A 115,343-nucleotide genomic window follows, 5' to 3' on the forward strand; every position below is an offset into this window, starting at 1 on the left:
ATTCCGTTCATGGTGCTGCCGATTTACGTGGCCTTGGAGCAGATGGACAAACGTCTGCTGGATGCGGCCAGCGATCTGGGCGCTTCCAGATGGAAGGCATTTCGGCATATTACCCTGCCTCAGAGCAAGTCCGGCATCATGACGGGTGCGGTTCTGGTCTATGTATCGACTTCCGGAATGTTTGTCGTTACGGATATATTGGGAGGCGCCAAGTCCTCCATGATCAGCAATATCATTCAGCAGCAGTTCCTGGGTGCGCGCAACTGGCCCTTTGGAGCGGCGTTATCGGTTATTTTTGTGATTACGTCCCTGGTGCTGATCCTGCTCTTTAACCGGGCGATGCAAGCCCGCCATCAACGCGTAGGGGAGGGGAGATAAGTGAAAAAGAAGAATCACCCGCTGCTCGGGATTCACTCTTTCCTTATGATGGCTTTCATCTATGTACCCATCGTCATGATTATCATCTATTCCTTTAACGATACGCGGCTTAGCGGCAATTGGGAAGGCTTTACGATGGATTGGTATGTGTCGCTATTCCAGAATCGGCACGTGATGGAAGCGCTGATGAACAGTTTGACGGTGGCCGTCATCTCGACGATCGTTTCCACCCTGCTCGGTACCGCAGCGGCGCTCTCGCTTCGGAATTTGGGGCGTAAAGGCCGCAGCGGCATGAATGGCCTGCTGTATCTGCCGGTCATCATCCCGGATATTATTATGGGGCTGTCGCTGCTGGTGCTGTTCAGTCAACTGAACATGCCGCTTGGCAAGGCAACGGTGATCATCGCCCATATTACGTTCAGCCTGTCGTATGTCTATGTCGTGGTAACGGCCCGACTGTCGGGAATGGGCAAACAGCTGGATGAGGCTGCCCAGGATTTGGGCGCCACGCCTTGGCAAACGTTCCGGCACGTCACGCTGCCACAGATTGCACCGGGCATTATCTCCGGCGCATTGATTGCTTTCACGCTGTCGCTGGACGATTTTATGGTCAGCTTTTTCGTCGCCGGCCCAAGCTCAACCACGCTGCCGATCTATATATACGCTCAGGTGAAGCGCGGCATCTCGCCAGAGATCAACGCGCTGTGCACGCTGCTCATACTGGTCAGCATCACGCTGATCCTGTTAGCCCAATATATTCTTAACCGCGGCAATGGGCAGAAGAAACACAAAACATTACCGATCTAAGCGATAGAAACGCTTTTTTCGAAATAAAACTAAAACATGCAAGTGGAAAGAGAGGAGATATTGAATTGAAAAAATCAAGATGGACCCGCCTGCTGACGGCAGGCATGGTTGCGGTATTGTCTGTAGGACTGCTGGCCGGCTGCGGCTCGGATAAGGAGACGCTTCATATTTACAGCTGGGCGGATAACTTCGATCCCGAGGTGCTGAAGGACTTTGAGGAGAAGTTCGACGTGAAGGTAACCTACGACAACTACGCGAACAATGAAGACCTGCTGGCTAAGATCAAGGCTGGCGGCAGCGGTTATGACCTCATTCAGCCGTCCGATTATATGGTCAAAACGATGATTGAATCGGAGCTGCTTGAGCCGCTTGACATGAATAATATCCCGAACTTCGTCAATATTACGGATACTTTCAAAGATCCGTCTTATGACCCGGGTAATAAATATTCGATCGTATACACGTCCGGCGTAACGGGAATTGCATATAACAAGAAGTATGTGAAGGACGAAATTAACAGCTGGGAAGACCTCTGGAATCCGGAATACAAGGGCAAAGTCCTGCTTCTGGACGACAACCGGGAAATGATCGGCATGGCGCTGAAAAAGCAAGGGAAATCCAACAGCAGCACGGATGAGGCGGAAATCACGGCTGCATCCGATGAGCTGAAGACACTGCTGCCGAATGTCCTTGCGTTTGATACGGACAATATTAAGCAGAAGATGATTCAGGAGGAAGGCTGGATTGCCACGGTTTGGTCCGGAGACGCGGCGTTCATCGCGGCGGAGAATCCGGATGTAGCGTACGTGGTGCCTGAAGAAGGAGCGACCATATTCTCGGACAACTACGCGATTCCTAAAGGTGCGAAGAATAAGGAGCTGGCCGAAAAATTCATCAACTTCATGATGGAGCCCGAAGTCAGCGCCAAAAACTATGAATTTATCGGATACAGCAATCCGAACACCAAAGCGATGGAATTCCATAGCGAGGAATACCGCGCCAATACGATGATCAACCTGACGGAAGAGGAGCTGGGCCGTACCGAGTGGCTCGATAATGTCGGTGACTCGCTCTCCGTCTATGATCGTTTATGGACCGAACTGAAGAGCGGTCGTTAGTATAAGCTTCAGTTCTTCATATTTTTGTAATAAAGGTGGCCTGTCCCCTAAGGGGATGGGCTCTTTTTTTTGCAGGGCAGAATGAGACATTAGTCCCAAAGTGGGAAGAATTGGCCGATTTTCAGGAATTCCACCACAACTTCAGGATCCTTTTCGTTGTTATATATAAGGAGGTTGTATACCGTTTAGACCCGTTTTTTATAAATGGGGTATCCCAGAAAGGAAGAAACAGCTTGAGTGATCTGACGAGCATGGGGTTTATTGCTTTGATTGTTGCAGGAATCGCCGCTGTTTTATTTCTGAATTTTTTCAGGATAAGCGCGCTGCATCTGCTGCTGACGAGCATTCACAGTGCACTCGTTGGCATCGGTTTGATTCTTCTTGCTTACGTTGTCCAAGGCAGTGAATTACTGCTGCTTGCGGGTTCAAGCGCTCTCTTGTTCGGTGTGTTTCTTAGCGCAGCGGCGTTCGTCCGGAAAGAGTAATGAGAATGTGTAGGTCCTATGGCATGGAGTCAAAATTGTCATTCACTTTGTTACCAATACATTGAAAGCTTTCCTTATAATGATTAAGGGTAATAGATTAACAACTAACGGAAACTTAATTTAACAAAGGTGGAATTCTGATATGAATCCTAAATTTCGTGTATGTGCATCATTAATTGCAACTAGTGTCCTGCTTGGTAGTCTTGGTTTGAGCGGACAGGTCATCGATGCAAGCGCCGCTAAGGCACCCGTTTCCGCCAGCCAAAAAACGTCCAAAAATGAAGTTGTACTGAAATGGAACGGCAAAACCTTGTCACAAAAAGGTCTAGTGCTGCATGGGGTAACTTATGTGCCAGCGACCGCTTTGCGGGATGGTCTGGGGATGCCTCTTAAATATGATTCCAAAAACCGCACGTATACACTGGGTAACGGCTATAACAAGCTGAGCGCCGCCGTGTATGCTGCAAACGAAATCGGCATTCTGTTGAACGGCTCGTATGCCGGCGAGCCTGGCGGGCAGATCATCAATGGACGTCTGTATCTGCCGTTCAAAACGATCAGCGAATACATGGGCGTTCAGGGACAATGGAATCCTTCCTTGAAAACACTGAGCATGACACAGAAGAAGCTGAATGACATTACCATTAAATCGGTTGCGCTGAAGAAGAAAATTCAGGGCGTAGACGCTGTAGTGAACTATCCTGTAATCAGCGGACTCGAGAATGCGGAGGTCCAAGCCGAAATCAACAAAGTGTTGAAAGAAAATGCGTCCGGCGTAATCACCGGTGCGGAAGGAAACGCCGAGGAATTCCCGCCGTCGGAATCCAGTTTCCCTTACGAATTCAGCGGCGACTTCGTGGTCCATTACAACCAGAACGACATCTTGAGCATTACGGCGTACGATTATTCGTACACCGGTGGTGCCCATGGCATGACCTTCCGTAAAAGCTTCACGTTCTCCTTGAAGGACGGCAAGCAAATGAAGCTGGGGGATTTCATCAACATGCAGGGCAAGAACAAGCAGAAGCTGAACAACCTTGTGCTGAGCAAGATGAAGAAAGTGGGAGGTTATCTCGGCGGTTTTGAGGGAGTGCCTGCCGATGCCGACTTCTACGTGAAGGATAACGCGGCGGTGCTGTACTTCCAGCTTTATGAGTACACCGCCTATGCCTATGGATTTCCTGAGTTTGAGCTGAAGCTGAAAGAGTGGAAGTAAAGTATACGGTAAGTGGTTTGTGTAAACTGCCATCATTTATTTTCATACTATAGCTTGTTTAGATACATGATGTTGTCCTGATGTAACACTGTACTGGAACCAGTTGCGATAAATCCCCTGATCACTTGAGCGTGGAGCATATACTCCTGCGCCCTATGATCAGGGGATTTTTTGTGTATTTCACAATAGGCGTGCCCTTTTTCCCCTCCCCTCAAGTTAAGACAGGCCTTTTAGGAGGGGATGGCCTTACCGTCTTTATGTTTTATTGAAAAAATCGTACCGAAGTGAGAGTATCCTTGGAGGAGCAACGCGTTCGCCTTTGAAATCGGGAAACAACCTTTTTCAATTCATTCCAGTTTCCCGATTTCAACAGCGACCGAAGGGGATACTCTCACTATTTAGTACTCGAAGTTTTCAATGAATCCAGAGGATAAGAAAAGGCAGGCACCGGATAACGGCGCCTGCCCTTTACTTCATTTCTTTTATAAGCCTTGCGGCGGTGTGTTTTCCAGTACTTGATCGATCAGTCCATACTCTTTGGCTTCGTCAGCCGTCATGAAGTAGTCGCGATCAGTATCCTTCTCGATGCGCTCCAGCGGTTGGCCGGTGCGTTCGGACAGGATGCGGTTCAGCTTGTCGCGCATTTTCAGAATGCGGCGGGCACGGATCTCAATATCCGTGGCTTGACCTTGTGCGCCGCCGAGCGGCTGGTGAATCATAATCTCGCTGTTAGGCAGTCCGTAACGTTTGCCTTTAGCGCCTGCGTTGAGCAGGAATGCGCCCATGGAAGCAGCCATGCCGACACAGATCGTCGAGACGTCCGGCTTGATGAACTGCATCGTATCGAATATCGCCATACCTGCGGTAATGGAACCGCCAGGGCTGTTGATGTAAAGATGAATATCCTTCTCGGGATCCTCAGCCGACAAGAACAGCATTTGGGCAATGATGGAATTGGCGACCACGTCATTTACGTCGGAGCCGAGGAAGATAATGCGGTCTTTCAGCAATCTGGAATAGATGTCGTACGCCCGCTCACCGCGGTTGCTTTGTTCAACGACCATAGGTATAAAACTCACGTGGAAAACCTCCTCTTAAGTACCTCATATAAATACTGTTACCGTATTACCCACATGATAAACAATTTAAATCAAAAAGTCAAAGAAAGTCAAACTATTGAGTAAAAAAAAGAGCCGTTATGGGCACTTTAGGGTAATCAGTATAGAGAATAAATGTTATAATGGCGCGCCCGCGAGGAATCGAACCTCGATCTCAGGCTCCGGAGGCCTACGTCATATCCATTGGACCACGGGCGCACAAAAATCAGCAACGAAGTTGATTATACCGCATCTATTTCAAAAATACAATAGCGGACAAAACTTTGTTCCTATTATATAGACGAGCCGGTAGTTGGCCATAATGTATAAGAATGCCTGGGGTAGAGAAATATACTTTCGGACACTTGCAACCGGCATGATTATTGGTTAGAATAAGGGTGGGACTTAAAAAGTTTAACTGGGACATTTTACGACCAGGTAGGAGAGCCGAGACGAAGTTTGCAGGAGTGGAATGCATGCGTAACCTATTAGAAATACAAGAGCAACTTCTGCCGGATCTGATGGACACTCTTAAACGAAGGTATACCATCCTTCATCAGATCAAGTTGTCCGGAATTGTTGGCCGAAGAACACTGGCTTCATCGTTATCGATGACCGAGCGTGTTCTCAGAGCAGAGACTGATCTTCTGAAAGCGCAAGGGCTGATCGAGATTGAAACGCTCGGCATGCGGATCAGCGGCTCAGGGATATGCTTGCTGGAGGAGTTGGAACCGGTCATGAATGAGTTGTTCGGACTGGTTGAACTGGAAGAGAAGATTCGTCAGGCTTACGGGCTTCGTAAAGTGGTCATTATTCCCGGTGACAGCGAGTCATCTCCGGAAGTCAAACGTGAGCTTGGCCGGGCCGGAGCAAGAACGCTGCTTAACTTTGTCCAGGATGGAGATACGATTGCCGTAACAGGCGGCTCCACGCTCGCCGAAGTGGCAGAGCAGATGTCCTCTTTGCCTGGCGGCGAACCGTTGACAAGCACTTGGTTTGTGCCGGCGCGTGGCGGCCTCGGGGAGAGCATGGAGATTCAAGCGAACACCATTGCTTCCAAAATGGCTAAGCGCGTTGGGGCTGAGTACCGATTGCTTCATGTTCCGGATCTGCTCAGCGAGGATGCTTATCAATCGTTGGTTCAGGATCAGCACATCCAAGAGATCGTGGATGTGATCAGGCGCAGCCGCGTCATTATTCACGGCATCGGGGATGCCATGGAGATGGCCAGACGGCGGAAGCTGGATGAAGGCTCTATCCGGAACTTGCAGGCAGATGGCGCGATCGCGGAATCCTTCGGCTATTATTTCAGCGAAGATGGCGAAGTTGTCCACAAAATGCTTACCCTTGGACTCCGGCTTGAGGATATTATGCGGACAGAGACCATCATCGGCATTGCTGGAGGGAAAGGCAAGGGCAAAGCGATTCACGCGGTGCTGAAATTCGGGCACGAGGACATTCTCGTTACGGATGAAGCCGCGGCATTGGAAGTCGAGAAGGAAATTGACGCCGGCATCTGAGTCCGCGGGCGTACAACAGATTTTTCATTTTTGTTGTCTTGATTGGCTTAACAGCCAATCTTGAATATATAAATTTTACAAATATGGAGGGAACTACTCATGGTTAAAGTAGGTATTAACGGTTTTGGACGTATTGGACGTAACGTATTCCGCGCTGCGCTGAACAACAGCGAAGTTGAAATCGTAGCAATCAACGATTTGACGGACGTAAAAACGCTGGCACACCTTTTGAAATATGACACGACTCATGGCAGACTGAATGCAACTGTTGAAGCTAAAGAAGGCGCACTCGTTGTAAACGGCCGCGAAGTGAAAGTATTCGCTGAGCGTAACCCTGAAGCATTGCCTTGGGCTGAGTACGGCGTTGAAATCGTTGTAGAATCCACTGGTATTTTCACAGCGAAAGACAAAGCTTCCGCTCACTTGAAAGGCGGCGCTAAGAAAGTTATCATCTCCGCTCCAGCTACTGACGAAGATATCACCATCGTTATGGGCGTTAACGAAGACAAATACGATGCAGCTAACCATACTGTAATCTCCAACGCTTCTTGTACAACAAACTGCTTGGCTCCTTTTGCTAAAGTTCTTGACGAGAAGTTCGGTATCGTTAAAGGCATGATGACTACGGTTCACTCCTACACGAATGACCAGCAAGTGCTTGATCTTCCGCACAAAGACCTGCGTCGTGCTCGTGCAGCTGCTGAAAACATCATTCCATCCACAACAGGTGCTGCTAAAGCGGTTAGCCTCGTTCTGCCACAATTGAAAGGCAAATTGAACGGTATGGCAATGCGTGTACCTACGAAGAACGTTTCCGTAACGGACCTCGTAGTTGAGCTGTCCCAAAACGTAACCCTTGAAGATGTAAACGGAGCTCTGAAAGCAGCTGCTGAAGGCCCGCTGAAAGGCATCTTGAACTACTCCGAAGAGCCGCTTGTATCCAGCGACTACAATGGCGATCCAGCTTCTTCCACTATCGATTCGCTCTCCACTATGGTAGTTGGCGACAACATGGTGAAAGTTGTTTCTTGGTATGACAACGAGTGGGGCTACTCCAACCGTGTCGTTGACCTCGCTGCTTACATCGCAAGCAAAGGTCTGTAATTGATCTAGCCATTCAATCGAAGAGGAGTTCCGTTCACGGGTCTCCTCTTTGGTTCATGGTTTTTCCTTGTTTTCATGCCAGAGCACTGGGAAGAATAGATAAGAATCCGGGCGCTGGTTAGACGATAGAGAGAGATACGAGAGCAACTGCATGCTGTCGGTGAGGAGAATAGTTTTCTTAGGAGGAACGTGGAGATGAACAAGAAAAGTGTACGTGATGTAGAAGTAAGCGGCAAACGGGTGTTTGTCCGCGTCGATTTCAATGTACCGCTCGAAGATGGTAAAATTACAGACGACACTCGTATTCGCGAGACTTTGCCGACGATTAAGTATCTGGTGGAGCAAGGAGCGAAAGTCATCCTGGCCAGCCACATGGGTCGTCCCAAAGGAGAGGTCGTAGAATCTTTGCGCCTGACTCCGGCGAGTCAGCGTCTGTCGGAACTGCTCGGCAAACCGGTAGCCAAAGCGGATGAAGCGGTAGGAGAAGCCGTTAAAGCTCAAGTCGAGAAGCTGCAAAACGGCGATGTGCTCGTACTTGAAAATGTTCGTTTTTACCCTGGTGAAGAGAAGAATGATCCGGAACTTGCGAAGCAATTCGCTGAGCTGGCCGATCTGTTCGTGAACGACGCGTTTGGTGCTGCTCACCGCGCGCACGCTTCGACAGAGGGGATTGCTCATCATCTTCCGGCCGTATCGGGATTGTTGATGGAGAAAGAGCTGTCCGTTCTCGGCAAAGCCCTTTCGAATCCGGACCGTCCTTTTACCGCCATCATCGGTGGATCGAAGGTTAAGGACAAAATCGACGTGATCGACAACCTGCTTACGCTTGCTGACAATGTCATCATCGGCGGTGGACTTGCTTACACGTTCTTCAAAGCTCAAGGCCATGAAATCGGTCAATCTCTGCTTGATAAAGAGAAGCTTGATGTGGCACTCGGTTTCATCGAAAAAGCCAAAGAGCTGGGCAAAAACTTCTACCTGCCGGAAGATATCGTCGTTACGGACGAATTCAGCGCAGACGCGAATACCAAGGTCGTTGATATCGACGGCATCCCAGCCGATTGGGAAGGCGTTGACATCGGTCCTAAGACTCGCGCCAAGTATGCAGAAGTGATCAAGAACTCCAAACTTGTCGTGTGGAACGGTCCTATGGGCGTATTCGAAATCGCTCCGTTCAGCAACGGTACTCGTGAAGTGGCACAAGCCTGTGCGGAAACGGAAGCTTACACGATTATCGGCGGCGGCGACTCGGCTGCAGCAGCGGAGAAATTCGGCCTTGCCGACAAGATGGATCACATCTCGACAGGCGGTGGCGCATCTCTTGAGTTCATGGAAGGCAAAGCACTTCCTGGTGTTGTGGCACTGAACGATAAATAGAATGAGGAACTACATTGGATAGCAAGTGGATGAAGTTTGGACCCTGGAGAATCTTCGGGGGAATAAAGGAGTGAATCGTGTGAGAACACCTATCATAGCTGGTAACTGGAAAATGTTCAAAACTGTTCCGGAAGCAACTTCATTTATTGAAGATGTGAAAGGCAAAGCGGAAATAGAAGGCGTGGAAAGCGTGATCTGCGCGCCGTTTACCAATCTTCCTGCATTGGTTGAAGCGGCAAAGGGCACGAACATCAAAATCGGTGCACAAAATCTTCATTTCGAAGACAATGGCGCCTTTACGGGTGAAATCAGCGGCTTGATGCTGAAAGACCTGGGCGTGGACTACGTCATTATTGGACATTCCGAGCGCCGTCAGTATTTTGCTGAAACCGATGAGATCGTGAACAAGAAGGTGCATGCGGCATTCCGTCATGGTCTTCTTCCGATCGTATGCGTTGGCGAGAAGCTGGAAGAACGCGAAGCCGGCCAAACCAAAGACGTGTGCAAAGTACAAACGGAAGCAGCGTTCGCAGGTGTTCCTGCTGATCAAGCGGTTCATGTCGTTATTGCTTACGAGCCAATCTGGGCAATCGGAACGGGCAAATCCTCCACGGCAGAGGATGCGAATGAAGTCATCGCCTATATTCGCGAACTCGTTAAAGGCCTGTACGGCGAAACCGTTGCAGACCAAGTCCGCATTCAATACGGCGGCAGCGTGAAGCCTGAAAATGTAGCGGAGTATATGGGACAAAGTGACATCGACGGCGCGCTCGTTGGTGGTGCAAGTCTACAACCGGCTTCCTACATCGCACTCGTTGAGGGGGCGAAGTAAATGTCTGCTCCAAAACCCGTAGCTCTGATCATCATGGACGGTTTCGGGCTTCGCAACACCGAGGTGGGCAATGCGGTCGCTCAAGCGAACAAGCCTAACTACGACCGGTATTTGAAGCAATATCCGAACACCACGTTGACCGCTTGCGGCGAAGCCGTAGGCTTGCCGGAAGGTCAAATGGGGAACTCCGAAGTGGGTCACTTGAACATCGGCGCAGGCCGGATCGTGTATCAGGATTTGACCCGCATCACGAAGTCGATTCGCGAAGGAGAATTCTTCGAGAACGAAACGCTGGTGGAAGCCGTTCGCGCTGCCAAGAACAACAACAAGAAGCTGCATCTGTACGGGCTGGTATCCGACGGTGGCGTTCACAGTCACATTGAGCACATGTTTGCGATGCTGGATCTTTGCAAGAAGGAAGATTTCCATGACGTATACATCCATGGTTTCATGGATGGACGCGACGTGGCACCGGACAGCGGCAAGCAGTTCGTTAAGGATCTGATTGCGAAGATTGAGGAAGTGGGCGTTGGCCAAATCGCTACGCTTTCCGGTCGTTACTACGCAATGGACCGCGACAAGCGTTGGGACCGCGTCGAGAAGGCTTACCGTGCGATGGTGTACGGCGAAGGCCCTAAATATACGGATCCGCTGAAAGCCATCACCGAATCCTACGAGAAATCGGTTTATGATGAATTCGTGGAGCCGACCGTCATGGTAAATGGCGCGGGAGAACCGGTAAGTCTGGTGGAGAGCGGAGATTCCGTCATCTTTCTGAACTACCGCCCTGACCGTGCGATCCAGCTGTCCCAAGTGTTCACGAACAAAGATTTCCGTGGTTTCGATCGCGGACCGAAGTTCCCGCAAAGCTTGCATTTTGTCTGCTTGACGCTGTTCAGCGAGACGGTGGAAGGCTTCGTCGCCTACAAGCCGAAGGATCTGGACAACACGCTGGGCGAAGTGTTGGTTCAGCACAACAAGAAGCAGCTTCGCATTGCGGAAACGGAGAAGTACCCGCACGTGACGTTCTTCTTCAGCGGCGGACGCGATGTTGAGCTTCCAGGCGAAACGCGCGTATTGATCAACTCGCCGAAAGTGGCGACGTACGATCTGAAGCCGGAGATGAGCGCCTATGAGGTGGCGGATGCTTGCGTGAGAGAAATCGAAGCGGATAAGCATGACGCGATCATCTTGAATTTCGCGAACCCGGACATGGTTGGTCACTCCGGTATGCTGGAGCCTACCGTTAAAGCGGTAGAAACCACCGATGAGTGTGTTGGCAAAGTGGTGGATGCCGTTCTTGCCAAAGGCGGCGTGGTTATCATTACGGCTGACCACGGAAATGCGGACATGGTATTCGATGAGAATGGCCGTCCATTCACCGCGCATACCACGAACCCGGTTCCGTTCATCGTAACGGATGAGAACGTAACGCTGCGTGAAGGCGGTATTCTGGCCGACATCGCGCCAACGATTCTTGATCTGATGGGGCTGCCGAAGCCTGACGAGATGACGGGAACCTCCATGATTGCAGCACGTAAATAAGTAGTTCATAATGGAACATAAACATAACATTTCAAAGGAGACTATACACATGACTATTATTTCTGATGTATATGCACGCGAAGTCCTTGACTCCCGCGGCAATCCAACCGTAGAGGTTGAAGTATACCTGGAATCCGGTGCAATCGGTCGCGCTATCGTTCCATCCGGTGCTTCCACTGGCGTTCACGAAGCTGTTGAGCTTCGCGACGACGACAAATCCCGTTACCTGGGCAAAGGCGTTCTGAAAGCCGTTGAGAACGTGAACGAAATCATTGCTCCTGAAGTGATCGGCATGGACGCTTTGGACCAACTCGGCATCGACAAACTGATGATCGCTTTGGACGGTACGCCAAACAAAGGCAAATTGGGTGCGAACGCCATCTTGGCCGTATCCATGGCTGTAGCTCGCGCTGCTGCTGATGCTTTGGATCTTCCGCTGTATGTATACCTTGGCGGATTCAACGCCAAACAACTTCCAGTGCCTATGATGAACATCGTGAACGGTGGCGCTCACGCGGACAACAACGTTGACGTACAAGAATTCATGGTATTGCCTGTTGGCGCACCTAGCTTCAAAGAAGCTCTTCGCATGGGCGCTGAAATCTTCCACAACCTGAAATCCGTTCTGAAGGGCAAAGGCCTGAACACGGCGGTTGGTGACGAAGGCGGCTTCGCTCCTAACTTCACGTCCAACGAAGATGCACTGTCTTCCATCATCGAAGCGATCGAAAAAGCCGGCTACAAGCCAGGCGAAGATGTATTGCTGGGTATGGACGTTGCTTCCACCGAGTTCTTCAAAGATGGCAAGTATGTTCTGGAAGGCGAAGGCAAATCCTTCACGCCGGCAGAATTCGTTGACCTGCTCGCTTCTTGGGTAGACAAATACCCGATTGTAACCATCGAAGACGGATGCTCCGAGGACGATTGGGAAGGTTGGAAATTGCTCACCGAGAAATTGGGTAACAAAATTCAACTCGTGGGTGACGACCTGTTCGTTACGAACACGGAGCGTCTGGAAAAAGGCATCAACGAGGGTATCGGTAACTCCATCCTGATCAAAGTTAACCAAATCGGTACATTGACTGAAACTTTCGATGCGATCGAAATGGCAAAACGCGCAGGATACACGGCTGTCATCTCCCACCGTTCCGGTGAGTCCGAGGACAGCACGATTGCTGATATCGCAGTGGCTACTAACGCAGGCCAAATCAAAACGGGTGCTCCTTCCCGTACCGACCGTGTGGCGAAATACAACCAATTGCTTCGCATCGAAGACCAATTGGGCGAGCTTGCTCAATACAACGGCTTGAAGTCGTTCTACAACCTGAAGCAAAAATAATTGAAATAAGAGAAAGCCCGGCTCCTGTTTTAGAGGGAGCTGGGCTTTTTTGCATTCATTTGAGATCTGCGGGGTTAGGGCTGCACACTCTGTTATCGTGCCGTGGGGCGGTGCGTATATCGTCTCCGGTCGCTGTTAAAATCGGGAAGCTGGAATGGAATAGGCTAAGGAAGCTTCCCGATTTTAAAGGCGAACGCGCTGCTCCTCCACCAATATACGCACCTGAGCAGGAAAGGAGGTGTGCAGCCGCTTGTGAGTATCTCATAGGAGTGCAAAGAAGAAAGCTCAGCTCTGTGAAGTAACATGAGCCGGGCTTTTGGGCGTGGGAGAAGAAGAGATCGAAGGCTGCACACTCTGTTATCGTGCCGTGGGGCGGTGCGTATATCGTCTCCGGTCGCTGTTAAAATCGGGAAGCTGGAATGGAATAGGCTGTGCGACGGCCGGGATACTCTAGTAGATCTACAAGCCTATCTTTTTATAGTTCAAGTTTCCTATATTTGCCGTTATAATGATGAAGACGGAAGTTATAGGAAAAATACTAGAAGTAAGGTGGCTTGAATCTATGAAACGATCACTCCAACGATCGAGAAAATGGCTGATTCTGCCTGCGGCTATGCTGATCGCAGCAGTCTTATCGGCCCCCGATGCCCATGCAGCTGACGTTCAGCAGCTGACGGGAGATCGAACGAAGCAGGATATCCTGAATAAATGGCAGCAGTACAAACCCATGGATACTGGCACATCCTACATGGGGCCTGAACGAATTTACATGGAATCGCCAAGCGTCGCCGTACCCTATAAGGCAGGGACGATAAAACCGGAATATATCGAGGACGGCATTCGCGCCGTCAACTTTGTAAGGTACCTATCCGGCCTGCCCGATGACGTGACGGCCAACCCTTCGCTTGCAGGGCAGCAGCAGGCGGCAGCGCTTGTAAACGCTCTGCATCAAAAGCTGAGCCATTATCCAACCATGCCGGCCGGCATGGACGATTCGCTGTACGCTTCAGCGAAGGAAGGAGCGAGGACAAGCAACCTTTACGGGGGCAGCCCGACCTTTTATGACAATGTCCTTGGTTATATGGCGGATAGCGGGGCTACGAATATCGATCGCGTCGGACACCGCCGGTGGATCATCAATCCGGAGATGAAACAGACCATGTTCGGTATGGTACATACCGCCAACAACGTTGCCTATGCGTCGATGTACTCGATGGACAAGGGCCGCCCGGCTTCCGAAGTTCAGTATGATTACATCGCCTGGCCGTCTGCAGGATATTTTCCGGAAGAGGTTTTTAAGACAAACGATCCATGGTCGGTGTCGTTGAACCCGCAAAAGTATGACCGGACAAGAACGGATCAGATTCAAGTGAAATTGACCCGTGTCAGGGACGGGAAAGAGTGGAGCTTTGACAAAAGCGACAACGATAAATCGGGCAAATATTTCAATGTGCAGACCAGCTATTACGGCGTGCCGTTTGCCGTCATTTTTAGGCCTGACGGCATAGGCGATTTTGCGTCGGACGATGCCTTCACCGTTCAGATCACGGGTCTATATACCGCTTCCGGAAGCGCGGCACAGGTCGAGTTCACCACGACGTTTTTCAAAATGATGCCTGGTTTGTTGGCCCGCTACGATATTCAGCTTCAAAAGGGGGAAACCCTTCAAATGGGCCTCACCGACGGACTGCAGACCAGCGGCAATACGTTCAAAAGCGGAGATAACCGGATCGTGGAGATTGATGCAAACGGCAAGGTCAAAGCCGTAGGCAAGGGATCGACATGGATCTCTGTCAATGATTATCTGGAGTCAAGAAGCCGGGTCTACGTTAACGTGAATGATGGTCCGGCTGATGGCAAAGTGAGTAACTGGGCTCAAGCGGATTACATGAAGGCAAAAGCGAATGGCATTATCGGCTGGCCGTTTGACCGATCCTATCAGCAGCCGATCACCAGGGTGGAGTTTACGGAGATGGCGGTACATATGATCGAGACCATGCTGGGACAGGATCTATATAAGGATGTCACCGACGTTAAGACCCCGTTTAAGGACGTCGATGATTGGACCGTGACGTGGGCAAGCCAAAACGGTATCATCAACGGCACATCGCCGCAATCCTTCTCGCCGCGAGCGACCATCACCAGAGAACAGGCTGCCGCGCTGATCCTTCAGGTGTATGCCAAGACGAATGAACTGAAAGGCAGACCGGCATCAACCGGATCCGTTTCGGCTTCTCGGTTCGCGGACGACAGCAGCATCTCGCCATGGGCGAAGGAACAAGTATACCAAGCGACTAACCTCTCTTTAATGAACGGCATGGCCAAGAATCAGTTCAACCCGAAAGGCGAGCTCACATTCGAGCAGACGTATGTGCTGCTGTTAAATTGCTTTGAAATGCTGATGGAAAAGTAAGTCCTTAAATTCGATATCAAACGCAACAGGCAAGATCAGGAGTGACTGACCTCGACGTTAGCGGGCGTGATCGTTAACGCGCTTGAGCACGAAATGCGTTGATGCAATCGATGAGGACCAAGCTCTCTCGGAGAGTTTGGTCTTTTTTGTCTGATAAAAATAGAACAAATCTACACATCCACTATGCCTGCGCCCAGCATCAACCGCACATATCCATGCAATTTCAGGCATTGCCATTCTCAAGCGAACCGGTGCTGATATAATTGAAGAACAAGCGAGCGAAAAGGAGAGTGCGGGAGGGTGCTGAACCGAATACGATCCCTGTTTCCACACAAGCTGAAATACCGTCTGTTTGCCGCGTTCGTTCTGGTCATACTGCTGCCTTTCGGCATTTTGAATTTGTACAACTATCAGCGGATCGAGACCTTGGTCCAGGAGAAAATCAGCCAGCAGAGCCACAGCCAGCTGGAGCAGATGTATCGAACGCTGGAGGATCAGTTGAGCGTAGCCTTCAAAACGCTGATATTTCTGGAGCAGGATTCGACGGTGGCCTCCGTGCTGACCCATCCCGGGCAGCGGCAGGGGCTCGAGAACAAAAACCTGATGGAGGAGAAGTTCAAAAATTTGAACAACAGCTTTTTCCTATATAATCCGTCGGTCTACTTCACGATTCTCGACTTTCATGGCAACGCTTACACTTCTTATTCTCCCAGGGAGGCGCTCGATTACAGGAAGCTTCGGGACAACCCTGGCTTTGATAGGGAAGAGATGGAGGGTGTGTCGTACCATTGGGTTTCGAGCGATGCGAACTACGTGCTGCGGGATATCTCGACGAGTCCTTACCTGCTGTCACTGTACGCATACATGGAAACTCCCCGCAACAAGCCGTACGGCATGGCCCGGATCAGCATCGATTACTCCTTCTGGTTTCAATCGGTATTGAAGCAGTCGACGCTGCGACAGGAGTATTTTTTGATTACAAGCGCTGGGGAGAACGTATCCCAATCGATCTTGAACAGCAGTCTGACCGGCGAGGTGAAAGCCAGGATTGCGGCCGAGCCCAGGCAGAAGTATTTTATCGATAAGGCCTCCAACACCCTGGTGAATTACATTTACGTGGAATCGCTGGATTGGTATATCGTGAACCGGATTCCGCTGACGGTGCTCTTTAACGAGATCGAGGAGCTGAAGCGCCAATATTTCATGACCTTTTTCCTGCTGACCGGCGCTTTCCTCATCATGACCTTCATTATTGCCGCCACGATTACCCGGCCGTTATCCCATTTGCAGAATAAGATGAAGGCGGTTGTCCGCAACAATCTGAAAATCCGGCTGCCGGAGCACAAGTTCCGGGGCGAGATTCTGGAACTGACGCAGACGTTCAATTCCATGCTCAACGACATGGATGTGCTGATTCAGCGATTGAAGGCCGAGGAAAGGCAGAAGGAAACGGTGCATTTTCATATGCTGCTGGCTCAGATGAACCCCCATTTTCTGCTCAACACGCTAAATACCGTCAAGTGGAGTGCCATTCGCCACGGGAATGAGGATATCACGAATATCACACTGTCTCTGGGCAAGCTGCTGGAGGCGAGCCTGAATACGGAGAAGGATCTGGTGCATTTGAAGGATGAAATCGAGCTGGTGCAGGCCTATGTCCATATTCAGCAGGTGCGTTATAATCACCGTTTTGACGTGACCTTTGCGTATGATGAGGACATCCTCTATGCGCTTGTGCCCAAGCTCTGCCTGCAGCCGCTCGTGGAGAATGCCATCCTACACGGAATCGGGCCGCTGCCGGAGCAGGAGGGTCTCATTGAAATTACGGTTACCCGGGAGGGACTGAATCGATTGGCGGTGGAGATCAAGGACAACGGCGTCGGCATGGAGCAGTCCCGGCAGGCGGGCGGAATGCGTAAACGTCCGGGCATCGGTCTCAACAATGTGCAAGAGCTGCTGCGGCTGTTATTTAAAGAAGAGGGCAGCATGGAGATTATATCTTCGGAGCGGGGAACGCGGATTCGATTTTCTATCCCGTTGTTAATCTCAACGCCTTATCAGAACGATCACTTGATTTCATCATAACGGGCAGATGATTCGCCACTGGCCTATGTAGGCTTGGAACCGGATTGAAAGCTGCGAGGAGGAGAGACCTATGTGGAAGGTGCTGCTGGTGGAGGACGAGGTATTTGTGCGAGAGTCCGTGCGCGAGATCATCGCGTGGGAGGAGCTTGGATTCAAGGTGGCGGGAGAGGCAGGCAACGGCGCCGAGGCGCTGGAGATGATCCGGAGCAATCCGCCCGATCTCGTGCTGACCGATATCGTGATGCCGGAAATGGATGGCGTGGAGCTCCTCCGCAGAACCCGGGAAGAGGGATACGCTTCTAGGTTCGTGATGCTGACCTGCATGAGTGAATTCGAGTATGTCCGGCAAGCGATGGAATACGGGGCATCCAACTATATCCTGAAGCTGTCGATGAGCGTGAATACGCTGCGGGAGACGCTGCACAAAATGAATGCCGAGCTGACCAAGAGTAACCCGAGCCCGAACCCAAGCCAACCTGTTTCGATTCCGGTCGCGTCCACGGAGACGATGCCGTCACAGTCGGCGCATCATACCTCCCCCGAGGAAATCACGTCACACCCGGAAGTACAGAAAATATTGCAGTACATCCATGAGCACTACGAGCAGGACATTACGGTAAAATCGATGTCGGGCTACGTGATGATGGGCGAGAATTACGTCAGCGCGCTCTTCAAGAAAAAGACCGGACGCACCTTGATTCATTATTTGCACCAGGTCCGGGTGGATAAAGCCATCGCGTATTTGCTTCAAACCGACCTCCCAGTTCACGAGATCGGCCTTCGGGTGGGGTTCGTGAACGACAATTATTTTATTAAAATATTCAAGCGGTTGACCGGCTTCACGCCGAGCAAATACAGACAACACGGCAAAGACGCTAAATAGAACGATTCTATGCAGGGCATAGGATTCGCCGAAACAGGAATTCCATCGTTTTGTTCCATTATCTGAATGGATATGTAGCTTAAATGCGGCTCCCGTTCCCTGCTACGATGAGAGGGCATCACACCAATATGATTCTCGGGGAGGTCTCTAATGTGAGAAATAAAAAAGGATGGGCGATGCTTCTCATCGGGGTATTGCTAATGGGTCTTCTTGCAGGCTGCGGCGGCAAAACCGCATCATCCGCGAATGAGGGACAAGGAACGGACAATTCGAAAGCGCCTTCATCCGGCGATCCGGTCAAACTAACCATGTGGGGCGGCGTACCGCCGGAGGCGGGACCGCAAGAGGTCATCGACGCGTGGAATGCCGAGCATCCCGATATTCAAGTCGAGTATGTCCGCTACGTCAATGACGATGACGGGAACCTGAAGCTCGATACAGCCATGATTACAGGGCAGGATGTCGACCTGTTCGTGAATTACACGCTTTCCCAAACGTCCAAACGGGTGGAGTCCAATTTAGCCTTGGATCTGAGCCAATTCGACGATTACAATATCGACGAGAAAATGGGGCCCGACGCTGAAGGCTGGAAAATCAACGGGAAGTATTACGGGATGCCGACCACGAAAAGCGCCTTCTTCGTCGCGCTGAACAAGGATGCCCTTGATGCGGCCGGCCTGCCCGTTCCGAAGGACTGGACGTGGGATGAACTGCGCGAATATGCCAAGAAGCTCAAAGTCGGCAATAACTACGGATTTATTCAAAATATGGAGCCGTTCGTCGATCCGATTGATTCGGTGTTATCGCAAGAGGGGTACACCAAGGCGGACGGAACTTCGAATCTGGACCACCCGCTGGTCAAAAAATGGCTGGAAACCCTGAACGTCATGATGAAGGAGGACAAGACCACGCCGCCGCTTGGAGAGCAGCTGACTTCCAAAATGCCGGTGGAGCAAGTGTTCCTGAGCGGGGAAGTGCCTATGCTGAATATCGGGGCTTGGCTGCTGCGAAGTTCGAATAACTTTACGGATTTCCCGCGCGACTTCACTATCGCGTTCGCTCAAGTGCCAAGACTAACGGACAGTGCGGACAGTTACGTGACAAGGGGCGGCCTCGGTGATTACATCTCCATTAATGCCAAATCCAAAAAACAAGCGGAAGCTTGGGAATTCCTGAAGTGGTATGCGGACGGAGGCATGGCTCCTATGGCCGCGGGCGGAAGATTGCCGGCTTCGAAGGACGCCGATCAGGAAGAGGCGTTAAATAACCTGCTCGGCGATAAGAAAGACACGTATGACCTGGATTCCTTGATGCACGTCATGTTCGAAGACAAAACGCCTACGTACGTTAGGAGCTTGCCGCAAGAGGTGATGGATATGCGCGCACAGGAGTATGAGAAGTATTTCCTTAACGCCCAATCGCTCGATCAAACGCTGGAGGCCATGGTGAACCGGCACAATACGTTTTTAAAAGAAGGCAAATAAGAGGATATCGGCACCAATAGAAGGGGACTATCGCTTCGGGCGGCGGTCCCCTTTTTGTTCCGGCTTCGACACTGCCTATCTCGGCATGATCCGGGCTGGGGAGTTGATTGCCGCTTTTTTTCTCGTCGGCCATAGAACAAATCTACGGAGCGACCGAAGGCCGCGGCACTGTAATTGCATACTTCTGTAGCATAAATTCGAAGGATTTGTTCCTTATCCCCGCTTGGTCCCGACTGCTATGCTTGAGATGAAAAAGACCAAGAGGAGTGGGGCTATGTGAAAACATCCTGGATGAAACGGCAGCAGTATCTCGGCTATCTGTTTATAGGGCCAAACATGGTCGGCGTGATGCTGTTTTTTATTGTGCCAGCCTTGTATTCGTTCTATCTCATGTTTACGGACTACAAATTTATGAGCTCGGACACGAAGTTCGTGGGTCTGGCCAACATTCAAAAAATGCTGGGCGACGAGGTCTTCTACATTTCGATCAAAAATACGCTGTTCTTTCTGTTATCCGTTCCTATATCGATCGGACTGGCTTTCATCGTCGCCGTGGTACTGAACCGCTCGGTGTATTTAAAAAAGCTGCTCCGCGCCTTATATTTCATGCCTTACATCACCAGCGGCGTCGCCGTGGCTTTCGTATGGATGCTGCTGTTCCATCCGAATAACGGCCCGATCAACGGAATCCTCAAGTCGTTCGGGATAACCAATCCCCCGGGATGGCTGTCCACCATGGATTCCTCCATGTATGCCATCGACATCATCTGGATCTGGTTCATGCTCGGTTATAACATGATCATCTACCTGGCTGCACTGCAGGAGGTCTCAACGGAGCTGCTGGAGGCTGCCAAAATCGACGGGGCCCGCGCCTGGCAAACGGTTCGCAGCATCCTATGGCCGCTCGTCAGCCCCACGACCTTCCTGCTGCTAATTACCGGACTCATTATGACCATCAAGCAGTTCGGGATCATTCAAGCCATTACGCAAGGGGGCCCGGGCAACAGCACCACCGTGTTATCCCTGTTCATATACCAGAATGCCTTCCGCTACTACGAAATGGGTTATGCATCCGCGATCTCCTGGGCGCTGTTCTTGATCATCATGATCTTCACCGTCATTCAATGGATCGGCCAGAAGCGCTGGGTTCACTATTAAGGAGGAAGGACAATGACCAAAGCCTTATACACCAAAATAATCGTCACGTTCATTATGCTGTTCTTCAGCGTGGTTATGATCGTCCCTTTCCTCTGGATGATCAGCACCTCGTTCAAGATGCCGGCGGAAGTGTTCCAGTACCCGATTCAGTGGATTCCCGCCCAATTCATGTGGGATCATCATGTGAAAGTGTGGACCGGAGCGAACAGCTTTGGCCACTACTACCTCAACTCGCTTAAAGTCGCCTTGATCAGCACCGTCGGAGCGGTATTGCTGTCCGCTTTAGCCGCTTACGGTTTTGCCCGGATCGAGTTCAAGGGACGGAATGCCATGTTCATGATCTATTTGTCGATGATGATGGTCCCTCCTCAAGTGCTGTTTGTGCCAAAGTTCATCATGTTCGACTGGGTCGGCATTTACAACACGCATTGGGCTCTGATATTGCCGGGCGTATTCACGATATTCGGGGTGTTCATGATGCGGCAGTTCTTCCTCTCCGTACCGCATGAAATTTCGGAAGCTGCCTTTATCGACGGAGCAGGACATTTCCGCATTTTTTCCCGGATCATTCTGCCGATGGCGAAGCCTTCGCTGGCCACGCTGGCCATTATCGATTTCTCCTGGCACTGGAACGATTACGAGAACGCCTTGGTGTTCTTGATCGATCAGGATCTGTATACTGTTCCGCTGGGGCTGCAAAATTTCATTCTCGAAAATACGGTGGATTATAACGGCATGATGGCGGCGGCGACCGCAGGTATCATTCCGATGATTCTCGTATTCCTGATCGGTCAGAAATATATCATTCAGGGCGTGGCGAGCTCGGCTGTAAAAGGATAGCCCATAATCCATGTCCACAGATGAGCTGGACGAAAATGAAAGGAGAAAGAGCATGAGAAACGAAACGGAAGTAAGCGACATAACGGTGATTGGCGGCGGTTTGGCAGGGGTCTGCGCGGCGGTGGCGGCCGCCAGGCTCGGACAAAAGGTAGCGCTCGTGCAGAACCGCCCGGTTCTGGGCGGCAACTCCAGCAGCGAGGTGCGCGTATGGGTATGCGGCGCGACGGCTCACGGGATCAACCGCTATGCCCGGGAAACCGGCATTATGGGCGAGATGTTCGTGGAGAACCAGTACCGGAATCCGGACGGCAACCCGTATCTATGGGATTTGATCGTGCTGGAGACCGTGCGGGCCGAGCCAAACATCACCCTGTTCTTGAATACGGACGTGCATGAGGTAGAAGCGGACGGAGATTCTGACGCGCGGCAGATCCGTTCGGTTACCGGTTGGATGATGGGCTCGGAGCGGCGCATCCGGTTTGAGAGTCCCGTGTTCCTGGATTGCACAGGGGACGGGCTGGTCGGATTCCTGGCGGGAGCAAAATACCGGCTCGGGCGGGAAGCACGCAGCGAATACGAGGAGGAATGGGCGCCGGAGACGGCGGACGATGTGACACTCGGCAGCACGCTGCTGTTCTACACGAAGGATGCCGGACACCCGGTAAAATTCGTGCCGCCTGCCTTCGCCAAGGATATTACGCAGACGCCGATCCCGATCAAACGGGTCATCCGCAGCGGCGACTCGGGCTGCCATTACTGGTGGATCGAATGGGGCGGCGAGCTCGACACCGTGCATGACAATGAGCGGATCCGCGATGAGCTGTGGTCAGTCATATATGGCATATGGGACTATATCAAAAATTCCGGCAAATTCGATGCCGCCAATATGACGCTGGAGTGGGTCGGCGCCCAGCCGGGCAAGCGGGAATACCGCCGGTTTGTCGGCGACTATGTGCTTACGCAAAACGATATTATGGCCCAAGAGCCGTTCGAGGACCGGGTGGCCTTCGGCGGCTGGTCGATCGATCTGCATCCACCGCAGGGCATGTACGCCGAAGAGAGCGGCTCGAAGCATATGCATGCGGACGGGAATTACCATATACCGTTCCGCAGCCTGTACTCGGCGAACGTGGCCAACCTGTTGTTCGCCGGGCGCAACATCAGCGCCACCCACGTGGCCTTCGGCACCACGCGGGTGATGGCGACCTGCGCCGTCCTGGGCGAAGCGGCCGGCACGGCTGCGGCGCTGTGCATCCAGCACGGCCTCTCCCCGCGCGAGCTGTCCCGCAGCCGGAGCGGGGAGCTTCAGCAGACGCTGCTGAAGCAGGATGCCTCCGTGCTCGGGGTTGCAAACCACGATCCGCTGGATCTGGCCCGAAGCGCTAAGGTCAGCGCATCGTCCCACCTGTCCAGGATCGCGATCGAGGAGGCGGAGGCGCCTTACCCGCTGGAGCGGGACATTGCCGTGCTGATGCCGGCCGATCCGGGGCTGGCGGGCGAGGTGGCATGGCTGGTGGATGCGGAGCAGGAGACCGACATGACGGTGGAGGTTTGGAGCACGGGACGTCCGGAGAATTACGTGCCGGCCGCGTTAGAATTTCGCACCTCCGTCCGGATCATGCCGGGGCAGGGGCAATGGGTTCCCGTCCAGCTGGATTGGCAGCCGGCGGAGCCGCAGAACGCCTTTATCATCGTGCGCAAAAATCCGGATCTGACGCTGTATTTGTCGTCCAAGCCGATGAGCGGGCTGCTTGCCTTCGAACGGGGGACGCCAGCCCGCGTCTCCAAGGAGCTGGAAGACCATGATGACAGCCAGCCGGTGGTGGAGTGGAGCATGAAGGGGCTGGTCCGCAAGCTGTTTTGCCTGCGGTCGGCGATCGGTTCAAGGGCGTATCAACCGGAGCATGTCATTGATGGATACAAGCGTCCTTACGGCGGTCCGCATATGTGGGTATCGGAGCGAATCGCAGACGGGGAGACGCCTTGGTTGAAGCTGGAGTGGAAGGAAGTGCAGTCGGTCCGCGAGATTCACCTGATCTTCAACGATGATGTCAACGAGGATCTGATCAATCTGCATCATCATCGTACGCCGTTCGACATCATCCCTGAGCTGGTCCGTGCCTACAGACTAGAAGCGCTGGATTCGGAAGGGAAGTGGATCACCCTTGCCTCGGAGGCGTTGAACCGCCGCCGGAGAACTGTCCACCGTTTGGAGGAGCCCGTTCCATGCGCGGCGCTTCGATTGGTGGTGGAGCGCACGAACGGCTCTGATTATGCCGAGGTTATTGAAGTGAGGGCTTACGGTTAGTTTTTCAAAGCTAAACAGCTGCTTGTGTGTATTCAACAGGTGCCAGCCTGGACAGGATTTGATGAGAAGCAAGCTTTTATCTGCTAAACCGTTAGTCAATACAAACGAAACAAAGGCAGCCGTTCATCCGGCTGCCTTGTTCAGTTGGGAATGTCGGCGGAAGATCGTCAGTTGTGCTGCAGCATCTCCAAAAATGCCCCTGCCGCCAGCGAAGGCGACTGGTGCTTCCGAACGGCGACGCCGATATATCGATCCGGTAACGGAGTATCTGTTCGAAGCTCCAGCAAGGAACCGTCCGCGATGCGGGACGAGACAAAGGCCCGTGGCAAGAAGGCTGTTCCATAACCGCGCTCGGCAAATTCCGCTAACATGTCCAGGCTGTTCAACTCGAAGTCGGCTTCCGCTTCCACCCCTTGCGATCGGAACCACCCTTCGATGAAGGACCGCGTCGAGCTGCCAGGGGATAGCAACAAGAGGGGAAGCTCCGTCAATTCTTCCGTCCGTAGAGGCCTGCGAGCCCAATCTGCGAAGGCCGTTCCAACCACGGCGCAATAAGGCGAAGTACGGGAGTCGATGATATGGATTTCCTCGTCCGATACGGGAAGGTGAACAAAGCCGAGATCCAACGAGCCTTTCTTTAAGCGCTCCACGATGCTGCTGGTTCGCTCCTGTGACAGCTGGATGCGGATGTCGGGATAGCGGGCATGGAATCGGTCGAGCAAGGAGAGGAGAAAGTCCTTAACGATAGCCCCGTTCGCGCCGATCCTCAGCCTGCCTTCGCCGAACTGCTTCAGCTTCTTCAAGCGGCGCTCGGCTGAATCGAGTTCGTCGAAGGCTTGCCGGACATGCTGATACAGGGCTTGGCCTTCTTGCGTCAGGCGGACGCCCTTGGATAATCGGTCGAACAGGCCCACGCCGAGCGCTTCTTCCAGCTGTTTGATGGCATAACTCACAGAAGGCTGCGTCATATGGAGGTTTTGAGCGGCTTTCGTCAAATTGGACGTCTCGGCGGCATGCAGAAACACCCGATACCATTCGGTGTTGGCGATCATTTGTCATCAATCCTCTCTATGGCATCTCTACGATATTATGATTTCATTTATTTCAACTATACCCTTAAACTAAATGAAAAGGAATCGAAAGTATTCGGGAGGTAGGGACATGGCAGGAAGTACGTTTGGAGAACGATTGAAAATGACTACGTTCGGGGAATCGCACGGAGAAGCAGTCGGCGTCATTTTGGAGGGCGTCACGCCTGGCGTTGAGCTGGATGAGGCCTACATCCAGATTCAGATGGATCGCAGAAGGCCGGGGCAATCCTCCGTTACGACTCCCCGCAAGGAATACGATAAGATCCGCATTGTATCCGGGCTATTCGAGGGGAAAACCACGGGCACGCCACTGTGCATCATGCTGAACAACACCGACATGCGCCCGTCGGCATACGACACCATCAAATCGGCCTATCGGCCCGGGCACGCGGATTTCACTTATGAGAAAAAATACGGGATACGCGACTATCGAGGAAGCGGAAGAGCTTCGGGAAGGGAGACGGCTGCGCGAGTGGCTGCCGGTGCCGTGGCGCGCAAGCTTCTGGAACGTCGGGGGGTCTCGATCCTGGCCTATACGACTGAGATCGGCGGCATCCGGTGCGAGCAATTCGACGTCGATGCCATCGAACGCAATGCTGTACGGGCATGTGATCCTGAAGCGGCCGTTCGCATGATCGAGAGGATAGAACGACTGGCCGAAGAGGGCGACAGCTGCGGGGGAATCGTCGAGTGCCGTATCAGCGGAATCGCTGCGGGATTGGGAGAACCCGTATTCGACAAGCTTGACGCTGAGCTGGCGAAGGCGATGTTGTCCGTGGGAGCGATTAAGGGCATCGAATTCGGGACGGGCTTCCAAGCCGCCTCCATGCGGGGAAGCGAACATAACGACCAGATGGACGCGGAGGGTTTTCGGACGAACCATGCCGGCGGGATCATCGGCGGTATCAGCACCGGGGCGGACATCGTGTTCCGAGTCGTCGTCAAGCCGACTTCCTCCATTTCGATTCCCCAACGGACAGTCGATGTGGAGGGTAATGAACGGGAGATAACGACGATCGGCAGACACGATCCATGCATCTGCCCCCGTGTCGTACCCGTGATCGAAGCGATGGCTTGCATGGTCATCGAGGATCATTACAAACGTCAAGCCGCTTTGCATGACGAATAGCAATGAACAGCATACGGCAAAAAAACCGGAAGCAATCTGCTTCCGGTTTTGTATTTGAAGATCTAATGCGGCGCTCAGGTCCCAAGGGGGCTGGGGATCTGAAATCGCATTAAACCAGCGTTTGCAAGGATTCCGGCGTGAATGGGGCAAGCTCGTCGAAACGCCCGTCTCGAACCTTGGCAGCCCACTCTGGATCCGCCAGCAGAGCACGGCCGACGGCAACCAGGTCAAATTCATTTTCCTCAAGACGACTCAGCAGCTCTTCGAGGTCTCTTTGGCCGGCACCCTTACCTTGGGTGAAGAGGCTGGTAAATACCTCATCGAGACCGACGGAACCGACGGTGATGACTGTTTTTCCAGTCAGCTTCTTGGCCCATCCGGCAAAGTTCAGGTCAGAGCCTTCAAATTCAGGCTCCCAGAAGCGGCGGGTCGAGCAGTGGAATATATCGACACCGGCGTCAGACAGCGCGGTTAACAATTGCCCCAGCTTCTCAGGCGTATCCGCCAGCTTGGCTTCATATTGGTTCGTCTTCCATTGGGATAGGCGGATGGCGACAGGGAAGTCAGGACCCACCGCTTGACGGACTGCCTTGACCACTTCGATCGCAAAGCGGGCGCGCTTCAGCATGTCGCCTCCGTATTCATCGGTACGCCGGTTCGTTCTTTCCCAGAGGAATTGGTCGATCAGGTAACCGTGGGCACCATGGATTTCTACGCCGTCAAAGCCAAGGCGTTTGGCATTCGCGGCGGCATCGGCATAAGCTTGAACGACCTGCTCGATTTCATCCTTGGTCATCGGTTTCGTGACCACGTTGCCGTCCAGGTCAAGTCCGGATGGTCCGATCGGAAGTGCCTCCGGATTTGGCTCGGCACCTAGCGGTCTTGTCATGCCGATGTGCCAAATTTGCGGCATGATTTTACCGCCGGCTTCATGGACCTGACGGACCACCTCGGCCCAGCCGTTCAATGCGGCCTCTCCATGGAAATTAGGCACATTGGGGTTATCGGTGGCCGCCGGGTGGTTAATCAGCGTTCCTTCGGTAATGATCAAACCAACGCCGTTCTCCGCACGCCGGCGGTAGTAAGCGGCCACATCCGGGCCCGGAACGCCATTCGGGGAGAAGCCTCGGGTCATGGGAGCCATCACCACGCGGGAAGGCAGGGTAAGGTTGCCGATGGTATAGGGCTCGAATAGGGATGCAGCAGATCGGACACTTTGATTTTGGTTGCTCATGTATGGAATCCTCCAATATGTTTAATATGCTTTTCTGTATTTTCATAAAAATAGATATATATGATAAAAAGAAAGAGCTTTTAAGCTTAATCTTCAGGTTGATTTCTTTTTAAGCCTAAAGCTCTTCCTTGAGTTGTTCGATAAAACGCTTAATGCCCTCCTCATTACGTCTGTAATATGTCCACTGGCCCGCTCGATGGGATTCCAGGAGACCAGCCTTTTGCAATTTGACGAGGTAGCCAGAAACGACCGACTGAGCGAGTCCTGTTTTTTCTGAAATGGAGCCCACGCAGATACCGCCATGAAAATCACATTTGGAAGGCATGTGATCCTGCGGATCAAAATGTTCTTCCGGGTGCTTCAGCCACTCCAGGATTTTGAACCGAGACTCGTTTGATAGTGCTTTAATGGTTTGTAAGGTATCCATATGCTCATTATATCTATTTTTATAGAAATGTAAATATGTTTTTTTGAAGGTTTTGTCTTCGGTAAGGTTTGACGTATAGGGGCAAACATAAACGTGATGGATCCCTGAACCTTTTTACGGCTTGGGGATCCATCCTATGTAGGTACCTTATGTATTCACTCTTTTTTTTATTCTTTGAAGGCCAGACCCTTCTCGGCCAAAGCGGCGCGCAATACTCCGATCGCCTTTGGACCAACTCCGTGAAGCGCAAGCAGTTCTTTCTCCGTCGCCCGGGTAAGATCGGCAAGCCGATGATAGCCGGCAACGATCAGGGCTCGCCGTGCCGGATTACCGGCCTTAACGGGAAAGTCGCTCTCGGCCGCAGCTGCAGGGGGGGTGTCACGCATGGAAATCCCTCACTTTTTCGGTTATTTGTCAAAAGAGCCATGGACTTTCGTGAATGAGTCGATGGCTGAGATTAAGCGTGCATAAAACAATCAGTAAGATTATGTTACAGAACGACTTGGCTGTAAAGAGTTAATCCGATCTTCATTGCGAAAAGTAAACGATTCATGAAGGGTTCAGATAATCTTCATAAATCTATTGACATTATCAATGAGAATGATTATCATTGTGCTGAGTATTGATAATGATAATTGTTCTCAATAATTATTATTAATAAACAATATCTACAATACATAGAGGGTATAGGGGGAGAAATTCAATGCGGAGTATGAAGGGTCTTGTATTTATTGTATTGATATTTGCTGTGGTTTTAGTCGGCTGCGGCGGGGGTACGGCATCCAATGAAGGAAGCGGCTCCACGGCAGCGCAGAATTCGGATCAGGGGGCCGCACAGGGCGGGGATAACACCGAGGCCACGCCGGAGACCCGAACCATCAAACACGCATTGGGCGAAACGAAAATTACGGGTGTTCCGAAGCGCGTGGTGGCGCTGGAATGGCTTTACGCAGAAGATGTTCTTGCGCTGGGTGTTCAGCCTGTCGGCATTGCAGACATCGAAGGGATGAAACAGTGGGTGAACATCCCGGTGGAGATCAGTTCGGACGTGACCGATGTCGGCACTCGTCAAGAGCCGAATCTGGAGCTTATCGCTTCCTTGAAGCCGGACCTGATCATCGGTTTGAAATCCAATCTTGAAGCCGGTTTTGAAACGTACAACAACATCGCGCCAACATTGGTGTTTGATCCTTATCCGGCTGAGGGACAAGGGGATCAGTATGAAGAAATGATCAATACCTTTAATACGATTGCTGACGTGCTTGATAAAAAAAACGAAGCCGCAAACGTGCTTAGCAATTTGGATCAAACCTATGCCGATGCCAAAGCCAAGCTTGAAGCTGCGGGCATGACGGAAAAACCGTTTGCGCTGGCGATGGGGTACAGCAACCAGAATGCGGCGGTATTCCGAATATCGACGGATAATTCCCTGGCCGTAAAAATTCTTGAGCACATCGGGCTGACCAACGCCCATAAGCCAGGTCAATTTGAAGTCTACGGATTCACCACTGCGGACGTCGAGGCGCTGCCGGCTCTTCAGGACGCGAATTTCCTGCATATTATCCAGGACAGTGATAACATCATCGAGAATCAATTGAAGGACAATCCGGTTTGGAAAGGCCTGAACTTTGTTAAAGAAGACCGCGTGTATGCACTTGGCGGTGACATGTGGCCTTACGGCGGCCCGTTGTCTGCCCAGACCATGGCTCAAAAGACAGCTGACCTGCTCACGCAATGAGTTTCGGCGAGAAACCAGCTCAAGGCTCCACGCCGGTGAGCATCCATCCGGCCCCGCCTGTTGCCTCAGGTAGGGGCTGGAAGCCGTTATGGATGCTGGCTGGAGGCCTTGCGGCACTGCTATTTCTTACGTTTATCAGCTTAACGCAAGGGCTTGCGGATATATCGGTCAAAACGGTTGTGCAGGCGCTGGTGTCTCCGCAGGATATTGCAGATCACCATCTGATCCGCAGCGTGCGCCTTCCGCGAACGGTCATGGGCCTGCTGGCGGGCGCGGCCTTGGCGGTGTCCGGCGTGCTCATGCAAACCGTAACGCGCAATCCGCTTGCCTCGGAAACGACGCTTGGCGTGAATGCGGGCGCTTATTTGGCTGTCGTGGCCGGGATGATCTTCTGGCCGGGATTGCTGCACCAATATGCTCTTCCATTGGCAGTGGCAGGCGGAACGCTGGCGGCTGTAGCCGTCTATGCGCTGGCTGGCAGGACACAGGGCTCTCCCTTGCGGATTGCATTGTCCGGCATGATCGTTACCCTGGTCCTATCGTCCGTCACGAGTGCGCTGCTGCTGTTGAATCAGCAGACAACACAGGGGATTTTACTGTGGGGTTCGGGCTCGCTGATCCAGAACGATTGGGATGGCGTAGCTTTTTCATGGCCATGGATCATTGGCGGGTTAGTCGTGTTATGCATGGCGGTACGCCAATGGGATATCCTCACGCTCAATGAGGAATCGGCGCGCTCCCTCGGCCAAAAAGTCGGCACCACCCGCTTGCTTGCCATGGGGGCAGCTATCGTGCTGGCCTGCGTGACCGTGAGCGTTGTCGGTCCGATCGGTTTTATCGGGTTGATTGCTCCCCATTTGGTCCGCTTGTCCGGCGTAGTCCGGCATGCAGGGTTGATTCCGCTGGCCGCGTTATGGGGCTCTGCTCTGCTTGTCGGGGCCGACACGGTGGCCAGGATGTTCGTGAACGCCTACGGGGAGCTTCCGGTCGGAGCCATTACGGCCATGCTCGGTGCCCCTTGCCTGATCTGGCTTGCGCTTCGGGTATCCCGCTCGTTGATCGGGGGACGCGGAGCTTCAGGGGGATCAATGATGGCCGGCACAAGCCTGCGCCGGATTCCGTATCCGGTCCTGGTTGCGCTGCTCAGCGTGCTGCTGGTTTTCGTCTGGGTGTTCAGCCTGGTGAGCGGCAGCTTGCGCATCCCCTTTACGGAAGTGGTGGCCGTGCTTACCGGAGGCGGCGAGGCGATGTATCGCCAAATTCTGCTGGACTTCCGCCTGCCAAGGCTGCTGACGGCCGGCTTGTCCGGCATAGCGCTGGCCGTCAGCGGAAGCCTGCTGCAGAATGCGGTCCGCAACCCGCTGGGAGATCCCCAGGTGATCGGGGTAACCAGCGGGGCCGGAGCCGGAGCGCTGCTGCTGATGGTAGGCTTCCCGCAATTGTCGGCCGGCTGGGTACCGGTCGGAGCGGTTCTTGGAGGGATGGCCGCAGCCGCTTTAGTATACGCGGTATCCTGGAGGAGAGGGCTTCATCCGACAATTCTTACGCTGGTCGGCATCGCCGTCGCCGCGCTGGGTTCGGCCATCATCAATTTGATGATTGTCCATGCGAAGGTCGACGTTGCGCCCGCTTTATCCTGGATGGCGGGGAGTACCTATAACCGGGGCTGGACGGAGGTGCAGCGGATTGTTCCGGCGATCCTCATCCTGCTGCCTTTGGCGGCATGGCTCGGACGGAAGGTGGATCTGCTGACGTTTAACGAAGAAAGCTCCACCGGACTTGGACTGAATGTGCGGAATACCCGGATGTATGTCGCCATCATTGCAGTGCTGCTGGCTTCCATCGCTGCCGCGAACGTCGGCTCGGTCGGCTTTATCGGGCTGCTTGCGCCGCATGCCGCCCGAATGCTGGTCGGTGCCCGTCACCGGCAATCGATGGTGATTGCGGCGCTGCTCGGCGGAATTCTGCTGGCTGGGGCAGACTGGATCGGCAGGGTGGTAATCATTCCGAAGGAGCTGCCTTCGGGTATCGTTACCGCGCTCCTGGGAGCACCGTATCTGTTATATTTAATGGGGAAATCCAATAAACTGAAGAAGAAATAAACCGTTAGGATTGTAATAGCGAAAGAGGCTATTCCATCGTCGCCAAGGGGTGACATGGAATAGCCTTTTTGCGTATCGAGGGTTGGAGGATCGGGCCTACAGGCATGAGAGCAGGAGCGCCGGGAAGGCAAGCTGACGATCGTTCCGTTCGTCGTGGCGTATGAGGATCAGGCTTCCGTGTACCGCACAAACGACAGGATGATATCCTGCGGATGATCACCGAAGCCCGAACCGTATAGATTCAGTCCGTTTGGATATTCCGCGTCTTTTTTCACCTCAAAGCGGACGCGGATCGGCCGGTTAAAGGCAAGGTCCAGCGAATCGATGGTCGTGGCACTGGACGCATGGCCGTCGACCTGGCTGCCTTGTTTCGTCACGCGCCATTCCGTCAGCATGCCGTACTCGCTGCCGCTCCTCCATTTATCCGGGGTGAGCTTCCCTTTGCGGTCGCCAAAATCACCGGGGCTTCTCCAAGTGCCTACCGAAAGATCGTTGATGCTGACGGTGATGTCGGACGGCCATTCCTGCTGGAAGGAAGGCGCCTCGGAGCTTAGTTCCGCGCGGATGCGCAGCTCATCGAGGGCCGCACCGGGCGGCATGGGGTTCGCAAAATAATATTCGATGTATCCCGCCCCCGAGAACCAGAGGAGCGCAGCCTCCGTTCGTTCCGGCATGTAAAAGGCGCGCGGATCGTCAGGCGATCCGATCAGCGAGCCGTCCCGAGCCGCCATGCCGCACGTAGGCTCGATGAAGCAGTGGGAAAACATGCCGATCGGCATGTGGATTTCTTCCGTGCGCTGCAGCCCTTCGCCCGGCTTCGAGGGCAGCTCGAGAAGAATGGAGCGGCAGGTGACGGCGCAGATTTTTTCCCGATTCGCACCTTGCGAAGAGACGATCAGCTCCGCTTGCTCCAGCATTTGGACATTAATGGACACCGTAGGCTGGGCAATCCCCAGCGCCTCCGCCAACTGGCCGACGCTCATCGGTTTATCGCCGAGCGCTTCAAGGATGCGGACCCGGACATCGCTGGATAGGGCTTTGGCGACTTCCACGATCCGGGATGCCGGATAACGGTTGGTTTCCAGCTTCGATTCGTTCATAATTCCCTTCCTTTTCTGAAGCGTTGTAGTGACTCCAAGTGTACAACAAATTTATTATATTGTAAAAGTATAATGTACATTGCAATAATTATATATAGATGCTAGAATAGGGGCAAATTCAGAACAAGGAAAGGTTGTGTTCGCTTCATGAAGACTCCTGTGGCAGCGCCCATCCGTACGGACATTCCACGTCCCGAGTATCCGAGACCGGATTTTGAACGAAAAGACTGGCTGAACTTGAATGGGCCGTGGTCATTCACGCTCGAGACCGGCAGCGCTTTAGAGCAAGACGGCGTGGGCTCGGAACAGTTGCAAGGGGGAGACGCCGGCCTTTTTGATTCGGAGATCACGGTGCCGTTCTCGTGGGTCAGTCCCTTATCCGGCATTGCACGAGACGAGAAGGGGGTCGGCTGGTATCGCCGATCCGTGAATTGGGAGCCGGCCGAGAAGCAATCGCGGATCTTCCTGCGATTCGGTGCCGTGGATTATTTGTGCGACGTATGGGTCAACGGCAAGCATGTCGGCTCGCATCAAGGCGGATACGGAACCTTCGAGTTTGAGGTGACAACCGTTTGGAATACGGAACAAGACAATATTCTCGTGGTTCGTGCCGAGGATTACGACCATAACTACCAAGCCCGCGGGAAACAGGGGTACGGCGAGATCAGAGGGATTTGGCAGCCGGTTTGGCTGGAGGCCCGGCCGCAAACCTACTTGGAGCTAGCAACTTTTACGACTTCTATGGACGGCCGCATCGAATTGAAGTCCAAAATCCAGGCGCAGGAAGCAGGCACCGTGACACTCGGGCTCTCGTTCGCTGGGGGCTCGATCACCCATCAGGCGGAGTGGGAGCTGCAAGAAGGCGCGAATGAACGGATAACGGTGTTCCAGGTCGACGATCCGCAGCTTTGGAGTCCCGAAACCCCGCATTTATACGAAGGAGAGCTGCGCCTGGCGGGTTCGGCCGGCGAGGATGTCGTTCATACTTATTTTGGGATACGCGAGATCGGGACGGCGAAGTTCGACGGCCGGGATTACCGCTGGATTACGTTGAACGGGAAGCCGGTATATTTAAACGGAACGCTGGACCAGTCTTACCATCAGACGGGATTCTTCACTTACCCGACGGATACGGAGATGCGGGACGAGATTTACCTGATGAAACGGCTCGGGCTGAACTTCGTGCGGATTCATATTAAGCCGGAGGAGCCCCGCAAGCTGTATTGGGCGGATAAACTCGGGATTCTGGTGATGGAGGATATGCCGTGCTTCTGGGGCAACCCGGACGAGACGGCGCGTTCCGCCTATGAGCGTGAGGCGCTGGAAGTGATTGAACGGGACCGGAATCATCCGTCGATTTTTTCGTGGGTTATGTTTAACGAAACTTGGGGACTTCGCACGGATAGCGAGTCTGCCGGCCTGACAGGCGGCGAAGGACAGCAACATTATTATCTCCCGGAGACGCAGGAGTGGGTGCGGGAGAAGTACCGCTGGGCCAAGAGTGTTGACCCTACCCGGATCGTGGAGGACAATTCGCCATGCAATTATGATCATGTGGAGACAGATATCAACACTTGGCATTTTTATGTCAACGGTTATGAACCGCTGCGTAATCATATCGAGGAAATTGTACAGAAGACGTATCCGGGATCGGAGCATAACTACATCGGCGGCAACCAGCAAGGCGATGCTCCGCTCATGAACAGCGAATGCGGAAATGTGTGGGGAATCGACGGGGGAGCCGGGGACAGCGATCTCGCGTGGCACTATCGTTACATGCTCAACGAATTCCGCCGCCATGATAAGCTGTGCGGTTTCGTGTTCACGGAATTCCGCGACGTCACGAACGAGTTCAACGGTTATTATCGGCTGGATGGGACGGACAAAAAATTCGGGTACGAGGATTTTGTCCCGGGCATGACAATCGCCGATCTGCATACGCCGGACTTTATCGTGATCGACGCACCGCCTTGCCAGACGCTGGACCAAGGGGCTGAGAAAACCATACCGCTGCTGCGTTCCAGTTATTCGGATCAATATCACGGGCAGAAGCTGACCGTTGCCTGGGAATTATCCTATGACCGGCTTGGCACGAAGGTCGTGGCGGATCAAGGAACCCTGGAAGTGGCATGGGACGGCTACGGCGTGGCGCCGCTGACCGAATTGCAGCTTCGCATGCCGGAGACCGATGCGGTCGCGATCCTCGGTGTTCGTCTTCTGAATGCAGGAGGCGTCGTCGTAACGCGTAACTTTACGACGTTTGATGTGCGTGGTGCAGAGGAACAAGGGAACGATGGAGCGGATGTCACTAGCTTAAGCATTCCCGTCAACTCGTTCCGTGAGCAAAGCTTTGCCTACATGTGGGAGGCGCTTCTAGGCTCCAAAGTAAACGGCGGCGGTGAAGGGCGGTTCGTCTATGACGTGCAGCTGCCGGACCGTAATGAACAGCCGCTGATCCGCGATATCGACATTGTTTTCGAGGCAGGCGCAAAGCGCTTATTGGCAAGAAATATCGAGGGCGCGCGGCATCGCGCTCACGGAATCGACTTTATGCACGGGGCGTCGGCGGATGTGGAATATAATCCAAGCACCTATTATATGACGGATGAAGAGCTGCATGAATCCCGTGTATCGGTGTGGGTGGACGATGTCAAAATCGGCGAGGCCGTGCTCGCGGATGACCCTGCCGACAGCCGGGGCGTGCTGTCGTGGCACTATCAGCCGGTTCATAACCTTCTGGAAGAGGCCGGTTCGTACGGTTACCTGTGCCAGGCGCAGGTGCCGGGCAGACTCGCGGCAGAGCTGGACCGCAAGCGGAGCTTCCGTCTGGAGCTGCGCACCGAGGAGGGCGGCATCAGTCTGTATGGCCGGAATGCGGGCCGCTATCCGATCGATTTGCTGGTGCGGTGCCGGTGATATAAGAAAAGTTGATGAATGATCAGTTTCGAATTTAAAGGTGGGGAATATGGGAGGGGATCTTTGCGATCGGCCCATGGACCGACTCAGGGAACAGCAAAGGAGCATCGTTGTAGCGTACGCTACAACGATGCTCCTCTTTTTAGTACACTCCTACTTACGGAGTCGGCTGCCAGGTTTCAGACGGCGTAAACCCGTCAGCAACATGGTCCTGGTCGAACTCCAGGATGGTGACGTATTGACCGATGATGTTGTGATATTCATCGTATAGACCTAGGTACACGACTTTATCGTTGACTATTTTTTCATTATCATAGTCGGATTGGTGGTAGTATCCCCCGGTGAGCTGTACCTCTCCCGAACCGGATGGAATCGGGCGCAAGCTGCTCATTTGGTAAGCTTGGTACCCGTACGGCTGCAAATTGCCCTTCAATTCGTCTACGCTCAATCCCGAAGGGAGCGAGGAGGTCGGCATGTACATCTCATACGACCCTTCCACGAAGAATTTGGCTGTCGGAAACTCGGCGCGAAGCTTGGACATGTCCGCGTAGACGAGATAACCGTACTTAAACGGCGTGGTGAAGTTTCCTCCGCTCAAGAAGAAATCGATCAATTCCTGCTTGGTAACGGCAGAAGCCCGCAATCCGATGTCGTTGGTCAGCACCGGCGCCGTCATGAAATCGTATTGATAATCGCCGGAGTCTACAACCGCACCGTCGCGAAGAATCTCTACCCTCCAGGTACCTGCGGTATCCTTAGCAAATTTGCCGTCCGGCAGGTTACAGCTGGTATATTGGCAGGTCAGGAACGGCGTGGAAGCGTTCGGCTCATATAAGAGAACCGTGTACAGTTCCCCCAGCTTGATTCCGCCTACATTGCCTTTAATGAGGTTGTAGTACATCTTTTCCCCTACCAGTACTCCGTTGTTGCTGTGCGTCCCCTTGTGGGAACCAATCTTTAGACCCTCTTGGATCGTTCTTGGGTATTGAATGAAAATTTCGTAGACCTTCTTGCCGATTCCGTCTCCGCTCGTGACGGTCAAGCGAACCCGTACATCCTTCATGCCTTTGATCTCCAGGTTGAATGCAGGATTCTCGTCGGTGATCGTCCCGGAAGCCAAGGTATTCGTTCCATCCTCCCAGACGGTATAGTCTACCTTGTTGTAAGTCGCTTTCGTGACAGATACAGTAGCCGGTACGGGTTGCGTCATGCTGCGGTCCGTCACGATGCTGTATTCGAACGTGTCCGGACTAAAGCCGGTGACTCCCGTAGTGTATTCGTTCGCATCCAATTGGTTCATGGTGAAGCCGGATACGGTGAGATCCACCAGGCGGGCGTCTCTGCACTGGTCTGCCGTTCCTGTGCAAGGAACGGGTTCTCCGCCGTTTCCGCCACCGTTGCCTGGTCCCGGGTTGCTCCCACTATTGCCGCCGTCGTTTCCGCCGGAGCCGCCATCCACCACACCGCCGCCATTGTTGCTGCTGTTGTTGCCGCTGTTATTGCCGCTGCCCGTCGTGCTGCCGCTTTCGGGCGGTGCTGTTATCGTGTTTGCCGCATCGCCGGCAACCGCGCCAGGGCGCTTCTGGAATGTAGAGCCGGCGGCATCCGCGTTAACCGTTGCATTGGCGATGGTGCCTTGACCAAGCAGTTTGGCAACGGCGTTCAGAACGAGATCCATGACCGAAGCATTGGCATTGACGTTGATCTCCGTATTTTTTGCTCCTTCTTCCACGTTCAACTGCTTAACGGACCCGCTAGGGATGCTGACTTTGATGTCCGATGAAAGCACGCGAACATCCTCGAATTGGCCGACAAGCTGAACCTCGGAGCCTTGAGGCATGTTCTTCGCGATTTCCACATTGGCGAATCCGCTGTCTGTCACGTTGGATTCCTCAAGCTTGACCGGAGAATGGACAACCACATGCTGAATCGCGGATTCTCCGACGACCACGACACGCACGGTGCCGGTTTGCTTGTCAACAGATACGCGTACCAATACAGAGTCCTCGAAGTGGACCGAGTTGGCTCCCCCGCCTTGAATGGTCGTGGTACCTTTGACGTTTACTTTTTTGAAGAAGGCATCACCCTCTCCGACGGCCTCGGTCAGCGTAAGATTCCCTTCGATCACCACATTTTGAAGGGTAACGCCCGGCGCGGCTACGATGACATTCCCTTTGATCGTTTCGACGCCGGCAGTCGGTCCGTAAGTTCCAGCCTTATCGTATGTAATATCCGTCGGAACCTTGTACTCCAGTGATTTATCGAGCAGGGTAACGGCCTCCGCGCGAGTAAGTTTGCCCTGCGGATTAAAGTTCCCTTTGGCGTTGCCGGTGATAACGGCTTTCTCAGCCAAGGCGGAAACCGCCGGTTTACTCCACTTGGAAATGGAGGAGTCGTCCTTAAAATCGGTTGCAGGCACGGTTTCGGCGGAGACAAGCTTCGTCAATTTGGCCACCATGACGGCGGCCTCTTCGCGGGTAACCGTATGGTCTGGGCGAACCGTATTGTCGTTATATCCATCGATGTAGCCTGCTTTCACGGCTCTGGCGATTTGGTCATAAGCCCAATGAGAAGTTTCCAAGTCTTTAAACGAGATGCTGCTTGGTTCGGATACTTCAAAAGAACGGTTGATCAGCGTTACCAATTCAGCCCGCGTTACAGGACGATCGGGGTTGAATTTCCCGTTGTAGCCCTGAAGCAGACCCTGATCGGACCAGCTGCGCAGCCGGGTTTCCGCCCAATGTCCTTGAAGATCGTCCGCATCCGGTTGTGCGGCCCATGCCGTCGTCATGATGGACAGCGAAAAGATGAGCATGATCATGACAAAGCCGGGTTTCTTTAGTGCTTTCGTGATGTGCATTCTAGTAGCCTCCTGGTAAGATTTTATATGAATCTAGTTCTTAAAACCCTCTTCAATCATTGCTAAACACCTAATATGAGATTAAAATACTAGGACTATGTTATTATATTTTGGAATATTGATAGAGTCAAAGAAAATATTGGAACGAAAAAAAGACCATTTCCATCATGGAATGGTCTTTTATATTAAATTTAAAGCAATCTACGTTTCGTTACCGCTTCTTCCAGAACAGCTGCAGCGCCACCTTGGCGCACCATAGGGAGAACAGCAGGAACAGCAGCGCCCAGGCGAACGCCGGGAGCACGGTCATGTTGGCCAGGTTGGACGCGTCGCCCGCTTGCTTGGGCTGGGTCAGCGCCATGGTCAAGAGGGTCAGTGGACCGACCACGGATTCTTCCAGCACGAGAAAGGCGAGCAGCAGATAATAGAAATTGCGGACCTTATCGCCGAGGAAATAGAAGATCAGATTTACGATCATAAATATGATAAGCCACCATAATCCGTAACCGGCGCGAACGAAGAAGATGATCATGATGAGGGCTAGCACGGTAATGGTGATCAGGCCGGTAGCCTGTTTTTTCTTGGCATAGCCGTAGAACATCAGAATGGCGAACAGGGATGCCGACGTATAGCCTGCAAGCGAGACTACGATCGGACTCCACCCGCCGGAAGCCAGCATGGAATAGGTGACGCCGCTATGATCGGGATTCAGCTCGATGCTGAGCACCCGGCCCGACATGAGAAGGGTCATGGCGGCATGCCCCAGCTCATGGATCATCGTATCCAGAATACGGAACCAGGAAGAGAAGGGGATCAGCCTCGTCAGAAAAGCCGCGCCGGCCAGAAATAACAATGCTTTCAGCCATTTATTCATTCGAAGGTCCTTTCAGCATAAAGTCATTCGCTAGACTATCATTCCGTCCATTATAATACAGATGAGAAACATGTGAAAACTCAGGTGGCGCCCATAGGTTAAATGGTATAATTGAAGTTGTGACGGAGGTTCATGTTCGATGAAAAACGATAAGCCTAACAACGACAATCACATAGATTCGATAAGACATACTACGCACGTGACCGACCAAGGGATTCGCTTTGCCGAATTCGAGCTGGCCGGTGATGAGCAGGATATTCCACTGCCGGACAAGCGGCCGGATCGTCAGGAACAGGAGATCGTAAATCCTAACGAGCAAGCGAAGAATTCCCTGATTGTGAAGCCGCAGCAGCCGCTGGACATGAATTGGGGCGAGGACTTCCGCTATGTGACCAAGGAACAGCAATTCGTGCAGAAGGCGAGGGAACTCGCATGGCATGTAGAGGATGAGGCCCCTTTCGTAGCCTTCAAAAGCTATTGGCCGACCTACGACCAGATGGCCAGCGACCAGTTCAAATGGTATTTTTACTGGCGGGAGGAAGTAAGGTCCGGGCGGTACCCGGATACGGACCTTTCCTATCTTTTTGTCTATTTTTACGAGCTGATCCATGGCGTGGGCTGGAGCGATCCCCTGCAGGGCTATGCATTGATGGAGCAAGCGTGGACGGCCTACCGCAAGCGTTATGCCAAGCTGGATACGTATCTGCGGGAGTGGTTATATGATTTTATGATCGTGCATGCCCTGGATATGCCGATCCGGGAGACGTACCAGCGTTTTCCGCGCGTCTTATCCGCTGAGCTGAAGGAGAAGGAATGGAAGCGCCGGTTCTCCCTCCAGCCGGTGGAGCTGTCGTGGGAGCTGCTGCTCGATTTGCTGGATTATGACGTGGAGAAGAGCCGTTTTTACCAGGAGAAGGGCCGCAAGGACCTGGAACGGTACGCCCCGAAGGTGATTGCGCTCGTGGACAGTTATTGGGCCAAAATGAAAGGGCAGCGTCTTATCGACCGCTTTCAGCCGCGGCCCCGGCAGGTGAAACGGCATTTATTCCGCAGCGCGGTGTACGATCACGGGTTATACGGCCGAACCGTCGTGCTGACGGTGGTGTCCTTAAGCGAGCACGCTCCTTTGCGCTCCTATATAACCGGGCTGGTCCGCTTGACCGAGAATAAGCTGCGGGAATTGAGGGGCTTCAAGGGACGGCTGCGCGGAGCGGAAGCGGTAGAACCCGAAGTGGAAGAGATCATCACCCGTTATCTGAAAAAAGAGATTCAGGAGCAGATGGAGGCCGAGCGCAAGCAGAGCCTGCCTGAGGTTCAGATCGATACAGGGAAGCTGCGCCGCTTGCAGCGGGAATCGGACCAGGTCCGCGACATGCTGCTTACGGAGGAAGCCGGGCAGCAGGAGGTTGAAGCGGAGAACAGCCGACCTGCAGCGGAAATTGTAACGGATGCGGGAGCCTTTTCGGGCTATGGGGGACCTGCAGCAACTAACAGGAGAACGGGTGCGTCTTCAAAGGGGCATTCCTCTCCAAAATCCGCGGCGAAGAACCCGGAAGTGTTCCAGGCCGTGATGGATTTTGATGCGGTTATTTATGAAGAGATGCCAGTTCCGGAGACAGACCGGAATCAAGCTAAGGAGCAAGAAACGCTCTTTGAGACCGTGAAGGAAGAAAGGGCAATCGCTGCATCGGAGGATGAAGGAACAGCACTGGCTGCACCCGAGAGTAAGGAACCATCCGTCCCGGCGGCTGGTAAATCATCTGAGGGTGCGGTGGTTTGGAATACGGACGGACTGGATGAGGAATGGCAGGAGCTCGGAGAGCGTCTTAAGCTTATACACTTGGAGGTTCTGCACGCCCTCAAGTCCGGACCGAACCGAACACAGCTGCAGCGGATTGCGGAGCAGGCCGGCTCCATGCCGGCGCTGCTGCTTGATGAGATCAACGAGGCCGCGATGGATACCGTCGGCGATCTGCTGATCGATGGGGAGTCCATTGCGGATGATTATATAGATATGCTGGAAACATTGAAGTCCGTATAACCGGACGGATTGACATCGATTGGACTCGTTATGACTGTAAGATGCTTGAAAGAGGTGGAACCATGACGGAACTGAAAATACCGAAGCGGCTCACGACCGCCCTCGTGAATTCTTTGACGGCAGGGGTCGTGCCGCGGGTGGGGCTGGAGTTCATCGCCGTCGGCCGCAAGCCGGAGGTGGAGTCGATCCTGCGCGACATGGATAATATCGCCGAGGGGGGCGCCGCCTTCCGGCTGATTACCGGCCGCTACGGAAGCGGCAAAAGCTTCCTGCTGCAGATCATCCGCAACTACGCGATGGATCGCGATTTTGTGGTGGCGGATGCGGATCTGTCGCCGGAGCGGCGGCTTGTGGGCACGAAAGGGCAGGGCCTTGCCACATACCGCGAGCTGATGACCCATCTGTCCACGAGAACGCGTCCGGACGGAGGCGCGCTGGAGGCTATTTTGCAAAAATGGATCGCCGCGATCCAGCAGGACATCATGCAGGAGACGGGCCTGCGCCCGGATGACCCTGCGCTGAACGATAAGGTGGAAACGCAGATTTATGCCGTGACGAACGGCATGCAGAATCTGGTGCACGGTTTTGATTTTGCGAAGGTTCTCGCTGCTTACTGGAACGGCTATAAGCTTGGCGACGATGACCGCAAGGGAGCGGCGCTGCGCTGGCTCCGCGGGGAAGTCCCGACGAAGACGGAGGCCCGCAAGGACCTTGGCGTCGGGGTCATTATCGATGACGACAATTGGTACGATTACATGAAGCTGTGGTCCGAATTTACGGCGGCCATCGGGTATAAGGGATTGCTGCTGTTCATTGACGAAGGGGTTAACCTCTACAAAATCACCAACAGCGTGTCCCGCCAGAGCAACTACGAGAAGCTGCTGACCATGTTCAACGACACGATGCAGGGCAAAGCGGAGCATCTGGGCATCTACATGGGCGGAACGCCGCAGTTTGTCGAGGATGAGCGCCGGGGACTGTTCAGTTATGACGCGCTGCGCTCCCGCCTGATCGACGGACGCTACGGCAGCAGTTCGCTGAGAACCTACACGTCGCCTATCCTGAAGCTGGACATGCTGTCGTATGAGGAGATTCTCATCCTCCTGCAAAAGCTGCGCGACATCCATGCCTTGCATTTCAAGTATGAAGCGCAATTGACGGACGAGCAGCTGATCGCGTTCATGCAGACGGCCGTGAACCGGCTGGGAGCTGAGGAGCTGCTAACCACCCGCGAGGTGGTGCGGGATTTCATGGATCTGCTGCATACGCTGCATCAGCATCCGGAGGCGACGTTTGAAGAGCTGCTAGGCGAGCGCGCCGCAGCGCAGCCGCAGGGCAAGGGGCAAAGCGATGCTCCTTCGGACGATCTGGACGATCTGCTGGCGGAGTTTGAGCTATGAGTGCGAATCCTTTTTCCAGGTTGGCCCCGTTCATTCAGGAGTTTATCTATAAAAAAAGATGGGACACCCTTCGCGAGGCGCAGGTGGAAGCCTGCCGCGTCCTGTTCGACACGCCCAATCATCTGCTGATCGCTTCCGGCACGGCATCGGGCAAGACCGAAGCCGCATTCTTCCCGGCGCTGACGGAGCTGTACAACATGCCTTCCAGCTCGGTCGGGATCCTGTATATCGGGCCGCTAAAGGCACTGATCAACGACCAATTCGAACGGATCACCGATCTGCTGAAGGAAGGCCAGGTGCCGGTATGGCATTGGCACGGCGACGTGTCCCAAGCCGAGAAAACGAAACTCATGCAGAAGCCGTCGGGCGTGCTGCAGATTACGCCGGAATCGCTTGAAGGGCTGCTCATGAACCGGCCGAACGCCATCCCGGCGCTGTTCCAGGATTTGCGGTATGTCATCATTGACGAGGTGCATGCCTTCATGGGAGCCGACCGGGGCATTCAGGTGCTGAGCCAGCTGACCCGGATCGAGCGGATGGCTTCCTGTTCGCCTCGCCGCATCGGGCTGTCGGCAACGCTCAGCGATTACGAGACCGCAGCCGGCTGGCTGGGCGCAGGCACGAAGCACGCGGTCGAGGTCGTTTCGCCGCAAGGGGGGCGGAAGCTGCGGCTGTCGGTCGAGCATTTCTCCTTCCCGGATGCGCGGGACGAGAAGCAGGCGGAGCAGCTGGAGCTTGCGCGCAAGGCCTACTACGATTTCGTATACGACAACACCCACCTGAAAAAAGCGCTGGTCTTCACCAACAGCCGCTCGGATGCCGAGCTGACCACGCTCGAGCTGCGGCGGATTGCGGCCAAGCGCGAGCAGCGGGATGTCTTCCATGTGCATCATGGAAGCATCTCCGCTATGCTGCGCGAGGAAGCCGAGGCCGCGCTCCGCGAAGGTCCGGGGCCGGCGGTTGCGGCGGCCACCCTGACGCTGGAGCTCGGCATCGATCTCGGCGAGCTGGAGCGGGTGATCCAGCTTGGTGCGCCGTACAGCTGCTCCAGCTTCGTTCAGCGGCTGGGCCGCTCCGGCCGGCGGGGGGATCAGGCCTCCGAGATGATGTTCCTCTGTCCGGAGGACGAGGACGAGGAGGCCATGCTGCCTGCGCGCATGCCGTGGATGCTGCTCCGGGCCATTGCCGTCATTGAGCTGTATATTCGCGAGAAATGGGTCGAACCGCTGGCCCTGCGGAAGAAACCGGTTGGCGTGCTTTACCATCAGACGATGAGCACGCTCAAGAGCATGGGCGAGGCCGAGCCGCCCGATCTGGCGCGAGCGGTGCTGACGCTCCCGGCCTTCCGCGGCATCGAGCCGGAGGAATACAAGGAGTTCCTGCAGTATTTGCTCCAGACGGATCACATCCAGCGTACGGAAGAAGGCAGCCTGATCATCGGCCTTGGCGGGGAGAAAATCGTGAACAACTACCGCTTCTATGCGGTGTTTAAGGACGATGAAGAACATGTCGTCTATAACGGGTCGGAAGAAATCGGATCGATTACGACCGTGCCGCCGCCGGGCTACTGCTTCTCGCTGGCAGGCAAGCTGTGGAAGGTAGAGGAAGTCGACACGAAGCACAAGGCCCTGTACGTGAAGTCGGCCAAGGGCAAGGTCGATACGTTGTGGCTTGGCGCAGGCGGCGATGTGCATACCCGCGTGGTGCAGAAGATGCGGGAGGTGCTCGCTGTCAGCGCCATCTATCCATACCTGGCACCGGGTGCGGTGAATCGCCTGGAACGGGCCCGCCGACTTGCTCGGGAGAGCGGACTGCTGAAACAGGTGGTTATACCGGCGGGCGGCGACTCCCTGTTCATTCTGCCTTGGGCGGGCAGCAAGCAGTTTCGCACGCTGGAGCGATTGCTTAAGCATAATCTGTCGGAGAGGCTGGCTCTCCGCTCTATCGTGCCGATGGAGCCGTATTACATGGTGGTCGCGGGCAAGGTCGATAACGAAACGCTGATGGAAGAAATCAAGCAGGAATTGGCGAACTGCGAGGACGCCGGCGCGCTTCTCGATCCTGACGAAGCGCCGTATCTCGGCAAATATGACGAGTTCGTCCCGCCGAAGCTCGTTCGCACCGCTTTTGCCGCCGACGGACTGGATCTGGAGGGGCTGGCAGAGGCGCTGGGGCTGGCACGTGGAGCAGCGGGAAGGGGAGTTGCGGATGTGTGACAAGGAAGAAATACTTCCCGGTGGGAATGTTAACGAAGTTGTTCGTATTGGAAATAACGTTCACCGAACTACGAAATGGAGTTCTTTCGTGCATGACTTGCTCCTATACTTGGATAAGCAGGGTTTTGAAGGCGCCCCCAAGTTCATAGGCATTGATCATAGCGGTCGGGAGATCTTGTCCTACATTCCTGGCGAAGTGCCGGGAAACCAATATCCTGATTTTAAACCTTATATATGGTCGGACCATGCCCTCATCCAGAGTGCAGCGTTGTTACGGCGTTATCATGACGCCGTACAGGGCTTTGCTGCAACTTCAATCCAACCGGAGGTTGCACATACCTCTCAGGCTTCGGGGGAATGGGACGATGAGGTGATCTGTCACAATGATGCCGCGCCATACAATATCGTTTTTCAAGACGAAGTGCCGGTTGCACTGATCGATTTTGATTTGGCTGCGCCAGGTCCAAGAATCTGGGACATGGTTTATATGCTGTACACCTCAGTCCCGCTGGCAAGCTTTGCGATAGATTACACTACAGGGACATCGATACCTTATCAATCGGAATTACATGCTGTGGATCGCACGCACAGAATATCGCTGTTCTTTAAGTCCTATGGCATATCAAAGCCTCCCAACTTGAAAGAATGGACTATAAGACGCCTCAAGGCATTATGCGATACACTTACAACCGGTGCGGCACAAGGCAACAAGGCTTACCAGAACATGATCGATGAGGGGCATGTAGCCCATTACGAACGAGAGATTCAATTTCTGCAGGCACACTTCGAAGAGTGGTACCGATGAAGGGTACCGATTTGAAGAGTGTCTGCTTTTTTTCATATCTATCCCCCAATAGTCGTTGAGCATAACTGAAAAAATATTTGTAACCCCTTCCAAAAAAGCATTGTGTTCACCTCACATATGTGGTAACTTATGAACATAAAAACGTTTTTATCGCAAAGGAAATGGAATGGTTATATGGGTAAAGTAACGATCAAGGATGTGGCAAGAGAAGCCGGAGTCTCCATTTCTACGGTTTCGAATGCATTGAACGACGTAGATGTATTGAACCCGGAGACCAAATCCCATGTGCTGAAGGTGGCGGAGCGGCTCAATTACGTACCTAACCTGAACGGAAAGCTGTTGAAGTCGGGCAAGACCAAGATGCTGGGCTTCTTTACGACAAGCGTGTCAGGGCCTTACTTCTACACATTGGTGGAGTCGATGTCACGGGAATGTGACCGTCTGGGTTATGGTTTGAACGTGTTTGTGACGAAGGATAAGCAGGTGATCATGAGCAATATTATGGGCGGCCGTGTGGACGGCGTCATTATCTTCGAAGAGCTGAAGATCGACGACAAAGACATCGCTGCCATGGAGAAGGATAAGATCAAGGCCGTTTTCCTGGATCGCGAGGTTCAGAACGAAACGATGGGCAGCATCATATTCGACTCTTACGTAGCCGGTTATGAAGCAACCAAGTACCTGATCAGCCTGGGGCATAAGAAGATTGCCTACATCTCCGGCGTGGATACGATGTTTGACAGCGTGCAGCGGAAGGAAGGGTATCTGGCTGCGCTCCGGGAGTGCGGGTTCCCGATCGACGGAGACTACATACTGCAAGGCTATTTCGAGGAAGAGGGTTCCTATAACGCCGTCAAATCGTTTCTTCACTTACACCCTGGCAAAGTGCCGGATGCTTTTCTCGCCGGTAACGACGTGAGCGCCATCGGCTGCATTCGGGCGTTGAAGTCTCATGGATACGAGGTTCCGCAGGACGTCAGCGTTGTAGGCTTCGACGATATCGATATCGCGCAGTATTTTACGCCGCCGTTATCGACCGTCCGCAATCAGATTGCCAGACAGGGGATTCTGGTCGTGGATCATCTGGTGCGCATGATTCAGAAGAAAGAGAAGGGCAAGATTCAGAAGCTGCCGGGAGAACTGGTCGTTCGCGGCTCCAGTCACGTGAAGATGAGTCGGAATGAACCGGTTTAACCGAAGGGAATGAACGCGTCAAACGGTTTTTTAAAAATACTTTATAAATTCGGGGTTTTTTTCGCGAAAAATAAAAACGTTTTTATTATGAAACGTTTTTGATCAAAGGGGGTTAAGCAGGTGAGTAAAACTGCTGCAGTTCAGTCAACCGGCACGGGAGCGGTTCAACCTACCGGGAAGAAGCCGATGGGGCAGAGGATCAAGGAATTCTTTATGGATTACAAGCGGCAATGGGAGCTTCAATCGATGATCATTCCCGGCGTCATCTTCATGTTCATCTTCTGCTACATACCGATTTACGGTTTGACGATTGCGTTTAAAAATTACACCGTTATCGATACGCTGGATTCCGCGCCGTGGGTTGGCCTGGACAATTTCAAGATCATTATGTCGGACAAGTATTTCTGGGACTCCGTCGTCAACACGCTGGGCATCAGCTTCTTGAAATTGGCGATCGGCTTTGTCATTCCGATTATTCTGGCCATCATGATTTACGAGGTTGGCATGGGGCGCTTCAAAAAATTCGTTCAAACCGTCTCGTACCTGCCTCACTTCTTGTCCTGGATCGTATTGGGCGGCATGCTCATTACTTGGTTCTCGACATCCGGCCTGTTCAACGAAATCTTGCTTGCTCTGGGACTGATCTCGCAGCCGCAAAACATTTTGCTCGATCCAAGCAAGTATTGGTGGATTGCAACGCTGTCGGATATTTGGAAAGAGGCCGGCTGGGGAACGATTCTGTACCTGGCGATCATGGCCAAGATCGATCCTACCTACTACGAGGCCGCAAGAATCGACGGGGCCAGCCGCTTGAGACAAATCTGGAACATCACCCTGCCGAACATGAAGATGATTATCAGCTTGAATTTGATCCTGACTGTAAGCGGTTTATTGGGATCGAATCTGGATCAAACCTTGGTGCTCATGAATTCGCAGAACCGGGAAAAGGCCGAAGTCATTAACTCGTACGTGTACCGGATGGGTATGACGCAGGGAGATTTCTCTTATGCCACAGCCGTTGGTTTGGGCGTATCCATCATCTCCGTCATTCTGCTCGTTACGGCGAATAAGGTGACCAGTAAATTAAACGATAATCAATCCGTTCTATAGGTCATGCAGAAGGGGGTATAACGGTGAATTTCAAAGCAGCAAAAGGAGATCTCGACAGCCGGATCTTTGATACGATCAACATCATTTTACTGGTTACGTTTACGATCATCATCGTCGTTCCGTTATGGAACGTCGTCGTCTCATCCTTCAGCTCGGGCAGGTCCCTTGCCGAGGGCGGGTTCATCTTCTGGCCTACCGAGTTCTCGCTGGAGAATTATCAGGCCGTGTTCAGGGATGCCAACATATGGAATGCCTTCTTCATCTCGGTGGCCAAAACCGTGATCGGAGTCATCACGCACGTGTTCTTCTGTGCCATGGTGGGTTACGGCTTGAGTAAAAAATACGTCCGCGGCCGCAAGTTCTACGTGGCGATGGGCGTTGTCACCATGTTTTTCTCGGGCGGCATGATTCCGACGTACATGTTGATCAAAGACTTGGGGCTGCTAAACAGCTTCTGGGTTTATATCATCCCGGCCCTGTTAAGCTTTTACGACGTTATCATTCTGATGAACTTCTTCCGCAACGTGCCGGATTCGCTGGAAGAGTCGGCGAAGATCGATGGCGGGGGCGACTGGAGAATTTTCCTGAGCATCTTCATTCCTCTTTCCATGCCGGCCATGGCGACGATTGCCCTGTTTAACGGAGTCGGACAGTGGAACGATTTTATGACCACCAAATTGTATATCACGGATCAGTCGCTGTATCCGTTACAGATGATGCTGTATGAGATTATTGTGCAGTCCCAGACCCAATCGATGCAAAATATCGGTTCGGTTGCGATTCAGACGACCACCAAAGGGGTCCAACTAGCAACAATTGTCGTGACGACGCTGCCGATTGTTGTGATGTATCCAATATTACAGAGATATTTTATCTCCGGCATGATGCTCGGAGCTGTTAAAGAGTAGCGAAGCCGTAGCTCTTTAAGGGAGTGGAACAGAAGCAAGCCTGTAAAGACAAGGGTTTATCGAGAAAGCGCTTTTATTTAAAGGGAGGGTTACAGGATGTTGATGAACAAGGCTATGGGTAAGAGAGGACTTACGCTGCTTACGGCTTTGATGGCCGTTGTGCTGGTTGTGAGCGGCTGCGGCGGATCGGGGGGCTCCGGCTCCAAGAAGGAGAATTGGGTTTCGATCGAGGACCGGTATACGCCGGATCCGGAAAAGCCGGCTTGGCAGCTGGACAAAAAAGAAGAGACCACCGAGCTGACTTGGTACGTGAATGCGGACTGGTGGAACACGGATTTCGGCAAGGACGTTGTAACGAAGAAGATCAAGGAAGACTTGAATATCAATATCAAATTCATTACGGGTGACGATACCAAATTGAATACGTTTTTTGCCGGCGGGGATATGCCGGATTTGATCACGACATTTGACTCGAACTCCCCTGTCGTACAGAAAGCGGCTACATGGGCGTTGCCACTGAACGATCTGGCCGAGAAATATGACCCTTACTTCAATAAGGTAGCGGCGCAGGATACCCTCAACTGGTTCCAATTGAAGGACGGCAAAACGTACGGATACCCGAACTATTCCAATACGCAGGAAGACTATGACAGCGGCAACATTCCTGCCAAAACGGCATTTATCATCCGCAAGGACGTGTACGAGGCTATCGGCAAGCCTGCGATGGGAACGCCTGAGGAATTCCAGGCTGCTCTCGCGGATATCAAGAAGCAATTCCCTGCCCTGATTCCACTGGGCTTCAACTCCATCGGCGAAGGAACGGGCTCGCTCGGCGACGTGCTGCAGGATTTCATCGGCGTGCCGCTGGAAGACGAGAACGGCGGCTTCTATAACCGGAACCTGGATGAAGATTATCTGACTTGGGTGAAGGCGTTCAATACCGTATACCGTGACGGCGCGATCAGCGATGACAGCTTTGCCGATGACGGAACGGCTTTTGAAGAGAAGGTGAAGGCGGGCAAATACGCAACGATCATGCTGGACGGCACGCCGCAGCAGGGCGGAAACCTGCAGAGCTTCTACAGCAACAACAAAGGCAAAGAGTACATCGCGATTGACGGACCGCAAAGCACGGTCGGACATGCGCCTACTTTGAACCAATCCGGTATTACGGGCTGGATGATCAGCTTTATCACGAAAGAGAACGCAGACCCTGCCAAATCCATTCAGCTCTTCACGTACCTGTTAAGCGAAGAAGGACAAATGCTGATGAACTATGGCATCGAAGGCGAGACTTACCAAGTGAACGCAGACGGAACGGTGGAATTCCTGCCAGACGTGAAGGAGCTCCAGATGAACAATCCGGATACGTTCAAGAAGGACTACCGCATGGGCGAATTCATGTTCTTCGGACATGACCGCCACAAGGCGCTGAGCGGGGATGCTTTCCCGGATGCGATCAAGCAAATGCAGGAATGGGGCAAAGGCAAGCTGACGCCGCACTTTATTTTGGAGAATATCAACCCGGATCAGGGCACGCCGGAAGCGCGCTCCCTGACGGCCATCAATACGAAATGGAACTCCACGCTCGTCAGCATGATTCGCTCGAAGGACGACGCAACCTTCGATAGCCTCTTGAACGATTATAAAAAGTTCCTGGACGATAACAACTGGGATAAAATCGTCGAAGTCCGCAACGAGAAGATGAAAGCGAACAAAGAGAAGCTGGGGCTGAAATAAGTTTACGTTAATGGATGGAAGGGCCCCTTTCTTGACAGGAGAGGGGCTCTTTCCAAGTTATCTTCGGTAGGCCATGGGTAGGAAGACACAAGAAACCTGGAGGGGAACAACATGCTGAACATCACCATCTACCAGTCAAACGGTGAAGAAGAATTATTCGTGAAGAAAGACAAGGCGCAGCTAACGCCCGTAACTACGGGTGCAGCGAAGCATAAGGTTGTCATCGATGAGGAGCAGACGTTTCAGGAGATGGACGGCTTCGGCGCGTCCTTCACGGACTCCGCTGCTTATTTGATCCATCAGGTGCTGGAGACGAAGCAGCGTTCCGAGCTCATGACGCAGCTGTTCGATCCAAACGAAGGGATCGGGTTATCTGTACTCCGCCAGCCGATGGGAGCATCGGATTACGCGCGTGATTTCTACAGCTACAATGATATGCCTGAGGGCCAGACGGATGTAGAGCTGGAGCAGTTCTCCATTGCGCATGACGAGGAAGATATCATTCCTCTTCTGCAGGAAGCGGTGAGATTGAATCCGGACGTGAAGCTGATGGGTTCCCCGTGGAGCCCGCCCGGCTGGATGAAGACGAGCGGGTCGATGATCGGCGGAGAGCTGAAGCCGGAATACTATTCGGTGTATGCTGATTATTTTGTGCGTTATATCCAAGGGTATGAAGCCAACGGGCTGCCGATTTATGCCGTCACGCCGCAGAACGAGGCATTATACTCGCCGGGACATTACCCCGGCATGATCATGCTGCCCGAAGCGCAGAGCGATTTTATCAAGAACCATCTGAAGCCGCAATTCGTAAAGAACGGCATCGGTACGAAAATACTCTGTTATGACCATAACTGGGACAAGCCGGACTACCCGCTGACCGTATTTGAGCAAGCGGCCGACGCTGTGGATGGGGTTGCCTGGCACTGGTACGGCGGCAAACCGTCGGCCCAATCGGAAGTCTTCGAGGCATTCCCGGGGAAAGAGGTTCATTTTACGGAAGGATCGGGCGGGGAGTGGATTCCGCCGTTTGAGCAAGCCTTCTCCAATGTGATGCGGACCGGAATCGAGATTCTCCGCAATCACAGTAAATCTTACGTGCTGTGGAATATGGCACTGGACGAGAAGAGCGGACCTACCGTGCCGGGCTTTGGAAAAAGCACCTGCCGCGGCATCGTGACGGTGAATCAGCAGACGAAGGAGCTTACCTATACGCTGGATTACTACGCGCTGGCGCACTTTAGCAAGGTGATCCGTCCCAAAGCGCGGCGTGTGGCATCTACCAGCCATGAGTTCATCCGTTCGGTAGCCTTCAAGAACACGGACGGCTCGATTGCCGCCGTGTTGTTCAACGACAGCGAGGCTCCGGAGAGCGTGGCGATCCAGCTGCGCGGGGAAGAGGCGTTGCAGCTGGAAATGCCGGCCAAGAGTGCGCTGACAGTCAAGATAGAGAGCAACTGATTGGAGGCTGCGGGGGCCTCTATAACAGCAACGATAGAAAGCTGCGACCTCTATAACTGAATGATAAAAAGCCTGGAACGATGGTTCCAGGCTTTTTTCTGTTTTCGTTAGAGATCAGAACGTATAAACCTTTAGAGCTTGTGGCCCTGATCTCGCAAGACAACGCTCCGTTCCGGTATACGGACTGCCTTCCGGGGATATCGATCGATGTTTTTATTAATGCGGCAGGCTATTTTATACTCGCCATTTCGCCTTACATCCTGTACCGGCTTCCTAAAGAGGGGAGCCTCTTTGCGTGTAGTTCTTACATGACTATCGCTGTGCTCCAGAATTCGGTGGGGGACTACGCAGCGCTTATTCTTTTGTCAGACCGAACACGTAAGACTCCAGGAAAGACTTGAGCTGAGTGAAGGATTCCGGTCTTGCGCTGTATTTATATCGTTCATTCGGCATTTTGAAGTGCATGCGCAAAAGGCCCGCGGTTTTAAGCAAGGAAAGGTGGTAGTGCAGGTTACTCTTGGAAAGTCCGGTCTTCTGCTGCAGCTCCGTAAACGTGACGGGGCCGTCAGCGAGAATGTGCAGCAGCACGAGCCTCTTCTCGTCAGCCAATCCCTTGGTCATGCGCAGCAGCTGGTTGGTCGGCGTATCCTCGTCCTGCTGCTCATCGTCTACGGCATAACTGATAATGAGCTGTTGATTGCCCACTTCGTCCATCCGGTTTAACGGCTTGATGTGATAAGTAGGGATGAGAAGAATGGCGCTATATTCGTCTTCAGGATCGAGCACGATCCCGTTCGTTGCCTCATCGATCAGATCAATACAGGAAAGCTCCCGGCTCAGCTGCTCCATGCGGGCAGCGGAACGCCCCAGCAGGTCGTGAATCTCAGGCAAGATCGTATAGACCCGGTGCCACTCCGTCATGATCTCAAGGCTCTGATCCCGGAATGTTTTCAGCCCCATCGGAAATCCGTCTTCTAGATAAGGCGCTAGGATTTCGTACAATTGCCCTTCTCCTAAATCGGCAAACCAGGCAAGAAAACGCTCGATGTTGTCTTTTTTCGGGCTGTCTACGATAACCAGGTGCAGATAAGCAACGATCTCGCACAGGTCCAGCTCTTCCAGCTTATCCGTAAAAGACGCGGGCAGATTCTTCTGAATGTCCTTCCTCCATTTATTCCCTAGATCATGCATTTGGTTTTTATTATCTGCATATGTGAACAAGCTGGTTACCAGCTCGTGAACAGGCGAATAGTCAACTCTGATATGAGTCATGATCATCCTCTCCTCCAAGCACTCATTATTCCATTTTTATGATACCACATCCCAAGGAAAATAAATATTGAACTTTTTATTAGTTCATATATAATTGAACTTAAATATTTAGTTCAAAAAAATATGAACTAACGAGCGAGGGAAGAGGAGTGACTAGATATGACCAATTGGTTCGTTGTGGAATCTCTCATCAAGCAGCAGCAGGCGGAGTTGGATCGAGAGGCCGGAGAGTCCTGGAAATATACGCATGATCGGGTACGTTTGTTGGCTCGCTTCTTCCCAGCGAAGAGACGACAATTTCAGCCGGTCAAGAAAAGAGCTCGAAATTTGAACTAACGGGAACAAGGAAGAACCGATCCATATCCATACACGGGAAAAAAGGAGTTGAAATGAATGGATCTTTTGGCTGAGAATCGTTTAAGCGAGTGGGCCGTACAGGTGCCTGAATCGATAATGTACAGCGAGGAAAACCATGACGAGCTGTTGTCTGCCGTGCTTAGGCTGCCCGAAACCTTAAGACAACCGATGTATTTGTACTATTACGAGGATTTCAACACCCTGGAAATTGCGGAGGTGCTGCAGATTGAGCCCGAAAATGTCCGGAACCGCATGAGCAGAGCCCGCAAGAAGCTTAAAATGATGCTGGGCAAGAAGCTGGGAGCGATACGGGACGGCCGGGAAAGGGCAAGAAAAGCTGCGCATTCGTCCCCTTGACTTCTTCCGTGAAATTCGAGTATGATTTCCAGTAAGTTGAATAACGCTAGACAAAAGCAATGACGAGAAAGAGTACCTTGGCAGCGTCTTTGAACAGAGAGCCCCGGCTGGTGAAAAGGGGTAAAGAAGGAGCCTCGGGAATATGGTCTCTGAGCTGTGCACCGAAACCCTGCATGGGGTCGTAGGCTGTGCCGGATCCCGCACCCGTTAACGTGCTAGGGTATACACGCGATATATGGGCGTCGTACCCGAAGAGGTGAATGCCGCAAGGCATGAATGAAATTGGGTGGTACCACGTGAGCCATAAGCTCTCGTCCCTTTGGGATGAGGGCTTTTTTTGTTGTCCATAAAAAAGGAGGATGAACGACATGACAAACATTTTTATCGGCGGTGCCTGGCCTTATGCCAACGGCTCCTTACATTTGGGGCGGCTTGCCAGTCTCCTGCCCGGCGACGTGTTGGCGCGTTATTTCCGCGCGAAGGGCGATCGCGTCCTGTACGTATCGGGCAGCGATTGCCACGGCACGCCGGTGGCGGTGCAAGCGATTCAAGAGGGCGTAACGCCGGGGGATATTGCCGATCGGTTCCATGCGGAGTTCGCGGAGTGCTTTGCACAGCTGGGTTTCTCTTACGATTTATACACGCGAACCGATCAGGCGTTTCACCATGGCGTGGTACAGGAGCTGTTCCTGAAGCTGCTGGACAACGGCCATCTGTACCGTAAAACCGTGCTGCAAACGTATTGCGAAACCGATCGGCGGTTTCTGCCGGACCGTTATGTGGAAGGAGATTGCCCCGTATGCGGGAGCAGGGCCCGCGGGGATCAGTGCGATGCCTGTTCCACGATGCTTGATCCGTCCGACCTGACGAACAGGACCTGCAAAATATGCGGGACTCCGCCGGTGGAGCGGCCCACCGAGCATTTTTATGTAGCTTTGTCGAATTTCCAAGCTGAGCTGGCGGATGATTTGAATAACGCCCGGGGCTGGCGAGATAATGCCGTGCAAATGACCAAGAGATACTTGGAGGAAGGGCTTCAGGACCGGGCGGCTACGCGGGATCTGACCTGGGGCGTGGACGTCCCGGTTCCGGGCTTCGAGGATAAGAAAATCTATGTCTGGATCGAAGCGGTCAGCGGCTACTTGTCCGCCAGCAAGCAGTGGGCCGCGGAAACGGGCGGCGATTGGGAGTCCTTTTGGCGCAAGGGGAAAGGCGAGGTGACCGCTTACTATGTTCATGGGAAGGACAATATCCCGTTTCATACGTTGATCTGGCCCGCGCTGCTTAAGGGAGCGGGGGATCTGCATCAGCCGGATCGGATCATTTCTTGCGAATACATGACGCTGGAAGGGAAGAAATTCTCGACCAGTCGCAATTGGGCCATATGGGTGCCGGATTTGTTAAGCCGGTATCAGCCGGACTCGGTTCGTTATTTCCTCCTTGCGAACGGTCCCGAGAAGCGGGATGCGGATTTCTCCTGGAGGGAGTTCATTCACAGCCATAACGGCGAGCTGCTTGGCGCGTTCGGGAATTTGGTCAACCGGACCCTGGTGTTTGCGAACAAATCGTTTGACGGGAAAGTGCCTGAGGGAAGCATATCCGATGAATGGCAGGGCCGGGTGGAGGAACTGTACCGGGAGGCCGGGGCGCTTATTGAGGAGGGTCGACTGAAAGAAGCGTTGGAGTTGATTTTCAGCGTGGTACGCCAGGCGAACAAATATTTCGATGAACGGAAGCCGTGGATTCAGGTCAAGGAGGATCGGGCCGCCTGCGGGACCACGCTGTACACCTGCATTCTGATTATGGCCAATCTGGCGAACCTGCTGCAGCCGTTCATCCCGTTCTCTTGCGACAGGATCCGGGACTTCCTCTCGCTGGAGCCGCCTGCGTGGAAGTGGTGCCACGTTCCGGCCGGCAGGCCGATTCATGGGGTGGAGCTGTTGTTTGAGCGGATCGATCCAAGCCGGATTGAGGAGGAGAGTCGTCGGCTGGGGGAGTTGTCCCTTTAATGGGGGAACTCACGGCTGCCCACCCATATGTCAGACCCTGCAGGAGGGTGGGAGCTATTGTCGTCATGATGAAATTTGTATTCGTGCCAGGACCCTGTGAGGTGTGTAGAGATCAAGGGGTCTAGGGATCGAGAGTTGGGGAGTCAGGAAGCAAAGTATCACTAATCGGGGATACCCAGGAATCAAAGTATCAAGAGTCGAGGAATGAGGAAGCAGAGTATCGGGAGTCGAGGAGTGAGGGAGCAAAGTAAAAAGAGCAGGGGGTCGAGGAAGCGAAGTATCAAGGGTGGGGAGCAAGGAAACAAAGTATCGAGAGTCGGGGATCGTTGGAGCAGAGTATCAAGAGTCGAGGATCGGTGAAGCAAAGTAACAAGGTCAGGGATGAGGAAGCGAAGTAACATGAGTCGAGGAACGGTGAAGCAGAGTAACAAGAGTTGGGGATCGATGGAACAAAGTAACAAGGGTTAAGGATAGGTGAAGCAAAGTAACAAGAGCAGGGGGTCGAGGAAGCAAAGTAACATGAGTCGAGGAACGATGGAACAAAGTACTATAGGGGCTTCGACAATGGGCGAAAATTGATGAAGCAACGTCGCGTGAGTGATGAAGGTTTGCGGTTTGGATGGGTCTGGATTTGTGACGTTTGGAGGACAATGGTTCCGTTATTTCTATGTTTTTAGCCATATTGCAGGGATTTGAGGACAGGAGATCCGCTATATTCAAAATTTACTGGGATTCAACCGTGTAAAAGCTGCATTAACGGATCCTATGTCCGCATTGGCCCAAAAGAGGCTCGAATATCAACAAATAGCGGAACCAGTGTCCGCATGGACTCAAAAAAGGAACGAAAATCGGCGAATGGCGGATCCTGTGTCCGCATGGGCCCAAAAGCGGCCGAATATCAGCAAATAGCGGAACCAGTGTCCGCATGAACTCAAAAAGGAACGAAAATCAGCGAATGGCGGATCCTATGTCCGTATTGGCCCAAAGGAGGACCAAATATCAGTAAATAACTGAACCAGTGTCCGCATCCGACTCAACAAAGAGCAGTTTTGAGCGAGTAGAGCATCTTACGATGCGCCTTATGAAACGAGAGTACGCCGCCTTGAAGCACCAGTAAATACAAAGGGAGCCCAGCGGGATTGCCGCGGGCTCCTCTTCGTTCAAACTTTTACAAAATCAGCGATCCGTTTCTTGAATCCAATCCGTCAAAGTGGCGTTAAAAAGCTCAGGCTCCTCGAACATTGGATTATGGCTGCTATGCTCAAAAACGACCTTTCTCACGTTTGCTTGCGAGCCGTCTACGGCATCCCATAGCGACACGGGGCCGACCAAATAGTCGTACCGTCCAAGACCGATGAAGACGGGAATATCAACCTCTTCCAGGGAATCGATCAGATTCAGCCGCGCGAAGGCTTCTCCCCATAAATGATCCAAGACGGGCATGCTGGTGAAGACCCCCTCCCACATCCAAGCCGCATCATAGGCATAATCATAAAAGCTGTGGGCTCCCATCCGAATGCACATATGAGCAAACCGACGTTCAGGCTCCTTTCGGATATCCTCCTCCAGCAGGGCGATATCCGCTTCGAACTGCCGTTTCCGCTCAGGGCTTGCCGTCTCATTGAAAAAAGCGAAACTCTGCTGCTGCCGCTCCGGGCTATTGGTTGGGGCCGTGTTCAGCAGGATCACCTTGCGGACGTGTTCCGGATATTTTTTAGCATACGCCAGCGCCATAAAGGCGTGTCCTGAATGCCCCAATATGATAAAATTCTCCAGTCCCAGCGCTTGTCTTGCCCTCTCGATATCATCCAGAACCTTATTCAGCGTATAGTCTTCCGGTTCCAGTGTCCGAGGAGGCTCCACAAAGCCCCGATGATCCAGGAAAATCAATTGAAATGACGTATATAGCAGCTCCGAAAACAAGCGGGGGTAGTAAACGCTGCTTCCCACCACCAATATGGGCTTGCCGTTTCCGCGAATGGAAACATTCAGTGCAAAACCTTCGCTCATTACCGTATCTCGCGTATTCATGCGTACGTCCTCGTTTCGTTTTATATTTTAATCGCACCAGCCCCTTTCCTGTTCGGATTCCATTACATTCTCCATAGAACGTTCCACCATTCTATATCACCTCGATTAACGTTCGTTCAAGCCCAGTATAGCACAGGAGCGTAGGCACTCGGTGTACCGGATACAGGCTTTCGTACATCGTACGAAACAGTTCCCTGTGCGCACGGCACTTGGTCCGGGGCATGCTTGGATGCCAACCATATCTGCAGCTGCTGCAAAAAAAGCAAAGTATACAAATTAGGACCGCTTCGAAAAGCCACTTTATTCAGCGGTGTTCCGAATGGTCAGGGCAAGTGCAGGATAATCCGCGGCAATCGCGTCCTTGCGCTCGAGGATGAGGTCAAATTCAAAGGTCGAACTGAACAATTCCGGCTCGGGCTTGAACGTCACGCTGGTTCCCGTCTCTTGAGTCAAACCAACCGTCAAAAGACCCGTCTGCGGTATGCCGTGCCGGTATTCCTGCCGGTATATGTTCCCGTCACGCCGAATTTCCACGGACAGCTGCTTGGAGAGGGCGTTGACCACGGCAATGCTGATGCCTTTTTCCGCGCCGGGAACCAGAAAGTGCGCGCTGTTGTTGAAGCGGTGGACATCGGTCAGAATCGACTGCACAACGGGGACATCGGAATTCGGGAGGGCCTGCACCGGAATGCCTCTTCCGTTGTCGGTCACCGTCACGCTGCCATCCTCATGCAGGAAAATGCCGATCTGATCGCCATACCCGCTCGTATGCTCCAAAATCGAATTTTCCACCACGGCCCAAAGCAGCTGATGAATATCAAAGCCATGCGAGGGCCCGAAGTACATCCCTGCATTGTTGCGGGTTTCCGACATCTCCAGGTAATCGCTGGCATCGAGCAGATCGCCGGCAGCGGACAACAGCAGAAGGAACGGCAGGCTTCGATGCTGGGGAAGAGCGTAGCGGCCCCCCTGCTCCTGGACGAGCAGGTCTGCGCCGAGCAGTGCCTTGAGATGATGATACAGCTGACCCGTCGTCCCCATGTTCAACCGTTCCACCAGCTCGGATCCCGATAGCGGCTCCGCCATGACGGCCTTCAAAATATCCAGGCGCTGCTTGTTGCCCAGGGCAGCGAGGATTTTGGCCGCCTTCTCGGTATTCATGTCCAGTAATTGATTCAATCGGCGTTGCTGTGGCTCCCAGCGGATGTTTTGTCCGTTCAGGTGCACCTGCCCGGAGTAGAAGACAGAGCCGTCTTCGGGATTGGGTTCATTTATGGTGGGCGCTGTTGCGATTTCTTGGCGGTATGGATTTGATGCGGATGCAGGTTTTCGTTCCACAAGAGCTTGATAAACAAGCTGCTGCAGCTCCGCCATTTGATTCTTTAAGACATCCATCTCTTGGATCAGATCACGTGTCATGTGGAATCATCAACCTCACTTTAGAGTACTATGTTATTACGTAATTATTATATTGCGTAATTTCAGTATTGTACACCCATTATAAGGAGATCGTTGTTTAAAAAAGCGGCTTGTTTGTCTATAGTTGTTTTTTCTCTGTTGTTGGCACTCCGATCGCCTTACAATGAACGCAAAGGCTGGTGACATTCATTTGAGTGAAAGAATCATTCGTAGTTTTGGGCAGGAGGACATGCCTCTGCTAGGCGAGTTATATCAGGCGGTATCCGCCGAGAATGCGCTGTTCTGGTGGGTGGGTGACCGGGAGAATTGGGAAAACGTGTTCTGCGCTATCGAAGACGGGAAGATGGTAGCTAAGGGTCAGGTCGGGATCATAAACGTGATTCCGCCGGGATGTGCCCCGAACTGCAAGCATCATATTTACGTGAATCTCAAGGCGGTTCCGCATCGTGAGCGGGATTATGGCCTGTTGGACGAATTGTATCAGGTCCTGTATGAACGGGCGGTTGTCTTAATGAGGACTTTGCCGAAGACGTACGAGACGTATTTGTGCGTGGGCAATTATGTCCATGAGAGCGCAAATAATGCTTTTTTTACGGAGAAGAAGGGGTTTCAGCCGCTGGAGAACCTTTATGCCATGAAACGATCGTTGGAGGAGCCCATTCCTGCCTTGCCATTAGATGATCGCTATCAAAATCGGTTGTGGAGGATCGAGTCTGCGGAAGAGGAAGTGGAGTATCTAAAGCTCGAAGCTGAAATTTGGCCGGAAGCGCCGCTGGGTCTCGAACGATTACGGGAATATAAGGGGCATTCCAATTGGATCGCCATGAATGTTCTGGAAAAGGATACGATCGTCGGCAGTACCATGGCATGGCAGGAGGAGGGGGATGGCGTGATTGAAGATGTGTTTGTGCGGGAACCGTGGAGACGGCGGGGGATCGCCAAATATCTGCTTTGCCGCGCCATGTCTTATCTTCAGGCTCATGGGTCCGCCACGGTCAAGCTGCAAGTAAAGGCAGCCAATGATACGGCGTTGTCACTTTATCAGTCGGTCGGTTTTGCCAAAGACCAAGAGGAGCACCGGTTTTACCTGCCGCTGGAGCAGGAAAGCCACTAAGAAGGATCGACAGCCATGCGTGCGTCAAGCATGTTGGCCGATTAGCCATCGAAGCCTGCCCGGACCACGCACCGTAAGCATAAGGAGTAATACGCACGATGTACAAAACAAAGACCACGCCAGACGAATCCTGGCGTGGTCTTTTCTATATGAAAATAGAGTTATGAGGTTGATTCTTCGCCGCCGGATACATTCGGATTGGCATCCAGAATGCCTACCGTGACATCCCACAGCTTCGGCAGGAAACGGAGGGTCTCTTCGGCCCGCTGGAGCAGGTCAACGGTGGACGTTATGCCGAGATCGGCCAGAATCGCATCGAAAGCGGGTACATACTGCTCCTGAAATTCAGGAGTCCCGTCAACCTCCAAGATGTTGTGGCAGCGGGCGAAGGTGGCCACCATCCAGAAGACGGCTTCCCGATGGCTTCCGTTTAGGATCAGCTCGCGGCTGCCGTCAATGGCAATCGGTCTTGCTTCCGGCGTAATGTCACTGCTGAAGAAGAAGGGCGTATTGGCAATCGCAGCAGCGGCGTCGAAGGTGCGGGCCAGTCCGTTTAGATGATTCATGGCTTGCTCGGCAGTCATGTCTTTACAGCCCAGCAAACGTAACAGCTCCTCGTAGACCTGCTCTTGGTTATATTCCTTCAGCACGTCGCGAACTGCCGCATAGCGGAGTCTGACCGTGGGGTTGCGAAGCGCGGCGACCAGAAGCATATGGGTGGTTACGCCGGTAGGAAACAGCCACGAGGTTACCTGGCGATGCCAAGGAGCGGAAGGATCTATGGATTGGAGGCCGTTCATGATACGTTCGCGCACGTTCTCACAGCGGCGGGTGACCCAGATCCGGTCGGCAAAATGCCGCGAGACGTCCGTCTGCAGCTTGCGCAGCTGCCCGGTCGGGTCGGACATCAGGGTGTCTACGCGGAAGCTGCCTGCCAGATGGTAGGACGTTAATACTTGCTCGGGCGAAGCCAGGTCCTGCCAGGACAGATAGGTGACCTCGATCAAGGCGTCCTGGTAGATAAACTTCCCCGGTTTCAGCGGGGGCTCCGGATCCGCGGTGACTACAACGACGTCAATGTCTGATGACGGAGCCATCTCGGCATCGTCCGGCTTGCCGACCGTGGAGCCGCTGAAATAGGCACCCATGAATCCAGGCTCCCTGCTGGCATGCTGCAAGACCCAATCCGTTGCCGCTGCTCGTGCTGATCCAACGTTCATAATCAGATTCCTCCTCTATCTGCATGGTGTCGCAGAACATAACAAAAATATCCTAATTTTCATTCCTTCATCATTATATGGACTTCCCTTCTAATGTACAACCGCTTACAAAGGAGGCTTGGTCCGTCATCCACATAATAAAGAGATGGAGATGCATGCAAAGAAGATTGGTCCGTATGGATACGGGATACTGGAAAAGGCTCGATACATATAAGTTAGCACGGTCTCCGCAAGTGTGAAATAAAAAACGGACATTCCCATACTCGCTGTCGTTCGGCGATCGGAAATGTCCGTTTTTGGCGTGGTTCTCTATTCTATTCATCTGCAATCACAAGCGTTGTATTGGTCTTCTTGAAAGTTGGAATAAAGCTTGGACGGACGTTCGCATCCGTCACGATGGTATCGATTCTGTCGAGCGGAGCGATGGAAATGGTAACGTCTTTGCCAAACTTGGTGCTGTCCGCCATGACAATCACCTCTTTGGACAGCTCGATCATTTTTTTGCGCGTGATGGCTTCTTCCAGGTTGTAGTCGGAGATGCCTTTTTCGATGGTGATGCCGCTGCAGCAGATAAACGCCTTCAGCACATTCAGCTCATGAAAGTTGAAGATGTATTCATACGCGACGACGGATTGCTCCTCCCGCCGGATTTTGCCGCCGATCATAATCAGCTCCACGTCGCTGTCCATCAGTTCGATCGCAACCGGAAGTGAATTCGTAACCACCGTCAGCTTCTTCTTATGCTTCACGTATTTGGCGATTTGGTACGTGGTCGAGCCGCTGTCGATGTAGATGCAGTCGCCGTCATGAACGAATTCGCTGCATTTGCGGGCGATCCGGTCCTTCTCTTCCAGCTGGCTGACCATGCGCTCATCCATGGAGGATTCGCCGAACCGGGACTCCACGAGCTTCACCCCGCCATAGATCTTCTCAATCCGCCCTTGCTTGGTCAGGGTGTTCAAATCCCGTCGCAGCGTATCCACGGAGACGTTCAGCTCTTCCGTAAGCTCCGTGATCTTCAGTACTTTTCGAATCGTAAGCAGCTCAAGTATTTTCTTTTGCCTCTCCAATGGAAACATTCGCTCACCCATTCAATCCGCATTAGTGGTTGATGCCTGTATTCATGTCTAGTTTACCGATTCGCACGGCCATGTTCAATACAGTTACCTATATTATTCATAAGTTAGGCATCAGTCATGAGTGAATATGGTCAATAGTTAGTATTGATTTATGAATGATATATGCATAATTTACTTACATTTAACAGTTCCCATGATTCTTATTTACATATGGTTTCTATACTGAGGATGTGTTTAAGGAGGTGAGCCGTTTGCTGAAGCTAGAGCATATTTGCAAACAATTCGACGATAAAGTGGTTTTGGATGACATCAACGTAGAAATCGGCACCGGCGAGATAGTATCGCTGCTCGGTCCGAGTGGGAGCGGGAAGACCACATTGCTGAATATTATTTTGGGACTCACCCGAATGGATCAGGGAAAAATCGTGTTCCAGGGTCAAGATCTGAGCAACGTACCGATGAAGAAGCGGGGATTTAATATCGTGTTTCAAGACTATGCCTTATTCCCCAACTTGAATGCCTACGACAATATCGTATACGGCCTGCGCAATAAGAAGGGAACCGTGAGCGAGCAGGAGGTCCGGGAATATATCGATTTTCTCGAGCTCCAGCCCCACTTGGACAAGCGGATCGGCGAACTGTCAGGGGGGCAGAAGCAGAGAGTAGCCCTGGCCAGAACGCTAGTCACGAAACCGAAAATCCTGCTGCTCGATGAGCCGCTCAGCGCGCTGGACGGCGTGATCAAGGAATCGATCAAGCAGCGGATCCAGTCGATCGCCAGGGAATTCAAGCTGACCACGATCATTGTGACGCATGACCCGGAAGAGGCGCTGACGCTCTCGGACAAAATCCTGATCATCCATCAGGGACAGATTGCCCAATTCGGCACGCCCCAGGAGATTGTCCATCATCCGAGCAATGATTTTGTGAAGCAGTTCATTATCAAGCAGCTGCATATCAAAAGGCAGAACATCTACAACCTGTTCGGTGAACAGTATGCGTAGCACGAAGCCGGAAATGCGGGTTATTTTCACCGTCATCCTGTTATTGTTCGCCGTGTTTCTGTTCCTGCCGCTGCTCATATTGCTGGTCCGCTCCTTCGGATCCGATCAGGGATTTACCCTTGGACACTATGCATCCATAGGGGCGAATCGGGAATTCGTCGAGGCGATCGGCAACAGCGTGAAGGTATCGGGCGTAACGGCCGTGATCACGACCGTTCTGGGGTTCATACTCGCGTATTCCATTCATTGCACCAAAATATACCGGCCCGTCAAAGGCCTGCTGAAAACCGTCATCATGGTCCCCATGCTGCTTCCGACCATTACCTATGGGTTCGCCATCATGTATTCGTTCGGTAACCAGGGCTTGATCACCCGGCTTGCCGGGCGCAATCTGTTCGACATCTATGGATGGAACGGGCTGCTCATCGGCTACGTCATTTATACGCTGCCGCCGGTATTCCTGCTGATTCATAACGCGTTTAAGTACATTGATAAAAAATTCATCATCGTATCCAAGTTAATGGGTGACGGCACGATGAGAAGTTTCATGAATACGATTTTGCGTCCCCTTGCGGGAGCCCTTGGCGGGGCCTTTGTGCTGTCCTTTATCTTAAGCTTTACGGATTTTGGGATTCCGGCTTCCGTCGGCGGTACCTATCCGGTCGTGGCGACGCAGCTGTACCAGGTGATGCTGGGTTCCATTCCAGACTTCAATCAAGGCGCTGTCATTGCGGTGATGATGCTGATTCCGGCCGTGTTCGGCATCTGGCTGCTGAATTATCTGGAAAAGTGGAATTTCCACTATGACAAGCTGTCGGATATCGAGCTGCCGCGGCAGCGCGTTCGGGATATCGCCTTCGGCGTGATGTCGTCGGCCATTGTGACGGGCATGCTGTCCATTTTTGCGGTGATGTTCATCGCTCCTTGGTTGAGCAGTTACCCCTATAACATGACCTTCACGTTCCAGCATGTGCGGGATGTGATTCAATCGAGTGATTTGACGGGGGTATATCGCAATTCGCTCTGGGTCGCCTTCTTGACGGCGCTGTTCGGTACCTTGATGGCGTACTTATCCGCGCTGCTCAATGTGCGCACATCGTTAAAAGCCCGGTCCGCGGTAGACATCATATCCATGATAACCAATACCGTGCCCGGCATGGTGCTCGGGATATCCTACCTGCTCTTCTTTAACGGGAGCAGCCTGAAGGGGACCTTTATCATTATCGTTCTGTGCAACATCGTTCATTTCTTTACGACGCCGTACCTGATGGCCAAGAACTCTCTGTCCAAGATGAATCCCTCCTGGGAAACCACGGGAGAACTGCTGGGGGACAGCTGGTTCAAGACCGTGTATCGGGTGATCCTGCCGAACTCGGCCTCAACCGTCATCGAGATGTTCAGCTACTATTTCATCAACGCCATGGTAACGATCAGCGGCATTATCTTTCTCGTATCGGCCCAGACGTCGCTCGTCGCCAGCAAAATCAAAGAGCTGCAGCATTTCGCCAAGTTTAATGAGATCTTCGTGCTGTCGATGCTGATCTTCTTCACGAATCTGATCATCAAGCTGGTGTGCGACGCATGGCAGAGGAGAACGGCGCAGCGCTGAAGCTGCCCCATCACGCCTGTCCGCTACGATGCCGGATCGTATTTCCGATCGCTGTTGTCTTCGGATTTCTCGAATTGAGATGACTAAGCGGTAGAAATGCGAATACAAAGGCGAACGCATTCGCTTCTCCAATACGATTCCGTCCTCTCCGCTGGGTATTGACACTTGAGGTGAGGAGCTCCCTGCTCGAAATCGACATCTGCCATTTGACGTGGGAATGCGCAGGCTAATTCATTTTTTCACATCATTACTAAATAAAAAATTCAAGGAGTGGAGTTAATCATGATGAAAACGCTGAAGGGAATGCTGCTGTCATTGATCGCAGTTAGTATGGTGTTTGCTTTGGCCGCCTGCGGCAGCGGCAGCGCGGGGGAAGCGAAGAAGGTAGTCATCTACACCAACGGGGATGAGGAAGCCGTTGCAGCAATGGAAACCTCGTTGAAGAATGCCGGATATGAAGGACAGTACCTTGTCCAATCCCTGGGCACCTCCGAACTCGGGGGCAAACTGATGGCGGAGGGGAACAAAATCGAGGCCGATCTCGTCACGATGAGCTCCTACTTCATCGAAAGCTCGCAGAGCAAGCATTCGATGTTTAAGGATCTGGCTTTTGACGCAGACGCTACCGATTCTTATCCGGCATATTACACGCCGATTCTGGCGAATACCGGCTCCATCTTCGTGAATACGGAAGTGCTGAAGGATAAAGGATTGCCGATGCCCACCTCCATCACGGACCTGACCAAACCGGAATTCAGCGGACTCGTATCGATTCCGAACATCATGGATTCTTCCACCGGCTGGCTGCTCGTTCAGGCCATTATTACGCAATACGGCGAAGATGCGGGACGTAAGGTGCTTCATGACCTGATCGCCAACGTGGGACCGCATCTGGAGAGCTCGGGTTCCGGTCCGATCAAGAAAGTGCAGGCTGGCGAAGTGGCGGCCGGGTTTGGCCTTCGCCATCAGGCGGTAGCGGCTAAAGCCACCGGTGCACCGATTGACTACGTGGATCCGGTCGAAGGAAACTTCTCGCTGACCGAATCGGTTGCGGTCGTGGACAAGAAGAATGCAACGACGGATCTAGCGATGAAGATGGCCGAGACCATCGTAAAGGATGCCCTCAAAGATTTGATTGCGAACTACCCGGTGGCCCTGTACGAAGGGGAGACCGTCGATGAAGTCAACAAACCTGCATACTCGATGACCTTCGAGAAGCCGCTGACCGTGGAGCTGCTGGAAGAGCATCAGCAATTCTTCAACGGATCCAAAGAATAAGCCGACTTAGGAGCGATGCGACATGAAAACCTACAAGCTTTTGACACCGGGACCTTTGACCACAACCAAGGCGGTAAAAGAGGAAATGCTCTTTGACCGCTGCACGTGGGATGATGAATATAAATCCATTACGCAAAAAATCAGATCGCAGCTCTTGGCACTGGCCGGAGCGGATCCAGAGCTGTACACCGCCGTGCTGATGCAGGGAAGCGGCACGTTTGCCGTTGAAGCCGTCATGACGACCGCCATTTCGAAAGACGATAAGGTACTGATCGTAACGAACGGCGCCTACGGCGAACGGATCGTGAAGATGGCGGAGTATATCGGACTGAATTACGCGGAGTACAAGGTGAATTACGATGAACATCCAAGCGAGGATGAGCTGCGGGCTAGGCTCCAGGAGGATCTGCAGATTACGCATATCGCGATGGTTCATTGCGAAACGACCACCGGCATTCTGAACCCGCTGGAGATGATCTCGAAGCTGTCCAGGGAATATGGAAAAACCCTCATTATCGATGCGATGAGCAGCTTTGGCGGCATGGAGATCGATGTGCAGGGGCTCGGCATCGATTATCTGATCAGCAGCGCGAATAAATGCATTCAAGGCGTTCCGGGGTTTGGCTTTGTGATCGCCAAGCTGGAGAAGCTTACGGCCTGCGAAGGGATTGCGCGCAGCCTGTCGCTCGACCTGTACGACCAATGGAAGGGCATGGACAAGGACGGCAAATGGCGTTATACCTCGCCGACCCATGTCGTGGCGGCCTTCTCCAAAGCGTTGGATGAGCTGAATGAAGAAGGCGGCGTCCCTGCCAGGTTCAGCCGTTACCGGAATAACAATCGACTGCTGCGGGAGAGATTGGAGCAGATCGGCATTCGGTCGTATATCACCGATGACAAGCAATCCCCGATCATCACCACGTTTTTATTCCCGAGCGAAGGGTTCAGCTTTGAGCATTTTTACGCTTATATTAAAGAAAGGGGTTATGTGATTTACCCGGGCAAGCTGACCGACGTGGATACCTTCCGCATTGGGAATATCGGGGAGATCTATGAGCAGGATATCGAGCAATTATGTACGATTATTGAAGAATATATAGGGGTGACGGCACAATGAACCGAATCGAAGGCGTTATATTGGACTGGGCTGGAACGGCCGTGGATTTTGGATGTTTTGCGCCCGTGAACGTGTTTGTCGATATTTTCAAGAATGCGGGTATTGAGGTAACGATGGAGGAAGCGAGAGCGCCGATGGGGATGCTGAAGATCGACCATATTCGTGCCATGCTGTCTATGCCGAGAGTGTCTGCGCTATGGGAGGCGAAGTACGGCAGAGCTTTCGGTGAGCAGGATGTAGAACGGCTGTATGCGGAATTCGAGCCGGCCTTGATGGTCTCCTTATCCGAGTACACGGACCCGATTCCGGGTGTCATTGAGGCGGTTGAAGCGCTGAAGGAGCAAGGCTTGAAAATCGGTTCCACGACCGGTTATACGAGCGTCATGATGGAGGTCGTGGTTGCCAATGCGCGGCAAAAGGGGTACAGCCCGGATGTTTATTTCACGCCGGATGACACGCGCTCCCAAGGAAGACCTTACCCCTACATGATCTACCGGAACATGGAGTTTCTTGGATTATCGGCTTCATGGAAAGTCGTTAAGGTCGGCGATACCGTCTCCGACGTGAAAGAAGGCGTGAACGCAGGCGTGTGGTCGGTTGGCGTTGCTATCGGCAGCTCCGAAATGGGCTTGGGCTTGGAAGAGTTTCATGCCCTGTCAGAGTCGGACCGGGAAGCCGCGATCTCGAAAACCGAAGAGACGTTTATCCGTAACGGGGCGGATTTTACGATCCGGACGATGAGCGAGCTGCCGCAGTTGATCGAGAGCATTAACGGCATGCTGGCTGAGGGAAAAAGACCGGGCATTCAGCGCTAGGATGGTATTTAATGAAGAAACCGCGAATGGTATTCTTCGGTGCATAAGCTCTGTCTCGGTTTCTACTGTACTTTTTTGTTGACTTCCTTCATTGAGAGGGTGCTCACTTTAAACCTCAATAAAACAGATCCGGCAGAATTGCCGGGTCTGTTTTAGATTGAGTTAAGTTTCTAACGCAAATCGCTAAAAATGAATGAGGTAGCATTTAGATTTCTTTATTCTTACGATCCCCAAGTGTTTTTTCCGAATGATCTACTAGCAATTTCTTTATATCTTTCAATTCGTTCTTGAGACTATCCATTTCCGATTTCAACCCTGAATTTGAAATAGCATTACTAACAATCAGGTAAATTAGTAAGTAATTTGCTGCTAAAATAATGATAAAAAAAATGAGCTCTTGTACTCCAACAACCATGAAGAATCCATCCTTTCAACAATGGAACTAAAAACCTTATAATTTATTTACTCATTCCAAAAACAATGTGTGTTTACAGAATATTCTAATTATAGCATGATTCTGAATCTAAACAGGAACATGTAGTTGATCTCTTGAGGGAAACCAGGTCAAGTGGTCTCATATCATGCATCCAACATTTATGTTCTAAACCTGAGTTCGCTCAGAGGGTATAGCTCACCAACATGGGCTTAAATGTGACCACAAAGCTGATCAGGGGTATATTCACCTCACCAAAAAAGAGCAGTCCGCATGGACTGCTCTTCTTTCAATTTATTGCACATACGTGCCGATAAACTCCTTCACTTCCCGGTCGTACCCTTCTGGATCGAACTGGCGTGCCAGGCCGTGGCCTGCATCGGGGACGATGAACAGCTTCTTTTGCTCCGGACCGTTCTCGTACAGCTCATACACCATCTCGGTAGGGACGAACAGATCCCCGCCGCCGTGTATGAACAGCGTCGGCGTCTTGGATTTCTTCACCTGCTCCAGCGCGGAGGCCTCGCCGAAGGAGTATCCGGCCCGGATCTTGGTGAGCAAGCTCGTGGATTGAACCAGCGGGAAGGATGGAAGCTTATACATGCGCTTTAGCTGATAGGTCAGCTCATCCGTGACCGAGGTATACCCGCAGTCCTCGACAATGGCTTTTACCTGGGGCGGAAGCTCTTCGCCGCTGGTCATCATCACCGTTGCCCCGCCCATGGACACGCCGTGCAGGACAATCTGGGCGTCTTCCCCTGTATGCCGGATGACGCGTTCAATCCATCTGAGATAATCCATCCGCTCCGGCCAACCGAAGCCGATGTAATCGCCTTCGCTCTTTCCATGGCCACGCGCATCGGGAAGCAGGACGTTGTAGCCCAGGTCCTCATGGTACATTTGGGCGAATCCGCTCATCTGCTCCGAATGGCCGGAGTATCCGTGTGCGATCATGACGGTTTTATCCGTAGGCACTTCGGCAGGTAAATAGTACGCATGCAGTTTCAATCCGTCGTCTGAGGTAAGACTCCATTCCTCGAAGCTTTGCTTGGCCCACCAATCCTTGCTATCCGCAAAGGGGTTGTCGATATTCGAGTTGGCTTCCAGGTCCGGGTTGCCGTTCAGGAAAGCCTTGTCGGCCCGGGCAATAGCGACGTTATAAAAGTAGAAGCTGGCTGAAATTATAATGATTGCTAGTAATGCGATAATAGCTGCAGACATGGTCATAATCCTTTTTTCTTAATGATGTGTACCCTCCCCGTCAGTGTTGATCGCGCTGAAGGCATGCCGAGAGGAAGAATGCGCCGAATCGATAGCTTCCTTCCACCTATCATATCGTACGTATCTTGATTCATCCATATGGCAGATCACGTTCGATTCGGATGGCGTTACATCAATCTTATCGGTTGGGAGAACCTAATCCATAAGAACTGTGGCAGGAGGTGCGAAGAGAGGAAGATGAACAAATGCTTTATCAGCCTGATCCTTGCCGTCGTCACGATTTTCGGCTTGCCTCTGCCGTCCCATGCCGAGGTGACCGATTATACATCACCGAAAAAGGATAGTGCCCAGCTGCAGTATCAGGATTTGCTGATGCTGTTTCTGCTTCCCCATATCGATGAAGTCGTCAATCGGCATTATAGCCATACGTTGAAGGAGCTTCCGGTTGTTTATCCCTACTTCGTGGACGTGATCCAAGTGAAGAGAGTGAACGGATTCCGCGGCTTTCATTTCGTCATCACGCTGGAGGCCCGCCCGGTGGTCGGCCCCCATATCCCGGTGGGAAAGGACCGCCTTGTCTTTGAGGTCGCCCCGACGATTCCCGGCGGTATGGTGAAGCTGGTAGAATACAAGCATCTGAATACGTATGAGCTTCCCTCGCATTGGCAAGACATCGTGAAGTAACGGCGGCTGGGCTGTTCCATGTAAAAAAACAAGCAAACGCGGTGTTCGCGTTTGCTTGTTTGGCATGCAGGATAGAGTGCACTTATCAGGTGTAACAACTATCAGCTGCTCTAGGAGAACCCTATCGGCTCTCATAAACCGGCCGATCCGGCCCGGGTTCAGCTTGGCTCCAGCCGATGCCGAGCAGGACAACGATGGCGATGAAAGCGGCCGGCAGCACCCATTTCCAAGAATGCGCGAGCATTCGGACTGCCGGGGACATCAGGGCCAGTATCAGTCCGATCAGCACAACGCTGAACAGATGAATTCCCGGCGGGAGCAGAAGGAATACGATGTGAAAGACCGACGTGAACATCAGAACCGGGATAAGCGATGTTCCCAGCACGACGGCCGGATGGGTTAAGGTTTCGCGCGGGTCCCGGGTAAATGCCGCCCATGTCAGAGCCGCGAAATGAACCAGCAGCGGTATCGCGAATAAATAACTTGCGCCCGGCAGAAGCCAGGTCGAGCCGATGAGCAGCAGCAGGAACAGGAGTGCGCCGCTAAGCAGCATCTCCACTTCATTTGCTTTTCGCACCACCCAGCGGGTAAGCGCGACATGAACGATGAGGGTCACCAGGACAAAGCTGACGCTGTATAGAAGCGAATCGTAGGTTGCGCCTGTAGGCTGCGTCATTTTGCCTGCCCACAATGCATCGATGAGCGTCCACAAGCCATAGCTGAGCGCGGTTGAGAGCACGACGGCCAGAATCGGAGTTCCGAGCCCGATCAGGCTTCCCTTAACGGTAAGCAAGGAGAAGCGGGCAAACAACCAAGCAAAAGCCAGCCATAGCGCTGCGATCGCCACAGTGATCGGAATCGCCCATTGCGCCGGGTAGTGAACCAGCAGGCCAAACAGATTGAAATAGATGCGGTCGCCTGTGGAGGTCAGGTCAGCCAAGTCCAGATTGCCAAAATGCTTTGCCATGGCGAGCGCATTCTCGCCTTGATGCTGCATGGTCTCAAGGGAGACATTCTCCGTGTTGTCCATCGGGGTATGGTAAGCTACCCACCCGTCGCCATAGGCAAAGTTCAGCCCCGGGAGGCCATGCTCCAGCGCCACCGTCAGATCGGTATCGTTCGGCAGTTGTTTGTAGAGATCCACCAAGAGGGAGTTGCTGACAGGATTGGATACGGCCCGGGCATATTCTTCAATGATCCGTCCATTGCTGTCGCTGGTCTGGAACATGAAGGACGAACCCTTCGATCCCCGGGCTTCAAAATTCGCAATCATGCCAATCTCACGGTGCGCCGGATCCTGAAAGAACACCTCGGCACCGAGCAGGCCTCTTTCCTCCCCGTCTGTCAGCAGGATCCAGATGTCATTTTGCGGCGGAGTTCCGGCCTGGATCGCTCTTGCCGTCTCCAGCAAGGAGGCTACGCTGACCGAAGCATCATTCGCCCCGGGGCCGGTAGGGACCGAGTCATAGTGCGACATCAGAAGGAGCGGTTTACCAGATCCGGTTCCTTTAATGACGCCAAGAATGTTCGTAAGCTGCACGTCGGCGTCGACGTACTTGGTTGTCAGACGGTCATTAAACTCCTGAACCTCCGGGTTCAAGCCGAGCTGCTTCATCTGTTCCACCAAATAAGCCCGGACTTCCGCATTGGCAGGGGACCCCATCGGGTGGGGCTCTTGGGCAATCCGTTCGACATGTGCCATGGCTCGTTCCGCCGAGAACTCGGTTGCGGGTGCATCGATATTTCTGGCTTCCGGCGGCTTCTCGAACCACAGCATGAGGGAGATAAAGAGTATGACGGCCAGGATGGTTGTAAGCGGCAGCCAATAAGGAGGTCTGCGGTCCGGCGGTCTGCTCAATTGAATTTGCATGATCAATACTCACTTCCTTTTAGGATCATTCAGGGTCATTCGCGGTGTGATCTTTCATCATATGTAAGAAATAGACCCTTACACAGCGTAGTTCCAGAATATGACATGTGTCAATATAAGATTGAGAACGATGGCTCCTTACCCTAACAAAAGAGCCTCCATCAGAATGGAAGCTCCTTTAATTTATATTCGATATTCATCTGTTCATACCATGCGTTTAGTCCGGTCCAGAGCTGCTCGCAGAGTTCATAGACATGATCGATTTGGAGAAGCTGTCCACGCATGACCAACTGTGCCAGCTCGTCATAACCGGAAGGTCGGGATGGGAGGGTAAGGGATTCCTCCAACGTCCGGGCCCTAGTATGATAAAAGGTTCGGTTGGCAAGCCCAATCAGCTTGGCCGTCTGCCAGGTCAGGTCCTTAGCGCCAAGCGGGAGATAGTTAAGGTTCCCGGACTGGACGTTGTTTCGGATTTTGCCCATCGTTTCGTAAGGCTCCCAAATCATGAATTCCCGCATCGTTTCTTTGATCGCCTCGTCCGAAACCTCGAGGGGGAGCTTACGAATCTCGGCGAGCAGGTTCCCCGGATCGTAGATTTCCTGCAGGTGTACATAGGCGCCGGCTTTAATTGCCCAGGAGTCATCCACTGACGCGGCAGCCTTGAAGATGTCTTGTTTCTGTTTCATTCCGATTTCGATTTTGAATGGGGGATATATGAATTCGTATCCGGGCAGGGAGACTCCGTCCTGCGTAACAACCCGAAGCTCAATGTCCGAGTAAGGGCCATCCATTCCTTGCGCAATCGAACCGTATAGGCCGATGGCCAGAATGTCATCGCCGTGCAAGTGAAGCAGCCGGTCTTTGATGTGATGAATGATGTTCATTTTCTCTTCTCTGGTCGTAGCCGCAGGATAAGATAGCATAAGGAAATCCCCTCCGAAGAAAGTTAGTTATCTATATTATAGTATAAACAGGACAGTTGTTTTAGGGGGTGACTGGTTTTTGAAGTTTAAGAGTGTTCTAACCGGGTTCGTCTTGGCGATGGTGATTGGTTGTTCTGGATTAAGCAAGATAGCTGTGCCTGAGGATCTGCTGGCGGAAGAAGATGAATTACGAATTCATTATTTCTATGAAGATGCGAATGCCGCGAAAGGGCCGAATGAGAAGACGCATGTTGCATGGTGGAGTGAAGAGGTCCGTATGTCCGATGCCGATCGAGAGGTTTTGCAGGCTGCCATGTTGCATAATGTAAGGGACGAGACCGGCAGGCAAAGGGCGGATGCTATAGGACTAACCAGATTTCCGATTATTGTATTGGTGAATGATAAGGAAATCGTCTTGAAAACGGATGACTTAGATGATGTTATAGATTCTCTTAAAAAGAACAGGCAGGGATCATAATATTCCAATTCCCTTACCCCATATTATGGTAGTATATCCTTGCGGAGTGTGCAGGAGCTGCCGCATCCGCAGCCAATCTATAGCTGAGGTGAGAAGAGATGAGTAAAGCTGAGCAGAGTAGAGGCAAGACCAAGCAGGAATTGGACCGGGTTGTATTCATTGGCCGCACATTTGAAGAGTACGCACACATGTTTGATTTGAAGATGCCGGAGCTTGCCGGTAAAAGGGTGCTGGATTGCCCTTCCGGCGCGTGTTCGTTCACCGCTCACGGTTCGAAGCAGGGTCTCGGTATAACGGCCAGCGATATTGCTTATGATCACAAACCGGATGATCTGGAGACGAAGGGACTGCAGGATATCGGGCATGCCATGGAAACGATGGAGCAGGCAAAAAGCAATTATGTCTGGGATTATTACGGGGATGTGGAGGGGCTCCGCCGGCATCGCGAGCAAGCGCTCCGCGATTGCGTTAGGGATATGCGGGAGTTTCCGGATCGCTATGTCGCTGCGGTACTGCCGGAGCTGCCTTTTGATAACGAACAGTTTCACTTGGTGCTGTCCGCCCATTTTCTGTTCATGTATAGCGACCGATTGGATTATGACTTTCATGTCCAGACGGTTCGGGAGCTGCTGCGAGTGGCCTCGGAAGAGGTGCGCATCTTCCCGTTGACCGATTTATCGGGGAGCCGCTACGTCCATTTGGACCGTCTGATTCATGAGCTGGAGGCAGAAGGCTTTCGGGTAGCGGAAGTTAAAGTACCTTATGAATTTATGAAGAACGGCAATTCGCTGCTAAGCATTCGTAAGATATAGAAGCTTGAGAAGGTAAGAAGCGAGGAAGCCGGCAATGTGCCGGCTTCCTTTTTCTCTGGGGATGGTGATTGTCGCCAGAGCAGCAGGATCTGTCGTATTCATTGATCCCATATATGCTTCAATCCTACAGGAGCACGGAGAATGGTTTTTCATAGTGGTGGAGGACAAATGACAAAAACTCAATATTGATATGAAGAGGTTGTTTGCTATAATGTGTTCAACAGAGAGGGGGCGTGATGGTGGGCGGTCGGGTGTTAACGTAAACCCCGATGCTCATGAACCTATGGCACATGACCAACCACTAACGAAAGAAGCTATATTAGATGCGGCTGAGCAGACGCTTCGGCGTTATGGCCCCGACAAGACTTCGGTTGTCGATGTGGCCAAAGCGCTGCAGGTGAGCCACGGCTCGCTTTATCGGCATTTTCCCAGCAAGGCCGCTCTCCGAGAAGCCGTCACGGAGCGGTGGCTTCAGCGGATTGCGGATCCGCTGCAGATCATTGCAGACGGGACGGACGGCAGCGCCACCGATCGCTTGCGGTTATGGACGGATACCCTGATCCGGGCTAAGCGGACTTACGTTCTCGAGGATCCCGAGATGTTTGCCATGTACGCGTCCGTGACGCTGGAAGCCGTCAAGATCATTGATACGCATGTGAATTTGTTAATCGGGCAGATCACCCAGATCATGGATCAAGGGATGCGTGCCGGTGAATTCAAGCCAGGCCGGCCGGAGTCGGCGGCGAAGGCATTTTTCATGGCAACCTCCTTGTTTCACCATCCGGCCCATGCCTACCAATGGACTTCGGATGGGATCGAAGCCGCCTTTGAGTCGGTGTGGACGTTACTGTTGGTCGGGATTTCGACGAACGGTTAGCGGGAATAGGGATATGGCCAACCGCCGTCATCAGAATGCGGCAGGGTACTTTGGGAGCTAGCATGATGAGATCATTCCTTATGTAAAAAAGATGCTATTCTTGGCGATACTCGCATGGGATAGCGTCTTTTTTGTTTTGATTCGTTTACAAATGACAAAATTATAAATCTGTCACTTGTAATTTGTTATAAAGCGACATATAATCAAGTTACTAATAAGAGATTGCAGATCTGAACATCCATCTGGGGCAATAATCGTGTTTTACAATTCATATGCGGGAGGTTTTATCATGACAAAGGGCTTATCGGGCAAGGTTGCTATCGTAACGGGAGCATCCAGAGGCATCGGGCGTGAAATTGCAGAGAGACTTGCGGAGAACGGAGCCGAGGTTGTCGTAAACTATGCAAGCAGTCCGGCTAAAGCCGAGGAAGTGGTGGGCCGCATTAAGCAGGGCGGCGGCGAAGCCCGGGCCATTCAAGCCGATATTAGTCAGGTAGCGGAGATCGAACGGCTGTTTCGTGAAACGATCGAAGCCTATGGCGGAATCGATATCCTCGTGAACAATGCCGGCATCATGACCACCAAGCCGATTGCGGCCATGACGGAGGAGGATTTCGATCAGCAGTTTGCGATTAACGTGAAGGGGACTTATTTTGCGATCCAGCAGGCTTTTCACCATATGAACTCCGGCGGGCGCATTATCAATTTCTCGACGTCGGTGTCTGGGCAGATGTTCCCGACTTACAGCGTGTATGCAGGGACGAAGGGAGCTGTAGAGCAGTTTACGCGTCAGTTGGCCAAGGAATTCGGGCCCAAAGGGATCACGATTAATGCAGTGGCGCCCGGTCCGGTTAATACGGAGCTATTTACCGTTGGCAAATCGGAGGAACAGATTGCGGGGATCGTGAGCATGAACTCCTTCGGGCGCATGGGCGAACCGGCTGATATTGCAGGGGTCGTGCTGTTTCTGGCAAGCGAAGAGTCAAAATGGATCACGGGTCAAACGCTGCGCGTGAACGGCGGGTTCGTGTAATATCAGCGTTATGGCTAAGGAAAAAATAAAAATGCACCGGGATTCCGGTGCATTTTTGAATGACGGAAGGCCACGCCAGTGCGTCATAATGACCTTCAACACATTTTATACCCAAGGATTTTTCTCTAGAGGGCGCTATTTCCCTCAAGACCCTCAAAACACTTTAAGCCCCTCAAGGCATCCTTAGTCCAGGTCCTTCCACTTCAGGTCCAGTGTCGGAGGCGTGTAGCTATCCATAAGCTCTAACAACTTGAGCGGATCATCGGACATGTTGATCAGGTTCAAGTGAGAGGAGTTGGAGAAGCCCTCGGTAATGCTGTACTGAATCAGCTTCATGAACGGTTCGAAATAATCGCGGATACTGAGCAGCCCGATCGGCTTCTGATGAATGCCGATTTGCGACCAACACAGCACCTCGAACAATTCCTCATAGGTTCCAAAACCGCCCGGCATGGCGATAAACCCGTCGGCCAGCTTGCCCATCGTCGCTTTGCGTTCATGCATGTCGGCGACTTCAATGAGCTGGGTCAGCTCGGTATGTACGATTTCCCCCTTGAACAGCCCTCTCGGCATGACCCCGATCACTTCGCCGCCATTTTGCAATACGGCGTTGGCTACTTCACCCATCAATCCGATGTTGGAGCCGCCGTAAACTAGTTTGTATTGGTTATGGGCAATATGCCTGCCAAGTTCGGACGCTTTTGCTTTATAGTCCGGATGCTCGCCCATGTTCGATCCTGCAAATACGCATATGGATTTCAATTTGCACACTCCTTGCCCAGATGTTGATATTTTGTTTGAGTAATTATACTATATATAGTGATTTGTGTCATGGAATGTTCGGCATATCCTTTCGGCGCCGACATAGCACCTTTTTATTTTATGGCATGCATGTTCGTTTTATCATGGATTTAATCTCGGATTGTGTAAAAAGAAGATGCAGTCATCCCAAGAAATCGCGGAGGTAACACACGTAATGGATATGAATGTAGCGCAGCAATGGATTAAACAGTTCTACGGTGAAAGAGGCTGGGCCGGGTACGGTCCCTTTATCCGGGTCGGATTTTTGATGGAGGAAGCAGGAGAAACGGCGCGCGCCGTACGCGCTTATGAGATCGGCAGGGACCGCCCCGATGAGGAGGTTCAGTCGAGGGAACGGCTCAAGCAGGATCTGGTGGAGGAGATCGGCGACGTGCTCGGCAACATTTCGCTGCTGGCGGATCTCTATGATATTTCGCTGGAAGAAGCATTTACGGCTCATCAGCAGAAGCTGTTGAAACGGTTTGGTTCTTAAAGTTGACAGGCTAGTGCCGGTTCCCATTCAGTTTGTGGTAGTCCTTCGGAATGCTTCATAGGCGAAGGACGCTGCAGGCGCAAAACTTACGAAGGAAAAAGGCTGCTCCAGGTTCCCGGACCTTTTGGAGCAGCCTTTTTTTGAATATGATAAATCGTTATGAAATCCTAGGATACCAGCACCTTGCGGAATTCCTGCGTCAGCAGCGGGACGACATCGAACAGATCGCCGACGATGCCGTAATCGGCAACTTTAAAGATTGGCGCCTCCGGGTCCTTATTGATGGCAATGATGACCCGGGATTGGCTCATGCCGGCCAAATGCTGGATCGCGCCGCTAATGCCGCAGGCAATATAGATCTCGGGCGTGACGACTTTGCCGGTCTGCCCGATCTGGAGCGCGTAATCGCAGTAGCCGGCATCGCAGGCGCCGCGCGATGCGCCGACAGCCCCGCCGAGCAGGTCGGCGAGCTCCTCCAGCGGCTTAAAGCCGTCCGCGCTCTTCACGCCGCGCCCGCCGGAGATGACGATTTTGGCTTCCGATAGGTCGATTTTTCCCGTGGTTTTGCGGACGACTTCCTTTATCACGGAGCGCAGGGAAGGAGCCGGGTAAGCGATGTCCTCAATGCCGGCGCTGGCGCCTTCGATGGCTTCCGCGGCGGGAATATTGTTCGGTCGAACCGTGACCACCCACGGTCCGTTCTGAAAGACGCGTTTCTCAAAGGCTTTACCCGCATAGAGCGGACGCGTGAATACCGCTTCTCCGCCTTCGTTGTCAATGGCGGTGACGTCGGAAATCTGTCCGGCATTCAAGGAAGCGGCCACCAGCGGTGCCAAGTCGCGGCCGATGGCCGTATGCCCGAAGAGGACGGCATCGGGCTGAGCCTGACGGATTACCGCTTCGATAGCGGCCATATAAGCTTCGGGGTTATAGCTCTCCAGATCCTCATGCTCGACGGTATAGATGGTATCGGCACCATAGCCGTTCAGGGCCGATACGGCCTCCGTAATGTTGGAGCCCGCAACCAGAATACGGATGCTGTCGCCATCTTCTGCAATTAAACGGGCAGCGCCAAGCGTCTCGAGAGCAACCTGACGCAGCTTCCCATCCCGGTTCTCGGCATACACTAATATCGTTTTGCTCATATCATAACCTCCTAAGATCCATTTGGGGTTGAAAGTAAAGAGAGTTTTACGATGTCGGCCAGCCTGAGCGTCCAAAGCGAATGCGGAACATTCCTCCAATCGCTGATGCCCCGGATTTCCAAGGCGCATTAAGCGAAAAGCGTGCATGACGGACATCCCGTAAACCATACAATCAGAATACATAAGGCACGATGACATCGGGCTTTGCCGCTGCCATGTAACCGCATTCAATAGTGGGAATCGAAGGAAATCACACGTTCAATTTGTCCTTTTATCTAAATCACTTTCGACTGCGTGCGCAGCAAGGATACCAGCTCATGCGCCACTTCGGCAGGCTCGCCCTTCAGAATGCGCCCGGCGCTTCGCTCCGGCGGCAAGGACAGCTCGCTTTGCTTCGTTGCCGGCTGAATCTCGGGTTCGGATAACCCGAGATCATCCAGGGTCAGCGTCTGAAAAGGCTTCTTCTTGGCCTTCATGATGCCCGGCAGCGACGGATAGCGAGGTTCGTTCAATCCCTGCTGTGCGGTGAAGATGGCCGGCAGCTGAACCTCAAGCACTTCCAGATCGCCTTCGGCATCCCGATGCACTTCAGCGGTGGTCCCGTTAAGCGTAAGCTTGGTAATGGAGCCGGTGTGCGAAATGCCGAGAAGCTGTGCCAGGCGGATGGCCACTTGGCCCGAACCGCGGTCCACGGAGAAGTTGCCGCCGAGGATCAGATCCGGGCTTTCCTTGGACAAATACGCATGCAGCACCTTCGATACCGCATATTCATCGTCCGGAATCCGTTCGTCGGAGATCAGCACCGCATCGTCCGCCCCCATCGCAAGGGCGGTCCGGAGGGCTTCTGCCGTACGGTCGGGTCCGACGGACAGGAGCGTCACGCTGCCGCCGTGGTCATCCCGAAGCTTCACGGCTTCTTCTACCGCATATTCGTCATACGGATTGATGACGAATTTCACCCCATCCTCGGCAATCGATCCATTCTCAATCGTGATTTTTTCCTCCGTGTCAAAGGTCTGTTTAAGCAATACCACAATCTTCATCGGTTAAACTCTCCCTTCAATATGAATATCAGCAGGACTTATTGTCCGCCGGAAACACCATTGAGAAAAAAGCTTAGCGTCTCATCCGCTTGATCGGACAACGAATATTTACGGCCCGAGATCAGCCAAGAGGTTACCGCTTCGTCCATCGCGCCAAAAATCAGGTTGCGGACCAGCTTGACGTTCAGATCGGAACGGAATTTCTGTTCTTGGATGCCCTGTTCCAGGATATTCTCGATCAGTACGATATATGGCTTGAGCGCGCTGCCGATTTCCTTGCGCAGCTCCAAATCGCTCTGCCGCAGCTCAATCTGCGTGACATATGCAAGTTCGGGATTGCTCTCCAGCTCCGAGAAATGGATGCTGCACACCGTCCGCAGCGCTTCCACGGCGTCCGTGGTTCCTTCCACGCTTTCGTGGAATTTGCCGACCAGTTCCCCAAGCTTTTCTTGGAACAGGCGGATCAGAATATCCTCCTTCCTCTTAAAGTACAGATAGATGGTGCCGTCGGCCACGCCGGCAGCCTTGGCGATCTTGGATACCTGGGACCGGTGATAGCCGTTTTCGGCAAAAACTTTCAGGGCGCCCTGGAGGATCAGGTGGTATTTTTCATTTTTTTTACTTGTCATATGCTCACCCCGGTGTTAGAATACAGTTAAAATTATGAATGAATACTCATTCATTTCTTGTATCCATCATAAAATACGTTCATGTCATTGTCAACGATGGGTTATCGAAGACGCGTAAAATGGATGAAGCAGACCTGGAAGAGCAGCAAAATAAGGCGTTCATATCAGAGCAATAGACGGCAGTTTAACCGGAAGAAACGAATAGCTGGGTATCCGCAGGCAAGTACACAAATACGGATGTAGCGTTGTACAGAGGAAGAGATGCAGCTAGCAGTCATGATGTTCGGTTTAGAGTGGTCGGCACGGCACGATGTGGAGGTCTTATTTTTGTCTCTATAATGAAAGCGCTTCATATATTGTCCCAATCTTGACACAATGACGAGCCGGTTCTGGAAGGAGTGACAGGAGCTGTAGAATTGGACGCTGCAGAGACGAAATGAAGGGTGTGGAAGAAGGATCTTTTAACGCAAGGGGCTGAGAGGGATGATTCCAACATTAATCAACGCGCTGCTCTTTGTCTTGATCACGGGCTGGGCAGTGTACATGTTCGCCACCGTGGTGTATCGCCGTTACCTGTATATCCGTTTGGGCAAGCCGGCGAATCTGAAGAAGGATCTGAAGGAGCGCCTGAGCCAGTTCGCCATCCAGGTGTTCGGACAGAGCAAGCTGTTCAAGGACCGCAAGAGCGGGATCATGCACTTTATCGTGTTTTACGGATTTATCATTTTGCAGTTCGGGGCGCTCGATATCATCTGGAAAGGGCTGTCGGGCCACAGCTTGCCGATTCCGGGCCAAGCGGGTTTCATCCTCATGCAGGAGATTACGGTTGCGCTGATTCTGCTGGCCATCGGTTATGCGGCATATCGCCGCTATGGCGAGAAGCTGAAACGGCTCAAGCGAGGCTGGAAACCAAGCATTGTCGTGTTTTTCATCACCACGCTGATGGCTTCGGTGCTGCTGACGATGGCCTTTGAACGGCTGATGGAAGATCTGGCGTGGTCGGCCATGGCACCCATCTCCTCGAGTATCGCGGCCGCGTTTGCCTGGATGCCGTCGGTGGCAGTAACGGTGTGTTATTACGTATTCTGGTGGCTTCACCTGTTGATTCTGCTGTCTTTCCTTATTTATGTGCCGCAATCGAAGCATTTTCACCTCATTACGGCGCCGATCAACATTCTGGTTCGTCGCACGGATCCCCCGGGCAAACTCAGCAAGCTTGACTTGGAGGATGAAGAAGCCGAGGAGTTCGGGGTAGGCAAAATCGAGGACTTCACGCAGAAGCAGATGCTGGATTTCTATGCCTGCGTTGAATGCGGACGATGCACCAACGTGTGCCCGGCCTCGAACACGGGCAAGCTGCTGTCGCCGATGCACATGATCGTGAAGCTGAGGGATCATCTCACGGAAAAAGGTGCCGCGCTCACCTCCAAATCGGCGTGGATGCCTGCTTCCGTGTTTGGGTCGCCGGGCGTTCACTCCATGGGCGCAACGGATCTGGCGCTTGTCGGCTGGAAGGGCGAGGGGGTCACCGACATCGGGCCGACGATGGATGTGCAGAAGCGCTCCTGGCACCAAGTCGAGGGCGTCGACCCGAAGGACATTCAATTGATCGGCGGCGTCATGACCGAGGAAGAGATCTGGGCATGCACGACCTGCCGCAACTGCGAGGATCAGTGTCCGGTCGCGAATGAGCATGTCGACAAAATCGTGGATCTCCGGCGACATCTCGTTCTGATGGAGGGCAGCGTGCCGCAGGAAGGCCAGCGCGCCATGCAAAACATCGAACGACAAGGCAACCCTTGGGGAATCAGCCGCGCGGACCGGAGCAAGTGGGTGAAGGAGGTCGATCCGGAAGGGACGTTGGATCTGAAAATCCCGACCGTGAAGGAAAATCCGGACTTCGACATTCTGTTCTTTGTCGGTTCGATGGGTTCCTACGACAATCGCAGCCGCAAGATCACCCGTGCCTTTGTCCGCCTCATGAATGAAGCGGGCGTCAACTTCGCCATCCTCGGCAATGAGGAGAAGAACTCGGGCGACACCCCGCGCCGGATGGGCAATGAATTTCTGTTCCAGCAGCTGTGCATGGAGAACATCGAGACGTTTCAGAAATACGATGTGAAACGAATCGTCACGGCTTGTCCGCATACCTTCAATATTTTCAAGAACGAATATCCCGAATTTGGATTGGAGGCCGAGGTCATCCACCATACGGAGCTGCTGGATCAGCTGGTGAAGGAAGGGCGACTTAAGCCCAAGTATCAGGTTCAGGAGAAAATCACCTATCATGACTCCTGCTATCTTGGGCGGTATAACGACGTATACGATCAGCCGCGCAGCGTGCTTCGCGCCATTCCTGGCGTCGAGCTCCTGGAGATGGAGCGGAATCGCGAGAACGGGATGTGTTGCGGCGCCGGCGGCGGTCAGATGTGGATGGAGGAGGACGCGGGCAAGCGCGTGAATCTGGCGCGTACCGAGCAGGCGCTGGCCGTATCTCCGACGATGATCAGCTCCGCCTGCCCGTTCTGCCTGACGATGCTGGAGGACGGCACGAAGCTGAAGGAAGTGGAAGAAAGCGTGAAAACGCGAGATATTGCGGAAATTTTGGAGTTATCCGTATTCGGTCTATCCGAAATCCATGAACAGGAGGTCGTTGTGCAATGAGTAATACCATTACCAAAGAAGCCGTCAGCGGTTCCGGGGTCGCAATTCGAAACATCACCAAAGCCGCCGTGATCGGCTCGGGCGTCATGGGGTCGGGGATCGCCGCCCATCTTGCCAACGCAGGCATTCCCTGCCTGCTGCTCGACATCGTTCCGAATTCCTTGACCGCCGAGGAGGAGAAGGCCGGCCTGACGCTGGATCATCCGAAGGTACGAAACAGGCTTGCCGCCAAGGCGATAGCGGCTCTGCCTAAATCAAGCACCGCTCCGCTCTACAGCGCTGATTTTGCGGATCGGATCATGCCGGGAAACACCGAGGATCATCTAAGCCTGTTGAAGGATGTGGACTGGATCATCGAGGTGGTTACGGAACGCCTGGAAATCAAAAAGAGCATCTTCAAGCAGATTGAAGGCGCGCGTAAGGAAGGATCGATCGTCAGCACGAACACCTCGGGCATTTCCGTCAATGCGATGGTCGAAGACTGCAGCGAGGAATTCCGCAGCCACTTCCTGGGAACCCATTTCTTCAATCCTCCGCGTCATATGAAGCTGCTGGAGATTATTCCGGGCTTTGATACCGATCCGGCCATTACGAAGTTTATGGTTGAATTTTGCACGAAGCGCCTTGGGAAAGGGGTTGTGCTTGCGAAGGACACGCCGAATTTCATCTCGAACCGGATCGGCACCTACGGACTTCTGGTCACGCTGCAGGAGATGGTGAAGAACAGCTATACCGTGGAGGAAGTAGATGCGGCCACGGGTCCCGTTCTGGGACGTCCAAAGAGCGCCACCTTCCGCACGCTGGATCTGGTTGGCATCGATACGTTTGTCCATGTGGCCAGAAACGTGTACGACTCCGTACCGGACGGCGAGGAGAAAGACGTGTTCACGGTGCCTGACGTCATGAATGAGCTTGTCGCCCGCGGCTGGACCGGGGAGAAGGGCGGCCAGGGCTTTTATAAAAAAGTAAAAGGGGATCAAGGCAGCAAAATCCTATCGCTCAATCTGTCCACGATGGAGTACAACCCGAGCGCCAAAGTGAGCTCCGCTTCCATCGAAGCCGCCAAAGCGGTAAAGGGAGCCAAGCGGAAGATCAAGGCTTTCCTGGGAACGCAGGATCGTTACTCGGAGCTGGCCTGGAATGTATTGAAGCAAGTGCTCGTCTATGCAGCCGGCAAGCTGGGAGAGATCGCCGATTCCATCCAGGACATCGACAATGCGATGAAATGGGGTTTCAACTGGGAGCTCGGTCCCTTCGAGACCTGGGATCTGATCGGACTGCCGGAATCCGTGCAGCGCATGGAAGCAGAGGGCGTGACCGTCCCGGCGTGGGTGAAGGAGTGGGTTGCCGCAGGCAACAAGTCCTTCTATCAGGAGAAGGACGGCGAGGTGTTCCATTATTTCAAAGGCGAATATAAGGGCGTTGAGGTTCAGCACGAGCTGATCTCGCTGCAAGCGCTCAAATCGCAAAACCGGATCATCCGCTCGAATACGGGGGCGAATCTGATCGATATTGGGGATGGCGTTGCATGCCTTGAATTCACTTCGCCGAACAACGCGATCGGCGCCGATATTCTAGTCATGATTCAGCAGAGCGTGGAAGAGGTCAGGGCCAATTACCGCGGGCTGGTGCTGGCGAACGAAGGCCGGAACTTCTGCGTCGGCGCCAATCTGATGCTCATGCTGATGGAAGCGCAGAGCGGCGACTGGGATGAGGTGGATGACATCATCCGTCTGTTCCAGGGCAGCATGATGAAGCTGAAGGGGCTGGAGAAGCCGGTTGTGGCCGCGCCTCACCGGATGACGCTGGGCGGCGGCGTGGAGGCGTGCCTGCCGGCGGACCGGATCATCTTCTCGGCGGAGACCTATTTCGGCCTGGTGGAGACGGGGGTCGGTCTGATACCGGCAGGCGGCGGCTGCAAGGAGCTGGCGCTGATGACCAGCAACCGCCATCCCGACAAGGACAGCGACCTCCAGCCGGAGATCAACAAAATCTTCGAGATGGTGGCGATGGCCAAGGCATCGACCAGCGGACATGAAGCCATCCGCATGGGGTATGGACGCAGCGGTGATACGGTGGTCATGAATCAGGATTACCGGATCCATGAAGCGAAGCAGGCCGTGTTAGCGATGGACCAGGCGGGTTATGTCCCGCCGCAGCCGGGCAAAGCCCGCGTTGTCGGCCGCGATGGCCGGGCCGTGCTCCAAATGGGCGTGATCGACATGAAGCGAAGCGGCTATATCAGCGATCACGATCTGTTGATTGCGAAGAAGCTGGCGCATATCCTGACGGGCGGCGACGTCCCTGCAGGAACGGTCGTGAGCGAGCAGCATCTGCTCGACCTGGAGCGCGAAGCATTCCTCAGCCTGCTCGGGGAGGTCAAGACCCAGCAGCGCATGCAGCATATGCTGGCAAAAGGCAAGCCGCTGCGGAATTAAGGCGATTCAGCTTGGACTGTACTTCCTTGGCAATTTTGAGCGTCTTGCCTTCCGGTCTCTCCTTGCCTTCGGCATCTTGAAAAGCAATCAGGACATGACGAACGCTAATGTTGGTATAGTCCTTAAAACTTCACAGCTAACAGATCAGCTATCATCCGCAACGTAGGATTCGCCAAATCAAACGTGCATACGGTACATGTGGCAAACTGTCCGCACTGCTGGATGTTTGGGTGATGGCGGCACTTTAATCAGTCCCACCCGTTACGTACTCATTTCAAGGCCGATGAACGGCCAGCAATCATATCGGTATTGGATCCAACCATTTCTAGTTGATGAGGTGAATGGCATGAGAGAAGCAGTCATAGTATCCCTTGCTCGCACCCCGGTGGGGAAGGCGAAGAAGGGCAGTTTTGCCCAGACGCGCGTAGAGGATCTCGGCAAAGCCGTACTGGAAGCCGTCATTGAGCGTGCGCCGGGCCTGAAAAAAGAGGACGTCGAGGACATTATCCTCGGCTGCGCGATGCCGGAAGGCGAGCAGGGCCTTAACGTTGCACGGATTATCTCGTTGTATGCGGGTTATCCGGTCACGGTGCCGGCCTTGACCGTCAATCGCTTCTGTTCGTCCGGACTTCAGGCGATCGCTTTTGCTGCGGAACGCATTATGCTCGGCCATGCCGAGGTCATCGTCGCCGGCGGCGTCGAGAGCATGAGCCATGTGCCGATGACCGGCTTCAAGCCGGCACCGCATCCGACGATCGTCGAAGAGATGTCGGAGGTTTACATCGGCATGGGCCATACGGCGGAAGAGGTAGCGCGCCGCTTCGGCATCACCCGCGAGGCGCAGGATGCCTTCGCGGCCAGCAGCCACCGCAAGGCCGCAGCCGCTATCTCCGAAGGCAAGTTCCGGGACGAGATCGTACCGGTGAACGTAACGCTGGCTGCCGCCGATGAGCAGGGCAAAGTGCGCAGCAAAACCTTAGCCATCGATACGGATGAAGGAGTTCGTCCGGACACAACACCGGATGTGCTGGCCAGACTGAAGCCGGCCTTTGCCCTCGGCGGCTCGGTTACCGCGGGCAACGCGTCGCAGACGAGCGACGGCGCGGCGGCGGTAGCCGTCATGAGCCGCGAGAAAGCGGAGGAGCTGGGCCTTACCCCGCTGGCTACCTTCAAATCGTTTGCCCTGGCAGGCGTGGAGCCGGAGATAATGGGCGTCGGCCCCGTCGAAGCGATTCCGAAGGCGCTGCGCATGGCGGGCATCGAGCTGGATCAGGTGGATGTGTTCGAGATTAACGAAGCGTTCGCTTCGCAATGCCTCCACATCATCCGCGCGCTGGGGATCGACGAGAGCAAGGTCAACGTCAACGGCGGCGCCATTGCGCTTGGCCATCCGCTCGGCTGCACCGGCGCCAAGCTGACCGTCAGCCTCGTCTCCGAGCTCGCCCGCCGCGGCGGCGGCTACGGCGTCGTGAGCATGTGCATCGGCGGCGGCATGGGCGCAGCGGGAGTGTTCGAGGTGCACGCAGCCGGGGCGTAATTGCCTCTTCCGTAGGAGTCGTAACTCGTTCGTTATTGAAATAAATCTTGCTAAATGACAGCCGCAGGGAAGAAGCCTCCTTCTTGACTGGGGGAGAGCTGGAGCAGGTCCCGAGGAGGGAAATGTGGCCCGCCAAGGTCACCAGGGTCGACAGCCAATCCAAGCATGCCCCGGACCACGCATCGTGCGCACGGGGAGCAGTGCGCACGATGTACCCGTGTCCGCTCCGTACACGGACCGGACACGGCACCACTCACTCCATCCACAGGGGAGTGCAATGATAGCCGGAGTAAGGTGTTGAACTAGGAGATTCATAGTGCACGCCAACCTAGCGGAGAGGGCGGAATTGTACTGGAGAAGCAGCAGCGGTCGCCTTTGAGTTTGGATTTCTACTATAGATCAATTCATTCCCGGAAATCCAAACTCAACAGCGATCGGAAGTACAATCCGCACGCGGAGCGCCAATATTGCGCCGGAGTAACACATACACCATCTATGATCAACCAGCAAGTTCGCAACCTAGCAACACCAAGGCCACCATTGCACTCCACCTTATTCCAATTCCGAAAGGGGAAACCAATCATGAGCGATAACCAAACCAAAGAACCGAAAATCAAAGGCGGCAGCTTTGTCATCGACAATCCCGACATGCAGCGCCTCCTGACACCGGAGGATTTTACGGAAGAGCATCGCATGATCGGCGAGACGGTGCGCGATTTTATTGACGGCGAAGTCGTGCCGCACGATGAAGAGCTGGAGAAGCTGAATTACGAGATGACGGTAGACCTGCTTCGCAAAGCAGGCGAGCTGGGCCTGCTCGGAGCCGATGTGCCGGAGCCGTTCGGCGGGATCGGACTGGATAAGGTCAGCTCTACGATTATTAACGAAAACTTGGCGAAGGGATCGTCCTTTGCGCTTTCCTTCGGGGCTCATGTGGGCATCGGAACACTGCCGATCGTGTTCTTCGGCACCACCGAGCAGAAGCAGAAGTACCTGCCGGATCTCTCGACCGGCGCGAAAATCGCGGCTTATTGCTTGACGGAGCCGACCTCCGGCTCGGATGCGCTGGGCGCCAAAACGACGGCACGCCTGTCCGACGACGGGGAGTATTATATTTTGAACGGATCGAAGCTATATATAACTAACGCCGGATTTGCGGATATCTTTATCGTCTACGCCAAGATTGACGGAGAGCACTTCACCGCGTTCATCGTTGAGAAGGAGATGGAAGGCTTCACGCTCGGGCCGGAGGAGAAGAAGATGGGCATCAAGGGCTCGTCGACGCGTCCGCTCTTCTTCGAAGACGTGAAGGTACCGAAGGAGAACCTGCTTGGCGAGATCGGCAAGGGCCACCGGATCGCCTTCAACATCCTGAATATCGGCAGGTACAAATTGGCAGCCGGCACCGTCGGTGCAGCGAAGGAATCGATCGAGCTGAGCGCGAAATATGCTAACACCCGCAAACAGTTCGATACGCCGATCTCGCAGTTCCCGCTCATGCGCAAAAAGCTGGCCGACATGAACATCACCGCTTTCGTGATGGAGAGCATGGTGTACCGTACGGCAGGATTGCTGGACGAAGCGATGCAGGACATCGATTACAACAGCGAAGATGCAGGCATCCATTCGGCAGCCGCGATCTCCGACTATGCCATCGAATGCTCGATCAACAAGGTGTTCTGCTCAGAAGGACTCGATAACGTGGCAGACGAAGCGGTACAGATTCACGGGGGCTATGGATATATCCAAGAGTACAAAGTGGAACGCATCTATCGGGACTCCCGCATCAACCGCATCTTCGAAGGCACGAACGAGATCAACCGGCTCCTGATTCCGGGCACGCTTGTGAAGAAGGCCATGAAAGGCGAAATTGCACTCCTGCTAAAAGCGCAAGGCCTCCAGGGTGAGCTGCTGCAGCTGGTACCTGGTCAAACCTTCGAAGGCACGCTGGAGCAGGAAGCGCACTTTCTGGACATGAGCAAGAAGATTTTCCTCCTTGCAGGCGGTATGGCGGTACAGAAGTTCGGCACAAAGCTGGAGAAAGAGCAGGAGGCCTTGTCCAATCTGGCGGATATGATGATTGATATTTATGCCCTCGAGAGTGCGCTGCTGCGTACCCGCAAGCAAATCGAACGCACCTCCGAGGAAAAAGCAGCCAGCATGATCGAGATGACGCAGGTGTTTGCATACGAGGCGTTCCAGCGCATTGAAGCACTCGCGAAAGAGACGCTGGCCTCGGTGGAAACCGGGGATATGCTGCGCATGCAGCTGTCGGTGCTCAAGAAACTGACACGTTGCACGCCGGTTGATACGGTGGCCCTCAAGCGAAGCATCGCAGCCCGCGTGGTCAAGAACGAGCGGTACACGGTGTAACACGCATCAACGCCAATACGATGCGTAAGTAACCTCAAAAGAGAGAGATTTTTCTTGGAGTAGGAAAGAAGGAGCATTCCTTAGGAAAGGGTTGGTTTTGTATGGATACAAAGCCTTGGCTGCCGTTTTATCCGCCCGAAGTAGCCCCCGCTTTTGATTATCCGAAACAGAATTTGGCACTATTTCTTGTAACGTCGGCGCAGAAGTTTCCGAATCGTCCGGCCCTGTATTTCATGGGAAAGGCGATCAACTACAGAAGTCTGCTGGATGCGTCCTACCGGATGGCGAACGCGCTCCGCAGCAAAGGGATTAAGAAGGGCGACCGGGTAGCGATCATGCTGCCCAACTGCCCGCAGGTCGTTATTTCCTATTATGGCGTGCTGCTCGCAGGAGCCGTGGCCGTCATGACCAACCCGCTCTATATGGAGCGGGAAATTGCGCATCAGATGAAGGATTCCGGTGCCAAGATCATCATTACGATGGATATGTTCGTATCCCGCGTTGAAAAAGTCATCGAGGAGACGGAACTGGAGCATATGATCGTCACGTCCGTGGCGGATTATCTGCCATTCCCCAAGAATCTTCTCTACCCGATCAAAGCCAAGAAGGAGGGCCCTCTTCCGGTCGTCGACTATGGAAGCCGCGTCCATGCTTTCAAAAAGCTGCTTGCTGGCGCGCCGAATGATCCCGTCTGCGAATCCGTGAAAGCGGAGAAGGATTTGGCCCTGCTACAGTATACAGGCGGCACGACCGGCGTTCCCAAAGGCGTCATGCTGACGCATATGAATCTGATCGCCAACACCGTGCAATCCGCAAACTGGTGTTTTCAGGTGGAGGACGGAAAGGAGCGGTATTTAGCCGTTCTGCCGTGCTTTCACGTGTTCGGTCTGACCGTGCTGTTGAACCAGGCGATCTATCGTGCGGGCATGCTGATATTGGTACCGAAATTCGAAGTGGCGATGATCCTGAACCTGATCAAAAAAATGAAGCCGACACTCTTTCCGGGCGCCCCGACCATGTATATCGCGCTGATAAATCACCCGCGGATAAAGGAATACGATCTGTCTTCGATCAATGCCTGCGTCAGCGGCTCTGCCGGGCTTCCGGTCGAGGTGCAGGATAAGTTCGAGGAGTTGACCAAAGGTCGGCTGATCGAAGGCTACGGCCTGACCGAGGCGTCCCCGGTTACCCATGTGAATCCGATATGGGGGAGGCGGAAGATCGGCACCATCGGCGTCCCCGTTCCGGATACGGACGCGAAGGTCGTGGATCCGGAGACGGGCGAAGAAATGCCGGTCGGCGAGCCTGGCGAGCTGATCGTGAAGGGACCGCAGGTGATGATGGGGTACTGGAACCGGCCGGAGGACACGTTCGACACGCTCCGCAACGGCTGGCTGTTCACGGGCGACATGGCTACGATGGACGAAGAGGGGTATTTTACGATCATCGACCGCAAGAAAGACATGATCATTGCAAGCGGTTTCAATATTTATCCTCGGGAGATCGAGGAAGTGCTGTATGAGCATCCGTCCGTGAAGGAAGCCGTCGTGGTCGGAACGAAGGACGATTATCGCGGCGAAACCGTGAGAGCTTATATTGTACTGAAGGATGGCGCGTCTCCGGACCCTTCGGGCCTGGAGAAGTTCTGCCGCAGCCAGCTGGCAGCCTATAAGGTGCCGCGCGAGTACGTGTTCCGCGATTCGCTGCCAAAGACGATGGTAGGCAAGGTGCTGCGCCGCAAGCTGCTGGAGGAGGAAGAGGAAGGCAGAACGGGCTGAAGCGAAAGAACGGCCGCGGCAGGCACGACCGACGATTCATGTTATCCCGCAGGAATGGATACAGTATCTAACAACGTCAGAAGAAAAAAGGAGGCGGCCTGATGAATCATACCAATGTCAACCCCGACGCGAAGGCCGAACAGCCGGCATTCGACCGGGAGGCGTACATCGAGGACATGACCAAAGCGGCAGAGCCCACCTTCTGGGGATATCTTGGCTGCAAGCTTGCGTCAGCCAGCTCGGAGGCGGTTGTTGTCACGCTGGATGCGCAGCCTCATCATATGAATATGATGGGCATCGTGCATGGCGGCGTACTCTCCTCGCTGATGGATAACGCCATGGGCATTGCCGTCATGCTGGAGCGTCCCGGCGAATCGACGGTGACAAGCAATCTGAACGTGCATTTTGTCATGCCGGCCAGGGCCGGGGTCCTTACGGTTACGGCAAACATCGTGCATCAGACGCACCGTTCGGTCACGACGGAATGCAGGATAACGAATGATAAGGGCGAGTTAGTCGCGATCAGCACAGGGTCGTTCCGAGTGAAATAATGCAGCTTTCTAATGCCAAGAAACGGATGGTCTGTCATCTCAGCAGGGGGCAGGCCATTTATTTTTTGGCGAGAGCGAATCATGGTGCTGCCGGATATAAAGCGTCTGTCCATGCCGCCAATCGACGATGTTAGGCGACTTCCAACCGGCTAGCCGATCAGATTTTCTGTCGGGATTGTTCTCCGCACTTCTTGTCAGGCCACTAAAGCTGTGGTACAATAAGAATGCTGTTTTTCATGTAGAATCTAGAATGTCTCTTAAGATCATAAATTTAGATGTTTACATACGTAGGAGGTGGAAGTCATGGTTGTATTTTTTGAAGTATTGCTCGTTATTTTCTCCATCGGGTTGATTACTGTCGTTCTTCTCCAAAAAGGGAAAAGCGCAGGTCTTGCCGGTGCCATCTCCGGCGGTGCGGAACATCTTTTTGGTAAAACGAAGGCTCGCGGTATGGATCTCGTACTGCAGCGTACAACGGTAGGTCTTGCAGCAGGATTTATGATTTTGGCCATCGTTGTTGCCATGTTGAAATAACAATTGCGTTACCCTCGCTTTTTCACTCTTGGAAGAGCGGGGGTTTTTTATTGCCTGAATTTCGGATTACATAGGTAAGGGCGGTGTTCGGAAGGATACCGGGGATTAAATTCGTGTATACTAGGGTATGAGTATATAAAGGTAAAGAATGGATAGAGGAACGATGAAATTGCAGGTTCCCGAGGTGATAACATGATAACTGAAGAAACATTACTGAACTTTATGCGGGAAACTGCATACAAACCGATGACGTACCAGGAGCTGGAGCAGCATTTTGCGATTGAGGATGCCCATGAATTCAGAGAGTTCCTGAAGCTGCTGAATGAACTTGAGCAATCCGGAAAAATCATTCTGACGAGCACCGAGCGTTATGGCGTGCCGGAACGGATGTCTTTGCTGCGCGGACGGCTGCAGGCCCATGCGAAGGGTTTTGCTTTTCTGATTCCCGATGACCGCGAGCATCCGGACGTGTACATTCATGCTAATGACCTGAAGAGTGCGATGAATGGAGATACCGTGCTGGTTCGGATCAGTTCAAAAAGCAGCGACGGCGGCAAAATGGAAGGCGAAGTGGTCCGCATCGTGACGCGCGCCGTTACCCAGGTGGTGGGCGTGTTCCAGAACCATGAAGCTTATGGCTTCGTGCTGCCGGATGACAAACGGATTAACCGGGATATTTTTATTCCGAAGCATGCGATCAACGGCGCTGTTGACGGCGTGAAGGTCGTCGTGAAGCTGGTGAGCTATCCGGAAGGAAGAGCTGCCGCGGAAGGCGAAGTAGTGGAGATTCTGGGTCACAAGGATGATCCGGGTGTCGACATCCTGTCCATTATCCGCAAGCATCAGCTGCCGGAGGGCTTTCCGGAGGAAGTGCTGGCCGAAGCGGACGCAGCGCCCGATGCCATCACGGAAGAAGAGATTATGCAGCAGGGCCGCCGCGATCTGCGTGGTCTGAACATCGTGACGATTGACGGCGAAGATGCCAAGGACCTGGATGATGCGGTCAACGTGGAGCGTCTGCCGAACGGGAATTACCGTCTGGGCGTTCATATTGCCGACGTAAGCTACTACGTGCGCGATCGGTCCGAGCTGGATAAGGAAGCGTATAACCGCGGCTGCAGCGTGTATTTGGTGGATCGGGTCATTCCGATGCTCCCACATCGCTTGTCTAACGGCATATGCAGCTTGAATCCGCAGGTGGATCGTCTGACGATGTCCTGCGAGATGGAATTCAATGAGCAGATGAAGGTCGTGAAGCACGACATCTTCACCAGTGTTATCCGCACGAAAGAACGGATGACGTACAACAATGTGCGCAAAATTTTGGTGGATGAGGATCCCGAGCTGATCGAGCGCTATGGCGATCTCGTGGAGGATTTCCGCTTGATGCGCGAGCTGGCCCTGAAGCTGCGGAACCGCCGGATGCGCCGGGGCGCGGTGGATTTCGACTTCGTGGAGTCGAAGGTCATCGTGGACGAGAACGGCAAACCGGTGGATATCGTCAAAAGAGAGCGTTCCATTGCGGAGCAGATCATTGAGGAATTCATGCTGGCGGCCAACGAAACGGTGGCGGAGCATTTCCACTGGATGAAGGTTCCCTTCATTTATCGGATCCACGAGGATCCGGATCAGGAGAAGCTGCAGAACTTCATGGCGTTTGCGGCGAATTTCGGGCATCACGTGAAGGGACGGGGCAATGCGATCCATCCGCGCGCCCTGCAAAACCTGCTGGAAGCCATTCAAGGCACGAAGGAGCAGACCGTCCTCAGCACGATGATGCTCCGTTCGATGAAGCAGGCGAAATACGATGCGGAGAGCACGGGTCACTTCGGCCTCGCCGCGGAATACTATTCTCACTTCACGTCCCCGATTCGGCGGTATCCCGATCTGGTCATTCACCGGGTCATCCGGGAAGTGCTGGAGAGCGGCGGGTCGCTGAATGAGAGCCGTCATGAGCAGCTGGCCGGCCGGATGGCCGACATTGCGCAGCAATCCTCGGAACGCGAGCGCGTAGCCGTGGATGCGGAGCGCGATACGGAAGCACTCAAGAAGGCCGAGTTTATGCTGGATAAGGTCGGTGAAGAATTCGAAGGCATTATCAGCAGCGTCACCAGCTTCGGCATGTTCATCGAGCTGGAGAACACGGTCGAAGGCTTAATTCGCCTCAGCGCGATGACCGACGATTATTACCATTTCGATGAAGGCCATATGGCTCTCATCGGGGAGCGTACGTCGAAGGTATACCGCATCGGCGACGATGTGAAGGTTCGCGTGGCGAACGTGAACATGGATGAGCACACCATCGATTTTGAGATGGTGGACATGAAGCCGCGCCGCCAAGGGCGCGGCGAAGGCGACCGCGGCGGCAATGGCGGCCGCGGGTTCGGTGCCCGCGACGGCGGAGGCCGCGGGGGCAAGGGCCGCGGCGGTAAACGCGGCGCGGCTGAAGGCGGCGCGCCAGGCGGGCGCCGCAGTGACAGCGCCGGCGGCCAGGGCGGCCGCGGCAAGCGCGGCGGCGAGGTGGCCGCTGGAGCAGCGGGCACTGCCGCTGGAGCTGGCGCTGGCGAGCAGCAGGCGTCGAACTTCGCCTTTGGCTCCGGCAAAGGCGGATACAGCTCCGCCAGCGGCGGCGCCCTCGGCTTTGACCGCAACGCGCGCTCCGGTGGCGCTGGCGGGAAGAACCGACGCAAGAAGACGTCGGGCAGCGGCATTTTTATAGGCGAAGGTCCAACGCCGGGCGGCGGTAATGCTGGAGGTAACTCCGGCGGCGGTGGCCGCAAACGGAAGAGCAAGGGCGGAAACGGCACGGCCGCTTTTGTCCGTAAGAAGAAAAAGTAACATTCTCCTCCTGATCTGTCGCTGGATGCGCTTGCCCCACCTTGCTTTTGGAGGCTGACGTTTGATACAATGGACTTCTGGTGAGATTGCATATTGGCGGTCTGCCGGAAGTCCTTTTTCCATTATCATTGTTGATGACAAGGGGTGAGACCATGGGTAAGAAAAGTGACGGGAAGGTTCTGGCCCAGAACAAAAAAGCTTCCCATGATTACTTCATCGAGGATACGTATGAAGCCGGGATGGTGCTGACCGGAACGGAGATCAAATCCATACGGAACGGCCGTGCCAATATTGGAGACGCGTTCGCAACCATTCGGAATGGTGAGATTCATATCCATAACATGCATATCAGCCCGTTCGAGCAGGGGAACCGTAACAATCCAACTGATCCAACGCGGACACGGAAGCTGCTGCTGCACAAGGAGCAGATCCGCAAGCTGCTGGGCCTGTCCAAGCAGGAAGGCTACGCGATCGTACCGCTAAAGATTTATATCCGTAACGGCTATGCGAAGTTGTTGCTGGGCCTCGGTAAAGGTAAGCGTCAGTACGACAAGCGCGCCGATGCCGCCAAGAAGGATGCACAACGCGATATCCAGCGTGCACTGCGCGAGAAGCAGAAGATTGCAAGGTAATTACGGTTATCCGTGGCATGTCGTTTAAGAAATCGGCATCATGTGTAATGAACGTTGTGGGATGGCAGCTTTTAGCTGTGTTACCTGCAATGTATATATCATTTTGATATCAAGTGTGATATACTAAGTGATGTAAGAGAGATCAATAAGATCTTTGACAATCAGCATACAGCTTGCGTATTCCTTTCTTGGAGGGAAAGAATGCGCAATAGATGGACTGCTATGACTGAATACATTCTTTGATTTAATCCGATAGCCCTTTTTGGCAGGAACGCCAAGGTGCGAAGCACCGGCATTTCTCCAACTTAAGGGGGCGTTTTTGGATTCGACGGGGATAGTTCGGGCATGAGTAGCGGGTAGTGGGGACGCGTCCACTTCATCAACGCTAAAGCCAATTAAACGGCAAACAACAAAACAACTACGCTTTCGCAGCTTAATAACCTGTGAGCGTGCTCTCGCTCTGTATCGCCCATGTACCGGGATGAGGGCTCAACTTTAGTGGGATACGCTGTCTAGTCTCCGCCTGGGGCTAGCTGAAGAAGACAATCAGGCTGACCTGAAGGGAATCCGGTGACAGGGAGTTCCTAGGGTGACATCAAATCTGTCACTACACCCGTAGAAGCTTGTGTTGTCGTTATCTTCGGACAGGGGTTCGACTCCCCTCGCCTCCATACATACCATCATAAAGCGACCGTCTTAGGTCGTTTTTTTGCGTTTTCTTATGCGTTGTGCTGTAAAACTTCGTGATTGCTCGGGTTTTGTTGATTGTGATGATGAATTAGTAATGTTGAAGGTTTTAGACTAGAGAACAGTACAATAATAGATGTAAGAGGTTGCTAAAAATAAAATGGAATTAAAGGAATTTGGCGATAAATGTAGAATCTTTTACTAACCGATCTGGCTGCTAGCAACATACAGATCACCTGGAGGGAAATTTCATGTCTTGGAATTCAGAGGCGGAGTTTGTACAGTCCTTCCTCTCGTCTACAGGCTTTCTTAATCGTTCAAGCAAATATGATTATGAGGTATGGACAGAAGTAAGGACGGGGTTTGGCAGACCAGATGTCCTTATAGTTGAATATAAATCCAGCGTACTTAAGGAACGCCGCGAGTGTGATCAGGAATCTTTATCAATTCCATTATCCACAAAAACGGCTTTTGCTCTTTCATACTTATCGACTTGTCGTTGGGTTAGAAAAGAAAGTCTTGGGCGATTTCTAAATATAACGCCTTCGCAACTAATATCTGTCGTACAAGAACTTCAAAAGCGAGGACTTGTTGAAGTTAAGGATCATTTAATAAAGCTCAAACCAAAGTCTGAAATATTAGCTGTCAAACGTGTTAGGGTGTTTGAAGCAAAATTGACTCATTGGATGGATGCCATAGAACAGGCAGAAAGACACCTTTGGTTTACTAACGATTCATATATTTTAATGCCTGAAGTTGAAGGGAAGAAAATCACTTCGATTACACATGAATGCGGTAAACGTGGAATTGGATTGAGTTTCTTTAATGAAGCGAAAGGGTTTAATACTGTAGTTAAGCCTGCCCAATCAGGCTTGCAGAATTCGCCTATGCTATGGCAAATTAATGAGAAGTTAGTTGGAGGTGCCCGTGAGCGAGAACTTATTTACAGTTAATTCTATCGCTTTGTCCCAAGTTTTCCCCGATGTTGTCTTTGAGGCCAAGTTAGGTGAAGGTGGACAGAAGTACGTATACAGAGCACGTACGCAGTCTGAAGGGCTTGTAGCCTTTAAAATAATTAAATCTAACCAGCAGAACGAGAGAACAATTAGAGAAATCGACGCAGCATCTAGTTTTTCTCCACCGAGGTTTCCGCAAATATATAGATATGGTAATGCAAATGTTGCAGATTTTGATGTTGTCTTCATTGTAGAACAATTTATTGAAGGAGTTAGTCTTAGAAACCGGATTAATCTTGGTCCAATTAGCGAAGAAGAAGTGTTAAAAATTGGATCGGATTTATTGCTGGCGTTAATAGAAACTTCAAAGAAAAATCTAGTGCACCGCGACATTAAGCCTGAAAACATTATTATTAGTAGTGATGTTGGTGCTGTTTTGCTCGACTTTGGAATTGCCCGCCATCTTGATCTAAACAGCCTAACACAGGATGTTGCCATGTTCGGACCAATGACACCGGGTTATGCTGCACCCGAGCAAATTAATAATGAGAAGAGAAGTATCTCAGTCAGAACTGATTTATTTGCATGGGGAATATTAATGTATGAGATGTTATCTGGATTTAATCCTTTTACTCAGGGGTGTAGAACCTCCTCTGAGGCTATAATCAAAACATTAAAGTATGAGCCAGAGTTACTACGGGATTGCAATTCAGAGTTATCGAGAATTATTAGCTGGTGTATGAGAAAGTCGGCTCATCGTAGACCACCTAGTCCGAACCATGTATACGAATTACTAAAGGGGGTAGTGCTATGACAAGCTTCTACTTACAACAAGGACATGGAATGCTTTCAATGAATAAAGAGTTCGTAGAAAAAAACTTTGGTACAGGGGTAATAATGTCCCCAAGAAATTGCACCAGAGAACAAATTGAACGTCATGCCAATGAATTGCATGAGAGAAATGTGGCGGTTCTGTTCGATCCTCAATTCTATCAACCACGGACAGAAAGAGAGAATATTTTAAATTATCCTTATTGGAATGATCTAAGTTTTGAGACGTTTGAATTTGCAACGAGAGGCGCAACAGAGTTGTGTAGCGGCGTAGTTACATATCAGGTAGAGCAACTGAATGTCTCTGAGATAATACTACCAGGTCGATTCAGCAATGTAGTTTCTGAAGATTGGTTAGATACTCAATACGCGTTTGCAGATACGGCTAATTCAATGCATACAGGAAGGCAAGTTTATTCGACAGTTGCAATTGGACCCGATGTTGTAAGAGACAGAAATGCATTTGATCGTCTTTTAAATGAGGTTGTTAGTTACCCTGTAGATGGGATTTACTTTATTGTACAATCACCACGCGACTTTTTAGTTAACGATGAAGTGTTTTTATATAACATTCTCGATGGCTTGTTGAGTATCCGGCTTTCAAATAAAAAAGTCTTATTAGGATATGCTAATCAACAAAGCTTAGCTTACAGTGCTGCAGGAATAACAGGTTTTGCGACAGGTAACTTTCGTAATGTACGTTCATTTAATCCGGATACATTTGATGTTCAGGAACAAACTGATAGACAAAGGGCAACTTGGTATTATGACGGAAACACACTCTCTGAATTTCGTTCACAAACACTTGGATTGGCATATCAGCGAGGACTTTCTGGTAGATTTGGTCCGGTAACTGAATATAGTAGTTCATTACTTGAGGCTGCAAATCCGGCGATTGTACCTTGGAGAGAACCGCTTGCCTTCCGTCACTATTTAACGGTAATAAATCGTCAGTGGTCGGAGGTGTTTAATATACCTGAGTCGCAAAGAGTTAGCTATGTTATAGAACTAATCGAACACGTTGGCGAGCAACTTGCTCAACTCGAACGTGATGGTGTTAGGCTTGGAGACAGGTCATTTAAACAGGTAGTTGAACCTACTCTTAATGCATTGGTGTCATTTAAGGCGGATAGACAACATGACATTGATATGTTAAGAGGTTGAATTAACAATTCTACATAAGGATTATATCACGCTGGTAGATAAGTGCTAGATACGATAGTACTAATACGCATTACCTAAAGGGGAGCTACAAGCTTGTTTCAAAAACCATCTAAAATGATGCCTGTAAGAGAATTCTGGTTTTTATTTGTAATATCTTTGCTTATACTAGTCACAATTAATGTGCTGGCGGTTTTATTTGGTACGGACAAGACAGCTGGTGCAGTGCTAAACTTCACTGCCACTGCAATTTCAATTGTATTAGCAGTTATAGCTATTTTAATCACATTACTTGATATCGCAGGACAAAAAAATAGTGTTCATCAGTTAGCTGAATTATCACAGGAACTCCAAAGTTCATCTGATAATATAAAGGATCGTATTAATGAAGTAGCAGAGTTGAAAAATGAGTTCCTAAAAAGCATAACTGAAAATGAAGCTTTTCGTAAGGAGATAATTAGTCAGTTAGAAGAACTAAAGGCAGATATGAACCCCTCAAAATACAAGAATAAAGATGATAGTCAAAAGGACGATAATAACAGTGAATTTGTTAATGAAAAGTTAAATAAAATAATTGAAAATTTACATAAAAACAAGTCATTTACCTGGTTTACTAAAATAAGAATTAGAATACATGATGTTTCTAATTTTTCGTACCATCGCTTTTATCAAAGTATGGGGTTCGTAGCACAATCATTTAATGCGAAATATTTGATTAGAAATGTAGGAAATAAACCAAGGACATATGAGATACAATTTGATGAATTTTTGAAAAGGGACGAGCTAGAAGCTGCAATCTCCGGCATTGATGAAAATGGAGTCTTAGAAGTTTTTGATTTTGATACAATATTTTAATATTTCCTTCATCACGAGCTAGCGGAGGCAGGGACGCGTCCACTTCCTCAACGCCAAAGCCCATAGTAACTGGCAAACAACAAACTTCTTACTCTGTAGCAGCTTAATAAGCTGCACGCGATGCTCTCGCTCTGCGTCGCCCATGTACCGGGATGAGGCCACAACTTTAGTGGATACGCTGGCACATCTCAGCCTGGGGTGTTCTGAAAAAGACAATGAGGTTGTGGATTTTTGCTGTGTTCGGTTAAAAATGTAGAATCCTTAGCTATAAGTTTGCAAAGCAAGACACCTTACTCAAAGAGTGTCAAATGCACGTTATGCTGAAGAAGGGCCTAGAGGTCCTTCTTTTTTTGCTTTCTTTTTTCTGACATTTGTCATAACCGGCTTGTGACAACCCACACTAATTGATTCTCGCGCTTTTTCATTATAATGAGGACATCAAGTAACGAAAGAAGAAATTAGCGGAGGTTAGGACAAAATGACAAAGGCGATTGAATGTATAAATCTAGTGAAGAAATTCGGTGACTACTGTGCCGTTGATCATATGAATCTATCATTTGAGAAAGGTCAAATATCAGCATTGCTCGGACCGAATGGGGCAGGCAAGACAACAACCATTTCCATGATACTCGGAATGATCAAGCCAACATCAGGAGAAGTCAGGGTCTTGGGGATGCCGTCCGGCACAAAAGAATTGCGGCAGCGTGTTGGAGCGCTTTTGCAGGATGTTAAAGCAGCAGATGGACTTACGGTGAAAGAAGTGCTTCAATTGTTCCGCAGTTATTATCGTAATCCGATGTCGCTAGAGCGATTGTTAGACATTTCGGGTCTCCACGCGGATCAGAAACGACGTGCATCCTCGCTGTCTGGAGGACAACGTCGTAGATTAGCTTTCGCCCAAAGCTTGGCGGGAAATCCAGAGCTTCTCCTGCTTGATGAACCAACCGTCGGAATGGATATCGAGGCTCGTGGCCGCTTTTGGGACACCATCCAAGCGCTGGCAAATGACGGACGTACGGTACTCTTAACTACACATCATTTAGATGAAGCTGATGCTGTCGCAGATCACATCGCACTCATCGCCAGGGGACAGGTTGTTGCGGAAGGGACTCCAGAACGTTTAAAGGCTCAAACAGCGCTTAGAACCGTTTCATTTCGAGCGGCGAACGCGCCAGCCCAGCAGGAATGGCTCACATTACCTGGTGTAGAAAAGGCAGAATGCAACGGCGAGCGAATTCGTCTGTATGCTCAAGAGACCGATGTATTGTTATTTACACTGATGCAGTCTGAATGGGGAATTTCAGATATTGATATACAATCCGCCAGTTTAGAAGATACATTCCGAAGTCTTACAGGTTCACATAAACCAACGATTATACGATAATAAACATTTTTAGGAGGAAAATAGCCATGTTACATATGTTTGTTGCCCAGACCAAAGCAGAAAGTATACGAATTATCCGCAGTCCATTTTTCTTACTCTTCTCCATTGCGATGCCGCTTGCTTTCTACTTTTTATTTGCGAGTATGAATGGGGTAGATCAATCGATTCAATCAACAACTTGGGGTGTCTTTTCATTGATGTCAATGACTGCATTCAGTTTGATTGGTACAGCCGTATCTCAATTCGGCATCCGTCTATCGTTCGAGCATCAAGACGGGTGGGTACGCTTGTTGAAGCTAACTCCACTATCTCCTGCAGTCTGGATTGGCAGCAAAATCGTATCGCAAATGGCTGTTCACTTAATCGTCATTGTAGTTATATTTTTATCTGCTGGTCTTGTTCATGATATACAATTGACAGCCGGGCAATGGATTTTATGCGGATTATGGTTATGGATTGGGAGCATATCTTTTCTGGCGCTTGGTGCCTTGTTAGGAACGCTTAAAAATGCGAATACCTCCGTTGCCATCGGAAATGTATTACAGATGGGGCTTGCCATTGTGGGGGGGCTTTGGATGCCGCTTAGTACTTTGCCAAGTTGGATGGGCTCGGTCGGGGAATGGCTACCATCTCACCGTTATGCCAATGGGGCATGGAATATGATCGCTGGAAAAAATCCAGCAAGTATCGATTTCATAATTTTGACAGGATGCGGTCTCCTCTTTATGCTACTATCAATCTATATATATAATCGACGGGATGCGGTCTAATTGAATAGAGAAAAGTGGCGTCTCTTTCCAAAATCGGAAGGAGTCGCTCCTTATATTTTGTTAACAAATTTAATGATACCCATGTACTTTTTACTCTATGAGTCATCAAGTATACAGTGGCTTGGCTTTGTTCTGTTAGGCATATTCGTTCTATCGTTTCGACAATCCTACTTTTATGCGAAGTGGGCCACGCCAATATTGATCGTTCAGGTGGGTATACTATTAATTTTAGCAGCTGTATTTCACCCTATGTATACGTTTATGGGTTTTATGATAGCTGCTCCGCTGAGCAAACAAAAGCTGCCGATATTACTCTCTATAACGATCGTTTTCACTGTAGCTATGGGATTTATTGCTGTTCCTTACTTGGATCGGATGGGCAGCCTAGTATGGATAGGGCTGGTGCCTATGTTTGGCATCTGTATTCTGCCGTATATTATTCGAACGTCGACCAGATTTCAACAGAAGTCTGCTCGGCTGCGGGCAGAAACTGCTGAACGAATGGCACAGCAGGAGGAGCGCCAGCGGATCGCACGTGAATTACATGATACATTGGGACATACGCTGTCATTAATCGCACTAAAAGGCGAGGTTGTTGAGAAATTGGTCAATCGTCAACCCGAGAGAGCGATAGAAGAGGCTCGTGAAATACGAGAAACGGCACGCGCAGCCTTGAAACAAATGCGAGAATTGGTTACGGAGATGAAAGTTACATATCTCGCTGACGAATATAAGCATGCTGTATCGTTATGTTCAGCAGCGGGCATACCGCTTTTATTTCAATATCAATCGATTTCAGATCCCAGACCTTCTAATGTAGGGACGGAAGACGCTTTTGTGAACAATCCGCTTCCGTTAACACCCTTGCAGGAGACGATCTTGGCGATGTGTTTTCGGGAGACGATTACAAATGTGGTTCGTCATAGCCGAGCAACAAGTTGCAGCGTTCTTCTCGACATTCAGGAAGGGGAAGTTCGTGTATCTGTACGTGATGACGGTATTGGGGCAGATACGGAACAATTCTATACTAGCAGTAATGGCCTCGCCGGTTTACGGCAACGGTTGGTTATGATCGATGGTCGTATGTCGCTGTCTTCGTCCCCAGGCAAGGGGACGGAAGTCACCTTACATATACCTAGGGTAATACGAAATGAAAAGGTAGGTAGTGCTTAGATGATTCGTATTGTTTTGGCAGAAGATCAAAAGTTATTAAGGGGAGCACTGGCAACGTTACTCTCGTTAGAAGATGATATTGAAGTAGTCGGTCAAGCTGAAAATGGGGAAGAAGTGATGTCCATGATTCAGCAATATGAACCCGATGTAGCTGTTCTGGATATTGAGATGCCACTGAAAACGGGGTTAGATATTGCGGAATTAATTCAAAAAAATAAGTCAGCTTGTCGTGTCATCATCTTGACGACATTCGCGCGACCTGGATATTTCCAGCGGGCTATGCAGGCAGGAGTTTATGGATATCTTCTTAAAGATACGGGCAGTGAGGAACTGGCTGATGCGATTCGTCGGGTCTATGATGGGAAACGTGTCATCAATTCAGAATTGTCGCTCGCGGTATGGGATGATCCATGTCCATTATCACCCAGGGAACGTGAAGTCATGAAGTTGGCTGCCCAAGGCTTAGTTCTTCAAGATATTGGAGCGCAGCTGTTTCTATCCTATGGAACGGTACGGAACTATATGTCAGAGGCGATTGGGAAGCTCGGGGCGAATACACGGATTGAGGCAATCGATATCGCACGTAGCAAGGGATGGTTGGATTAAGGAGAACTCCGAGATATGGTGGTGAGCGGATCACCCCATTCAAGGGATGATGCAGCCTAGGGAGCTTCTAAGCTCTCTGCTGTTATGAGGTGGAATGATCTAAGTAGGATAACGGTGAGTTACCAGTTATCTCATTTAATGCTCGACTCCTTGTTTCGAACGAACCCAGGAGTTGGGGAGAAGCTGGCAGCTACGCTCGTGGCGGAACTTGGAGACATTCAGCAGTTTGAGAACCCGAAGCAGCTGGTGGCCTATGCCGGACTGGATCCGGGGGTGTTTAGTTCAGAGAAATTTACATCATCCAGCAACCGAATTACCAAGAGGGGCTCTAAGCGTTTGAGGAGAGCCTTGTTTTTATCCGTACAATGCAGTCTCAGACGAAGTGAATGCTCCAAGTTGAAACTATTACGACAAGAAAAAGAAAGAAGGCAGCCTTACAAGGCCGCGGTGATTGCTTGCGCCAACAAGCTACTTCATCACATCTATGCGATCCTAAAGAAAGGTGAGCCTTACCATAGGTAATTCCACATTTATCCGTCAACTCTCCGCGACAACGGAGGGGTTCTTTGCTGTTCTGTAAATAACTATACCAGCAAACTTTAAATTATCCAAGCCCGGGTGCTTGACAAACATAAGCTGGTTTTTGTTTTTCTCATATAGGTTCTTGTTTTAATTGAGGAAATGAATTTTATCCAGAGTCGATTAATAAAATTTCTTTCTAATTAGGAATAATTCTATAATTTATTCGTCTTTTTTAAGTTTAGGATCTTGCCATCCCATTATTGGAACTAAGTTTAATAAGTACAGTTTCCAGCTTACAAAATCCCCCCCTTTATAAATTAACTACAAAATAAAAAAACAATAACTAACAAGAAATCCGAAACGTTAAATAATATGATATAAAGATTATTCATGTAATTTATTGATTGTTAATTATAAAAATTGTAAATAAAGCGTTTACAATAACTTTTCTAATGATATAATATAGTTAATCTAGTTATGAAAGGAGGGTGAGGCATAAATCATTTTAAAAATATATAAATTCTGGAGGTAGTTATGAAATCTAAAAAAATTGTTTTGCTAACTATTATTTTTTCTTTTATATTCTCCACTCAAGTAACTGCAGCAGATTATCTGTTTCATACTGAAGGGTATGGTTACGCTAGTTGTCCTGAACCTGCGTCTTCATGTAATGACTATTATTCCAATCATTTTGAAGCTACTTTCATTGCGAGTGGACAACCTGGACAAAGTCAGTGGTTTGTAGATAGTGCACAATCTCGTTTAAATCCTACATACATCAACCAAAATGGTGACCAATGGACGACGGAAAATTTTAGAGTGTATGGAAGCGGAGCAAACATCGCTCATGAAAATAACACGTACCGCAATAATAGAAACACGGGATACACATGGCAAACATTTAATCCTGATGTAAATGTACCGCAGAAAAATAATATGGTCTGGTTTTACTATTATTACCAACTAAAATATCCGAATGGATCTAATGCTGAATTGTGGCATCCGATGAGGAACCGAGTGAATTTTTGACAGGAGGTTAAAAAATGAGAAAATTGAGATCAATTGTACTGCCGATAATTACACTAATTGTATTTATAGTTGTAGCACCTTATTCTTCTGCTTCAGAGAAAAACATTACTAATAATAAGTCAAAATATATTACATTCACAGAAACATACTGGAGAAGTAGTCCTTCTACCATATTATTGTCAGGTGAAGGGGAGGAAATCATACAAGAAGATCTCAAGGGTGAGTATGTCACGACAAAATACGAGGTATGGTTTAACAAACTAGGCCACTATCGATTTAATGTAATTGAAGGCTTAAACGCTGGAGATTATGAGGTTTGGGATGGAAAAAAATTGTATCAGTATAACAAATTAACAAATGACATTGTAGTTAGAGATTATTCTAAAGATAAGGTAAAACCAATTCCCCATCTATTTTTAAGTGAAACAATTTCAGAAAGAATAAAGGCAGATATTATGAATGGGAGATTACTGACTGAGCAAAACTCAATAAAAATCTCAGAATTCATTAAAGATGGAGTGGAAGATAATAAAAAAACTAAAACAGAAATTACATTTGATAAGGATCAAGATATAGTGTTGAGGAGTATATATAGTGTCAACAATATCATTACTCACTCATTGATAATTGATGATTACAAGACAGACATTGAGTTTAATGAATCGTTACTTTCAATTCCCACACATGTGTCCGTGGTTGAATTAAAATAGTTCTTATAATATGCACTCATTAATTTAATTGAGTGCATATTATAATTTGATCGGGATTACTACAACAGGAGGTGCTGTGATGAGAAGAAAGTGGATTCTTGGTATTATTTTGATTTTTCTAATGTCGGGATGTTCTACAGATAAGACATCCACGGAGAGCATAAACAATTCAGAAAAACCGAAGGTATTAAAAACAGTTGACTATAAAATTGACAATATGAGCCGGCAACGATCAGAATATCACTATACTGAAGATGGTGCGTTAGTAATTGACTCGGAAATTGACCGTATGATCATGAAGCCGGGCGATATTGTTTATTTTATACCTCCAGAGTTCGAGGGATTTAAAGATAACCCTGATTTTAAATTAGCTGATCATTATATTTCTAGACTTATCGCAAGTGAGGGAGATAGTGTGGAAATAAAAAAGGGAGTAGTTTATGTCAATGACAAAAAACTTGATGGTTTTTACGGTGTGGCAGCAAAATACGGTCTAACTGAGCAGGAATACATTGATAAACAAAAAGAAAGTGACTCAAATTTTAAATTAACTCAGGAAGAAAATGATTTTTTTAATCAGAGTATGGTTAAAATTAAAATTCCTAAAGAACATATATTTGTCTTAGGTGATAATTGGGAAAGAAGTGTGGATAGCCGTCATTTTGGGCCTGTTCCCTTAAAAAATATTCAAGGGAAAGTACTAGGGGTCACGAAGGAATTTTAATTGATAAATTCTATATACTTTTTAACGAGCGATGAGTGATAAAATGCGGTTCCTACACCCGTTACTTGCCGCAGAGTATATAGCTAAATCTAGGTTCAATGACAAAAGTCATCAATCCGTGTGTTCGGGTTGGTGGCTTTTCCATTTGTGGTATAATAACCCGAAATGTCCACATTAACTGAAGATTGGCTGGTGAATTGAAATGAGCGAAAAATTCTGGTTAGTGGTACAGTATCCTCTGAAAAGTGCAAAAGGCAGCCAACGCGACCACTGGTTAAGAGAAAAAGTAATGGAATATTTAGAATTATCTCTGGCGGATGCTGATTTGGGCCATGTCGACGGCTTTGATATGGGGACATGCATTTCCGATCCGAAGAAGTATGCGCTTAATATATTTTGTGTTGTTACGGAGGAAGAACGGGGTATAGCCTTGGTAAAAAGAGTGATAAAAGAGAGTCGGCTTGATTATACTCGCATAAAAATGGCTACCATGCCCTATGGAAAAGAAGAAGAAACCTATACTCTGAAGTATGCCTATAAGAAGGACGTTACCGATTTTTCACTATAGCCTATACGGTGTTTAAATGTCGTTCGGCGAGTTGGTCATAGTGTCTTCGCTTCAATAAATTCACCAGAGCCAGGCCCATTCCTAGTCTAAGGTCTAGGTTCAGATACCCCCTAAGACGGTTATGTCAGCCAAATAACGCGGATATAATGGATTTATAAACTCGGAGCGTGACTTATGAAGCCATAAGGGGTGTTTGAATATGAAGGCAACAGAAGCGACTGCAATGTCGCGGGCAGGCAAGGTGAATTGGGTGCTTTTTAATCCGAAAACCTATGCAACGATTCTCTATTTATTGCTATCTCTCCCGTTAGGGATTATTTATTTTACAGTAGCGATAACGGGACTAACATTATCCATCGGTTTGACCCCGATATTTATCGGAATACCGCTGTTTTTTGGAGTAGCTAAGCTGTTCAACGGGATTGTGATTTTTGAACAAAGCATGATTAGACAAATTTTAGGTTTACCTAATCCTACTGTATCGTATACCTACAATCACCAGTCTGAAGCTGGGCAGAATTGGTTGAAACGAATGGTGAGCGGATTTGACGGAGCGCTCTTTATTCGAAATCTGCTGCTCGTATTACTAAGATTTGTTACTGGCATCGTATTCTTTGTTATTATGGTAACGGTGATTTCACTGGGACTCGGATTGATTGCTCTTCCGGTCGTGCATATCATTTTGATGAATGAATTGCAGCTTGATATTTTGGAAAATAGCTTGTTCAGTTATTTTCATATCGATTGGACCTATAATCAGCAATACCTGCTGTACGTAGGCGTAGGCCTTATCCTGTTCTGGGTCGCGCTGCGCGTTGTGAATGGGCTTATGCAAATTCTGCGCAGAATCATGTATGTGGATGAGCCCTATCAGCAGCCGTCAGTGCCGCCGATGGAAGCACAAATCCATGCGCCCGTTCAGTCGCAATATTACGAGTACCAAGAGGATCACCCCACTCAAGGGATGATGCAGCCAGCCCATAGAGAGCTTTAGAAGCTCTCCCCAAAGCGACCTTAACCGGTCGCTTTTTCGTTTTTGCGTCCGGTTTAAGCCTGAAATACAACCCGATCTACGCCTTGTATCTGCAGCTTTCAGTCGTTCACGACCGTCCCGGATGGATGTTGTCCAAGAGGAAGTGTCATTTCCCCGACCTATAATCATTAACTCAGAATATCGCGGAATGCGCAGGTTATAACAAAATGATTGTTTCGGAACTGTTTTCGCTGCTGATAAGCTGTGGGTGGAATTCCAAAATTTGTTGATTTAAACAAGGACATTTTTTGACAGACAGGGTCCATAAAGCGAGGAGGCTGATAAGAAAGCTCTAATTTATTGCAAGCGATTACAATAGCACAAGTGAATAAAAAAAGGAGGAGATGAAATGAAGAACAGCGTTGCAAAGGTAACCGGCATGGTGTTGTTGTTTTCTCTGGCGCTAGCTCTCATAGCGGGGGGATGGGTGAATAAGACAACGGTCCATGCTGCCGGTCTTTCGATAATCGGCGGCGGGGGCTGGAATGAAACGGCGTATATAGAATGGTCACCCGTGAGTAATGCGGAGGGATACAATGTCTACGTGAAACACGCCAATGCGCCGGATTCCAGCTATCAACAAATGGATAATGAGCTGATCCGGCAATACCCTTCCTATTGGAGAGCAGATGCCGTTGGACTTGCAGCAGGAAATTATGTGATGAAGGTTGAAGCCAGGCTGTCGGACGGTTCAACGGTAAGTGTCGTTTCGAATAACCTATCCGTAGCGCCGCATGATCGATCCGGATTTGCTTTTTCCTCAGACTCGCCATACGGGACTGGCTCGGGTGCCTACAATGATGACGGTACGCTTAAAGATGGTGCACAAGTTATTTATGTGACCTCCGAAACGGCACGAACCGTAACCCTTGATGTGAAAATCAACAGCTCAGGCGGGGTTCAAACGGGCGTGGGGATCGGCGAGATTTTGACGCTAAGACAAAAAGGCCATGATACAACCCCTCTTGCGATCCGGTTTATTGGAAAAGTTACCGATGACGACATGAGCGGACAGCTGAATAGCAGCGGCTACCTTCAAGTAAAAGGCAAAAACGATGACTCGGAAATGAATATGACGATCGAAGGGATCGGAGACGACGCTTATGCTTATGGGTGGGGATTGCTCCTTAGATACGTAGGGAATGTGGAAGTAAGAAACCTCGGGCTCATGTTGTTTCCTGATGATGGAATTTCCATGGATACAGGAAACGTCAACGTGTGGGTGCATAATAACGATCTATTTTATGGAACCGCAGGAGGAGATGCCGACCAGGCCAAGGGCGATGGTTCAACGGATCTGAAAAAAGGATCGACCTATATTACAATCTCCTACAATCACTACTGGGATTCGGGAAAAGCGGCTTTGGTCGGTTTGAGTGAATCGGAGGAATTCTTTGTCACCTTCCACCATAACTGGTTTGATCACTCGGACTCCCGCCATCCGCGAATCCGATTGGCATCGGTTCACATCTATAATAACTTCTATGACGGAGTCTCAAAATATGGGGTAGGTGTGACAACGGGAGCTTCGGCCTTCGTGGAATCCAATTACTTTAGACATGCCAAATTCCCGATGTTGAGCTCCTTGCAAGGTACCGATGCTTTAGGGGAAGGGACCTTTTCGGGCGAAGACGGAGGCGTGATTAAGGCCTATAACAATAGGATCGTAGATGCGGACAGTCTGATTTATGCAAACTCCAATACCGGGACAACTCCGGCAAATGCAACCTCATTCGATGCATACTTGGCTTCGTCAAGAAATGAAACCGTACCAAGCTCGTACAAAGCATTCGTGGGAGGAACGGCTTATAATAACTTCGATACAACCGTCGATACGGGTGTAAATAGCGCCGATATTGATAACGTGAGCGATGTGGAACAGATCGTTACCACACAAGCCGGACGCCTGAATAACGGGGACTTCACCTGGGAATTCAATGATGCCGTTGACGACACATCCTATGCCCTCAATACAGCTCTTATGGCTAAAATAAGCAGCTACACCAGCGGGCTTGTATCCGTAGGCGGGAATTCAACCGGGGCGGAGCCGGAACCAGAACCTGAGCCGTCCACCGGAGAACAAGTTCACAACTTTACAACATCCGGATTGGCAAGCGATTTCTTTCATATTGTAGGGAATCTCTCCACAACCAAGGGAACTGCGGTGTATAACGGCTTAACGCTAACCCAATGTTTGAAAATCGAGAGTTCAACCCGCATTACCTTTACCTCTACGGAAACCGCTACATTAACATTAGTGTTTAATTCGGCAGACGGAACCAAGATCAAGATTGATGGAACGAGTTATCCCATGACGAATGGTATGGTCAGTGTGCCACTTGCTCCAGGAGCGCATACGATTACAAAAGATCATACGACGAATCTCTTTTATATGGAGTTGGAGTAGAGCAGGGCGGGGTTTGTGCTCCCGCGCGTCTCTCATACGAATATAAAAAGCGACCGTGATTCGGTCGCTTTTTATATTTTATCTGTTGATTTGGTTATTGGGACACCATGCATCTGAATGGTAGCTGCTAAGTCGGGAAACTGATATTTATGATTAACCATATTACCGTAAAATCCTCCGCTTTCTTTGGGTTCATCCTAAAATACAAGTCATTATAACGCAGGAATATGACAAGTGCTGTAAAAGCGGTGCGTTTATTAGCATTGTAGAAAGGATGATTTTGCCCTAATGACTCTAACAAAGCAGCAGCCTTTTCGAACACGGTCTGATAAGCCTCCTCCCCAAAAGCGGAGGTCTGAGGGCTTAGTACGGCGGATTCGAGAAACCTGGGTTCCTTTACCCCGATTTGTTCACTTGGACTGTAGCGTTGAATCATCGATACATTAATAGCCATGACTTCTTGGACGGATAGATAACGATTTGATGTCATCTATCTTTTAGTCCTTGCAGTGTTTGATCGTACTCCTCAATAACATTTGTTAAAGTATCCAAGAAGTCTGCACTAATTCCTTCAGGTAATGAAACTCTTGTTGACTTCTTAATTATAATATCTCCTGTTTCCGGGCTAACATCAATGCTGACGTTGTCACCTTGATCCAATCCAATTTGCTTCAAAGCGTCAGTCATGGTTATACCTAAACTGTTGCCGAATTTGGTCACTTTTCGTTCCATCAGAGCCACCCTATTCATAAAGATTCACTCCTTATCAGCACATTCAATCGTTATAACAATTATACAATTATGAAATCGATTTCACAGTCTAACTTTAGCCAACTTCGGAATTCGATTTCGTATCCCATAGTCATCCCCACCATGTTCCTGTACAATGAAGTGAAAATAAACGGGACTGGCGGAAGGGGGTGGCCAGCGTGTCTTTCAGGTTCAAACCGCTTAAGTCCTGGAGTCTTCGTGCTAAAATTTTGCTGATCTTCCTGCTGCTCATTTCGATTCCGCTCAGCCTGCAGGGCGTGGCTACCTACGTGGGTTTCTCCAACTCCGTTGAACGAAGAACCTCCGATTATACCGCTCAATTGGTGGACCAGATCAACCGGAATTTAGACAGGACCCTGATGGAGATGCAGAGATTGACGTTGATGCCTTTATACGATTCGGGGGTATTGTCCATCTTGCGCAAGTACAGGGAGGAGGATAGTCTACATCAGCAGCCTACGGTGGAAGAACGCTCCAAAATGCAGCTTTATATCGCCAGCATGACCTTCGACAGGCCAGAGATTGACAGTATCCAGATTTTCGCCGGAAGCGGTTACACCTTCTCGAGCCTGGCTCCTAGCGCGATCGCTGCCTATACGGACGTGGAGCGGCAGCCCTGGTACCCTGGCGTGGTGGAAGCGAGAGGGGCTTGGGTGCTGCTTCCGCCGCATCGGCCTTCTTACTATCTGGACGGCAATCAAAGCTATTTTGCCGTAGCCCGGCTGATCCGTGAGCCCAATACCAACCGGACGCTCGGGTTAGTCAAAATCGATTTGAAGCAGACCTTGTTCAAGCAGCTTGTCGATAATGTCAGGCTGGAAGAGAACGGCGGCATCGTCGTGCAGAATAGCCGGGAAGAACCTTTCTACACGGCGACCGCAGATGGGGATACGGAGGCGTCCAAGCTGCTTTCGGATCGGATCCTCGGCCTTTCAGGGCGTTCGGAAACGGCCAGCGAGATTCTGCATATGGAGGGCAGCAAGTATTTGGTTGTCTCCAACTATTCCCGATATTCCGATATTAATATCGTCAGCTATATTCCGGTGGCGTCCCTGCTTGTGGAGACCAAGGAACTTCGAAATTTTACGCTTCTAGCCGGCCTGATATGTCTCGTTTTGGCCGGGGCCTTAGCTATCTACTTCTCTTATCGGCTGACCCAACCTCTCGGGACGCTGGTTAGAAAAATGCGACTTGTGGAGCTCGGCGATTTCAAGCAGAGTGTGCCGGTAACTGAGGATGAAATCGGTCGGCTTGGTTCCGGCTTCAACCGGATGGTAGAGGAAATCGACCGGCTCGTCCATGAAGTGTACGTGCTCGGCATGAGGGAAAGAGAGGCGGAGCTAGCAGCACTGCAAAGCCAGATCCAACCCCATTTTATATATAATACACTGGAGTCGATCAGCATGCTTGCCCGGCAGCGCAATAATGAGGACGTCTCGGAAATGGCCACGGCTTTGGGACGACTGATCCGCAGCGCAGTGGAGCAGGACCGAAGCCTCATCCGGCTTGGCGAGGAGCTTGAGACGGCGGAGTCGTATATTCGCATCCAAAAAATGCGCCATGGTTCCAGGCTGCAGGCTATGTTCGATATCGAAGAAGGGTTGGACGATTGCCTGGTTCCGAAGCTGCTGCTCCAGCCGATCATTGAAAATGCGATTATGCACGGGATTGGAGACCGCGAACAAGGGGGCACGGTATACGTTACGGTGGCGCGATTTGAGGATGAGGTGCTGTTGACCGTTCGGGATGACGGGCGGGGCTTGTCGGAGGATGAATTGGCGGCTTTGCAAGCCTCATTGGAAGAGGCCGGGGATGATGTGGCAGCAAAAACTCCGGCGATGCCATTACGGGGTCATGGAGTGGCGCTGAAAAATATTAAACAGCGTTTGCGGTTGATTTACGGCCGGGACTGCGACTTCGAAATCGATGGAAGCTTGGGACAAGGTACGGCTTTTACCGTGACGCTGCCGTTCGCGAAACAAGAAAAGTAGGAGGTCATCCATGATCAAGCTCATGTTGGTGGAGGACGAGGACATTATCCGTAAAGGCATCCGCGATTTGATCGGCCGTGTGGCTCCTGATGTTGAGGTCGTATACGAAGCCGCTCACGGCAAGGAAGCGCTGACTTATCTGGAACGCAATGTGGTGGATGTGCTCATTACGGATATTCGAATGCGGGAGATGGACGGGCTTCAGATGGTGGAAAAGCTGCGGATTGCGGGCCATGAGATGCCGATTGTCATTATCAGCGGTTATGGAGATTTTGTATATGCCAAAAAAGCGCTGCAATTCGGGATCGCCGATTACCTGCTGAAGCCCATAGACCGTAAGGATTTTACGGTTGCATTGGACAAGA

The 115,343-nt window shown here is 51.6% G+C and carries 94 protein-coding genes, 1 tRNA gene, 1 other RNA gene, 1 pseudogene and 1 other annotated feature (2 of these 98 only partly in view); of the genes and pseudogenes, 73 read left to right on the plus strand and 24 right to left on the minus strand.

Annotation, left to right across the window (positions count from 1 at the left end):
- The 5 genes from MHI43_RS01075 to MHI43_RS01095 form a co-directional block, all read left to right on the plus strand.
- Positions 1 to 378, plus strand: the 3' end of a protein-coding gene (locus MHI43_RS01075) for an ABC transporter permease (RefSeq protein ID WP_036664936.1). 471 nt of this gene lie to the left of the window's left edge; 378 of the gene's 849 nt are visible here — the last part of the coding sequence; the start codon falls outside the window, past its left edge; its stop codon occupies positions 376 to 378.
- Between the two features lie 45 nt (positions 379 to 423).
- Positions 424 to 1,185: an ABC transporter permease gene (locus MHI43_RS01080; RefSeq protein WP_176502558.1), complete on the plus strand. Its 762-nt coding sequence runs from the start codon at positions 424 to 426 to the stop codon at positions 1,183 to 1,185.
- 65 nt (positions 1,186 to 1,250) lie between these two features.
- Entirely contained in the window at positions 1,251 to 2,303 is a 1,053-nt protein-coding gene (locus MHI43_RS01085; RefSeq protein WP_009593633.1) for a spermidine/putrescine ABC transporter substrate-binding protein, read from the plus strand.
- Positions 2,304 to 2,536: 233 nt separating this feature from the next.
- Positions 2,537 to 2,788 carry a hypothetical protein gene (locus tag MHI43_RS01090; protein ID WP_036665001.1) on the plus strand — a complete coding sequence of 84 codons (252 nt, stop codon included), beginning with the start codon at positions 2,537 to 2,539 and terminating at the stop codon, positions 2,786 to 2,788.
- A 142-nt stretch (positions 2,789 to 2,930) separates the two neighbouring features.
- On the plus strand, positions 2,931 to 4,004 hold the full coding sequence (locus MHI43_RS01095) for a DUF4163 domain-containing protein (RefSeq protein WP_036664933.1): 1,074 nt from the start codon (positions 2,931 to 2,933) through the stop codon (positions 4,002 to 4,004).
- A gap of 482 nt (positions 4,005 to 4,486) precedes the next feature.
- On the opposite strand, the gene clpP is transcribed toward MHI43_RS01095, so the two are convergent.
- Positions 4,487 to 5,083 (minus strand): ATP-dependent Clp endopeptidase proteolytic subunit ClpP, encoded by a 597-nt coding sequence (gene clpP / locus MHI43_RS01100; RefSeq protein ID WP_009593635.1) that lies wholly within the window; start codon positions 5,081 to 5,083, stop codon positions 4,487 to 4,489.
- A gap of 162 nt (positions 5,084 to 5,245) precedes the next feature.
- Positions 5,246 to 5,320 (minus strand) — tRNA-Arg (locus MHI43_RS01105).
- 257 nt (positions 5,321 to 5,577) lie between these two features.
- Here MHI43_RS01105 and MHI43_RS01110 point away from each other — a divergent pair.
- The 13 genes from MHI43_RS01110 to MHI43_RS01170 all read left to right on the plus strand — a co-directional run bounded on the left by MHI43_RS01110 (position 5,578) and on the right by MHI43_RS01170 (position 23,989).
- Positions 5,578 to 6,621: a sugar-binding domain-containing protein gene (locus MHI43_RS01110; protein ID WP_036664931.1), complete on the plus strand. Its 1,044-nt coding sequence runs from the start codon at positions 5,578 to 5,580 to the stop codon at positions 6,619 to 6,621.
- Positions 6,622 to 6,720: 99 nt separating this feature from the next.
- Complete coding sequence (gene gap, locus MHI43_RS01115; RefSeq protein ID WP_009593640.1) at positions 6,721 to 7,725, plus strand: type I glyceraldehyde-3-phosphate dehydrogenase; 1,005 nt, start codon at positions 6,721 to 6,723, stop codon at positions 7,723 to 7,725.
- A 195-nt stretch (positions 7,726 to 7,920) separates the two neighbouring features.
- Positions 7,921 to 9,102, plus strand: a complete 1,182-nt coding sequence (locus tag MHI43_RS01120) for a phosphoglycerate kinase (protein WP_012818437.1) — start codon at positions 7,921 to 7,923, stop codon at positions 9,100 to 9,102.
- 79 nt (positions 9,103 to 9,181) lie between these two features.
- On the plus strand, positions 9,182 to 9,934 hold the full coding sequence (gene tpiA, locus MHI43_RS01125; protein ID WP_036664929.1) for a triose-phosphate isomerase: 753 nt from the start codon (positions 9,182 to 9,184) through the stop codon (positions 9,932 to 9,934).
- Positions 9,935 to 11,479, plus strand: coding sequence for a 2,3-bisphosphoglycerate-independent phosphoglycerate mutase (gpmI, locus tag MHI43_RS01130; RefSeq protein ID WP_012818439.1), 1,545 nt, complete (start codon positions 9,935 to 9,937; stop codon positions 11,477 to 11,479).
- A gap of 49 nt (positions 11,480 to 11,528) precedes the next feature.
- Positions 11,529 to 12,818: a phosphopyruvate hydratase gene (eno, locus tag MHI43_RS01135; RefSeq protein WP_009593642.1), complete on the plus strand. Its 1,290-nt coding sequence runs from the start codon at positions 11,529 to 11,531 to the stop codon at positions 12,816 to 12,818.
- Positions 12,819 to 13,380: 562 nt separating this feature from the next.
- A complete protein-coding gene (locus tag MHI43_RS01140) occupies positions 13,381 to 15,231 on the plus strand; it encodes an S-layer homology domain-containing protein (RefSeq protein WP_036664926.1) in 1,851 nt (616 codons plus the stop codon).
- A 300-nt stretch (positions 15,232 to 15,531) separates the two neighbouring features.
- Positions 15,532 to 17,316: a sensor histidine kinase gene (locus tag MHI43_RS01145; RefSeq protein WP_036664925.1), complete on the plus strand. Its 1,785-nt coding sequence runs from the start codon at positions 15,532 to 15,534 to the stop codon at positions 17,314 to 17,316.
- Positions 17,317 to 17,386: 70 nt separating this feature from the next.
- Positions 17,387 to 18,199, plus strand: coding sequence for a response regulator (locus tag MHI43_RS01150; RefSeq protein ID WP_036664923.1), 813 nt, complete (start codon positions 17,387 to 17,389; stop codon positions 18,197 to 18,199).
- A 152-nt stretch (positions 18,200 to 18,351) separates the two neighbouring features.
- On the plus strand, positions 18,352 to 19,683 hold the full coding sequence (locus tag MHI43_RS01155; RefSeq protein WP_036664921.1) for an extracellular solute-binding protein: 1,332 nt from the start codon (positions 18,352 to 18,354) through the stop codon (positions 19,681 to 19,683).
- Between the two features lie 276 nt (positions 19,684 to 19,959).
- Positions 19,960 to 20,841, plus strand: coding sequence for a sugar ABC transporter permease (locus tag MHI43_RS01160; RefSeq protein WP_009593631.1), 882 nt, complete (start codon positions 19,960 to 19,962; stop codon positions 20,839 to 20,841).
- 12 nt (positions 20,842 to 20,853) lie between these two features.
- Entirely contained in the window at positions 20,854 to 21,681 is an 828-nt protein-coding gene (locus MHI43_RS01165; RefSeq protein ID WP_036664919.1) for a carbohydrate ABC transporter permease, read from the plus strand.
- Positions 21,682 to 21,733: 52 nt separating this feature from the next.
- On the plus strand, positions 21,734 to 23,989 hold the full coding sequence (locus tag MHI43_RS01170; protein WP_036664918.1) for an FAD-dependent oxidoreductase: 2,256 nt from the start codon (positions 21,734 to 21,736) through the stop codon (positions 23,987 to 23,989).
- Positions 23,990 to 24,156: 167 nt separating this feature from the next.
- Here MHI43_RS01170 and MHI43_RS01175 read toward each other — a convergent pair whose 3' ends face one another.
- On the minus strand, positions 24,157 to 25,041 hold the full coding sequence (locus MHI43_RS01175; protein WP_012818446.1) for a LysR family transcriptional regulator: 885 nt from the start codon (positions 25,039 to 25,041) through the stop codon (positions 24,157 to 24,159).
- A gap of 109 nt (positions 25,042 to 25,150) precedes the next feature.
- On the opposite strand from MHI43_RS01175, the gene aroC reads away from it, so the two are divergent.
- On the plus strand, positions 25,151 to 26,209 hold the full coding sequence (gene aroC, locus MHI43_RS01180) for a chorismate synthase (RefSeq protein ID WP_036664916.1): 1,059 nt from the start codon (positions 25,151 to 25,153) through the stop codon (positions 26,207 to 26,209).
- A gap of 109 nt (positions 26,210 to 26,318) precedes the next feature.
- Here aroC and MHI43_RS01185 read toward each other — a convergent pair whose 3' ends face one another.
- From MHI43_RS01185 to MHI43_RS01195, 3 genes are all read right to left on the minus strand, one after another.
- Entirely contained in the window at positions 26,319 to 27,443 is a 1,125-nt protein-coding gene (locus MHI43_RS01185) for an NADH:flavin oxidoreductase (RefSeq protein ID WP_036664914.1), read from the minus strand.
- A gap of 115 nt (positions 27,444 to 27,558) precedes the next feature.
- Positions 27,559 to 27,870: a helix-turn-helix transcriptional regulator gene (locus MHI43_RS01190; RefSeq protein WP_009590170.1), complete on the minus strand. Its 312-nt coding sequence runs from the start codon at positions 27,868 to 27,870 to the stop codon at positions 27,559 to 27,561.
- 167 nt (positions 27,871 to 28,037) lie between these two features.
- A complete protein-coding gene (locus tag MHI43_RS01195; RefSeq protein ID WP_036664913.1) occupies positions 28,038 to 28,256 on the minus strand; it encodes a DNA-binding protein in 219 nt (72 codons plus the stop codon).
- Positions 28,257 to 28,573: 317 nt separating this feature from the next.
- On the opposite strand from MHI43_RS01195, the gene MHI43_RS01200 reads away from it, so the two are divergent.
- Together MHI43_RS01200 and fhuB are read left to right on the plus strand one after the other, a co-directional pair.
- A complete protein-coding gene (locus MHI43_RS01200) occupies positions 28,574 to 29,608 on the plus strand; it encodes an iron-siderophore ABC transporter substrate-binding protein (RefSeq protein WP_036664911.1) in 1,035 nt (344 codons plus the stop codon).
- Entirely contained in the window at positions 29,605 to 31,710 is a 2,106-nt protein-coding gene (fhuB, locus tag MHI43_RS01205) for a Fe(3+)-hydroxamate ABC transporter permease FhuB (protein WP_036664909.1), read from the plus strand. Before MHI43_RS01200 ends, fhuB begins: the two co-directional genes overlap by 4 nt.
- A 167-nt stretch (positions 31,711 to 31,877) precedes the next feature.
- On the opposite strand, the gene MHI43_RS01210 is transcribed toward fhuB, so the two are convergent.
- Positions 31,878 to 32,810 carry a helix-turn-helix domain-containing protein gene (locus MHI43_RS01210; RefSeq protein ID WP_036664907.1) on the minus strand — a complete coding sequence of 311 codons (933 nt, stop codon included), beginning with the start codon at positions 32,808 to 32,810 and terminating at the stop codon, positions 31,878 to 31,880.
- A 147-nt stretch (positions 32,811 to 32,957) separates the two neighbouring features.
- On the opposite strand from MHI43_RS01210, the gene MHI43_RS01215 reads away from it, so the two are divergent.
- A complete protein-coding gene (locus MHI43_RS01215; RefSeq protein WP_036664906.1) occupies positions 32,958 to 35,726 on the plus strand; it encodes a glycoside hydrolase family 2 in 2,769 nt (922 codons plus the stop codon).
- Positions 35,727 to 35,883: 157 nt separating this feature from the next.
- Here the strand turns inward: MHI43_RS01215 and MHI43_RS01220 are convergent, their stop codons facing one another.
- The gene (locus tag MHI43_RS01220; RefSeq protein ID WP_036664904.1) at positions 35,884 to 38,586 is read right to left on the minus strand and encodes an S-layer homology domain-containing protein; all 2,703 of its coding nucleotides are present in this window, start codon (positions 38,584 to 38,586) and stop codon (positions 35,884 to 35,886) included.
- A 211-nt stretch (positions 38,587 to 38,797) separates the two neighbouring features.
- Complete coding sequence (locus MHI43_RS01225) at positions 38,798 to 39,460, minus strand: M50 family metallopeptidase (RefSeq protein ID WP_009590185.1); 663 nt, start codon at positions 39,458 to 39,460, stop codon at positions 38,798 to 38,800.
- Between the two features lie 139 nt (positions 39,461 to 39,599).
- On the opposite strand from MHI43_RS01225, the gene MHI43_RS01230 reads away from it, so the two are divergent.
- The 9 genes from MHI43_RS01230 to MHI43_RS01270 all read left to right on the plus strand — a co-directional run bounded on the left by MHI43_RS01230 (position 39,600) and on the right by MHI43_RS01270 (position 52,332).
- Positions 39,600 to 41,501, plus strand: coding sequence for a TerB N-terminal domain-containing protein (locus MHI43_RS01230; RefSeq protein ID WP_036664902.1), 1,902 nt, complete (start codon positions 39,600 to 39,602; stop codon positions 41,499 to 41,501).
- A gap of 62 nt (positions 41,502 to 41,563) precedes the next feature.
- Positions 41,564 to 42,901 carry an ATP-binding protein gene (locus MHI43_RS01235; RefSeq protein ID WP_012818456.1) on the plus strand — a complete coding sequence of 446 codons (1,338 nt, stop codon included), beginning with the start codon at positions 41,564 to 41,566 and terminating at the stop codon, positions 42,899 to 42,901.
- The gene (locus tag MHI43_RS01240) at positions 42,898 to 45,117 is read left to right on the plus strand and encodes a DEAD/DEAH box helicase (protein ID WP_012818457.1); all 2,220 of its coding nucleotides are present in this window, start codon (positions 42,898 to 42,900) and stop codon (positions 45,115 to 45,117) included. Before MHI43_RS01235 ends, MHI43_RS01240 begins: the two co-directional genes overlap by 4 nt.
- Positions 45,110 to 45,922 carry a phosphotransferase gene (locus MHI43_RS01245; RefSeq protein ID WP_012818458.1) on the plus strand — a complete coding sequence of 271 codons (813 nt, stop codon included), beginning with the start codon at positions 45,110 to 45,112 and terminating at the stop codon, positions 45,920 to 45,922. Before MHI43_RS01240 ends, MHI43_RS01245 begins: the two co-directional genes overlap by 8 nt.
- Positions 45,923 to 46,096: 174 nt before the next feature.
- The gene (locus MHI43_RS01250; protein ID WP_012818459.1) at positions 46,097 to 47,116 is read left to right on the plus strand and encodes a LacI family DNA-binding transcriptional regulator; all 1,020 of its coding nucleotides are present in this window, start codon (positions 46,097 to 46,099) and stop codon (positions 47,114 to 47,116) included.
- Positions 47,117 to 47,236: 120 nt separating this feature from the next.
- A complete protein-coding gene (locus tag MHI43_RS01255; RefSeq protein WP_012818460.1) occupies positions 47,237 to 48,226 on the plus strand; it encodes an ABC transporter permease subunit in 990 nt (329 codons plus the stop codon).
- A 23-nt stretch (positions 48,227 to 48,249) separates the two neighbouring features.
- Entirely contained in the window at positions 48,250 to 49,134 is an 885-nt protein-coding gene (locus MHI43_RS01260) for a carbohydrate ABC transporter permease (protein WP_012818461.1), read from the plus strand.
- Between the two features lie 96 nt (positions 49,135 to 49,230).
- Positions 49,231 to 50,874, plus strand: coding sequence for a sugar ABC transporter substrate-binding protein (locus MHI43_RS01265; protein ID WP_012818462.1), 1,644 nt, complete (start codon positions 49,231 to 49,233; stop codon positions 50,872 to 50,874).
- Positions 50,875 to 50,985: 111 nt separating this feature from the next.
- Positions 50,986 to 52,332 (plus strand): glycoside hydrolase family 30 beta sandwich domain-containing protein, encoded by a 1,347-nt coding sequence (locus MHI43_RS01270; RefSeq protein ID WP_012818463.1) that lies wholly within the window; start codon positions 50,986 to 50,988, stop codon positions 52,330 to 52,332.
- Positions 52,333 to 52,686: 354 nt separating this feature from the next.
- On the opposite strand, the gene MHI43_RS01275 is transcribed toward MHI43_RS01270, so the two are convergent.
- Positions 52,687 to 53,604 carry a winged helix-turn-helix domain-containing protein gene (locus MHI43_RS01275; protein WP_012818464.1) on the minus strand — a complete coding sequence of 306 codons (918 nt, stop codon included), beginning with the start codon at positions 53,602 to 53,604 and terminating at the stop codon, positions 52,687 to 52,689.
- 159 nt (positions 53,605 to 53,763) lie between these two features.
- Here MHI43_RS01275 and MHI43_RS01280 point away from each other — a divergent pair, with 159 nt between their 5' ends.
- From MHI43_RS01280 to metG, 3 genes are all read left to right on the plus strand, one after another.
- Entirely contained in the window at positions 53,764 to 53,940 is a 177-nt protein-coding gene (locus tag MHI43_RS01280) for a hypothetical protein (RefSeq protein WP_012818465.1), read from the plus strand.
- A 57-nt stretch (positions 53,941 to 53,997) separates the two neighbouring features.
- Positions 53,998 to 54,318 (plus strand): sigma-70 family RNA polymerase sigma factor, encoded by a 321-nt coding sequence (locus MHI43_RS01285; protein WP_036664899.1) that lies wholly within the window; start codon positions 53,998 to 54,000, stop codon positions 54,316 to 54,318.
- Positions 54,319 to 54,368: 50 nt separating this feature from the next.
- Positions 54,369 to 54,640, plus strand: a binding site (T-box leader).
- A 46-nt stretch (positions 54,641 to 54,686) separates the two neighbouring features.
- A complete protein-coding gene (gene metG, locus MHI43_RS01290) occupies positions 54,687 to 56,327 on the plus strand; it encodes a methionine--tRNA ligase (RefSeq protein WP_036664896.1) in 1,641 nt (546 codons plus the stop codon).
- A gap of 1,176 nt (positions 56,328 to 57,503) precedes the next feature.
- On the opposite strand, the gene MHI43_RS01295 is transcribed toward metG, so the two are convergent.
- On the minus strand, positions 57,504 to 58,358 hold the full coding sequence (locus MHI43_RS01295) for an alpha/beta hydrolase (protein ID WP_036664895.1): 855 nt from the start codon (positions 58,356 to 58,358) through the stop codon (positions 57,504 to 57,506).
- A 300-nt stretch (positions 58,359 to 58,658) separates the two neighbouring features.
- On the minus strand, positions 58,659 to 59,777 hold the full coding sequence (locus MHI43_RS01300) for an ATP-binding protein (protein WP_036664894.1): 1,119 nt from the start codon (positions 59,775 to 59,777) through the stop codon (positions 58,659 to 58,661).
- A gap of 229 nt (positions 59,778 to 60,006) precedes the next feature.
- Here MHI43_RS01300 and MHI43_RS01305 point away from each other — a divergent pair, with 229 nt between their 5' ends.
- Positions 60,007 to 60,891, plus strand: a complete 885-nt coding sequence (locus tag MHI43_RS01305; RefSeq protein ID WP_081746346.1) for a GNAT family N-acetyltransferase — start codon at positions 60,007 to 60,009, stop codon at positions 60,889 to 60,891.
- Positions 60,892 to 61,052: 161 nt separating this feature from the next.
- Here the strand turns inward: MHI43_RS01305 and MHI43_RS01310 are convergent, their stop codons facing one another.
- Positions 61,053 to 62,111 (minus strand): hypothetical protein, encoded by a 1,059-nt coding sequence (locus MHI43_RS01310; protein WP_036664892.1) that lies wholly within the window; start codon positions 62,109 to 62,111, stop codon positions 61,053 to 61,055.
- A gap of 314 nt (positions 62,112 to 62,425) precedes the next feature.
- Complete coding sequence (locus MHI43_RS01315; protein ID WP_036664891.1) at positions 62,426 to 63,190, minus strand: DeoR/GlpR family DNA-binding transcription regulator; 765 nt, start codon at positions 63,188 to 63,190, stop codon at positions 62,426 to 62,428.
- Between the two features lie 251 nt (positions 63,191 to 63,441).
- On the opposite strand from MHI43_RS01315, the gene MHI43_RS01320 reads away from it, so the two are divergent.
- The 5 genes from MHI43_RS01320 to phnX all read left to right on the plus strand — a co-directional run bounded on the left by MHI43_RS01320 (position 63,442) and on the right by phnX (position 69,013).
- The gene (locus MHI43_RS01320; protein ID WP_012818473.1) at positions 63,442 to 64,194 is read left to right on the plus strand and encodes an ABC transporter ATP-binding protein; all 753 of its coding nucleotides are present in this window, start codon (positions 63,442 to 63,444) and stop codon (positions 64,192 to 64,194) included.
- Positions 64,187 to 65,803 carry an ABC transporter permease subunit gene (locus MHI43_RS01325; protein ID WP_036664889.1) on the plus strand — a complete coding sequence of 539 codons (1,617 nt, stop codon included), beginning with the start codon at positions 64,187 to 64,189 and terminating at the stop codon, positions 65,801 to 65,803. The genes MHI43_RS01320 and MHI43_RS01325 overlap by 8 nt, the downstream gene beginning before the upstream one ends.
- A gap of 282 nt (positions 65,804 to 66,085) precedes the next feature.
- A complete protein-coding gene (locus MHI43_RS01330; protein ID WP_036664888.1) occupies positions 66,086 to 67,081 on the plus strand; it encodes an extracellular solute-binding protein in 996 nt (331 codons plus the stop codon).
- A gap of 22 nt (positions 67,082 to 67,103) precedes the next feature.
- Positions 67,104 to 68,198, plus strand: coding sequence for a 2-aminoethylphosphonate--pyruvate transaminase (phnW, locus tag MHI43_RS01335; protein WP_012818476.1), 1,095 nt, complete (start codon positions 67,104 to 67,106; stop codon positions 68,196 to 68,198).
- Positions 68,195 to 69,013 (plus strand): phosphonoacetaldehyde hydrolase, encoded by an 819-nt coding sequence (phnX, locus tag MHI43_RS01340; protein WP_012818477.1) that lies wholly within the window; start codon positions 68,195 to 68,197, stop codon positions 69,011 to 69,013. The genes phnW and phnX overlap by 4 nt, the downstream gene beginning before the upstream one ends.
- A 205-nt stretch (positions 69,014 to 69,218) precedes the next feature.
- Here the strand turns inward: phnX and MHI43_RS01345 are convergent, their stop codons facing one another.
- Both MHI43_RS01345 and MHI43_RS01350 read right to left on the minus strand, forming a co-directional pair.
- On the minus strand, positions 69,219 to 69,428 hold the full coding sequence (locus tag MHI43_RS01345; RefSeq protein ID WP_036664887.1) for a hypothetical protein: 210 nt from the start codon (positions 69,426 to 69,428) through the stop codon (positions 69,219 to 69,221).
- Positions 69,429 to 69,740: 312 nt separating this feature from the next.
- Positions 69,741 to 70,673 carry an alpha/beta hydrolase gene (locus MHI43_RS01350; protein WP_313958354.1) on the minus strand — a complete coding sequence of 311 codons (933 nt, stop codon included), beginning with the start codon at positions 70,671 to 70,673 and terminating at the stop codon, positions 69,741 to 69,743.
- A gap of 231 nt (positions 70,674 to 70,904) precedes the next feature.
- Between MHI43_RS01350 and MHI43_RS01355 the strand changes: the two genes are divergently transcribed.
- Positions 70,905 to 71,351 (plus strand): DUF3888 domain-containing protein, encoded by a 447-nt coding sequence (locus tag MHI43_RS01355; RefSeq protein ID WP_012818480.1) that lies wholly within the window; start codon positions 70,905 to 70,907, stop codon positions 71,349 to 71,351.
- A gap of 121 nt (positions 71,352 to 71,472) precedes the next feature.
- On the opposite strand, the gene MHI43_RS01360 is transcribed toward MHI43_RS01355, so the two are convergent.
- Positions 71,473 to 73,221, minus strand: coding sequence for a M28 family peptidase (locus tag MHI43_RS01360; protein WP_012818481.1), 1,749 nt, complete (start codon positions 73,219 to 73,221; stop codon positions 71,473 to 71,475).
- Positions 73,222 to 73,382: 161 nt separating this feature from the next.
- Positions 73,383 to 74,144 carry a kanamycin nucleotidyltransferase C-terminal domain-containing protein gene (locus MHI43_RS01365; protein ID WP_036664886.1) on the minus strand — a complete coding sequence of 254 codons (762 nt, stop codon included), beginning with the start codon at positions 74,142 to 74,144 and terminating at the stop codon, positions 73,383 to 73,385.
- A 79-nt stretch (positions 74,145 to 74,223) separates the two neighbouring features.
- Here MHI43_RS01365 and MHI43_RS01370 point away from each other — a divergent pair, with 79 nt between their 5' ends.
- The 4 genes from MHI43_RS01370 (at position 74,224) to MHI43_RS01385 (ending at position 77,344) form a co-directional block, all read left to right on the plus strand.
- Positions 74,224 to 74,622, plus strand: a complete 399-nt coding sequence (locus tag MHI43_RS01370; protein WP_235201866.1) for a hypothetical protein — start codon at positions 74,224 to 74,226, stop codon at positions 74,620 to 74,622.
- Positions 74,623 to 74,720: 98 nt separating this feature from the next.
- The gene (locus MHI43_RS01375; protein WP_036664885.1) at positions 74,721 to 75,434 is read left to right on the plus strand and encodes a hypothetical protein; all 714 of its coding nucleotides are present in this window, start codon (positions 74,721 to 74,723) and stop codon (positions 75,432 to 75,434) included.
- Between the two features lie 283 nt (positions 75,435 to 75,717).
- Positions 75,718 to 76,311 carry a TetR family transcriptional regulator gene (locus MHI43_RS01380; RefSeq protein ID WP_036664884.1) on the plus strand — a complete coding sequence of 198 codons (594 nt, stop codon included), beginning with the start codon at positions 75,718 to 75,720 and terminating at the stop codon, positions 76,309 to 76,311.
- A gap of 289 nt (positions 76,312 to 76,600) precedes the next feature.
- Positions 76,601 to 77,344, plus strand: coding sequence for an SDR family oxidoreductase (locus MHI43_RS01385; RefSeq protein WP_036664883.1), 744 nt, complete (start codon positions 76,601 to 76,603; stop codon positions 77,342 to 77,344).
- A gap of 183 nt (positions 77,345 to 77,527) precedes the next feature.
- Here the strand turns inward: MHI43_RS01385 and MHI43_RS01390 are convergent, their stop codons facing one another.
- Positions 77,528 to 78,106: a TIGR00730 family Rossman fold protein gene (locus MHI43_RS01390; protein ID WP_036664882.1), complete on the minus strand. Its 579-nt coding sequence runs from the start codon at positions 78,104 to 78,106 to the stop codon at positions 77,528 to 77,530.
- A 214-nt stretch (positions 78,107 to 78,320) separates the two neighbouring features.
- Between MHI43_RS01390 and MHI43_RS01395 the strand changes: the two genes are divergently transcribed.
- Complete coding sequence (locus tag MHI43_RS01395; RefSeq protein ID WP_036664881.1) at positions 78,321 to 78,638, plus strand: MazG-like family protein; 318 nt, start codon at positions 78,321 to 78,323, stop codon at positions 78,636 to 78,638.
- A 167-nt stretch (positions 78,639 to 78,805) separates the two neighbouring features.
- Here MHI43_RS01395 and MHI43_RS01400 read toward each other — a convergent pair whose 3' ends face one another.
- From MHI43_RS01400 to MHI43_RS01410, 3 genes are all read right to left on the minus strand, one after another.
- Positions 78,806 to 79,783 (minus strand): electron transfer flavoprotein subunit alpha/FixB family protein, encoded by a 978-nt coding sequence (locus MHI43_RS01400; RefSeq protein WP_036664880.1) that lies wholly within the window; start codon positions 79,781 to 79,783, stop codon positions 78,806 to 78,808.
- 275 nt (positions 79,784 to 80,058) lie between these two features.
- On the minus strand, positions 80,059 to 80,826 hold the full coding sequence (locus MHI43_RS01405; protein ID WP_036664879.1) for an electron transfer flavoprotein subunit beta/FixA family protein: 768 nt from the start codon (positions 80,824 to 80,826) through the stop codon (positions 80,059 to 80,061).
- A gap of 38 nt (positions 80,827 to 80,864) precedes the next feature.
- Positions 80,865 to 81,455 carry a TetR/AcrR family transcriptional regulator gene (locus MHI43_RS01410; protein ID WP_036664878.1) on the minus strand — a complete coding sequence of 197 codons (591 nt, stop codon included), beginning with the start codon at positions 81,453 to 81,455 and terminating at the stop codon, positions 80,865 to 80,867.
- 483 nt (positions 81,456 to 81,938) lie between these two features.
- Here MHI43_RS01410 and MHI43_RS01415 point away from each other — a divergent pair, with 483 nt between their 5' ends.
- The 25 genes from MHI43_RS01415 to MHI43_RS01535 all read left to right on the plus strand — a co-directional run bounded on the left by MHI43_RS01415 (position 81,939) and on the right by MHI43_RS01535 (position 112,216).
- Entirely contained in the window at positions 81,939 to 84,119 is a 2,181-nt protein-coding gene (locus MHI43_RS01415) for a heterodisulfide reductase-related iron-sulfur binding cluster (RefSeq protein ID WP_036664877.1), read from the plus strand.
- Positions 84,116 to 86,557, plus strand: coding sequence for a 3-hydroxyacyl-CoA dehydrogenase/enoyl-CoA hydratase family protein (locus MHI43_RS01420; RefSeq protein ID WP_051425404.1), 2,442 nt, complete (start codon positions 84,116 to 84,118; stop codon positions 86,555 to 86,557). Before MHI43_RS01415 ends, MHI43_RS01420 begins: the two co-directional genes overlap by 4 nt.
- A 346-nt stretch (positions 86,558 to 86,903) precedes the next feature.
- On the plus strand, positions 86,904 to 88,094 hold the full coding sequence (locus MHI43_RS01425; RefSeq protein ID WP_012818493.1) for an acetyl-CoA C-acyltransferase: 1,191 nt from the start codon (positions 86,904 to 86,906) through the stop codon (positions 88,092 to 88,094).
- 582 nt (positions 88,095 to 88,676) lie between these two features.
- On the plus strand, positions 88,677 to 90,467 hold the full coding sequence (locus MHI43_RS01430; RefSeq protein ID WP_036664876.1) for an acyl-CoA dehydrogenase family protein: 1,791 nt from the start codon (positions 88,677 to 88,679) through the stop codon (positions 90,465 to 90,467).
- Between the two features lie 101 nt (positions 90,468 to 90,568).
- Entirely contained in the window at positions 90,569 to 92,245 is a 1,677-nt protein-coding gene (locus MHI43_RS01435) for a long-chain fatty acid--CoA ligase (protein WP_036664875.1), read from the plus strand.
- A gap of 101 nt (positions 92,246 to 92,346) precedes the next feature.
- Positions 92,347 to 92,796, plus strand: a complete 450-nt coding sequence (locus MHI43_RS01440) for a PaaI family thioesterase (RefSeq protein WP_012818496.1) — start codon at positions 92,347 to 92,349, stop codon at positions 92,794 to 92,796.
- Positions 92,797 to 93,099: 303 nt separating this feature from the next.
- On the plus strand, positions 93,100 to 93,330 hold the full coding sequence (secG, locus tag MHI43_RS01445) for a preprotein translocase subunit SecG (RefSeq protein ID WP_009593367.1): 231 nt from the start codon (positions 93,100 to 93,102) through the stop codon (positions 93,328 to 93,330).
- A gap of 192 nt (positions 93,331 to 93,522) precedes the next feature.
- Entirely contained in the window at positions 93,523 to 96,168 is a 2,646-nt protein-coding gene (rnr, locus tag MHI43_RS01450) for a ribonuclease R (RefSeq protein ID WP_036664874.1), read from the plus strand.
- A gap of 152 nt (positions 96,169 to 96,320) precedes the next feature.
- A complete protein-coding gene (gene smpB, locus MHI43_RS01455; protein ID WP_036664873.1) occupies positions 96,321 to 96,800 on the plus strand; it encodes an SsrA-binding protein SmpB in 480 nt (159 codons plus the stop codon).
- A gap of 309 nt (positions 96,801 to 97,109) precedes the next feature.
- Positions 97,110 to 97,474, plus strand: a transfer-messenger RNA (tmRNA) gene (gene ssrA / locus MHI43_RS01460).
- A gap of 264 nt (positions 97,475 to 97,738) precedes the next feature.
- Positions 97,739 to 98,440 carry a hypothetical protein gene (locus tag MHI43_RS01465; protein ID WP_036664872.1) on the plus strand — a complete coding sequence of 234 codons (702 nt, stop codon included), beginning with the start codon at positions 97,739 to 97,741 and terminating at the stop codon, positions 98,438 to 98,440.
- Positions 98,415 to 99,257, plus strand: a complete 843-nt coding sequence (locus tag MHI43_RS01470) for a serine/threonine-protein kinase (protein ID WP_036664871.1) — start codon at positions 98,415 to 98,417, stop codon at positions 99,255 to 99,257. Before MHI43_RS01465 ends, MHI43_RS01470 begins: the two co-directional genes overlap by 26 nt.
- The gene (locus tag MHI43_RS01475; RefSeq protein WP_200868626.1) at positions 99,254 to 100,438 is read left to right on the plus strand and encodes a hypothetical protein; all 1,185 of its coding nucleotides are present in this window, start codon (positions 99,254 to 99,256) and stop codon (positions 100,436 to 100,438) included. Before MHI43_RS01470 ends, MHI43_RS01475 begins: the two co-directional genes overlap by 4 nt.
- Before the next feature lie 93 nt (positions 100,439 to 100,531).
- Positions 100,532 to 101,290, plus strand: a complete 759-nt coding sequence (locus MHI43_RS01480) for a hypothetical protein (protein WP_036664870.1) — start codon at positions 100,532 to 100,534, stop codon at positions 101,288 to 101,290.
- Positions 101,291 to 101,768: 478 nt separating this feature from the next.
- Positions 101,769 to 102,674 (plus strand): ABC transporter ATP-binding protein, encoded by a 906-nt coding sequence (locus MHI43_RS01485; RefSeq protein ID WP_036664869.1) that lies wholly within the window; start codon positions 101,769 to 101,771, stop codon positions 102,672 to 102,674.
- 26 nt (positions 102,675 to 102,700) lie between these two features.
- Entirely contained in the window at positions 102,701 to 103,444 is a 744-nt protein-coding gene (locus tag MHI43_RS01490; RefSeq protein WP_036664867.1) for an ABC transporter permease, read from the plus strand.
- The gene (locus tag MHI43_RS01495; protein ID WP_036664866.1) at positions 103,445 to 104,617 is read left to right on the plus strand and encodes a sensor histidine kinase; all 1,173 of its coding nucleotides are present in this window, start codon (positions 103,445 to 103,447) and stop codon (positions 104,615 to 104,617) included.
- On the plus strand, positions 104,618 to 105,223 hold the full coding sequence (locus MHI43_RS01500; protein WP_036664865.1) for a response regulator transcription factor: 606 nt from the start codon (positions 104,618 to 104,620) through the stop codon (positions 105,221 to 105,223).
- A gap of 138 nt (positions 105,224 to 105,361) precedes the next feature.
- The gene (locus MHI43_RS01505) at positions 105,362 to 105,745 is read left to right on the plus strand and encodes an IS110 family transposase (RefSeq protein ID WP_036664864.1); all 384 of its coding nucleotides are present in this window, start codon (positions 105,362 to 105,364) and stop codon (positions 105,743 to 105,745) included.
- Positions 105,746 to 106,279: 534 nt separating this feature from the next.
- Entirely contained in the window at positions 106,280 to 106,774 is a 495-nt protein-coding gene (locus MHI43_RS01510) for a hypothetical protein (protein WP_036664863.1), read from the plus strand.
- A 14-nt stretch (positions 106,775 to 106,788) separates the two neighbouring features.
- Positions 106,789 to 107,484 (plus strand): hypothetical protein, encoded by a 696-nt coding sequence (locus MHI43_RS01515; protein WP_036664862.1) that lies wholly within the window; start codon positions 106,789 to 106,791, stop codon positions 107,482 to 107,484.
- Positions 107,485 to 107,563: 79 nt separating this feature from the next.
- Positions 107,564 to 108,208, plus strand: coding sequence for a signal peptidase I (gene lepB, locus MHI43_RS01520; protein WP_036664861.1), 645 nt, complete (start codon positions 107,564 to 107,566; stop codon positions 108,206 to 108,208).
- A 202-nt stretch (positions 108,209 to 108,410) separates the two neighbouring features.
- Positions 108,411 to 108,776: a hypothetical protein gene (locus MHI43_RS01525; protein ID WP_036664860.1), complete on the plus strand. Its 366-nt coding sequence runs from the start codon at positions 108,411 to 108,413 to the stop codon at positions 108,774 to 108,776.
- Between the two features lie 199 nt (positions 108,777 to 108,975).
- The gene (locus tag MHI43_RS01530; RefSeq protein WP_036664859.1) at positions 108,976 to 109,770 is read left to right on the plus strand and encodes a sensor domain-containing protein; all 795 of its coding nucleotides are present in this window, start codon (positions 108,976 to 108,978) and stop codon (positions 109,768 to 109,770) included.
- Between the two features lie 388 nt (positions 109,771 to 110,158).
- Positions 110,159 to 112,216, plus strand: a complete 2,058-nt coding sequence (locus MHI43_RS01535) for a pectate lyase (protein ID WP_036664858.1) — start codon at positions 110,159 to 110,161, stop codon at positions 112,214 to 112,216.
- A 71-nt stretch (positions 112,217 to 112,287) separates the two neighbouring features.
- Here the strand turns inward: MHI43_RS01535 and MHI43_RS01540 are convergent.
- Together MHI43_RS01540 and MHI43_RS01545 are read right to left on the minus strand one after the other, a co-directional pair.
- Positions 112,288 to 112,706 (minus strand): annotated as a pseudogene (locus MHI43_RS01540) (type II toxin-antitoxin system death-on-curing family toxin).
- Positions 112,703 to 112,966, minus strand: coding sequence for an AbrB family transcriptional regulator (locus MHI43_RS01545; RefSeq protein ID WP_036664857.1), 264 nt, complete (start codon positions 112,964 to 112,966; stop codon positions 112,703 to 112,705). Before MHI43_RS01545 ends, MHI43_RS01540 begins: the two are co-directional and overlap by 4 nt.
- 179 nt (positions 112,967 to 113,145) lie before the next feature.
- Between MHI43_RS01545 and MHI43_RS01550 the strand changes: the two genes are divergently transcribed.
- Both MHI43_RS01550 and MHI43_RS01555 read left to right on the plus strand, forming a co-directional pair.
- A complete protein-coding gene (locus tag MHI43_RS01550; protein ID WP_036664856.1) occupies positions 113,146 to 114,978 on the plus strand; it encodes a sensor histidine kinase in 1,833 nt (610 codons plus the stop codon).
- A gap of 10 nt (positions 114,979 to 114,988) precedes the next feature.
- Positions 114,989 to 115,343 carry the beginning of a response regulator gene (locus MHI43_RS01555; protein ID WP_036664855.1) on the plus strand. Its footprint extends 410 nt past the window's final position, so only the first 355 of its 765 coding nucleotides appear in the window; the start codon lies at positions 114,989 to 114,991; the stop codon falls past the right edge of the window.

Source organism: Paenibacillus sp. FSL H8-0457, assembly GCF_038051935.1.
GTDB lineage: Bacteria > Bacillota > Bacilli > Paenibacillales > Paenibacillaceae > Paenibacillus_AQ > Paenibacillus_AQ lautus_A.

Excerpts from the sequence above, each read along its gene's own strand:
- MHI43_RS01080 (WP_176502558.1), top strand. The coding sequence starts at position 424 with ATGATGGCTTTCATCTATGTACCCATCGTCATGATTATCATCTATTCC.
- MHI43_RS01095 (WP_036664933.1), top strand. The coding sequence starts at position 2,931 with ATGAATCCTAAATTTCGTGTATGTGCATCATTAATTGCAACTAGTGTC.
- MHI43_RS01110 (WP_036664931.1), top strand. The coding sequence starts at position 5,578 with ATGCGTAACCTATTAGAAATACAAGAGCAACTTCTGCCGGATCTGATG.
- gap (WP_009593640.1), top strand. The coding sequence starts at position 6,721 with ATGGTTAAAGTAGGTATTAACGGTTTTGGACGTATTGGACGTAACGTA.
- MHI43_RS01120 (WP_012818437.1), top strand. The coding sequence starts at position 7,921 with ATGAACAAGAAAAGTGTACGTGATGTAGAAGTAAGCGGCAAACGGGTG.
- gpmI (WP_012818439.1), top strand. The coding sequence starts at position 9,935 with ATGTCTGCTCCAAAACCCGTAGCTCTGATCATCATGGACGGTTTCGGG.
- eno (WP_009593642.1), top strand. The coding sequence starts at position 11,529 with ATGACTATTATTTCTGATGTATATGCACGCGAAGTCCTTGACTCCCGC.
- MHI43_RS01140 (WP_036664926.1), top strand. The coding sequence starts at position 13,381 with ATGAAACGATCACTCCAACGATCGAGAAAATGGCTGATTCTGCCTGCG.
- MHI43_RS01150 (WP_036664923.1), top strand. The coding sequence starts at position 17,387 with ATGTGGAAGGTGCTGCTGGTGGAGGACGAGGTATTTGTGCGAGAGTCC.
- MHI43_RS01165 (WP_036664919.1), top strand. The coding sequence starts at position 20,854 with ATGACCAAAGCCTTATACACCAAAATAATCGTCACGTTCATTATGCTG.
- MHI43_RS01170 (WP_036664918.1), top strand. The coding sequence starts at position 21,734 with ATGAGAAACGAAACGGAAGTAAGCGACATAACGGTGATTGGCGGCGGT.
- MHI43_RS01175 (WP_012818446.1), bottom strand. The coding sequence starts at position 25,041 with ATGATCGCCAACACCGAATGGTATCGGGTGTTTCTGCATGCCGCCGAG.
- aroC (WP_036664916.1), top strand. The coding sequence starts at position 25,151 with ATGGCAGGAAGTACGTTTGGAGAACGATTGAAAATGACTACGTTCGGG.
- MHI43_RS01185 (WP_036664914.1), bottom strand. The coding sequence starts at position 27,443 with ATGAGCAACCAAAATCAAAGTGTCCGATCTGCTGCATCCCTATTCGAG.
- MHI43_RS01190 (WP_009590170.1), bottom strand. The coding sequence starts at position 27,870 with ATGGATACCTTACAAACCATTAAAGCACTATCAAACGAGTCTCGGTTC.
- MHI43_RS01195 (WP_036664913.1), bottom strand. The coding sequence starts at position 28,256 with ATGCGTGACACCCCCCCTGCAGCTGCGGCCGAGAGCGACTTTCCCGTT.
- MHI43_RS01200 (WP_036664911.1), top strand. The coding sequence starts at position 28,574 with ATGCGGAGTATGAAGGGTCTTGTATTTATTGTATTGATATTTGCTGTG.
- fhuB (WP_036664909.1), top strand. The coding sequence starts at position 29,605 with ATGAGTTTCGGCGAGAAACCAGCTCAAGGCTCCACGCCGGTGAGCATC.
- MHI43_RS01210 (WP_036664907.1), bottom strand. The coding sequence starts at position 32,810 with ATGAACGAATCGAAGCTGGAAACCAACCGTTATCCGGCATCCCGGATC.
- MHI43_RS01215 (WP_036664906.1), top strand. The coding sequence starts at position 32,958 with ATGAAGACTCCTGTGGCAGCGCCCATCCGTACGGACATTCCACGTCCC.
- MHI43_RS01220 (WP_036664904.1), bottom strand. The coding sequence starts at position 38,586 with ATGCACATCACGAAAGCACTAAAGAAACCCGGCTTTGTCATGATCATG.
- MHI43_RS01225 (WP_009590185.1), bottom strand. The coding sequence starts at position 39,460 with ATGAATAAATGGCTGAAAGCATTGTTATTTCTGGCCGGCGCGGCTTTT.
- MHI43_RS01230 (WP_036664902.1), top strand. The coding sequence starts at position 39,600 with ATGAAAAACGATAAGCCTAACAACGACAATCACATAGATTCGATAAGA.
- MHI43_RS01235 (WP_012818456.1), top strand. The coding sequence starts at position 41,564 with ATGACGGAACTGAAAATACCGAAGCGGCTCACGACCGCCCTCGTGAAT.
- MHI43_RS01240 (WP_012818457.1), top strand. The coding sequence starts at position 42,898 with ATGAGTGCGAATCCTTTTTCCAGGTTGGCCCCGTTCATTCAGGAGTTT.
- MHI43_RS01245 (WP_012818458.1), top strand. The coding sequence starts at position 45,110 with ATGTGTGACAAGGAAGAAATACTTCCCGGTGGGAATGTTAACGAAGTT.
- MHI43_RS01250 (WP_012818459.1), top strand. The coding sequence starts at position 46,097 with ATGGGTAAAGTAACGATCAAGGATGTGGCAAGAGAAGCCGGAGTCTCC.
- MHI43_RS01265 (WP_012818462.1), top strand. The coding sequence starts at position 49,231 with ATGTTGATGAACAAGGCTATGGGTAAGAGAGGACTTACGCTGCTTACG.
- MHI43_RS01270 (WP_012818463.1), top strand. The coding sequence starts at position 50,986 with ATGCTGAACATCACCATCTACCAGTCAAACGGTGAAGAAGAATTATTC.
- MHI43_RS01275 (WP_012818464.1), bottom strand. The coding sequence starts at position 53,604 with ATGACTCATATCAGAGTTGACTATTCGCCTGTTCACGAGCTGGTAACC.
- MHI43_RS01280 (WP_012818465.1), top strand. The coding sequence starts at position 53,764 with ATGACCAATTGGTTCGTTGTGGAATCTCTCATCAAGCAGCAGCAGGCG.
- MHI43_RS01285 (WP_036664899.1), top strand. The coding sequence starts at position 53,998 with ATGGATCTTTTGGCTGAGAATCGTTTAAGCGAGTGGGCCGTACAGGTG.
- metG (WP_036664896.1), top strand. The coding sequence starts at position 54,687 with ATGACAAACATTTTTATCGGCGGTGCCTGGCCTTATGCCAACGGCTCC.
- MHI43_RS01295 (WP_036664895.1), bottom strand. The coding sequence starts at position 58,358 with ATGAATACGCGAGATACGGTAATGAGCGAAGGTTTTGCACTGAATGTT.
- MHI43_RS01300 (WP_036664894.1), bottom strand. The coding sequence starts at position 59,777 with ATGACACGTGATCTGATCCAAGAGATGGATGTCTTAAAGAATCAAATG.
- MHI43_RS01305 (WP_081746346.1), top strand. The coding sequence starts at position 60,007 with ATGCCTCTGCTAGGCGAGTTATATCAGGCGGTATCCGCCGAGAATGCG.
- MHI43_RS01310 (WP_036664892.1), bottom strand. The coding sequence starts at position 62,111 with ATGAACGTTGGATCAGCACGAGCAGCGGCAACGGATTGGGTCTTGCAG.
- MHI43_RS01315 (WP_036664891.1), bottom strand. The coding sequence starts at position 63,190 with ATGTTTCCATTGGAGAGGCAAAAGAAAATACTTGAGCTGCTTACGATT.
- MHI43_RS01325 (WP_036664889.1), top strand. The coding sequence starts at position 64,187 with ATGCGTAGCACGAAGCCGGAAATGCGGGTTATTTTCACCGTCATCCTG.
- MHI43_RS01330 (WP_036664888.1), top strand. The coding sequence starts at position 66,086 with ATGATGAAAACGCTGAAGGGAATGCTGCTGTCATTGATCGCAGTTAGT.
- phnW (WP_012818476.1), top strand. The coding sequence starts at position 67,104 with ATGAAAACCTACAAGCTTTTGACACCGGGACCTTTGACCACAACCAAG.
- phnX (WP_012818477.1), top strand. The coding sequence starts at position 68,195 with ATGAACCGAATCGAAGGCGTTATATTGGACTGGGCTGGAACGGCCGTG.
- MHI43_RS01345 (WP_036664887.1), bottom strand. The coding sequence starts at position 69,428 with ATGGTTGTTGGAGTACAAGAGCTCATTTTTTTTATCATTATTTTAGCA.
- MHI43_RS01350 (WP_313958354.1), bottom strand. The coding sequence starts at position 70,673 with ATGACCATGTCTGCAGCTATTATCGCATTACTAGCAATCATTATAATT.
- MHI43_RS01355 (WP_012818480.1), top strand. The coding sequence starts at position 70,905 with ATGAACAAATGCTTTATCAGCCTGATCCTTGCCGTCGTCACGATTTTC.
- MHI43_RS01360 (WP_012818481.1), bottom strand. The coding sequence starts at position 73,221 with ATGCAAATTCAATTGAGCAGACCGCCGGACCGCAGACCTCCTTATTGG.
- MHI43_RS01365 (WP_036664886.1), bottom strand. The coding sequence starts at position 74,144 with ATGCTATCTTATCCTGCGGCTACGACCAGAGAAGAGAAAATGAACATC.
- MHI43_RS01375 (WP_036664885.1), top strand. The coding sequence starts at position 74,721 with ATGAGTAAAGCTGAGCAGAGTAGAGGCAAGACCAAGCAGGAATTGGAC.
- MHI43_RS01380 (WP_036664884.1), top strand. The coding sequence starts at position 75,718 with ATGGCACATGACCAACCACTAACGAAAGAAGCTATATTAGATGCGGCT.
- MHI43_RS01385 (WP_036664883.1), top strand. The coding sequence starts at position 76,601 with ATGACAAAGGGCTTATCGGGCAAGGTTGCTATCGTAACGGGAGCATCC.
- MHI43_RS01395 (WP_036664881.1), top strand. The coding sequence starts at position 78,321 with ATGGATATGAATGTAGCGCAGCAATGGATTAAACAGTTCTACGGTGAA.
- MHI43_RS01400 (WP_036664880.1), bottom strand. The coding sequence starts at position 79,783 with ATGAGCAAAACGATATTAGTGTATGCCGAGAACCGGGATGGGAAGCTG.
- MHI43_RS01405 (WP_036664879.1), bottom strand. The coding sequence starts at position 80,826 with ATGAAGATTGTGGTATTGCTTAAACAGACCTTTGACACGGAGGAAAAA.
- MHI43_RS01410 (WP_036664878.1), bottom strand. The coding sequence starts at position 81,455 with ATGACAAGTAAAAAAAATGAAAAATACCACCTGATCCTCCAGGGCGCC.
- MHI43_RS01415 (WP_036664877.1), top strand. The coding sequence starts at position 81,939 with ATGATTCCAACATTAATCAACGCGCTGCTCTTTGTCTTGATCACGGGC.
- MHI43_RS01420 (WP_051425404.1), top strand. The coding sequence starts at position 84,116 with ATGAGTAATACCATTACCAAAGAAGCCGTCAGCGGTTCCGGGGTCGCA.
- MHI43_RS01425 (WP_012818493.1), top strand. The coding sequence starts at position 86,904 with ATGAGAGAAGCAGTCATAGTATCCCTTGCTCGCACCCCGGTGGGGAAG.
- MHI43_RS01430 (WP_036664876.1), top strand. The coding sequence starts at position 88,677 with ATGAGCGATAACCAAACCAAAGAACCGAAAATCAAAGGCGGCAGCTTT.
- MHI43_RS01435 (WP_036664875.1), top strand. The coding sequence starts at position 90,569 with ATGGATACAAAGCCTTGGCTGCCGTTTTATCCGCCCGAAGTAGCCCCC.
- MHI43_RS01440 (WP_012818496.1), top strand. The coding sequence starts at position 92,347 with ATGAATCATACCAATGTCAACCCCGACGCGAAGGCCGAACAGCCGGCA.
- secG (WP_009593367.1), top strand. The coding sequence starts at position 93,100 with ATGGTTGTATTTTTTGAAGTATTGCTCGTTATTTTCTCCATCGGGTTG.
- rnr (WP_036664874.1), top strand. The coding sequence starts at position 93,523 with ATGATAACTGAAGAAACATTACTGAACTTTATGCGGGAAACTGCATAC.
- smpB (WP_036664873.1), top strand. The coding sequence starts at position 96,321 with ATGGGTAAGAAAAGTGACGGGAAGGTTCTGGCCCAGAACAAAAAAGCT.
- MHI43_RS01465 (WP_036664872.1), top strand. The coding sequence starts at position 97,739 with ATGTCTTGGAATTCAGAGGCGGAGTTTGTACAGTCCTTCCTCTCGTCT.
- MHI43_RS01475 (WP_200868626.1), top strand. The coding sequence starts at position 99,254 with ATGACAAGCTTCTACTTACAACAAGGACATGGAATGCTTTCAATGAAT.
- MHI43_RS01485 (WP_036664869.1), top strand. The coding sequence starts at position 101,769 with ATGACAAAGGCGATTGAATGTATAAATCTAGTGAAGAAATTCGGTGAC.
- MHI43_RS01490 (WP_036664867.1), top strand. The coding sequence starts at position 102,701 with ATGTTACATATGTTTGTTGCCCAGACCAAAGCAGAAAGTATACGAATT.
- MHI43_RS01500 (WP_036664865.1), top strand. The coding sequence starts at position 104,618 with ATGATTCGTATTGTTTTGGCAGAAGATCAAAAGTTATTAAGGGGAGCA.
- MHI43_RS01505 (WP_036664864.1), top strand. The coding sequence starts at position 105,362 with ATGCTCGACTCCTTGTTTCGAACGAACCCAGGAGTTGGGGAGAAGCTG.
- MHI43_RS01510 (WP_036664863.1), top strand. The coding sequence starts at position 106,280 with ATGAAATCTAAAAAAATTGTTTTGCTAACTATTATTTTTTCTTTTATA.
- MHI43_RS01515 (WP_036664862.1), top strand. The coding sequence starts at position 106,789 with ATGAGAAAATTGAGATCAATTGTACTGCCGATAATTACACTAATTGTA.
- lepB (WP_036664861.1), top strand. The coding sequence starts at position 107,564 with ATGAGAAGAAAGTGGATTCTTGGTATTATTTTGATTTTTCTAATGTCG.
- MHI43_RS01525 (WP_036664860.1), top strand. The coding sequence starts at position 108,411 with ATGAGCGAAAAATTCTGGTTAGTGGTACAGTATCCTCTGAAAAGTGCA.
- MHI43_RS01530 (WP_036664859.1), top strand. The coding sequence starts at position 108,976 with ATGAAGGCAACAGAAGCGACTGCAATGTCGCGGGCAGGCAAGGTGAAT.
- MHI43_RS01535 (WP_036664858.1), top strand. The coding sequence starts at position 110,159 with ATGAAGAACAGCGTTGCAAAGGTAACCGGCATGGTGTTGTTGTTTTCT.
- MHI43_RS01545 (WP_036664857.1), bottom strand. The coding sequence starts at position 112,966 with ATGAATAGGGTGGCTCTGATGGAACGAAAAGTGACCAAATTCGGCAAC.